Genomic DNA, 89,785 nt, shown 5'->3' with positions numbered 1-89,785 from the left:
CCCTGGCGGTAGGCCCCCGCCCCCACCACTTGCTGCTGCGCCCCCAGGCGCCGGCAACGCACCTCGAAACCCTCGCCATCCAGGTAATAGGTCAGGCCACGCTTGACCCCCAGGTTGAGTTCATAGTCCAGCGCCAAGGCATCCAGGAAGCCGGTGCACAACTGCTGCGCCTGCAGCAGTGCCTGGCGTGGATCGGGCCCGAGGATCTCCAGTCCCAGCTGGGTGAATTCACGGTAGCGCCCGGCCTGGGGCTTCTCGTAGCGATAGCAACGGGCAACGTAGAAGAACATTGCCTGCCTCCGTCCCGCCAGCAGCTGGCCAGCGGTTTCCTGGAACAGCGCGGTGGCTTCCGGGATCAGGCAGCACGGGCGTCCGGCCTTGTCGGCGAAGGCCCACATCTGGCCGATGACTTCACTGCCACCGGCCTTCTCGATGAAGGTGTCCTGGCCCCACAAGGCCGGGACTATGACCTCTTCAGCACCCGCTTCGATGAAGCCAGCTCCGGAACCGGCCCTCCAGGATGCGCAGGTTGGCGGCTTGTTCGCCGGTGATCATTCGCGTGCCACGGAGCATGGTCATGGGTAGTTCCTCAGGTTTTTTACAGACAATAAAAAAGGCGCCTTGCAGGGCGCCTTGGTGGTGAATCGAGGGTCAGTGGCGAGGGATGCGCATCACTGACGGCTCGACGCGCATACGCGACCACGGCCCCTGGAATGAGGTCGATGGTGATGGGTGCGATTGCCGAGCCGGAAAAAATTCATGGCGCATCCTGGCATAGCGGATGCGCCGATGCCAAGCCTACTGACGCGCCATGCAACGCTGATAGCGCTCGTCCACCCGCTTGGCGAACCAGGCGGTGGTCAGCTGGCGCGTGATCTTCGGGCTCTTGAGCTCGATGCCCGGGAGTATCTGCCGCGGTACGCCCTTGCCCTTGGCCTGGTCGGCCAGGGCGAACACCTTGCGGTACAGCGCGGTTTGCTCGAACTGCGCACTGTCGCCCTGCTCCAGCTGGTCGCGAATCACCGGGTTGCGCAGCCCCAACTGCTTGCCCAGGGTGCGTACTGCCAGCTCGGTGCTGCCGGGCAGGATCGAGTCGTAGCGGATCAGGTCGCCATCGAGCGCCAGGCGAATCCCGCTGAGCTGGCTCACTGCGGCCTGGAACGCGGCATTGCGACTGGCGTACCAGCCAGCGTTGAAGTCGGCGAAGCGATACAGCGGCTGAGGATAGCTCACCGGATAACCCAGCAGGTGGGCGATGCCGAAGTACAGGCCACCGCGACGACTGAAGACCTCATGGCGGATCGAGTCCCGGGGTGAATAGGGATAGCCCTGGGCATGTTTCTCGGCAAAGGCGATGCTGACCTGCATCGGCCCGCCGGTGTGCACCGGGTTGAAACCACCGAACAGGGTCTGCCCCATGGGCACCTGGCCGATGAAGTCATCGAAGATCGCACTCAGCTCCTTTTCGGTACGGGCCTTGGCCAGGCGCTGGCTGTAGGACTGGCCATCGCCGGAGCGCACCTGCAACGCGGCGCTGACCAGCATCGCCGGCACATGCACCTTGGCCGCGCGACGATCGACTTCATCCCGGGCAATGCGCCCCAGGCCCGGCACCGCCGGATCGACCTGGAAACCGGACTCCTGCTCGGCCACCGCCAGCACCGCGCACAGGTTGCCGGGACTGGGCTCGAGCCCCTGGGCGCTGAATGCCACCTGGATATCCCGGGCCCAGCCCTGGCGATCGTTCACCTGGGCGGGCAACAGTCGCAGGATGCGCGCCTGGACCTGCTCGGCAGGTATCTGGGGCGAGCGGGAACCGGGCTGGCTGGCACAACCGGCCAACAACAGCAGGCCCAGGAAACTGCCGACAAGGCGATGTGAAATCATGGTTCTCCAAGGAAAGTCGGGACCCGGTCCCATGCAAGTAAAGCAACGAACGCGAGCTTCGACCGAAGAGCTGTAGCGCCGTTCCCCTGCCCCGCTGTGATCGGCTTCGTATAGCCGCTACTGCAAGCTCGGCAGCGGTTACAGATCCGCTCAAATCGCCGGCAACAAGAACAGGGCCGACTAGAATCCATCTACTGCACATCCCCGCCTGGGTGTATGTTCGACGACTCCCCCGCCTTGCCAAGGAGTTCTGCCCGGATGTTGAACCTGGATTTCTTGATCACCAGCCTGATCGTCGTGCTGATCCCCGGCAGCGGCGTGATCCTCACCATTTCCACGGCCCTGCTGGCCGGCAAGCGCGCCAGCCTGTTCACCGCCATCGGCTGCACCGGCGGGATAGTCCCGCACCTGCTGGCCTCGATCCTCGGCCTGTCGGCGATCCTGCACACCAGCGCCTTGGCGTTCCAGGGCCTGAAGTTCGCCGGGGTCGCCTACCTGCTGTACCTGGCCTACGCCACCTGGCGCGATCGCTCGGCCTTCGCCGTCGACAGCAACGCGGTCAGCCAGGGCGCCGGCGCGCTGATGCTCAGGGCCTGCCTGCTGAACATCCTCAACCCCAAGCTGACGATCTTCTTCCTCGCCTTCCTGCCGCAGTTCATCAGCCACGACGGCAGCGACCCGATCCCGCAGATGCTGCTCTTGAGCGGCGTGTTCATGGCCATGACCTTCTTGGTGTTCGTGCTCTACGGCCTGCTGGCCAACCTGTTCCGCACCGCGGTGATCGAGTCGCCCAAGGTCCAGGACTGGCTGCGCCGCAGCTTCGCCGCCAGCTTTGCCGGCCTGGGGCTGAACCTGGCCTTCGCCCAGCGCTGAACCCGTGGCAAAGCGCCAGGCCCATGACATTGACTTCCTTGCCGAGGATCCAGACATGAACTGCAGCGACGTACTGATCAGCGGCGCCGGCCCCACCGGCCTGGTCCTGGCGCTCTGGTTGCGCCAGCAAGGGGTCAAGGTGCGGATCATCGACAAGACCCACGGCCCGGGCACCACGTCCCGGGCCCTGGCGGTGCAGGCCCGGACCCTGGAGCTGTATCGCCAGCTGGGCCTGACCCAGGCCATCGTCGAGCGTGGCTACCACGTGCCGGCGGTGAACCTCTGGGTCAAGGGCGAGCGGGCCGCGCAGTTGCCGTTCAATGCCATCGGCGGCGACCTGACGCCCTACCCCTTCCTGCAGATCTTCCCCCAGGACGAACACGAGCAACTGCTGATCGAGCGCCTGGCCCTGCTGGGCACCCAGGTCGAGCGCGACACCGAACTGCTGGCCTTCACCGACCACGGCCACCTGGTCAACGCCCGGCTGCGCGGCCCCGACGGCCGCGAAGAACACTGCCAGGCGTTCTACCTGGCCGGTTGCGACGGTGCCCACTCCGTCGTGCGCAAGACCCTGGGCAGCGCCTTCCCCGGCGGCACCTACCAGCAGGTGTTCTACGTCGCCGATGTCGAGGCCGGCGGCCCGAGCCTCGATGGCCAGTTGCATGTGGACCTGGACGATGCCGACTTCCTTGCGGTGTTTCCCCTGGCCCAGAGTGGCCGGGCGCGACTGATCGGCACCGTGCGCGACGAACGCGCCGAGCACCCGGAGCACCTGCGCTTCGAGGATGTCAGCCAGCGCGCCATGCACCAGCTCAAGGTGGAGGTCGGCCAGGTCAACTGGTTCTCCAGCTACCGGGTGCACCATCGGGTGGCCGAGCAATTCCGCTGCGGCCGGGCGTTCCTGCTCGGCGACGCGGCGCACCTGCACAGCCCCGCTGGCGGCCAGGGCATGAACACCGGGATTGGCGACGCGATCAACCTGGCCTGGAAGCTGGCCGCGGTACTCAAGGGCCACGCCAGCGAGAGCTTGCTGGACAGCTACGGCATCGAGCGCATGGAGTTCGCCCGGCGCCTGGTGGCCACCACCGATCGGGTGTTCAGCTTCGCCACCGCCGATGGGCCGATCGCCCAGCTGGTGCGGACCCGCCTGGCGCCCCTGCTACTGCCGAAGATCGCCGCCGTGGAGCGGGCCCGGGAGTTCCTGTTTCGCACCGTGTCGCAGATCACCCTGAACTACCGCGGCATGCCCCTGAGCGCCGGCGGCGTCGGCCCGGTGCACGGCGGCGATCGCCTGCCCTGGGTCAGGACCGAGGGGCAAGACAATTTCGACAGCCTGGAGTACCTGGGCTGGCAGGTGCATGTGTATGGCGAGGCGAATGAGGATTTGCGCGACTGGTGCCAGGCCCGGGGTGTCCCATTGTCGAGCTTCGACTGGCTGCCGGCCCATGCCGAGGCCGGGCTGGTGCGCAACGCCCTGTACCTGCTGCGCCCCGACACCTACGTCGCGCTGGCGGAGCGTTCGGCCGACCCGCAGGTGCTGGAGCGGTATTTCCGTGAACGGCAGATATCCCCACAGCTCGCCACGGCGTTGCCCAGGACGCCGTGAGACCTGCCGCGCTCCATCGGTATTGGCAAGGCGGTTCCGGCATCAGCCGGCCCCGCCTCAGGGGCCTTAGAAGTCGGCCTTGACCGACAGGGTGAAGTTGCGCGGATCACCATAGAAGTTGCCGAAGTTCTCGGTACCGATGGTGGTGTAGTAGCGCTTGTCCAACAGGTTGTTGCCGTTCAGCGCCAGGGACCAGGTGTCGTCGATGCGGTAGCCGATCCGCCCGTTCCAGATGGCATAACCGGCCTGGCTGATGTGCTTGCCGCTGGCAGGCGAGACGCGGAAGTTGTCGCTCTGGGCATTGACCCCGGCCCCCAAGGTAAAGCGCTCCAGAGCACCTCCCAGCTGGTAGTCGCCCCAGACGCGCAACAGGTGCCGCGGTACATAGGAGTTGAATGGCTGGCCGTTGTTGTTGCGGTCGGCGTCCTCCAGGGTCTTGGTCTGGGTATAGGTGTAGCCGGCCAGCACCTGCAGGCGCTCGATCACCTCGCCACTGACTTCGGCTTCAAAGCCCTGGGCGCGGACCTTGCCCGAGTTCATCGAACACGTACTGTCGGGGCATGCCGGGTCGTCCTGCTGGGCATCCTGCTGGATCGTGCGGAACAGGCTGAAGGCGCTGTTCAGGCGGCCATCGAACCACTCGCCCTTGATCCCTGCTTCGTAGCTCTTGCCCACCAGCGGCTTGAGGGTGGTGCCATCCAGGGTCCGATAGTTGCCCTGGGGGGTGAAGATGCTGGAATAGCTGGCATACAGCGTCAGGTTGTCGTTGAGGTCATACAAGATCCCGGCGAACGGGGTGACCTCGCCGGTTTCCTTGGAACGGGTACTGCTGGGCGTACGCGTTTCGCGCCAGTAGGCCACGGCATCGTTCTGCGACTTGTACCAGCTGACCCGGCTGCCCATCACCAGGGTCAGCGGGTCGGCCAGTTTCAGGCGCAGGGTGGAATACAGCCCTTGCTGCTGGATCCGTATATCGGAGGGGCCGCCCCGGCTGGAGTTGGCCTGGTAGTAGCTGTCATCGGGCTTGGGCAGGTAGTGATCGGGGTCCAGCACATTCTGCCGTTGCGGCAAACTGGCCACGGCGAAGAAGTCGTCCTTGATCGAGCGGCTGGCATTGGCCCCGACAGTCAGTTCGTGCTCCTGGCCAAAGGCCTGGAAGCGCCCGTCGACATAGGCATCGAAGCCATAGTCCACCTGGTCGTAGTCAAAGGTGCTGGCCAGCATCAGGGTATTGGAGCGGCTGGCGCCCACCGGCACCGAGCCGCTGGGGAACGCGTACTCGATGTCCTGGGTGTTGCGGCTGTAGACCCCGGCCACCTTCAGCGCCCAGTCATCGTTGAGCTGCTGCCGGAGGTCGGCGAAATAGGTCGCGCGCTTGCTGCGCGAGTTGTTCCAGGCGGCGTTCAGGCAAGTCGAACGGCCGAGCTTGAGATCGTTGCCATCGCTATAGCGCGGCAGGCCGCCCCAGCATGGGCGCGAATCGACGTCTTCATAGGCCATGCCCAGGCCCAGGGTGGTGTCGTCACCAAGATCGAAATCCAGGGCGCCGTAGTAGACCTGGTCCTTGCGCTCGCCCAGGTCATAGAAGTACTGCCGGGTCTGCTGGGTGACCACCGCCCGGCCACGGACCGTGCCGGCATCGTTCAACGGCCCGCCGGTGTCCACCTGGGTCCGATAGTTGTCCCAACTGCCGGCGGACATCGCAAGCTCGGTGTGCGGCGTGGCCTGGCCACGCTTGCGCACGAAGTTCACCGAGCCTGCGGTACCGCCCGCGCCCTTGAGCATGCCGGCGGCGCCACGCAGGATCTCCACCCGATCATAAAAGGCCATGTCGCTGCTGAAGCTGTCGGCCTGCACGTAGCTGCTGCCCATGTCCAGGGGCACGCCGTCGTACTGGTACTGGCCGGTCATGCGAAAGCCCCGGGAGTAGAAGTACTTGCCGCCCATGGGCGAGTCGTAGAGGGTGATGCCCGGGGTTTTCTCCATCACCTGGTCGATGGTGTTGAGGTTCTGGTCATCGAGCATCTTGCGGGTAATCACGGTCACCGACTGCGGGGTTTCCTTGAGCGAGTGCTGGCCCTTGCCGATGGTCACCGCGCCCGTGGTGTAGGAGCCGGAGTATTCGGTGGTCGCCCCCAGATCCTGGCCCTGGACCTGGGTGGTGCCCAACTGCAAGGCGCCGCTGCCCTGGGGTACGGGGCGCAAGACATAGCTGCCGTTGCTCTGGGGTTCGGACTGCCAGCCACTGCCGGCAAGGATCCGCGCAAAACCTTCCTGCACGCCATAGTCGCCCTGCAGGCCGGCTGAGCGCAGGCCAGCGGTCTGCCGGGCATCGAAGGAAATGGCCGCCCCCGCGGCGCTGGCATAACGGCTCAACACCTCGGTGAGCTCGCCAGCGGCGATATCGAAGTGGCGAACTCGCGTCTGCTCGCTGGCAGCCACCGCCATTGCCGGTACCAGCACCATGGCGTGGGCCGTCAGCGCCCCCCACAACCCGATCCTGACTGCCAGCACCCGCTTGGACTTGTGTACATCAGACATGCTTTGCCATCCCCCAATCCTGAAAATGAATCCACTGGGGGATGAGCCGGACCAGGCCCGACAATAGTGCAAACGCGAACAATTATTTTTCACGCAGCCGATCAGCCCACGTGGCTGGCGGAAATCCGCACCCAATACCGGGTATAGCGCTTGACCTGCAACGAGAAGCCGCTTTGCAACGCCGCCAGGGCTCGATCGGTGTCGTCGATGGGAAAGGCCCCGGAGACCTTCAGCCCGGCGATCTGCGGATCGCACTGCAAGACCCCGCGCCGGTAGCGCGAAAGGTCGGCCAGCAATTCACCCAGGGGGCGGTCGATGGCGATGATGCTGCCTTGGCGCCAGGCGCCCACCGATGCATCGTTGGGCCGCAAGGCGGCAAAGTCCCGGGCGCTGAACGCCAGTTGCTGGCCGGCCTCGACCCGGCGCGGCGCACTGCCATGCCCGAGACTGACCTGCACCGCATGCTCGAGCACCGCGACCTGGTCTTCATGCTCGTCGCTGCGCAACAGGAAGCGCGTGCCCAGGGCCAGCACCTTGGCGTGCCGGGTGAACACCTGGAATGGTCGCTGCAACGAGTCGGCACCGGTGCTGACCAGCATCTCGCCCCAGAGCAAGGACACCTTGCGTTGCTCGCCGTCGAACTGCACGTTGACCGACGTATTGGTATTGAGCAGCAGCGAGCTGCCGTCCGCCAAGCCTACTTCCCGGCGTTCGCCGACCTGGGTGCGATAGTCGGCCAACAGTTGCTGGGCGCTGTCGCTACGCCAGCCCAGCCACCCCAGGGAGCCCGCCGAAGCCAGCACCACCAGGTTGCGCATCAACTGACGACGCGAACGCCCGGCTCCGCGCAACGTGGAACCGGCGAGGCCACCGGGCAGCGCCGACATCTGCTCACCCAGTGCCTGCATCTGCGCCCAGGCCTCGCGGTGCAACGGATCGGCCGCCAGCCATTCACGCCACGCCGCCTGCTCCTGTTCACTGGCCGTACCGGAGCGCAGTTGGGCATACCAGCGGGCGGCGGCGCTGATGGCCTGGCGCTCGCCTACGCTCAATTGCAGCGGTGGCAGGCTCATCCGCGTTGCATCCGCATCTGCATCAGGCAGCAATGCTCCATCGCCTTGGCCATGTAGTTGTTGACGCTGCGTACCGACACCCCCAGGCGCATGGCGATCTGCTCGTAGGTCAGGCCATCGCACTGGGACAGCAGGAAGGCCTGCTTGACCTTGGCCCCCAGCCCATCGAGCAAGCGGTCGATCTCCATCAGGGCCTGCAGCAGCATGCCCTGCTCTTCAGGCGAGGGGTGCTCGGCCTCGGGCACCTGGGCCAGGGCCTCGAGATAGGCCTGCTCCAGGGAGCGACGACGGAACAGGTCGATCAGCAAGCCATTGGCGATCCGCGACAGATAGGGCCGAGGCTCACGGATCTCCAGGGCATTGCGCGCCTTGAGCACCCGCACGAAGGTGTCCTGGGCGAGGTCCGCCGCATCGCAGGTGTTGCCCAGGCGGCGGCGCAGCCAGCCCTGGAGCCAGCCATGATGGTCGAGATAGAGGTCGTTGACGGCACAGCTCAGGGTTAAGTCGTCGGCGGGCATGACAGAGGGGATTCATATTTGATAATGAATCGCATTGTCATGTAGGGGCGGAAGGCTTGGCAATAGCCACGAACGTCGCGATGACGTCCGTGGTCTTGGGCACCGGCGCGGCGGGAGTCAGATCCCGGCCAGGGCCAGGTCCATGGCGAAGTAGGTGAAGATCAGGTCGGCGCCGGCACGCTTGATCGAGCCCAGGCTCTCGCGTACCACGCGCTGCTCGTCGATCGCCCCGGCCTGGGCACCGAACTTGATCATCGCGTACTCGCCACTGACCTGGTACGCCGCCACTGGCAGGCGCGAGGCTTCGCGGATGTCGCGGATGATGTCCAGGTAGGCGCCCGCCGGCTTGACCATCAGCGAGTCGGCGCCCTCCTGCTCGTCCAGCAACGACTCACGCACCGCTTCGCGGCGGTTCATCGGGTTCATCTGGTAGCTCTTGCGGTCGCCCTTGAGCGCGCTGCCGCCGGCTTCGCGGAACGGGCCATAGAGCGCCGAGGCGAACTTGGTGGAATAGGCCATGATCGGCGTCTGGGTGAAACCGGCGGCATCCAGGGCCCGGCGGATCGCCTGGACCTGGCCGTCCATGGCTGCCGACGGGGCGATCACGTCGGCACCGGCACGGGCGGCGGCCACGGCCTGCTTGCCGAGGTTGATCAGGGTCTGGTCGTTATCCACCTCATGGCCGTGCATCACGCCGCAATGACCATGCTCGGTGTACTCGCAGAAGCAGGTATCGGACATCACCACCATCTCCGGCACCGCGTCCTTGGCGATGCGCGACATGCGCGAGACCAGGCCGTTTTCCTGCCAGGTATCGCTGCCGTCGCCATCCAGGTGGTGGGACACGCCGAAGGTCATCACCGACTTGATCCCGGCGCGGGCATAACGCTCGATCTCGCTGGCGAGCTTGGACTCGGGAATGCGCATCACGCCGGGCATGCTTTTGATCGGCACGAAATCGTCGATTTCCTCCTCGACGAAAATCGGCAGTACCAGGTCGTTGAGGGTGAACTCGGTTTCCTGGAACAGGCTGCGCAGCTGTTCGGAGCGACGCAGGCGACGAGGACGGGCTTCTGGAAACTGACTGGACATGGTTTTTCCTAAGGCTGGGCGCGGGACAACTTGAGCTATATCGAAAAAAGGCTGAAAGCTTATGCCTGCGGCCGCCCGGGTACAAACCCGGGATGCTCAAGAGAGCCTTGCCGATCAGGTAACAATCGCCGGCAACCCCGGTGTTCAGGCACTCGCCACGAGGGCCGGGCGGCTTGCTGCGACGATCCGCCGCAAGCATGCCAGGGCAGTTCCGGGGCTGGACTACAGCGTCAGATGTCCATCGATGCAGGTCACTGCGTTGCCACCGATCCACACCTCGTCTCCCACCTGTTCCACCTCGATGCAACCGGCGCGCCCCATGCTCAGGCCCTGGCTGACCCGATAGCGCGCCGGGGCCAGACCCGCCCCCAGCAACCACTGGGCAATGCCGGCGTTCAAGCTGCCGGTGGCCGGGTCCTCGGGCATGCCGTCGCCAGCGATGAAGGCCCGGACTTCGAACTGCGCATCGCTCTCGTCGCGCTCCGGGTCGCAAGGGGCGATCACCCCCACCGCCAGGCCGCTCAACTGCGAATAGTCGGGTTGCAGCTCCAGCACCTGCTGGCGCTTGGCGAGCATCACCGCCAGCCAGCCAGCGCCGTTATCGACCCACTGGGCATCGACGAGCGCCCATGGCGCCAAGCGCAGGCCCTGGCACACCTGCTCCAGCAATTCGGGCGCCACCGGCCCGGAGCGCAGCAGGGGCGGCGCCAGGAATGCCAATTGCTGCCCTTGGCGACGGATCCGCACCAGGCCCACCGCGCACTCCTGGATGATCTCCTGGCCCTTGGGCACCCCACCGGACTCCAGCCAGGCATGGCAGCTGCCCAGGGTCGGGTGGCCGGCGAACGGCAGCTCGTCCAGGGTGGTGAAGATCCGCAGGCGATAGTCGGCACGCGGGTCCCGCGGCTTGAGGATGAATGTGGTTTCACTGAGGTTGGTCCAGTTGGCGAACCTCGCCATTTGCTGGTCGTCGAGCCCATCGGCATCGAACACCACGGCCACCGGGTTGCCTTTGAGGGGCGTGGAACTGAAGACGTCGACCTGCTTGAAGCCCAGGGAGTTCATGGGGTGTCCTGTTGTTGTACTTGGGGGACGGCGAGTCTACGCCGCCGCGCCCACCTCGTGTAGCCGCTCCTCCAGGCTGCGCACGGTATTGCAGGGCCCGCAGGGATCGAGACCTGCTGGAGAATTCCCATGCAAGGCCCCACAGGCCTTCGCGCAGCCTCGCCCTGGCTCGACAGCGGCAACAGATCTTCGCTTCGTCGCTGTCGCAGGTGCGACTTACTGCACCGGCAGGAAGTTCATCAGCAACAGGCTCTGCGCATAGTTGAGTCCCACCCGCCGATAGCGCTCGTCGAGGATCTGCGTCAGCAAGTCCAGGCGCGCGACGATCTTGCCGAACTCCACGGCGAAACTCAGGTTGCTGCCCTCCTCCGAGATCTCGTTGGAGAACAGCAGCAATACGCCGCTGGCATCCTGGCGCTGGCCCAGCATCCAGGTGGCTTTTTCGATATTGCGCGCGGCATTGCTGATGAATTGCGGGTCCAGCGTGTCGGTCATGTAGAACTCGGTGCGCCCGCCATGGGCGGTCACCAGCATGCTGCCGATGGCGTAGATGAAGGCGCCGACCCGGTCGCCCTGGAACTCCGGGCTCAGGGAATAGCTCAGGGCCGCCAGGTCCCGGCGATCGCCCAGGGCCGGCAGCGGCTGGCGCTGTTCGATGGCATTGCGGATCTCCCGCTGCGCCGTGGTGCCATCGGGGTACCCGGACTTGCGCCACTGGCTGGGGTTGCGCAGGTACAGCTTGCCCATCAGCAGGTACAGGCTCTGCAGGTTGTCGCGCATGCCGATGGTGGCCATGCGATCGACGCTGGTCTGGAAGAACTCGTCGGCCTTGCCATTGCGAAACTGGTTGGCGATATCACGCCCCTGCTGCTGGGTGCAGCCGGTGGCGCCGAGCATCAGCAGGCCTGCCAATAGCAAGGTGGGAAACGGGGTTTGCATCATGCAAGAAGAGGGAGCGTAGGCCATCGGCACCGGGTCGACATTCACGGGCTGCAGCGGGGATCGGCGCAGCCAGGCCTGCCCATAGAACGCAAAACGGTAAAAAAGTGCGATGGCCATGGCCGGCCATCGCCAAATCGCCCGCTGTCGGGCGCTAGAGCCGACTGGGTGAAACGATGATCTTGACGTTGTGCTCCTTGTTGTTGACCAGCTCCTCGAAACCCTGGCCGACGATGTCCTCCAGCTGGATGCGCCCGGTCACCAGCGGCGTGATATCCAGGCGGCCATCGGCGATGAAGGCGATCACATCGGCGAACTCACCGTTGTAGGCCAGGGCTCCCAGCACCTGCTTCTCGGTGGCCACCAGTTCGAAGAAGTTGAACTGGCTGGGCTCCTCGAAAATGCCCACCAGCACGCACTTGCCGGCCTTGCGCACCAGGTCGATGGCCAGCTTGGCGGTGTGCTTGTTGCCGATGCACTCGAAGCTGACATCGGCCCCCAGGCCACCGGTCAGGCGCTTGACCTCGGCCAGGGCATCGCACTCCTTGGGATCGAGCACCAGGCTGGCGCCCACCTCCAGGGCCTTGGCCTTGCGCGCCCCGGACATTTCCAGGGCGATCACCTGGGCCGCGCCGGCGGCCTTGGCGCACATGATGGTGCACAGGCCGATGGTGCCGGCGCCGACCACCACCACGTTCTGCCCCAGCAGGCTGCCGGCCTTTTTCACCGCGTGCATGCCCACCGCCAGCGGCTCGATCAGCGCCCCGGCCTCGGCGGGAAAGTTGGCCGGCAAGGCGTACAACAGGTTGGCCGGCACGTTGACCAACTCAGCGAAGGCGCCGTTGTTCATCAGCCCGGTGAAGGCCAGGTTCTCGCAGATGTTGTACAGCCCGTGGGTGCAGTAATAACAGGTACCGCAGTGCTGGCAGGCGTCCGCCGCCACGGGCTGGCCAACACTGAAGCCCTGGACCCCGGCGCCGAGGGCGACGATCTGGCCGCAGAACTCGTGGCCAAGGATGCACTGGCCCTTGATCCCGGTCAGCGGGTGCGGCGCCTGCACCGGAATGAACACCGGACCTGCCACATATTCATGCAGGTCGGAACCGCAAATGCCGCACCAGTCGACGCGGATCTGCACCCAGCCGGCAGGCGGCGCTTCGGGCAGGGGCACGTCTTCGACACGGATATCGTGGCGGCCGTGCCAGACCGCGGCGCGCATGCTGGCAACTGGCTTGAGGGAAACGCTCATCGTGGCTTCTCCTGATTGTCGTAGAGCTGCGACGGCCCCCTGGCCGGCGCAGCGAACCTCAGTGCTGCTGGATGAAGTCGAGGATCAGGCGATTGACCTGCTCCGCGCTTTCCATCTGCACCATGTGCCCCTGCCCCGGCAGTACCTCGACCTGCGCCTTGAGATCGGCGCTGTGGCTCACCGGGATGATCCGGTCGTCGCTGCCCCAGATCACCAGCACCGGCAGCTCGCCGCCCTGCACCACCGGACGCAGGTCGGCCTGCTGGCGGCCGTTGGTAAACAGCGTGCCTGCCAGCTGCCCGAGGGCCTGCTGCACCCCTTCCAGGCGCTTGTACTTGAGCATGTCGTCGAGCATCTGCCGGTTCACCAGCTCGGGGTTGGAGAACAGCTGCACCAACTGCGGTTTGAGCGCATTGCGATTGCCCGCCTCGACGAAGCCTTGCAGGTAGTCGCCATTGATCTCATGGCCCAGGCCGGCACTGGCGATCAGCGTCAGGGAGCGCACTCGGTGCGGCGCCAGGCGCGTGGTGTCGAGGCACACCGCACCGCCCATGGAATGCCCCACCAGGTGTGCCTGGGCGATGTCCAGGTGATCCAGCAGCGCCAGCAGCACCTCGCTCAGCTCGTCCAGGTCGCCCCGCTGCAAGGCCTTGGCCGACTCGCCGTGGCCCGGCAGGTCCAGGGCGATCACCCGGCGCCCGGTGGCCAGGGCTTCATGGTTGAACAGCCAGTTGTTGAGGTCGCCGCCAAAACCGTGCACCAGCACCAGCGGCGTACCGCCTTCACCCCGTTCGAAATAACGGATCAGCCGGCCGCCCAGCTCGACCTTCTGCGGCGCCGGGCCGCTGTCTTCGTCGGCGTTGTCGCCGGGCACGAAGCTGGCCTGGAACCGCTCGATCACCGCGTCGATCTCGGCGTCGCTGGCCTCGCCCTCCACCACGATGCCCAGCAGCGCGCCCACCGCCAGGGTCTGGTCCTGGCGCGCCACCTGGCGACGCAGGATGCCGGAGAACGGCGCCTCGACACTGCTGGAGATCTTGTCGGTCTCCACGTCCAGCACTTCATCGCCCTTGCTGATGCTCTGGCCTTCTTCCTTGAGCCAGGCATCGACCCGGCCTTCGGTCATCGACAGGCCCCACTTGGGCATGGTCAGGGTATGGATCTGGCTCATCGGCGGCTCCACTCGATCAGGTTCAGCACGGCGTTCTCGATCTTCGCCGCGTCGGGGATGTACAGGTCTTCCAGGGCGTCGGAGAACGGCACCGGGGTATGGGGCGCGGTGACCATCTCGATCGGCGCCTTGAGGGCGGCGAAGGCTTTTTGCGCCACCAGGGCGGAGATGTCGGTGGCCATGGAGCAACGCGGGTTGGCTTCGTCGATCACCACCAGGCGCCCGGTCTTCTCCACGCTTTCCAGGATGCTGTCCTCATCCAGCGGGCTGGTGGTGCGCAGGTCGATGACCTCGCAATCGATGCCACGCCCGGACAGCGCGCGGGCCGCGTCCAGGGCGGTGTTCACCGTACGCCCGTAGGACACCAGGGTCACGTCATTGCCGTCGCGCAGGAAGTTGGCCTCGCCGAAGGGAATCGCATAGGACTCCTCCGGCACCTCGCCTTGCAGGCTGTAGAGCAGCTTGTGCTCGCAGAAGATCACCGGGTCGTTGTCGCGGATGGCCTGGATCAGCAAGCCCTTGGCGTCGTAGGGCGACGAGGGGCAGACCACCTTCAACCCGGGGATGTGGGTCCACAGCGAGGTGAGCATCTGCGAATGCTGGGCCGCGGCACGCAGGCCGGCGCCGACCATGGTGCGGATCACCAGCGGGGTCTGGGCCTTGCCGCCGAACATGTAGCGAAACTTGGCCGCCTGGTTGAGGATCTGGTCCAGGCAGCAGCCGGCGAAGTCGACGAACATCAGCTCGCACACCGGGCGCACGCCCCGGGTGGCCGCGCCCACGGCGGCGCCGACGTAACCGATTTCCGACAACGGGGTATCCAGCACCCGCCCGGGGAACTGGTGGTAGAGGCCCTTGGTCACCCCGAGCACGCCGCCCCAGGCGTCGTTGTCGCCGGGGGCACCGGCGCCGCCGGCCACGTCTTCGCCCATGATGAACACGCTGGGGTCGCGGCGCATTTCCTGGGCCAGGGCTTCGTTGATGGCCTGCTGGTAACTGATTTTTCTCGCCATGATGATGGTCTCTTGTTGTTCTTGGAGGAGGCTTTGGAGCCTGTTCACGGCCGAGCGAGCGACGCTCAGGGCGCATGCGCCGAGCGACAGATCGCGGGGAGGTGCTCAGGGATAGGCGACGTACACGTCGCTGAGCAGGTCCGCCGGGCTCGGCTTGGGATCGCTCTTGGCCTTGCGCACCGCGTCTTCGATCAGCGCTTGCACCTGGGCATCGATGTCGTCCAGCTGGCTGGCCTGTACCAGGCCCGAGCGAGTGGTGCGCTGGCGAAACTGCATCAGGCAGTCGTTGTGCTCGCGGTAATGCTTGACCTCGTCCGGGGCGCGGTAGGTCTGGGCATCGCCCTCGAAGTGGCCGTAGTAGCGGGTCAGCTTGACCTCGATCAGCGACGGTCCCTCCCCGGCCCGGGCCCGTTCCACGGCGGCGCCGGCGGCTTCATGCACGGCGAAGAAGTCGAAGCCGTCCACCGTCACCCCGGGCATGCCGAAACCTGCGGCGCGGTCGGCGATATGGTCGCAAGCCACCGACCAGTTCGAAGCGGTGGCCTCGGCATAGCCGTTGTTCTCGGCGATGAACAGGCACGGCAGGTTCCATACCGAGGCCATGTTCATGGCCTCGAACACCGCACCCTCGTTGGAGCCACCGTCGCCGAAGAACACCACCGACACGCCGTCGCTGCCTTGCAGCCGGGCCGCCAGGGCCGCGCCCACCACCAGCGGCGCCCCGGCACCGACGATGCCGTTGGCACCGAGCATGCCCTTCTCGAAATCGGCGATGTGCATGGAGCCGCCCTTGCCCTGGCAGACCCCGGTCTTCTTGCCGTAGATCTCGGCCATCATCCCGTAGACGTCCACGCCCTTGGCGATGCAATGGCCGTGGCCGCGGTGGTTGGAGGCGATGCAATCGTCATCGCGCAGGTGGGCCATGACCCCGGCGGCCGAGGCTTCCTCGCCGGCGTAGAGGTGGACGAAACCGGGGATCTCGCCCGTGGCGAACTCCACATGCAGGCGCTCTTCGAAAGCGCGGATGGTGCGCATCACCCGGTAGGCGTGCAGCAGCTGGTCAGCGTTCAGGGGTGTCGACATTTTTATTCTCCAGGGGTGTCTTCAGGCTGAAGGTTCATGGGGTGTTGCCGGTGACTGCGGTCGATGGCCAGCAGGCGCTGGCGCGCCGCGTGTTCCAGGACCGCGTTGACGTCGATGCTCAGCGGGCCGCCGGCATCCAGGGTGACCGTGGGCCGGTCACCGGGGTTGAACTCGATCTCGCGCTCGCCATCCAGGGCCAGGGTGCCGGCGCCCAGGCACAGGGACTGGGGCTGGCCCGGTTGCAGGTAGCCGGCCTCCAGTACCCCGCAGCCTTGCAACAGCCCCGGGGCCAGGGGCACCAGCAACGCCTCGGGCGAACCTGATGCCAGGCGCATCCAGGCGCCGTGGGGCTGTTGCCGGGTCACCGGCAGCCACAACCCGCAGAGCGCGGAAATACCGATGGACTGCGGCTCGGCGAAGGTCACGAAAACCTCGGCCAGGTCGCTGGCGCGGCTGATGGCCCGGGCCCCGACGAAGGCCAGGGGCGACACCGCCACGTCCACCAGGGCCACTTCGCAGAGGCCCCGGGAAGGCTCGCGCACCAGCAGCCGCTTGTTGCGCCGCAGGGCGATCTCGCCACTCACCCGGCCGCTGGCGTAGAGCCCGCCGGCCAGGCCGGCGCTGGTGGCTTCGCGCAGTTCCGGAAAGGCGTTGTTGGTGCCGGTGGACAGGGTCAGCAGCGGGATATCGCCGACCTCGGCGGCTACCGCCTTGTGGGTGCCGTCGCCGCCGAGCACGGCGATCAGCGCCACCTCGCACTCGGCCATCCAGCGGGCGGCCTGGCGGGTGTCCTCGACGCTCTGGCGCAGGGTCAGGTCGAGGAACTCCAGCTCCGGCCAGTGCTGCTCGCGGGCCTGGCGGCTGCGGCTGTTCTTCTGCACCGCGGCGGCCATGCCGGTCATGTCGGTGGGCATCAGCACCCGCTCGATACCCGTGGCGCCGAAGGCCGCCAGCAGGCGCTGGATCACCCAGACCTTGTCGGTACTGGAAAACAGCCCGGCATTGGCGGTCAGGCGGCGCACATCGCGGCCCGAGGCCGGGTTGGCGATGATGCCGACACTCAACGGGCGGCGGCTCATAAGGTCACCACAGGCAGTTCACGGCCAGGACAGTGCATGGCATACCTCGTTCTTGTTCTTGGGTGGGCCCGCCGCCGCGGGAAACCTGCGGCGGGTTGCCAAGAGCCAGAGCAAGGCCGGTGCCAGTTGTCGAAAACCTTGCGCAAAAGCCCGCCGCAGAGCGCCTGGCACGCAGGCCTCGGCGCCTTGCCCGGTGGTGCCGGTGAGACGTTGCATGCCAGGTTGCACGGGGCAGAGGCGAGACCTTGAGACGTTGCGTCTCAACCTCGCCGCCGGGCCAGCCGGTGCTTGTCCGAAGAAGCGGATCGGCGCTTAATGCGCCCACAACGATAAGAAGCTGCAACCGGAGGCCTGTCATGCTTTCCGCCCATTCCCGCGCCCATGTCGACTGCGTCAGCCGGGTCTTGAAGAACGCCGCGCACCTGCCCCAGGCGCCGGTGCCGAACCTGATCCTCGACTCCTGGCGCCGCTCCATGGAGCAGCACCACCTGGACCCGGCCTCGCTGCAGGGGCCACGCATCCTCTCCGAAGACCTGCTCAAGCAGTGCCGCGAGCGCTCGGAGCTGTTCCTGCGCATCGCCAGCGAAGAAGTGGCGCGCCTGCATGGCCAGGTGCGCGATGCCGACTACTGCGTGCTGCTCACCGACGCCCAGGGCCGCACCATCGACTACCGGGTCGAGTCCGCCATCCGCAACGATTGCCGCAAGGCCGGCCTGTACCTGGGCACCTGCTGGTCGGAGGGCGAGGAAGGCACCTGCGGCGTGGCCGCGGTGCTCACCAGCGGCGCTGCGGTGACGGTGCACAAGCGCGATCACTTTCGCGCCGCCTTCATCGGCCTGACCTGCTCCGCGGCCCCGGTGTTCGACCCCCAGGGTGGGCTGCTGGGGGTGCTGGACGTCTCGGCGGTGCGCTCGCCGGACGATCGCCGTTCCCAGCACCTGATCCGCCAACTGGTGGTACAGAGCGCGCGGGCGATCGAGCAGGCGTTCTTCATGAGCAGCGCCCAGGGCTACTGGGTCCTGCGGGCCCACGCCAGCCCGGGTTATGTCGACAGCCAGCCGGACTTCCTGCTGGCCTGGGACGACGACGGTTGCCTGCAAGCGCTGAACCCCGCCGCCCGGGCCTACCTGCTGCGCCGCCACGGCCAGGTGCCCCGGCACATCGCCCAGGTGTTCGACACCCAGCTGCTGCAGCGCGCCAGGGACCAGGCGCTGTGGCCCCTGGATGGCGAGCTGCACGGTCGCCTGCAAGCGCCGCGCAGGCCGGCCAGCCGGCCACGGCTGCCACTGGCCGGGCAGGCGCTGGACCCCAAGGTGGAGCAGAGCCTGCGCCTGGCGGTGCGGGTCAAGGATCGCCACCTGCCGGTGCTGGTCCAGGGCGAGACCGGCAGCGGCAAGGAAGTCTTCGCCCGCCAGCTGCACCAGGCCAGCCAGCGCCGCGAGCGGCCGTTCGTGGCGCTGAACTGCGCGGCGATTCCGGAAAACCTGATCGAGAGCGAACTGTTCGGTTATGTCGCCGGGGCCTTCACCGGAGCCTCCAGCAAAGGCATGCAGGGCCTGCTGCAACAGGCCGACGGCGGCACCCTGTTCCTGGACGAGATCGGCGACATGCCCCTGGCCTTGCAGACCCGCCTGCTGCGGGTACTGGCCGAGGGCGAGGTGGCGCCGCTGGGCGCCGCGCGGCGCCAGGCGGTGGATATCCAGGTGATCTGCGCCACCCACCGCGACCTGGAAGCGCTGGTGGCCGATGGCAGCTTTCGCGAGGACCTGTATTTCCGCCTGGGCGGCGCGCGCTTCCAGCTACCGCCCTTGCGCGAGCGCAGCGACCGCCTGGCGTTGATCACCAAGATCGTTGAAGAAGAGTCCCAGCGTTGCGGCACGCCCCTGCAACTGGGCGACGCGGCCCTGGAGTGCCTGCTGGGCTATCGCTGGCCGGGCAACGTGCGCCAGCTGCGCCACGTGCTGCGCTATGCCTGCGCGGTGTGCGAAGGGCCGGTGATCCAACTGCAGGACCTGCCGGAGCAGTTGCACCGGGCCAGTATCCAGGCAATCGCTACCCAGGCCCCGGACCCGGCGAGCAACCCGGAACGCCAGGCGCTGCTGGATGCCCTGGTGCGCCATCGCTGGAAACCCGTGGCCGCCGCCAAGGCCCTGGGCATCTCCCGGGCGACCTTGTACCGCCGGGTCCGGCAGCATGGCATCCAGATGCCGGGACGCAGTTGCCCCTGAGTATCGGCCGGAGTATTGGGCACATGACGACAAGCGCTCTAGCACGGCACTTTCACCCTGAAAACGGCTAGTTTCGTCCATTGGTCGCGGATGCTTTTGCCATGGAAATTACCTATGCTGGCGGCTCACAAGGAAGTCCGCTTCCCCCCGACAGGCAAGCCAAAGACCCCACTCATTCCTATGCATGATTCTCGACTCTCCCCATCCCCCACGACAGCAAGCGGCAAATCCGGCAGTCCCGCGCGACGGGGGCGCCCGCTCGGCAACCACGAGGAGAAGCGCGCAGAGCTGCTCAAAGCGGTGGTCGCCGTGGTGGCGCAAGAGGGCTACATCGGCACCTCCATGCGCCGCGTCGCCCAATATGCCAACTGCACCACTGGCGCGGTGACCTACTATTTCGCCAACAAGGAAGAGATGCTCGCCGCCGCCGCACAGGACCTGTTCGACCAGTTCGACGCCGTGCTCGAGCGCGAGGCCGCCAAGCCCCGGGTGGACATCAAGACGATCATTTCCAGCTGGCTGAGCTGGGGCAAGGGCGGCGACACCAACGCCCTGCTCGCCGCCCTCTTCCACCTGCTGACCCACGCCCGCCACGAACAGGCCCTGGCCGATATCTTCCAGCAACGCTATTGCCGCTTCCGCCAGTCCTTCGCCGCGATGTTGGCCAAGGGCCAGGCCCAGGGCGATATCCGCGACGATATCGATGCCGAGCTGCTGGCCGACCAGATCTGCGCCATGGGCGATGGCTGGAAGATGGTCCAGCCGGTGGAACCGGAACGCTTCGCCCCGGAGCGCCAGGAAGCGCTGCTCGACGCCGTGGTGATGCTGGTGGCGCCCTATAGGCCCCGTCCCCAGTAAAGGCGCTGCGGGCTAGCCCGGCCCTGCGGGCTGGAAACGCGCGCGATAGCGGCCGGGGCTCTCGCCGATCCATTTCTTGAAGGCCCGGTGGAAAGCGCTGGGCTCCTGGAATCCGGTCAATTCGGCGATCTCGCCGATGCTGGCCGCCGAGCGGCGCAGCAGGTCCACGGCGACGTTGCGCCGGACCTCGTCCTTGATCTCCTGGTAGGAGCCCCCCTCGCGCTCCAGGCGCCGGCGCAGGGTGCTGGGGCTCATCTGCAGTTCACTGGCGAAGGCTTCCAGGGTCGGCCACTGGCTGTAGTGGCTGCCCCGCAGGCGCTGGTGCACCTGGGTGGTGAGGCCGTGCTGGTTGCGAAACCGGATCACCAGCCATTGCGGGGCGCTGCGCAGGAATACCTTGAGCGAAGCCAGGTCCTGGACCACCGGCAGGCGCAACAGGCGGCTGGCGAACTCGATCTCGGTGCGCCCGGCGTTCCAGGTCAGGTTGCTGCCCCACAGCAGCACGTCGTCGTCGAGGCTGAGGCGAGCATGGCGAAACTCCGCACGATCGATGGGAATCCGCCGTCCACCCAACCAGCACAACAGGCTGATGACCAGCACCAGCAGGGTTTCCTCGGCGTAGTGCGCGCGCAGCGGCTCGGCGCCCTGGCTCTGGAGGCTGATCACCGCACGCTTGCCGCGCACGCTGAGGCTGGCGCGCAGGTCGCGCAGGAACAGGCCGAAGTTGTTCAGGCACTGGCGCAGGGCCTTCTCCAGGTTCGGTTCCTGGATCAGTCCACGACAGATGAGGGCGAAGGCCCCGGGCGGCAAGCCGTGGGAATCGAGCTGGAAGAACTCGTCGTGCAATTCACGGATCTGCATCAGCCACAGGGCCGCGAACGCGCTGCCAGGCACCCGCGCCCGGGGCTGCTCGAGGAGCGCGGGATCGATGCCAACCTCGGCCAGCAGCGCTGCCAGGCGCGCCGGCCGCGATTGCAGGGCGTGGGTCATGACCCGCAGGTAATAAGCGGCGACCGAATCGGTTTCGCGCATCTGGCAGCTGTCCTCCGGCATGGCCGCTGTGGCAAAAAACGCCAGCACGGTTGACCGCTTTCGGCATAGTCCGGCCCCCGTGCGGGGCCCTAGACTCGCGCTCGACAATGGGCCGTGCAAGGCATGGCCGCCATGCTCCGCGAAGGCAACGAACAAAGGAAGAGCTGAAGATGAATCTTGCGAACATCGGTGTGATCGGCGCCGGCACCATGGGTAACGGTATCGCCCAGGTCTGCGCCCAGGCGGGCTTTGCCGTGACCCTGCTGGACATCGCCCAGCCCGCCCTGGAAAAGGCCCTGGCCACCATCGGCAGGAACCTCGACCGGCAAGTGGCCAAGGGCGGCCTGAGCGAGGAGCAGAAGCTCGCGACCCTCGAACGCATCCGCATCAGTACCGACTACGCCACGCTCAAGGATGTCCAGCTGGTGATCGAGGCTGCCACCGAGAACCTCGAGCTCAAGCTCAAGGTGCTGCAGCAGATCGCCGCCCAGGTCAGCGCCGAGTGCGTGATCGCCTCCAACACCTCGTCGCTGTCCATCACCCAGCTGGCGGCCAGCGTCAGCGCCCCGGAGCGCTTCATCGGCCTGCACTTCTTCAACCCGGTGCCGGTCATGGGCCTGATCGAGGTGATCCGTGGCCTGCAGACCAGCGATGCGACCCACGCCCTGGCCATGGACATGGCCCAGCGCCTGGGCAAGACCGCGATCACCGCCGGCAACCGCCCGGGCTTCGTGGTCAACCGCATCCTGGTGCCAATGATCAACGAGGCGATCCTGGTGTTCCAGGAAGGCCTGGCCAGCGCCGAGGACATCGACGCCGGCATGCGCCTGGGCTGCAACCAGCCGATCGGCCCATTGGCCCTGGCCGACCTGATCGGCCTGGACACCCTGCTGGCGATCCTCGAAGCCTTCTACGACGGCTTCAACGACAGCAAGTACCGCCCCGCCCCGCTGCTCAAGGAAATGGTTGCCGCCGGCTACCTGGGCCGCAAGACCGGACGTGGCTTCCATGCCTATGGCTGAACGCTGCTCGCGCTTCGCGCAAAGCCGCGACAAGGCCCTGGAGCTGTTCGCCAGCAAGGGCTTCGGCCAGGTCGGCATGCGCGAGCTGGCCAGCCACCTGGGGCTGACGCCGGGTTCGCTGTATCACCACTACCCGAGCAAGCAGCACCTGTTGCTGGACCTGATCGAGGAGTTCTTCGACGAGCTGCACGGCACCCTCAAGCGCCTGCAGCGGCGCAAGCTCCAGGACGGCTGCCTGGTGGCGCTGATCCGCGCCCACCTGAAACTGCACCGGGAACTGCCCCGGCACTTTCGCCTGGTGGAGCGCGACAGCGGCTGCCTGAACCCCGACCAGCAGTTGCGCGTCGAGCAATTGCGCGCAGGCTACGAACAGCAGTTGCTGCAACTGCTGGGCACGCCGGTCGGGCAAGGGGAAGCCGCGCGCCGGGCCACCGCCCATGCGGTGGCCAACCTGCTCAATACCGCCCCCAGCTGGTTCCAGGAACAGCCCCTGGGCGAGCGCGAGCGCGAAGCCTTGCTGGAGAACCTGCTCAGCGGTGCCATCGAACGCCTGCTGGGCACAGGCCCGAGCCACAGCGCCGTGGCCTGAGGCCAGGCCTCAGCGCAATTGCAACGGGTCCACCAGGCCGGCGGCGATGGCCATGCCCACCAGCTCCGGCAGATGCTCGGCCTGCATGCGCTTCATCACCCGCGAGCGGTACAGGTCGATGGTCTTGATGCTGACCCCCAGCTGCTCGGCGATCTCGCGATTGGTGTAGCCCCGCACCAGCGGCAGCAGCACATCCTTTTCCCGTGGCGTCAGGCTCTCCAGGCGCTCCAGCACCCGGGCCTGCCCGGCGCCCTGGCGCTGGCGGCTGCCGGCGCGGTTCAGCGCCTGCTGCACGCTATCGAGCAGCAGTTGCTCGTTGTAGGGCTTCTCGATGAAGTCCGCCGCCCCGGCCTTGAACGCGCGGACCACGATGGGCACGTCGGCATGGCCACTGACGAAGATCAGCGGCAGGTCGATTTCCCGCTGGCGCAGCTCTTGCTGGACATTCAACCCGCCCATGCCGGGCATGCGCACATCCAGCAGCACACAGGCGTTGCGGCGCGGGTCGCAATGCTCGAGGAACTCGCGGCCACTGGTGAAGGGCACGGCCGCCAGGCCCACCGACTCCAGCAGCCAGACCGTGGAGTCGAGCATGGCCGGGTCATCGTCGACCACGTACACCAACTGCTGCGTCGCACTCGTCATGGCCTTGCTCCTGTATTCGGGGAAATGGATGGGTCGGTCTCAAGCGGCGCCGTGGCCGGCAGATGGCAGTCCATGCGCAGGCCCCGGGCCTGGGGCCGGGCCTGCAAGTCGCCACCGAAACCCTCGACGATGCTGCGGCTCATGGACAGCCCCAGGCCCAGGCCATTGGCCTTGCTGGTGTAGAACGGGGTGAACAACTGCGCCAGCTGCTGGGTAGAAACCCCGGGGCCCTGGTCGCTGACACTGATGCAGACCCCACCCTCGGCGCCGGCCATGGCCTGGAGCACGATCTGCGAGGCCTGTTGCGCATGGACCTCGCGATTGGCCTCGATGGCGTTGCGCAAGAGGTTGAGCAGCACCTGTTCCAGCAGCACCCGGTCGGCGTAGACCGGCGGCAGATTATCCGCCAGGCGCAGCTCGATCACCACCTGGCACGCCTGGGCTTCCCAGGCGCACAGGCGCACGGTTTCCCGGGCCACCTCGGCGCTGTCCAGGGCCTGGAGCCGCCGCCCGCCCTTGCGCAGGAACGCCCGCAGGCGCTTGATCACCTCGGCGGCGTGGGTCGCCTGCTCGGCGATGCGCTCCAGGCCCTGGGCCACCTTTTGCGCAGCCTGGGGCTGGGTGTCCAGTGCCTGCAGATAGCGCTGGCTGGCGTTGGCGTAGTTGACCACCGCCGCCAGCGGCTGGTTGATCTCGTGGGCGATGCCCGAGGCCAGCTCGCCCAGGGTCACCAAACGCGCGGTATGGGCCAGTTCGTCCTGGTGATGGCGCTGCTGGGCTTCGCGCAGTTCGCGCTCGCTCTGGTCATGGGCCACCAGCGAATAGAAGCGCTCGCCGCTGGCCGCCCGGTGCGCGAGGAGCATCAGCGACACCGCCACCGAGTCACCGCCCGAGGGCGGCTGCAAGCGAGTCTCGATGCTCCAGCGCCCGGTGCGCTCGGCGCATTCCCAGCCCTCTCGCTGCAGGCTTTGCAGCACCGCCGGACTGAGGATCGCCGCCAGCTCGGGCATCACCTGCCCGGGCTCCAGGCCCAGGGCGCGCCGGGCGGCCGGGTTGAGGTAGGTGACGCTGCCGCCCGGCTGGACGAACAGCACCGGATCGGGGTTGGCCTCCACCACCTCGGCCAGGCGCCGCTTGTTCTCCTCGGCCTGAACCCGGGCGGTGATGTCCCGGGATACCGCCACCACCTCCACCACCGCCCCGGTGTAGGTCTCGCGGATCGCCCGGCAGGCGGTCTCGAACCACAGGTAGTGGCCGTCGCGATGGCGGATGCGATAGGTCATGGTGTGGTAGCCGTCCTGCTCCAGGGCATCCCCGGTACGCTGCATCAGCCCGGCCAGCCCGCGGCTGTGCAACAGGCTGCGGGCGGGCATGCCGCGCAGCTCCTCGGGCCAGTAGCCGAGCAGGGTCCAGGACGCAGGCGAGGCGTCGAGGAAGCAGCCGTCGGGGGTGTGCCGGGAAATCAGGTCGGTGGTGTTCTCGGTGATCAGCCGATACAGCCGCCGGGCCCTGGCCGACTCGCGCTCGGCCTGCACCTGGGTGGTGGCCTCGCGGCAACGGGCCAGGACCCGCTGGCGATACGGGTCGGGGATGAAGGTCCAGAGCAGGATCCGCTCGCCGCACCGGGCCTCGACGTCCTCGATCGGCCGTTGCTGGTCGAGGCAGGCCCGCACCAGGGCCGGGTGGTTGACCGGCAGCCAGGCCGCCAACCCATCCCCTGTCGCACCCTCCAGCCACTGGCGCAGCGCCGGGTTCAGGTCCAGCGGCCGGGCCTCGGCATCCAGCAGCGCACTGGGCTGCGGGTCATGGCCCAGCCAGGGCGAATCCGGCAGGTGGCCTTCGCGCTGCTGGCGCAGCCAATGGCTCAAGTGAGGGGAGCTTTGCATCATCGTTGGACCTTTGGGGATCATCGGCGACAAATATAGTATTAATACTATACAACTCAGGTATTACTTCCATATCAATCCGCAAACAGTATATAAAAGCCTCCGGATAAGTCACCGAGGCGCCAACGAGCGCCTCGGTCAATAGAGCTAACAATCAGCCACCGGGTGCCCGAACCATGTCCATCTACGAGCAAGGCCTTGCGCCGTCTGCCGTCAACCACATCGCCCTTTCGCCCCTGAGCTTCATCGAGCGTACCGCCGCGGTCTATCCGGACTACCCGGCGGTGGTCCATGGTTCGATCCGTCGCACCTGGGCCCAGACCTACAGCCGCTGCCGGCGCCTGGCCTCGGCCCTGGCCGGGCGCGGAATCGGCAAGAACGACACGGTGGCGGTGATGCTGCCCAACATCCCGGCGATGCTCGAGGCGCATTTCGGCGTGCCGATGATCGGCGCCGTGCTCAACGCCCTCAACGTGCGCCTGGACGCCGAGGCCATCGCCTTCATGCTGGCCCACGGCGAGGCCAGGGTGCTGATCGCCGACCGCGAGTTCCATGCAGTGATCCAGGCCGCCGTGGCCATGCTCGACCACCCGCCGCTGGTGATCGACCTCGACGACCCGGAGTACGGCGAGGGCCAGCCGGTCAGCGACCTGGACTACGAGGCGTTCCTCGCCGAGGGCGACCCGGAGTTCGCCTGGCAGTGGCCGGATGACGAGTGGCAGGCCATCGCCCTGAACTACACCTCCGGCACCACCGGCAATCCCAAGGGCGTGGTCTATCACCACCGCGGCGCCTACCTCAACGCCCTGGGCAACCAGATGACCTGGGCCATGGGCAACCACCCGGTGTACCTGTGGACCCTGCCGATGTTCCACTGCAACGGCTGGTGCTACCCCTGGACCGTCACCGCCCTGGCCGGGGTCCACGTATTCCTGCGCCGGGTCGACCCGCAGAAGATCCTCAACCTGATCCGCGAACACCAGGTCAGCCACCTGTGTGGCGCGCCCATCGTGCTCAATGCCCTGGTGAACATGCCGGAGTCGGCCAAGGCGGCCATCGACCACCCGGTCAAGGCCATGGTGGCCGGGGCCGCGCCACCGGCCAAGGTGATCGGCGCCGTGGAAGAAATGGGCATCCAGGTCACCCACGTCTACGGCCTGACCGAGGTCTACGGCCCGGTGACCCTGTGTGCCTGGCACGCCGCCTGGGACCCGTTGCCCCTGGAAGAGCGGGCGCAGATCAAGGCGCGCCAGGGCGTGCGCTACCCGACCCTGGAAGGGGTGATGGTGGCCGACCCGAAGACCCTGGAACCCACGCCCCGGGACGGCCAGACCATCGGCGAGATCTTCATGCGCGGCAACACGGTGATGAAGGGCTACCTGAAGAACCCCACCGCCACCGCCGAAGCCTTCGAAGGCGGCTGGTTCCACACCGGCGACCTGGGCGTGACCCATCCGGACGGCTACGTGGAGATCCGCGACCGGCTCAAGGACATCATCATTTCCGGAGGCGAGAACATCTCGACCATCGAACTCGAAGGCGTGCTCTATCGCCATCCGGCGGTGCTGGAAGCGGCGGTGGTGGCCCGGCCCGACGAAAAATGGGGCGAGACGCCCTGCGCCTTCATCACCCTCAAGGCCGACCACCAGGACGTGCGCGAAGCCCAGATCATCGCCTTCTGCCGCGAGCACCTGGCGGGGTTCAAGGTGCCGCGCACCGTGGTCTTCAGCCAGTTGCCCAAGACTTCCACCGGCAAGATCCAGAAGTTCGTCCTGCGCGACATGGCGAAAAACCTCTAGCCTGAACCCAAGATCCCCGCGCATGCTGGCCCCGGCATGTTCGCGGGGCCCGCCCCTTTTGAATCACGCGGCCACGGCCGTGCAACCTCCACCCTTGCACGAGGTTTCCTGCAATGCCCGAATTCAACGCTCCCCTGCGCGACATGCGCTTCGTCCTGCATGAAGTGTTCAACGCCCCCAAGCTCTGGGCCCGGCTGCCGGCCCTGGCGGACATCGTGGACGGCGACACCGCCGATGCGATCCTCGAGGAAGCCGCCAAGGTCACCGCCACCCTGGTGGCCCCGCTCAACCGCAGCGGCGACGAAGAAGGCGCCACCTGGGAGGCCGGCCAGGTGCGCACCCCCGCAGGCTTCAAGGAGGCCTATGCGACCTATATCCAGGGCGGCTGGGTCGGCCTGGGCGGCAACCCGGCCTATGGCGGCATGGGCATGCCGAAGATGCTCGCGGTGCAGTTCGAGGAGATGCTCTACGGCGCCAACTCCAGCTTCGCCCTGTACTCGACCCTGAGCTCCGGCGCCTGCCTGGCCATCGACGCCCACGCCAGCGAGGAACTCAAGGCGCGCTACCTGCCGGCGATGTACGAAGGCCGCTGGGCCGGCTCCATGTGCCTGACCGAGGCCCACGCCGGCACTGACCTGGGGATCATCCGCACCCGCGCCGAACCCCAGGCCGACGGCAGCTATCGCATCAGCGGCAGCAAGATGTTCATCACCGGCGGCGAGCAGGACCTGACCGAGAACATCATCCACCTGGTATTGGCCAAGCTGCCGGATGCCCCGGCCGGGCCCAAGGGCATCTCGCTGTTCCTGGTGCCCAAGATCCACGTCGACGCCAACGGCAACCTGGGCCAGGCCAACGCCGTGAGCTGCGGTTCCATCGAGCACAAGATGGGGATCAAGGGCTCGGCCACCTGCGTGCTGAACTTCGACGGCGCCAGCGGCTACCTGGTGGGCGAGGCCAACAAGGGCCTGGCGGCGATGTTCACCATGATGAACTACGAGCGCCTGTCCATCGGCATCCAGGGCATCGGCTGCGCCGAGAACTCCTACCAGAACGCCCGGACCTACGCTCGCGAGCGCCTGCAGAGCCGGGCCCCGTCGGGGCCGGTGGCCAAGGACAAGGTCGCCGACCCGATCATCAACCACCCGGACGTGCGGCGCATGCTGCTGACGATGAAGGCCATGACCGAGGGCGGCCGGGCCTTCGCCAGCTACGTCGGCCAGCAGCTGGACCTGGCCAAGTTCGCCGACCAGCCCCATGAGCGGCACAACGCCCAAGCCCTGGTGGCGTTGCTGACCCCGGTGGCCAAGGCGTTCTTCACCGACAACGGCCTGGACAGTTGCGTGCTGGGCCAGCAGGTGTTCGGCGGCCACGGCTACATCCGTGAATGGGGCCAGGAGCAACTGGTGCGCGACGTGCGCATCGCGCAGATCTACGAAGGCACCAACGGCATCCAGGCCCTGGACCTCCTGGGGCGCAAGGTGGTGGCCAACGGCGGCGTGGCCCTGCGCCTGTTCACCGGCGAGATCCGCGACTACGCCTACCTGCCCGGCGCGGCCTATTCGGCGCAGTTGCTCAATGCCGTGCAGCGCCTGGAAGAACTCAGCGACTGGTTGTGCCAGCAGGCCGTGCAGAACCCCAACGCCGTGGGCAGCGCCTGCGTCGAGTACCTGCAATTGTTCGGTCATGTGGCCTACGCCTACCTGTGGGCGCGCATGGCCCAGGTGGCCGGGCACAAGCGCGCCGAGGACGAACGCTTCTACAGCGCCAAGCTTGGCACCGCGGACTTCTATTTCAGCCGCCTGCTGCCGCGCATCCTTGGCCTGGAGCAGAGCATCCGTGCCGGCAGCTCGCCGCTGTTCAGCCTCGCCGACGAGCAGTTCTGAAGCATCGGGCCGGGCCTGCGGCGCCCGGCCCGGCCCCTTGCACCAGCAGGTGCAAAACCCCGGGCGCCCCGGCATACTCGGCGCCCCTGCCCACCACCCAAGGATGAATCGTGTCGGCATCTGCCCTGCTCATCGCCGGCGCAGCCATCGTGCTGCTGCTCGGTACCCTGCACCTGATCTACACCTTCGCCACCGACAAGTTCCAGCCCCGCGACCCGGCCCTGGCCGAACGCATGCGCGCGGTCGCCCCGGTGATCAGCACCCAGACCAGCCTGTGGCGCGCCTGGATCGGTTTCAACGCCAGCCATAGCCTGGGCGCCATGCTCTTCGGCCTGGTCTATGGCTACCTGGCCTGGCTGCATCCCGAGCTGCTGCAACAGGCCCCGGGGCTTTTGTACCTGGGCCTGGCCTTCCTCGCCGGGCTGTGGGCCCTGGCCGTCCGCTACTGGTTTCGCATCCCGCTGCTGGGCATCAGCCTGGCCTTGCTGCTGTTTGCCGTCGGCAGTGCACTGGCACTCGCCTGAACCTGCACCGCAACCACCCTTCACCTTCATCGAGTTGACCCATGCCCCGCCTGTTCACCCTCTGGTCCTGGCTCTACCATCCCCTGTGCTGGGTCGCCGTCGCGGCGCCGCTGGCGCTGATGGTGTTTTGTGACGTGCAATTGATTGTCCCGCGGGATGTCGGCGGCACCCTGTTCGGCGGTTCAATGGGCTTCATCCTGTACCTCAGCATCTGGCTGGCGTGTGCCCTGGGCCTGGGCCTGGCCTTGCTGACCCGGGTGCCCGGAGCTCGCCTGGCCTGGATCGGTGCCGGTGTGGCGCCTTTGCTGCTGGGCGCCTGGTGGCGGATCAATTACCCGGACGATGCCGACGGCAACCTGATGTTCAGCCCCATGGCCCGGGAGCTGGACTACGCCATGGCCATTGGCTGCGCCTTCATCTACAGCGGCGTGCAACTGCTGCGCCGGCGACGCCTGGCACCACGCCCTGCGGCCACCAGCGCCGATGAGCTGTTCCTGCGCACCATCTGGGCACTGATCCTCGCGGCGCTGTTCATCCTTCCTCCCTTGAACGCCATGCGCCAGCGGGCCCTGCCCTATTGCGCATTCAACAAGGCGGGCGAGCAGTTGAGCGTATGCCTGGGCGGTGGCCCGGAAGAGCGGGTGATCATCGACTGACGCCTGTCAGAAGTCCCCGCCGAAACCGGTGTGCGGCGCAGCGTCCCGGCGCCGTCGCCCGGTTCGATTGAATATTCAGTTTGGCCCCAGGCCGGAGATCGGGCAGTCCCGCCCTATTCGAAGCCTGCATCGGGCACCTGCTGCTACAGCTCGTCGAGCACTCCGGGGCCTGAGCGAGCCTGGCTGCGCGGTTCGCGAAAGGCGCTGGCGATGACACGAAGGGACTCACGGGTGCGGGTGTCCGACAGCTTGGAATGCATCACCAGCTTGGACGATGGCAGGCCGGGCAGGTCGAAACGCTGAGAGACCTCCACCAGTTCCGCCGGAGCCAGGCGGCAAGGCAAGACGCCCACCGCCAGCCCGGCAGAAATTGCCGCGATGACGGCGGACACCCCGCCACCGACGAACACCTCGATCCAAGGGATGGTGGCACGATCGAGCGACATTGCAGCAAGATCCCGCACGCCGCATTGCGGGCTCAGGCTGGCGACGCGCAAGGGTTCGTCCCGGTTGAATTCAAAGTCTGCGGCGGCGAACCAGCCGAAGGTTTCGACGCACAACACGTTGCCGTCACGGCGATCCTCACAGTCACGAATGATCACCGCATCCAGCACCCCAGCATCGTAGTCATCGAGCAGTGGCCCGACGCTGTCGAGCCGTACCTCGATGGACAAGCCCGGGTCCATGGATTTCAACCGAGCCAGCAACGTGGTGATCTCCGGCCCCATGACATGGCAGGCCATGCCGAGCTTCAGGTGCTTGCGCTGGGTCGCGAGGTTGGCCAGCGCCCGCTCGTGGGCCGCAAGAAAGTCCCGAGCCGACTCGATGAACAGCTCGCCCTTGGTGGACAGCCGCACATGGCGCGGAGTGCGCTCGATCAGACGATGCCCGAGCTTGTCTTCCAGGCGCTTGAGCTTGACGCTGAGCGCCCCCTGGGTAGTGCCCAGGAATTGCGCGGCACGGGTGAAACTCTGCGAATCGGCGATGACCACGAAAGCCCGGACCGAGTCCACATCCAGGGTGAAATTGGCGACCATGGAACCATCCCAAATTGTTGTCATAGATATGGCGGGTGATTCTATTTCGTTGTGTTTAGCATCGCTACCGCTTGATCAGCGCTGCCCGGGCGTCCCGGGGTTCTTTCAACCCGCGCTGATTCGATCCAGGAGTGACATGCACAATGAGCGCCATCGCATCATCCAGAAATCGGATCGCCCTGCTGGCGGTCTGCCTGTCCGCCACGATGCTCGGTTTGGAAATCACCAGCATCCCCGCCATCCTGCCCACGCTTGAACACACATTGGCCGCCGACTTCCGGCAACTGCAATGGATCATGAACGCCTACACCATCGCGATGTGCGCCATGCTCATCGCCATGGGCGCCTTGGCCGACCGCTATGGCCGCAAGCGCCTGTTCATGCTCAACGTCGCGGCTTTCGGCGTGGCGTCACTGGTCTGCGGCCTGGCCAGCAATGCCCCGCTGCTGATTGCCGCGCGCTTCGGCCAGGGTGTCAGTGCCGCAGGGATGCTGGCCTGCCAGGTGGCGATCCTCTCCCAACAGTTTCGCGAAGGCCCCGAACGGGGCGTGGCGTTCTCCTGCTGGGGCGTGGTCTTCGGCTTGGGCCTGGGCACCGGCCCGGTGGTTGGCGGGGCGATCCTGGCGGTTTCGAGCTGGCCATGGGTGTTCCTGATCCATGGGGTCCTGGCGGTGCTCACCCTTGTCCTGACCCAACGCGGGGTGCAAGAGTCGGCCGACCCGCACACCACCGGTATCGACATCGGCGGCATGATCACCTTGCCACTGGCGGTGTTCGGTTGCGTCTACCTGATCACCCAGGGCCAGGAGCTCGGCCTCGGGAGTGCCGGGGCAACGGGCGTGCTGGCGGCCAGCCTCGCCTGCCTGCTGCTGTTCGTCGTGATCGAGCGCCGGGCCGAACGACCCATCTTCGATTTCAAGGCCTTTGGTATCCGCAACTTCTCCGGAGCGCTGCTGGGGGCCTGCGCCATGAACTTCAGCTTCTGGCCCTTCATCATCTACTTTCCCCTCTACCTACAGTCGGCACTGGATTATGACGGCGTGCAGTCCGGGCTGATCGTACTTACCTACACCCTGCCGATCTGCCTCGTGCCGCCCTTGGCGGAGAAGATGCTGGCCAAGCACGGCCCTGGCTGGGTGATCCCCCTTGGGATGTTTGCCATAGCCCTGGGATTTGGACTCCTGGGCCTTGTCGCCACCACGTCCTACGCCGGTTGGGCCAGCCTGCTGCCTGGCTGCCTGCTGGCAGGCGCAGGAGTCGGCCTGACCACCACCTGCGTCACCAACACCGCCACCGGGGCCCTCCCAGCGGAGCGCGCAGGCATGGCCTCTGGCATGGAGTTCAGTGCGCGGATGATTTCGCTGTCCATCAACATCGCCGTGATGGGATTGATCCTGGGGCTGGGAGTCTCCTGGTCGCTGGAGCAAAGCCTGGCCCCTCTCGGGGTCCAGGCGGACCGTGCCCTGCTGGACGCTATCTGCGCAGGCAACCTGCGGGCCGGTGAAGCACTGGGGGTTTCCATCGACACGGCGCGTAGCGCATTGATGCAGGGAATCGGCTGGGTCCTGGGCTACGGGGCCAGCGCTACCCTGGTCCTGGCGTTACTGGCGCTGCGGGTCTTTGGCAAGTATCGGCCGCGCAGCCTCTGGCCCGTAGCCGACCTGGCCGAGGGTGACTGACGCAGCACCGGCCAACGCAGCTAGCGCGCAACGAAAAGCCCCGGACGAACCAGGGCTTCTCGTTGCCAGTCAGCTATCGTGCGGTGGGCCTGGGCCGGTCCTTGCGCACCGGCAAGGCAGCGGCGAAGGCCAGGGCCTCTTCCCGGGTGCCGAAGGTGGCAAGCCGGTCGCCCGGGGTGCAGACCTTCCAGGGTCCGTTATTGACGCTCAGTACCTGATAGCCATTGATCTGCATCTTGTTCAGCAGTGGCGTACTCATACACACCTCCCTCTCGTCAGCAAGCCTGGGGCTGGCCGGTCCACCTTACACCCGCACGTGGAACCGGCGACTGCCGCATGTCGGCGCGACGGCTCACTTCTTCAGGTTGGCCAGGGGGTCGTAGGCCCGGGAGCGCTTGCGCTCGTGCTCGGGGCGTGGCCGGTCCAGCGGCGCCCTGGCCGGGCCCACCGGATCGACCTGAGGGTCCTCGAGATCCGGCGAGTCAGGGTCGAAACCCGGCTCATGGCGGCCGCTGGCGTGCTCGGACGAACTGGGCCCGGTGGGTGGCTTGGTGCTCATGGGGCTCCTCCTGCTCGGGGCGACTGGACGACGGTTAAAGACATAGATCGTCTTGCGCCGCGAGGGTGCCGTCGACCGGACCAATGGCGCGGTTGCATTGCAATGCACCACCCGGCACCGCAGGATGACGCCCTGGCCCTCAACCGCTTCAGGAAATGTTCATGACGATTCGTGCTGTGGTTTTCGACTTCGGTGGAGTGCTGTTCGACTGGAGTCCCCATCATCTGTACCGGCAACTGATCCCCGACGACCAGCGTCGCCAGTGGTTCCTCGACACCATCTGCACCCAGGCCTGGAACACCCGGCAAGACGCCGGTCGCAGCCTGGCCGAAGCGACCCGCAGCCTGGTGGCCGAGCACCCCGAACAGGCACCGTTGATCGAAGCCTATTACGGGCGCTGGGTGGAAATGCTGCGCGGGCAATTGGACGACGGCGTGGCCCTGCTGGAGGAACTGCACCGGGCGCGGATACCGCTGTTCGGCTTGACCAACTGGTCCCGCGAGACCTTCCCCCATGCCTGGGACAACTACCCCTTCCTGCGGCGCTTCCGTGACATCGTGGTCTCCGGCCAGGAGCGGCAGCTCAAGCCCGAGCCGCCGATCTACCACACCACGGTGCAACGCATCCGCGCCCACCTGCCGGACATCGCCCCCGGGGAACTGGCATTCATCGACGACCACGAACCGAACATCGTCGCGGCCCGGGCACTGGGCTGGAATGCCATCCACCACCTCAACGCGCAGCAGACCCGCACACAACTGCAGGCGCTGGGCGTCAGCCTCTGACCACCCGCCACCCCTCGATCCAGCCGTTGCGGCCTGACACAAGGTGGCGCCTGACACACCGCGCCGCACGCCTCTGGGGCGCTGCGCGACCGTACGCGGCCTCGCAGGCGCGACAGCGGCTACAAAGGCTGCGAAGGGTTCGGCACGGGCGGCAAGACAGCCGCGCTATCGCCCCGGGCAATCAGCCCTATCGCCCTTTGGAATCAGCAGCCGAACCCCCGCAAACAGCCGCTCATCCGGCGTGAATCCACCGGTCGGAAACCCCTGGAATCAGTGTGCCATTAGCCGGCCTTTTCCAACGGCGCTGCTTAACTGCAAAAGCTGCCGAGTACCGCAGCATTTCCCCCCAATCACCACGGAAGGCACACGCCATGAGCAATGCACCGCACCATGTGATTCCCCCCTATGGAGTAGCGATCCAATCGGCGATCTCCGAAGGCCAGCTGCCGCAGATGAAAGCCTTGCTGGCCAAGCGCGACAGCAACCAGGCCGAGCCTGCGGAACTGCGCGCCGCCTATGAACAACTGGCCAAGGAAGTCGCCCGCCTGGAACGGCACTGACCGCTGTTCCCCTGTCACTGTATGGAGGCAAAGCAAATGTCCGGCTCCAACGCACAAGAAAGCCTGTTCCCCCTGAGCTATCGCATCGGCACCTCGCAACCCGGAGCGCCGAACCTGCAACTCAACCTGCTGGTCTACACCCCCGAGCGCAGCCTGCGTGGCAACTCGTCGATCACCCAGGCGGCCAGCCCGCCGCTGGACCTGCAGACCGACGACTGGGGCCAGTACACCTACCTGACCGTGACGTCCGGCACCAAGATCCTCCTCAGCGTCGCCGGCAACCAGGGTGGCCCGGGCGCGAACTCGATCATCACCTTCAAGCTGCAACTGGTGGTCGACGACGACTGGAAGCAAGGCGTCGCCAACTACCAGTTCTACAACGGCCATACCTGGTCGACGGTGAACAACGCACCGGCCTACCTGGAGAACAACATCCAGTCCAGCAGCCTGTCCCGGCCCCAGCCCCACGGCCATGCCCATCATCCGCTGCCACCCCTGGCGGCGCTGTACGCGGCCCCGATCCACGGCGCCATCGCCAGCGGCGACCTGGCGCAGATGAAGAGCCTGCACCGGGTGGCGACCCAGCAACTGGAGCAGCTGCCGCTGATCCGCACCGCGCTGGATGCCGCCAAGTCCGAGATCGCCAGGCAGGAGCGGCGCTGAGCCCCGGGCCCGGCACACTTCGACGCATCCATCACGCCAAGGAGTAGCAGCATGACAACTGGACTGTTCCATACCCGCCTGATCATCACCAACCCCGTGGTCGGCGCACCGATCCTGACCCTCGACCTGCTGGTCAACACCGTGCAGAAAACCGTCTCCGGCCTGGCCCAGGTGACCCAGAGCACTTCGCCGCCAGTGCGCTTGAGCGCCGACGTCTGGGGCAACTACTCGCAGATCAAGCTCGACCAATCCAGCGAGGGGCACCTGGTGCTCAACCTCGCGGGCAACCCCAGCGGCCCCGGTAGCCAGAGCGCCGAAACCTTCCACTTGCAGGGCCTCCTCGGCCTGGACTGGGCCAGTGGTTTCGCCAGCTATCGCTTCAACTACCAGGGCCACTGGCACGAGGTGCAACACGCCGCCGTCAGCCCGGCCCCGGTGGAACAGGCGGCGCAGGCCGAGCCCCAGGGCCGGGCCGGCAATGCGGCCGAGCAAGCGCACCTGCACCCGCACCCGCTGTACGCCGTGGCGTTGCAGCAGGCGCAGGCCAGCGGCGACCTGGCCCGGCTCAAGGCCCTGGTGGCCCAGGCCGAGCAGCAGGTGGCCAACGGTGAGCGGCTGAACAAGGCCGTGCAGCAGCTGCAGGTGGAAATCACCCGCCTGGAACAACGCTGAACCCGGCCTCCGGGACCGGCCCACCACGGCCGGCCCCGGACCGCAGGACAACCGACCGCGCCACTGTCGCTCAAGGAAGGCGCGCCTATTTCCATGGGTTGGTGCCGCGCACCGCTGGGTGCGCAAGGATCTTTCATGTCAGACCATCTCCCCGCCCGCTACCTCAGCGAAAGCGATATCAAGCGCTACGTGCCTGTGCACGTGGTCTGGGAAATCACCCTCGCCTGTGACCTCAAGTGCCTGCACTGCGGTTCCCGGGCCGGCCACCGGCGCCCCGGCGAGCTGAGCACCGGCGAGTGCCTGGAAGTGATCGACGCCCTGGCCGCCCTGGGCACCCGGGAAGTCACCCTGATCGGTGGCGAAGCCTATTTGCGCAAGGACTGGACCCGACTGATCCAGGCCATTCACGACCATGGCATGTACGTGGCGATCCAGACCGGTGGGCGCAACCTGACCCCGGCCAAGATGCAGGCGGCGATAGACGCCGGGCTCGATGGCGTCGGCGTGTCCCTGGATGGGCTGGCACCGCTGCATGATGCGGTGCGCAACGTTCCCGGCTCCTTCGCCAAGGCCCTGGACACCCTGCACCGGGCCAAGCAGGCCGGGCTCAAGGTCAGCGTCAACACCCAGATCGGCGCCGCCACCCTGCCCGACCTGCCGGCCCTGATGGAGCTGATCATCGAGGCCGGCGCCAGCCACTGGCAGATCCAGCTGACCGTGGCCATGGGCAACGCCGTGGATCACCCCGAGCTGCTGTTGCAGCCCTACCAGTTGCTGGACGTCATGCCGCTGCTGGCCCGGCTGTACCGCGAAGGCAGCGAGCGCGGGCTGCTGATGAACGTCGGCAACAACATCGGCTACTACGGCCCCTACGAACACCTGTGGCGCGGCTTCGGCGACGAGCGCGTGCACTGGAGCGGTTGCGCCGCCGGGCAGACGATGCTGGCCCTGGAGGCCGACGGCACGGTCAAGGGCTGCCCGTCCCTGGCCACCGTGGGCTTCTCCGGCGGCAACGTGCGCAACATGAACCTGCACGATATCTGGCACTACAGCGAAGGCATCCACTTCGGCCGGCTGCGCTCGGTGGACGATCTCTGGGGCTACTGCCGCACCTGCTACTACAACGATGTCTGCCGGGGTGGTTGCACCTGGACCTCGCATTCGCTGCTGGGCAAGCCGGGCAACAACCCCTACTGCCACTACCGGACCCTGGACCTGGCGAAAAAGGGCCTGCGCGAACGTATCGTCAAGCTCGAGGAAGCAGGCCCAGCCTCGTTCTCCGTGGGTCGCTTCGACCTGATCACCGAACGCATCGACAGTGGCGAAACGGTCTCCAGCGTCAGCGACAGCGGCCAGGTGATCAAGCTGGCCTGGGTCAACCAGGGCCACGCGTCCCCCGAGGAAGGACGTGTCCCTGCGCGCCTGGCCCTGTGCCGGGCCTGCCTGCAGTACATCCATGGCCATGAAACCACCTGCCCGCATTGCCAGGCCGATATCGCCAGTGCCGAGGCTCGGCACCAGGAAGACCGCCTGCGCCAGCAGGCGCTGATCAACACCCTGCACCAGTTGCTCGGCCTGCCCCAGGAGCAGCCCCGCCTGTAGCGCCACCGGCCGCCCAGGGCGGCCGGCTATAAGCCCTGGGCGAACCATAGGAAAAGCGTCTAAAAAAATCCCTCGCGCCGGCGCGTTCGGCGCTTTGCTATGCAATATCCACCGATGCCGCCAAGGCTGTCGGTTTCTCCAGGGTCCGCCCTGGCCGCACAAGGAAAGTACGCGATGAAGATCAATCCCTACCTGGTATTCAACGGCGATTGCCGGGCCGCCTTCACCTTCTATGCCCAGTGCCTGAACGGCACCCTGGAAATGATGCTGACCTTCGGTGAGAGCCCGGCCCGCGACCAACTGCCGGCCAACTGCCATGCCCTCATCATGCATACCCGACTCAATATCGGCGACCAGGTGCTGATGGCCTCGGACAGCACCCCGGACCTGCCCTACGCCGGCATCCGGGGTTGCTCCATCGCGTTGAACATCGACAACGCCGCCGAAGCCGAACGGATATTCAATGCCCTGCTCGAGCAAGGCAGCGTCCGCATGCCCCTGGAGGAAACCTTCTGGGCCGAGCGTTTCGGCATGCTGGAAGACAGGTTCGGGGTGTCGTGGATGGTCAACTGCGAAAAAAAGACCCACTAGCCCACGACCCAGCCAACGGCTTCAAGACCTCGCGCCCCTGATCGGACGCGACCAACTCCAGGCGCTGGCGCAGTAGTGCCAGCGGGACTTTCCTCGAATGGTCCAGTGAGGGTGATCAAGCCGGCCAGCCTAACCCCCACGCGAGCGTGGCAAGCGCCAGGACGGGCACAATTCTTGTGCCGGCAAGGCTCGATCGAAAATTTTTTTACCCCGGCAAAAAGCCGCGATCCCCCCGCCAGCCGGCGCCTTGCGGGCAGCGCGGCGGTCTAGGACGCGGACTTTTGCGCAACTTCATCAAACGGCCACCGAATCCCTGTACTAGGATACGAAGCGCCCTTTGGTCGATCTGCATGAAACAGGAGTTAAACAGGCAGTCGACCAAACCCGTTGCTATAAGGCAGCCCTTCCCCACTTCACATTCATGGATGAAATGATGAACTCACAAGCACTGTTCCCCCATATCGGCAAGGTCATCGCCAGCACCGGCAGCCGCCGCTTTCCACGCATGCTGCACGACCTGATCCTCACCCAGCTGGCGGTGGACGCCACCCATATCACCCAGCTGCGGGCAGATCCGGAACAGGCCAGCGAAGGTCATCGGCGCAGTGCCGTGCACCACCGCCATCCCCTGCACGACAAGCCGGCCAACGACGATCCACTGCTGCGCGCGGCCTTTCCCGAGCAGAGCGCCGAGTCCGGCCCCGCCCTCCTGCGGCGCCGTGGCCCCGGCAAGGACACGGCGCAGCTGCACCTGACCGTCCGCAAGGATGCCTACCAGTACGTGCTCTCGGTGTACCGCAGCAACCAGGCCCGCAGCTTCTCGCCCCAGGAACGCCTGCTGCTCGAAGACTTCTCGCCGCTGCTGCTGCCCATGGTGGAAAAGCACATCAGCGCCCTGCAGCCCCGCGGCCAGGACGGCGAGCAGAACAACACCGCCGTGGAGGGCCTGGAGACCCTGCGCCTGCGTTTCGCCGACCGCCTGGCACAGTCCGGCCTGAGCCTGTCCAACCGCGAGATGGAAGTCTGCGTCGGCCTGCTGGCCGGGCGCACCGCGCCACAGCTGGCCGAGCAGTGCCAGCTCAAGGTCAACACCGTCGAGAGCTACCTCAAGCGCGCGGCGATCAAGCTGGGCATCAGCGGCCGGCACTCGCTGCTGCGCTGGATGTACTCGCCCCAGGAAGCCGCCGCGCCGGTCGCCGCCAACGCCGAGTAAAGCCACCGCGGCGCCGGTGTCCGGCGCCGCGCCGCCCGGCGTCAATCCCGGGCCAGGGCTTCGATCGGATCCAGGCGCGCCGCGTTGCGCGCCGGGACGAACCCGAAGACCACCCCGATCAGCGTCGAGCAGGCGAACGCAGTAATGATCGAGCCCATGGAGAACACCATCTCCCACTCCTTGATGAACAAGGTGAACAGGTAGCCGATGGCGAAGGACAGGGCGATGCCGATGGCGCCACCGATCAGGCAGACCATCACCGCCTCCACCAGGAATTGCTGGCGGATGTCCGACTGCCGCGCCCCTACTGCCATGCGGATGCCGATCTCGCGGGTGCGCTCGGTGACCGACACCAGCATGATGTTCATCACCCCGATGCCGCCCACCAGCAGGGAGATCACCGCAATCAGCGATAGCAACAGCGCCAGCGAGCGGCTGGTGCGCTGCACCGTCTGCATGATGCTGTCCAGGTTGTTGGTGAAGAAATCCTTGGTGCCGTGGCGCTGCTCCATGAGCTTCTTGACGTGCTCCTCCACCACCTTGCTCGGCTGGCCGTCCTTGATCTTCACGCTGATGCTGTCCAGGTGGCGCTGGCCCAGTACCCGCCCGGCGGCAGTCTCGTAGGGCACCCAGACGTTGAGCAGGTTGGCCGCGGTGAACAGGTTCTTGTTCTCGGCGGTGACGCCGATCACCGTGCACGGCAGGTTGCCCACCAGGATCACCTGCCCCAAAGGATCGACATCCGGGCCGAACAGGCGATTGCGGGTGTTGTGGTCGATGACCACCACCTGGGCCTGGCGCCGGGCGTCGTTCTCGCTGAAGGCGATGCCGGCGGCCAGCTTGATGTCGCGGACCTTGAAGTACAGGTGGCTGACGCCGTTGACCGTGGCATTGAGGTCGATGTTGCCGTAGCGCAACAGCAGGCTGCGGCCGACCATCGGCGTGGCGCTGTCGACGTAGTACAGCTGGTTCAGGGCGGTGACGTCGGCGGGCATCAGGGTCTGGATCCCCGCCGCCCGGCTGTCGCCGAAGCTGGCCCCGGGAAAGATGTCGATGGTGTTGCTGCCGATCGCCTGGATGTCCTTGAGCACGTAGCGCTTGGCGCCCTCGCCGATGGCCACGATGGACACCACCGAGGTGATGCCGATGATGATCCCGAGCATGGTCAGCAAGGTGCGCATGCGGTGCGAGACCAGCGCCACCCAGGCCATCACGAAGGCCTCCTTGAACAGCCCCAGGCTGGCCACCAGGCGCCGGCCCGCAGCCGCGCGGGCGCTCACCTGCGGTGGCGCCTCCAGCTCCTGCGGCGGCCTTGGGTTGGCCCGGTCGCTGACGATCTCGCCGTCGCGCACTTCGATGATGCGCTCGGCATTGGCCGCCACCTTGGGATCATGGGTGACGATGATCACCGTGTGCCCGGCGGCGTGCAGTTCCTGGAGAATGCGCATCACCTCCTTGCCGCTGCTGGTGTCCAGGGCCCCGGTAGGTTCGTCGGCGAGGATCACCTCGCCGCCGTTCATCAGCGCCCGGGCGATGCTCACCCGCTGCTGCTGGCCCCCGGACAGCTGGTTGGGCCGGTGCTCCAGGTGCCCGGCCAGGCCCAGGCGCGCCAGCAGCTCGCGGGCCCGGCCATGGCGCCGGGCCTGGGGACTGCCGGCGTAGATCGCCGGGATCTCGACGTTGTGCATGGCGTTGAGGTGGGGCAGCAGGTGGTAGCGCTGGAAGATGAAGCCGAAATAATCGCGGCGCAGTTCCGCCAGGGCCTGGTCGTCCAGGTCGCGGGTTTCCCGGCCATTGACCTGGTAGCTGCCGGCCGTGGCGTAGTCCAGGCAACCGAGGATGTTCATCAGGGTCGACTTGCCCGAGCCCGAGGCGCCGGTGATGGCCACCATCTCCCCGGCCTCGATGCACAGGTCGATGTTCTTCAGCGCCAGGAACTCACGCTCGCCGGCCTTGAAGCTGCGGCTGATGCCCTTGAGCTGCAACAGTGGCTGGGTCATGGTCAGGCCCCCGCCGTGCCGGACAACGGATCACCGATCACCACCTTGTCGCCCTCGGCCAGGCCGTCCTTGACCTGCACCTTGACGTTGTTGTTGATCCCGGTGCTGATGTTGCGCAACTGGGCCTGGCCCTTGGCATCCAGCACCCGGACCGCGAAGCTGCCGTCGGCATTGCGCGGGCCTAAGGCCGCCACCGGCACCATCAGCACATCCTTGGCGGTGTCCAGGACGATGCGCACCTGGGCGGTCATGGAGATGCGCAGGCGGTGGTCGGGGTTGGGCACATCGAACAGCGCGTTGTAGAACACCGCGGTGTTCTGCTTGGGGGTACCGGCCGGCTGGGTTTCGAGAAAGTTCTGCGGCGCCGGTTCCGTGCCCCGCAGCTTGGCGTAGTAGCGCTTCTCGGATTCGCCGAGGATGGTGAAGTACACCTGCTGGCCGGGGCTGATGTGGATCACGTCGGCCTCGGACACCTGGGCCTTGACGGTCATGGTGTCCAGGTCGGCGAGCTTGAGCAGCACCGGCGCCAGCTGGTTGGCGATCACGGTCTGGCCTTCCTGGGTCACGATCCCCACCACGTCGCCGTCGATGGGCGCGACGATGCGGGTGTAGGCCAGGTTGACCTTGGCCGTGTCGATCTGGATCTGCGCGCTCTTGATCTGCGCGTCCAGGGACATCAGGGTGGCGCGCTGCACCTCGTAGTTGGACTCGGAGGTATCGAAGTCCTGCTTGGAGATCGAGGCGTCCGCCTGCAGCTCGCCATAGCGCTCGTAGATGGCCTTGGTTTCCTTGAGCTGGGCAGCGGTGGCACGGCGCTTGGCCTGCAGGTTTTCCTCGTCCACCTCGGCCTGGCGCAGGGTGTTGCGCAGGACCAGGGGGTCGATCTCCGCCAGCCACTGGCCCTTCTTCACCTTGTCCCCGACCTTGACCTTGAGGGACTTCAATTGCCCGGAGACCTGGGCGCCGACATCCACCTGCTTGATGCCTTCCAGCAGCCCCGAGGCCAGCACCGCGTTCTCGATGTCGCCCCGTTCGACGATGGCGGTCAGGTACTGCGGCGGCTGTGCCGGCGCGCGCACCGTATAGAAAATCAATCCGGCCACGACCACCAGCAACAGCCCCATACCGATTTTGCGAAACTTCGACTTTTCCATAGATGACCACGAGTACGTTGAGGGTTGGCGGCGCCGGCCAGCGGCGCGCCCCCTGGCGGGACACCGTGTTGCCGTGATGAGCGGTGTCCCAGGTGGATGAAAGGTCCTATCCGGCCGCCGGCGGGCACCCGCCCGTCGCCAGCCTGGTCGTCCCTGGCGTCATGACACGACCTCCTCCCGGGGCAGCGCCAGGCCGTCCTGCCACCAGGCCGCCAGGTGCCGCACATTGGGTGCCTTGAGCAGGCTGAAGTGGTTGCCCGGGGCGTACCACACGCCCAACTCGCCCACCAGGCCGCGCCAGCCCTGGATCATGTCCTGCTGTTCCCGACGGTTGCCGGCGGCGTCCAGCACCGGGTCGTCGGCCAGCACCAGGCGCACCCGTCCAGGGTAGCCATCCCCGGGCCGGTAGCAGGTGCGCAGGGCCGTGGCGAAGGTCCGCGCCGGGCCATGCATGGCCCGGGGGTCGGCACGCTGGGACAGCAGGCCGATGCGCACCATGCCCGCGTGCAACTGGCGCATCTGTGCGGCGTCATCCGCGGCGGCGAACCCCTCGGCATCGATACCCATGTCGCGACCGGCGGACAACTGCATGGATTCGATCAGGCGTTGCAGCGCCGCCGTGGTGGTATAGGGCCGTCCCACCAGGCCCGTTCCGCCTGGGGCCTGGCTGTCGAGCAGGGTCAGGGACGCCACGTCGCGGCCGGCGGCCTGCAACAGCGTGGCTATCTCGAACGCCACCCAGCCGCCGAAGGAGTGGCCGATCAGGTGTAGCGGCCCGCTCGGGTGCTGCTCCTTTATCGCTTGCAGGTAATGCCTGGCCGCCACTTCCACCTGGCCATGGGGCGCATCGTTGCCATCCAGGCCCCGGGCCTGCAGGCCGAAGATCGGCCAATCCGGCCCCAGGGCCTCGGCCAGGCCGATGAAGCCGGTAATGCTGTCGCCGGCCCCGGGCACGCAGAAGATCGGCACCTGCCCGGCACGCCCACCCTGGATCCGCAGCAACGGCTGGTGGGCCTGGCCGGCACGGGCGGCCAGCCTCGGAGCCTGCTCCAGGGCCAGGCCCATGGCCTGCCCCAAGGCCTGGACATGGGGCGGCTGCATCATGCTCAGGTGGTCGCCGGGAACGCTGATGCAATGCAACTGCTCCACCGCCAGCACTTCACCCCAGCCCAGGGTCGGGCTGCGCCGGGACAGTTCGGTGGGTCGTTCGGCGGCGCAGAACAGATGCACCGGCACACCGATCGGATGCAACCGGTAATGGGCCAGCGCATGCCCATGGGCCACCTCGCGATCCAGGTACTGCCACAACTGCTCGGGGTTGGCCGCCTCCAGCTGGTCGAACAACAGGCGCTGGTCGCGCAGGCAGTGCAGCAAGGCCGCGAAATCGAGGCCGTCGAGCTGTCCGCGCAATCGCTCCAAAGCCGCCAGCGCCACGCTGCCGGCCTCGCCCTGGGCGCTCCAGTAGGCCTGGCACTGCAACAGCAAGTGCTGCTGGTGGGCATCGGCGCCGGACCAGCGCGCCTTGCCCTGGTCGGTCAGGCGCGGCACGTAGCTGTCGATCAGGCCGAGGAACTCCACCTGCTGATCCAGCCCGAGCAGTTGCTGGGCGATTTCATAGGCCAGCACACCCCCGAACGACCAGCCGGCGATACGGTACGGACCCTCGGGCTGGGCCTCGCGCAGGACCTGCACCAAACGCGTGGCCAGGCATTCCAGGGTGCGCAGTTGCGGCTGGCCCAGGGCGATGCCGGGCAGGCCATAGATGGGGAAATCCCCCGGCAGATGTTGCCCCAGCACCGGGAAGTACAGGTCCAGCCCGGTGAACTCGTGCACCAGGAACAACGCCGGCCCACTGCCGCAGCGGATCGGTACCAGCTCCAGGGCCGGCGCCGCGCCACGCTCCTCCAGCAGCCGCGCCATGGCGGCCACGCTGGCGTGCTGGAACAGGTCCGCCAGGCCCAGCTCGAAACCCGCCTGTTGCAGGCGGTTGACCAGCTGGATCGCCAGCAGCGAGTGCCCGCCCTGCTCGAAGAAATGCTCGTGGCGCCCCACCTGAGGCATGTGCAGGACCTGGGCCCAGTGCTCGGCCAAGGCTTGCTCCAGGGGCGTGCGTGGCGCCTCGTAGGTACTGCTGGCCCGGGTTTCGGGCCCCGGAGCCGGCAGCGCCTTGCGATCCAGCTTGCCATTGGCGGTCAACGGCAACGTCTCCAGGCAGACATAGGCCGGCGGCACCATGTACTCCGGCAACCGCTCCAGCAGGTACTCGCGCAACATCTCGCTGGTTGGCGGCAGCTGCCCTGCATTGACGCTGTAGTAGGCCACCAGGCGCTTGTCTCCGGGCTCGTCCTCGCGCACCAGGACCACGGCGTCGCGCAGCCCGGCAAAACTCGCCAGGCAAGCCTGGATCTCCCCCGGCTCGATGCGAAAACCACGGATCTTCACCTGCTCGTCATTGCGGCCGATGCACTCCAGCACGCCGTTGCCCAGCCAGCGTCCCAGGTCGCCGGTACGGTACATCCGGGCCTCGGGCTCGCTGCTGAACGGGTCGTGGAGGAAGCGTTCGGCGCTCAACTCGGGGCGATTCAGGTAGCCCAGGGCCACGCCGTCGCCACCGATATGGATCTCCCCCACCACGCCGATGGGCAGCGGCTGGCCCAGGGCATCGAGGATGTACACCTGGGTGTTGGACAGCGGTCGGCCGATGGGCACGCTGTCGGCAGCTTCCGGCAGTTCCCCGGGCTCGTGGGTGACGGCGAAGGTGGTGGTCTCGGTCGGGCCGTAGCCATTGACCAGGCGCAGCCCCGGCGCCTGGGCCTGCATCCGCCGGAACGCCGTGGCATCCGCCCGCTCGCCGCCACACAGGAGCATGCGCAAGCCCTTGAGGGCCTGGGGGATCAACTGCACGTACTGGTTGAACAGGCTGGTGGTGAGGAACAGCAGCGTCACGCCAGAAGCTTGCAGCAGCTGGGCGAACGCCGGTGGGTCGAGCAGGGTCTCTTGGTCCACCACCACGACCCGGCCACCGTTGAGCAGCGGGCCCCAGACGTCCATGGTGCTGGCGTCGAAGGCCGGGTTGGAGGCGAACGCCACCCGGTCAGCGGCGTTGAAGTCGGCGTAGCCGTTGTTGATCACCAGGCGGGTGATGGCCCGGTGCGGCACCAGCACGCCCTTGGGCTCGCCGGTGGAACCGGAGGTGTACATGATGTACGCCACCGCCGCGCTGGAGACTTCCAGGTCCGGGTTATGCCCCGGCAGGCGATCGAAGCGCAGGCGGTCCAGGTCCACCCGTTGCGGCGCGCCGTCCAGTGGCTGGTCGCTGTGGGCCAGCAGCACCAGTGCCTGGCTGTCGGCCAGCATGAAGCCCAGGCGTTCGGCCGGGGCATGGATGTCCAGCGGCACGTAGGCCGCGCCGCACTTGCTGACCGCCAACTGGCTGGCCAGCAGGTCCAGGCTGCGGGGCAACAGCAAGGCCACGTTGGCCCCCGGCCGCACCCCCAGTTCCAGCAAGTGGTGGGCCAGCTGGTTGGCCCGGACATTGAGCCGGGCATAGCTGAACACCTCCTGGCCATGCACCGCCGCTACCTGTTGCGGCCGCTCCCGCACCTGCTCCTCGAAGCGCTGGTGCAAGGCCTGCTGGCGTGGGTAGTCGCGGGCGGTGGCGTTGAACTCCACCAGCACCCGCTGGCGCTCGGCCTGCGGCAGCACCGCGACTTGGCCGATGGCCAGCTCCGGGGTCTGCTCCAGGGCCTGCAGCAGGTTCTCCAGGGTGCACTGCAGGTACTGGCAGATACGCAGGGCATCGACCCCGGCGGCCACCGCCGTGAGCAGGAAACCATCGCCCAGGTCGTCGACGCTCAGGGTCAGGGGATAGTTGCTGCGCTCCTGCGCGTTGAGCAGTTGCATGCCTTCCCAGGCCTCTGCGGCCGAAGCCGCCGCGGGCGCACTGTGCCGGTAGTTGAGCAAGCTGCTGAACAGCGGCGTGCCCGGCTCCACCCCGCTGCAACGCTGGACCAGGGCCAGGGGCGCCTGCTCGTGGCCCAGCAGTTGCGCCAGGCGCTCATGGGTGGCCAACAGTGCCTCGCGTACCGGCACCTGGCCCAGGTCGACCCGCAGCGGCAAGGTATTGATGAACACCCCCAGGGCGTGTTCAGCGCCCTCGCCGCCCTGCATCCGGCCCAGCAGCACAGTGCCGAACACCACCTGCTGCTGCGCCGCCAGGCTGCCCAGCACTCGGCCCCAGGCCAGGTGCATCAGGCTTGCGGCACTGACCCCCAGTTGCCGCGCACGCTCGCGCAGGCGCCGGGCCAGCAGTCGGTCCAGAGGCAAGCGCGCCTCGCTGAGTGCCACCTCGCCCCCTGGCGCTTCCTGCAAGCCCAGGGGCAGGGTCGGTTGCTGGATATCCCCCAGCATCTGGCGGAAGAACGCCTCATGCTCGGCCTCGCCCATGCCCAGTCGCGCCTGGGCCACGTAGTTGCGATAAGGCACCGCCGCGGCCAGGCGTTCCTGGCGCCCCAGAAGAAAAGCCTGCAGCTCGTGCTGCAGCACTTCCAGGGCGACGTGATCCATCACCAGGTGATGGAACAGCAACAGCGCCACCACCCGTCCGTGGTCCGGGTCCAGCGCATGCACCAGGCGCAGCAACGGCGCCTGGGCGATATCCAGGCGGTAGCGACGGCTGTCGAACCGTGCCTGCAACTGCTCCAGCACCGGCCCTTGGGCGGCGTCCAGCACCAGCTCTTCACAAACCAGCGGCGCCTCGCGCCAGACCACTTGCAGCGGCTGTTCCAGGCCCTCCCACAGCACCGCGCTGCGCAGGATGTCATTACGTTCGATCACCCCCTGCAAGGCCTTGGCGAAGGCTTGCAAGCGCCCGGCACTGTCGAAGGCGAACTGCGCCTGGAGCACATAGGGATCGCCCTGGCCCGCGGCCAGGTGGTGATAGAGAATGCCCGCCTGCAACGGCGCCAGCGGGTAGATGTCCTGGACGTTGGCGGTGCCCCCGGGCACCGTGGCCACGACCCGGTCGATGGCCGCCTGGTCCAGTTCGATCAACGGCAACAGTGGCGGGGTGATGCGCGGGCAATCGCGGTAGATCAGGTTCTGCGGTACCTGTACTTCGCGACCACGGCCCACGGCAGCGGCCAGGGCCGCCAGGGTCGGCTGGCCGAACAGCACCCGCACATCCGCCGACAAACCGGCCCGGCGCATGCGCCCGATCAGGTTCACCGCCAGCAGCGAGTGCCCGCCCAGTTCGAAGAAGTGATCGTGGCGCCCCACCCGCTCGACGTTGAGCAGCTCGGCCCACAACTGCGCCAGCAGGATCTCGGTGTCGCCCACCGGCGCCTCGTACTCGCGCACCACCGCCGCTTCCGGCGCCGGCAGCGCCTTGCGCTCCAGCTTGCCGTTGGGGCTCAGGGGCAAGGCCTCCAGGTGCACGAACAGCGCCGGCACCATGTAGTCCGGCAGGTGCTCCAGCAGCGCCTGGCGCAACTGCTCCACGGGCAACTTCGCATGGCCGGCGGCGCTGGTGTAGTAGGCCACCAGGCGCTTGTCCCCGGGCACGTCCTCGCGGGCCAGGACCACCGCTTCCTTGATGCCTTCGAGCTGGGTCAGGCGCGCCTGGATTTCCCCCAGCTCGATGCGCAGGCCGCGGATCTTCACCTGGTCGTCGTTGCGCCCCAGGTACTCGATATTGCCGTCGGCGAGATAGCGCCCCAGGTCGCCGGTGCGGTACATGCGCGCGCCTGGTTGATCACTGAACGGGTCGTCGACAAAACGCTCGGCGGTCAGTTGTTCGCGGTTGAGATAACCACGGGCCACCTGCACCCCGGCGATGAACAGCTCGCCCACCACCCCCAAGGGCACCGGCTGCAATTGCGCATCCAGCAGGTACAGCCGGGTGTTGGCGATCGGCTTGCCGATGGGCGTGTTGTCCGGGGTGGCGTCCAGCGGGCCGGTGCAATCCCAGGCCGTCACGTCCACCGCCGCTTCAGTGGGGCCATACAGGTTGTGCAGGGCAACGTTGGGCAACTGCTGCTTGAAGCGCCGCACCAGGCTGCCCGGCAGCGCCTCGCCGCTGCACATCACCTGGCGCAGGCTGGCGCACTCGCGGGTCTCGCCATAGGCCAGGAACACGTCGAGCATCGAGGGCACGAAATGCAGGGTGGTGATGTTTTCCCGGGCGATCACCTGGCGCAGATAGGCCGGGTCCTTGTGCCCTTCGGGGCGGGCCATCACCAGGCGGGCGCCCGTGAACAGCGGCCAGAAGAACTCCCACACCGACACATCGAAGCTGAACGGGGTTTTCTGCAATACCGCGTCGCCGCTGGTGAGCCGGTACCGCTCCTGCATCCACAGCAGGCGGTTGACCACCGCCCGATGCTCGTTCATCGCGCCCTTGGGCTGGCCAGTGGAACCGGAGGTGTAGATCACGTAGGCCAGGTGCCGCGGCGTGAGCCCATCGAGGCGTGGGTTGACCCGCGGCTGGCGGCTCCATAGCGCCTGCCCGAGGTCTACCAGCGGCACGCCGGGATCGCCCAGCAGGCCCAGGGTCGCGCCGTCGGCCAGTACCGCCAGCGGTGCGCTGTCCTTAAGCATGTAGGCGATGCGCTCGGCCGGATAGGCCGGATCGATGGGCACGTAGGCGCCCCCGGCCTTGAGGATCGCCAGCAGGCCCAGCACCATGTCGACGCTGCGCTCGACGCAGATCGCCACCCGCTGGTCCGGGCCGACGCCCAGTTGCAGCAAGTGCCCGGCCAACTGGTTGGCCTGCTGGTTCAGCTGGCGATAACTCAGGCGCTGCTCGCCGGCCTGTACCGCCAGCGCCTCGGGACTGCGCAGCACCTGGGCTTCGAACAACCCGTGCAGGGTCTGTTCCAGCGGGTAGTCACGGGCCGTGGCGTTGAAGCCTTCGAGCAACTGCCAACGCTGCTCCCGGTCCAGCAACGGCACCTGTTCCAGGAGCATCTGGTCGTCGCTCACCATGGCCTGCAGCACCCGCTGCAGATAGCCGACATAACGCTGCATGGTGGCCTCGTCGAACAGCGCCGTGGCGTATTCCAGGGTGCCTTCGATATGGTCCTGGACCTCCCCCAGGTTCAGCGACAGGTCGAACTTGGCGAAATGGCTGGGCTCGTGGACCCCCTCCAGGCGCAAGTCACCCAGCACCAACTGCGGGGCATCGCCGTTCTGCCAGGTCATCAGCGTCTGGAACACCGGGCTGTGGGACAGGCTACGCACAGGCCGCAGGATCTCCACCACCTGCTCGAACGGCAGGTGCTGGTGGGCCTGGGCTTCGAGGGTGCGGGCGCGGACCTGGGCCAGCAATGCCTCGATGCGCGGCGCGCCAGCCAGGTCCACGCGCACCGCCAGGGTGTTGACGAACAAGCCGATCAAGCCTTCGACCTCGGCCCGCATGCGGTTGGCCACGGGGGTGCCGATCACCACCTCGGCCTGCCCCGACAGGCGCCCGAGCAACAGCGCCCAAGCGCTCATCAAGGTCATGTACAGGGTGCTGCCATGGCGTTGGCCCAAGGCCCGCAGGCTGGCGGTGAGCTGGCGGTCCAGGCGCACCGGGACGCTGCTGCCGGCGTAGTCCTGCTGGGCCGGGCGCGGCCGGTCGGTGGGCAACAGCAGCAATGGCGGCGCCCCATCCAGGGCCTGGCGCCAGTAGTCACCCTGGCGTTGCAGCACCTCGCCGCTGAGCCAGCGGCGCTGCCAGTGGGCGAAGTCGCTGTACTGCAACGCCAGCGGCGGCAGGGGGTCGGGCAGGCCACGGCTGAAAGCGCCGTACAGGGCCACCAGTTCCCGGGTCAGCACCCCCATGGACCAACCATCGCTGACGATGTGGTGCAGGGTCAGCAAGAGCACATGGTGATCGTCCGCCAGGGTCACCAGGCGCCCACGGATCAGCGGCCCGCGCTCCAGGTCGAACGGCGCCGAAGCCTCGCCCTGGACCAGCGCCTGCAAGGCGTCGTCGGCCTGAGGATGGCCGCGCAGGTTTTCCACCTGCAGGCCGAGCCCGGAGTCTTGTGGGGCGATCAGTACCTCGGCCTGGTCGCCGTACTGGGCGAAGCGGCTGCGCAAGGTCTCATGCCGCGCGACGATACGCGCCAAGGCCCGTTGCAGGGCCGGGCTGTCCAGTTGCCCACGCAGGCGCAGGCCCAGGGGAATGTTGTAGGCGGTGTTGGCGCCTTCCATCTGCGCCAGGAACCACAGCCGCTGCTGGGCGAAGGACAAGGCCAGGGGCTGATTGCGCGGCGCCGGCAGCAAGTCCGGCAGGCTGCTGCGCTCGGCCCGTGCCACGGCCGCGGCCACCGCGTGCAGTTCGGCGTTGGCGAACAAGTCGCCCAGGGCCAGCTCCACCCCCAGGCTCTGGCGTACCTGGGAGAGCATGCGCATGGCCAGCAACGAGTGTCCGCCCAGCTCGAAGAAGTGATCGTGGCGGCCAACCCGCTCCACCTGCAGTAGCTCGCTCCAGATCTGCGCCAGGACGATCTCGTTGTCGCCCTCGGGGGCCTGGTATTCCCGGGCCAGCAGCGCGTCCAGCGCCGGCTCCGGCAGGGCCCGGCGATCGACTTTGCCGTTGGCGGTCAGCGGCAGGCTGTCCAGCCGCACGTAGGCCGCCGGCACCATGTACTCGGGCAACTGCTCCAGCAACTGCGCCCGCAACTCGGCGGGGCTCGGCACCCGCTGCCCGGCAACGGTGAAATAAGCCACCAGCCGGGCCTGCCCCGGCTGATCCTCGCGGGCCAGCAATACCGCCTCCTGGATGGTCGCCAGGCGGTTCAGGCAGGTCTCGATCTCGCCCAGCTCGATGCGCACGCCGCGCACCTTGACCTGGTGGTCGTTGCGCCCCAGGTAGTCGATGCGCCCGTCCGCCAGCCAGCGTGCCAGGTCGCCGCTGCGGTACATGCGCGCCCCCGGCTCGGCGCTGAACGGGTCGTCGAGGAAGCGCTCGGCGGTCAGTTCGGGACGATTGAGGTAGCCCCGGGCCACCCCGGCACCGCCCACGTACAGCTCGCCGGCGACGCCGACCGGCACCGGCTGGCGCTGCTCGTCCAGCAGGTAGATCCGCGCATTGGCCATGGGCCGGCCGATGTCCAGCACCCCGCCGGCCACCAAGGGCCCCGACGTCGCCACCACCGTGGCCTCGGTGGGCCCATAGTTGTTGATCACGGCAAAAGCCCGGGGCTGCTCGAAGTGGCGCAGGCGGTCGCCGCCGATCAGCAGGGTCCGCAGGGTCGGGTGCCCGGCCTGCTGGCCGAAGGCGTACTCGGCCACCGGGGTCGGCAGGAAGCTCACATCCAGCGGCTGGGCGCGCCACCAGTCCAGCAACCGGTCGATGTCCTGGTGGTCGGTGCCGGCCGGCGGCAAGTGCAGGGTCGCGCCGCCGCACAGGGCCGGCCAGACCTCCCAGGCCATGGCATCGAAACCCAGCCCGGCAACGCTGGAAGTGTGCCGGCCCGGGCCCAGGTCGAAGGCCTGGCAATGCCAGTGCACCAGGTTCGCCAGGCTCTGGTGTTCCACCATCACGCCCTTGGGCTGGCCGGTGGAGCCCGAGGTGTAGATCACATAGGCCAGGTGCTGCGCGGTCAACCCGGGCACCTGCGGCGCGCTGGGCGGTTGCTGCAGCCAGGCCGGATCGTCGAGGTCGACCCGCGAGAGGCCCGGGCTGGCGGCCATGGTCCGGGTCGCGCCTTGCACCAGCAGCGCCAGCGGCGCGCTGTCCTCCAGCAGGTAGGCGATGCGCTCGGCCGGATGGGCCGGGTCGATGGGCACGTAGGCGCCCCCGGCCTTGAGGATCGCCAACAAGCCCACGACCAGCTCCGGACCGCGTTCGACACAGACCGCCACCCGGCTGTCCGGGCCCACGCCCAGGCCGCGCAAGTGATGGGCCAGGCGATTGGCCCGGGCCTCCAGTTCGGCGTAGCTCAGGCGCCGGTCGCCGGCTTGCAGGGCCGTGGCCGCAGGCTGCTGCGCCGCCTGGGCCGCGAACAGCTGGTGCAGGGGCGTACCCCGGGGATAGTCGGGGCCAGCGGCATTGAAGCCTTGCAGCACCTGGTGCCGTTCGGCCTGGTCCAGCAGCGAGATCCGCGCCAGCGCTTGCTGGTCGTCGGCGACCATCGCCTGTAGCACCTGGACCAGGTAGCCGGCAAAACGCTGGGCGGTGCCGGCATCGAACAGCGCGCTGGCGTAGTCCAGGGAGCCGCGGATCTGGCCCTGGCTTTCCCCCAGGCTCAGGGTCAGGTCGAACTTGGCCACCTGGTTGGCGGCGACCACCCCTTCGAGCTTGAGCTCGCCCAGCACCAGGTCCTGGGCGAAGTCCTCGACCCAGGTCAGTACCGTCTGGAACAGCGGGCTGTGGGCCAGGCTGCGCTGGGGCCGGACGATTTCCACCACCTGCTCGAACGGCAGGTCCTGGTGGGCCTGGGCTTGCAGGCTGCGGGCGCGGACCTGGGCCAGCAGCCCGGCCACGCTCTGCGCACCCTCCAGCTCCAGGCGCAGGGCCAGGGTGTTGACGAACAAGCCGATCAAGCCTTCGACCTCGGCGCGCATGCGGTTGGCCACCGGGGTGCCGACCACCAGGTCGTCCTGGCCGGACAGGCGTGCGAGCAACAAGGCCCACCCGGCCAGCAAGGTCATGTGCAGGGTGCAGCCATGGCGCTGGGCCAGGGCCTTGAGCTGGGCACTGAGCGACGGTTCCAGCGCCAACGGCACGCTGGCACCGCGAAAATCCTGTTGCACCGGCCGTGGCCGGTCGGTGGGCAGCATCAGCAGGGTCGGAGCCCCGGCCAGTACTCGCCGCCAGTAGTCGGCCTGTTGTTGCAGCACCTCGCCGCTGAGCCAGCGCCGCTGCCACAGGGCGAAGTCACCGTATTGCACCGCCAGGGGTGGCAGCGGGTCCGCCTGGCCTTGGCTGAAGGCGCTGTACAGGGCCACCAGCTCACGGGTCAGCACGCCCATGGACCAGCCATCGGCGACGATATGGTGCAGGGTCAGCAACAACACATGGTGCTCGTCCGCCAGGCGCAGCAAACGCCCGCGGATAACCGGCCCGTGTTCCAGGTCGAAGGCTTGCGCCGCCTCGGCCTGCACCCGCTCGGCCAGGGTCAAAGGCGCATCGCCCAGGTCCTCCAGCGACAGCTCCAGGGCGCCCTCCAGCGGCCCCACCTGGACCTGGGGCTGGTCATCCACCAGGACGAAGCGACTGCGCAAGGTGGCATGCCGGGCGACGATCGCCTGCAAAGCCTGTTGCAGCGCCTGGCGATCCAGCTGCCCGCGCAGGCCCAGGCCGATGGGAATGTTGTAGGCGCTGGCGCCACCGGCCATCTGCGCCAGGAACCACAAGCGCTGCTGGGCGAAGGACAGCGGCAGGTCCTGGTCCTGGGGCGCCGGGAAGATTTCCGGCAACTGGCTGCGCCCGCTGCGCTCCAGGACGCTGGCCAGGGCGTGCAATTCGGCATTGGCGAACAATTCGGCCAGGGCCAGCTCCAGGCCCAGGCGCTGGCGCACCAGCGAGACCATGCGCATGGCCAGCAGCGAATGCCCGCCCAGCTCGAAGAAGTGATCGTGGCGCCCCACTCGCTCCACCTGCAGCACTTGGCTCCAGATCTGCGCCAGGGTCGTTTCGACAGGCCCTTCAGGCGCCTGGTAGTGACGGCTGAACAGCGCCTGCTGGTCAGGTGCCGGCAAGGCGGTGCGGTCCAGCTTGCCATTGGCGGTCAGCGGCAAGGCCTGCAACTGCACATAGGCCACCGGCACCATGTAGTCCGGCAATTGCGCCAGCAGGTATTCGCGCAGCTCGCCCGGGGTCGGCGCCGCGAGCCCTTCGCGGACGGTGAAGTAGGCCACCAGCCGCAGGTTGCCCGGCTGGTCCTCACGGGCCAGGAGCACCGCTTCCTGGATGCCGGGAATCTGGTTGAGACGGCTCTCGATCTCGCCCAGCTCGATGCGCACGCCCCGGATCTTCACCTGGTGGTCGTTGCGTCCCAGGTATTCGATGCGCCCATCCTCGAGCCAGCGGGCCAGGTCGCCGGTGCGATACATGCGCGCCCCCGGCACGGTGCTGAAGGGGTCGTCGAGGAAGCGCTCGACGGTCAACTCGGGACGATTCAGGTAGCCGCGGGCCACTCCCGCCCCGCCCACGTACAGCTCGCCGGCGACCCCGATGGGCACTGGCTGGCGGCGTTCGTCCAGCAGGTAGATCCGCGCATTGGCCATGGGCCGGCCGATATCCAGGGCGCCACCGGCCTCGACGGTGCCGGAGGTGGCCACCACCGTGGCCTCGGTGGGGCCGTAGTTGTTGACCAGGGTAAAGCTCTGCCGCTGGCCGAACTGGCGCAGGCGATCGCCGCCGATCAGCAGGGTACGCAGGCTCGGATGCCCCAGTTGCTGGCTGAAGGCGTACTCGGCCACCGGGGTCGGCAGGAAGCTCACATCCAGCGGCTGGGCCCGCCACCAGGCGAGCAAGGCGTCGACATCCTCGGTGCCCTGGCTGGCCGGCGCCAGGTGCAGGGTCGCGCCCACGCACAAGGCCGGCCAGATTTCCCAGGCCATGGCGTCGAAGCCGAAACCGGCCAGGCTCGAGGTCTGGCTGGCGCGGCCCAGCTCGAACGCCTGGCAATGCCAGTCCACCAGGTTGCCCAGGGTCTGGTGCTCGACCATCACGCCCTTGGGCAGGCCGGTGGAACCGGAGGTGTAGATCACGTAAGCCAGGTTCCGCTCACTCAGCCCGGGCACCTCCAGGTTGTCCCCGGGCTGGTCCTGCCAGTGCCGCGGGTCGAGTTCGAGCACCGGCACCGCCAGGGCCGGCAGGCGCTGGCGCAACTCGGCCTGGACCAGCACCACCCGTGGGCTGCTGTCGTCCAGCAGGTAGTTCAGGCGTTCATCGGGATGGGCCGGATCGATGGGCACGTAGGCGCCACCAGCCTTGAGGATCGCCAGCAGGCCCACCAGGGTCTCCAGGCCCCGGCGGGCGACGATCGCCACCCGGTCGTCGGGCCGCACTCCCAGGGCCCGCAGCCGGTGGGCCAGGCCATTGGCCTGGGCATTGAGCCGGGCATAGCTCAGTTCACGCCCCTGGCAGCAGGCCGCCAGCGCCTCGGGGGCATGGGCCGCCTGGGCCTCGATGCGCCGATGCAGGGGTTGGCCCCGGGGGTAGTCCCGCGTGCTGCGGTTGAAACCTTCGAGTACCTGCCGGCGTTCGCTGGCCGGCAACACCGCCAGCGCTTCCAGGGCCAGCTGCGGCTCCTGCTCCAGGGCCTGGGCCAGATGCTCCAGGGTGCACAGCAGGTAACCGAGGATCCGCCGCGGATCGACCTGGGTGCTGGCCAGCAGGGTCAGGCCGAAGTCCTCGGCGAAATCATCGATGCTCAAGGTCAGGGGGTAGTTGGTGCGTTCCTCGCTGTGCAGGGTGCTGATCCCGGCCCAGGCGGCCTGGGCCTCGGCACTGGCTCCGGCGGCGCTGTGGCGGTAGTTGAGCAAGCTGCTGAACAGCGGGGTCGGCGCACTGACTCCGCTACAGCGCTGGGCCAGGGCCAGGGCCGCATGCTCATGGCGCAAGAGACTGGTCAGGCGCTTGTGGGTGTCCTTGAGGGCCTCGGCCAGGCCCTGCCCGGCCACGTCCAGGCGAAACGGCAAGGTGTTGATGAAGATGCCCAGGGCCCGGTCGGTGGCTTCGGCGCCCTGCATCCGGCCCATCAGCACGGTGCCGAACACCACTTTGTGCTTGCCGGCCAGGGTCGCCAGTACCCGGCCCCAGGCCAGGTGGAACAGGCTCGCGGCACTGACCCCGGCCTGCCGCGCCTGGCTGCGCAGGCGCAGGCTCAGGGCGGTGGGCAGGGCCAGGCTGGCCTCCTCGATCGCCCGGCCATCGCCTTGCACGTCCTGCAGGCCGAACGGCAGGGTCGGCTCGTCGACGTCCGCCAGCATCTGGCGGAAAAAGGTCTCGTGTTCTTGCTCACTGATGCCCAGCCGGGCCTGGGCCACGTAGTTGCGAAACGGCAGGGCCGGGCCCAGGCGCGCGGCCTGGCCGGTGAGCAGGGCCTGCATTTCGTGGCGCACCACGTCCAGGGCGCTGTGGTCCATGGCCATGTGGTGGAACAGCAAGATGGCGACGATGCGCTGTCCGGCTTCGTCCCAGGCATGCACCAGGCGCAGCATCGGCGCCTGGCTGATGTCCAGGCGGTAGTGGCGGGCATCGAAGCGCACTTGCAGTTGCTCCAGCACGGCGCCGCCGGCCGGGTCCGGCTCGACTTCCTGGAGGATCAGCCCGGCTTCGCGCCAGACCACCTGCATCGGTTGCGCCAGGCCGTCCCAGAGCACGGCGGTACGCAGGATGTCATGGCGGGCGATGACCCCGCGCAGGGCCTCGGCGAAAGCCTCCAGGTGCTGCGCGCTGGCGAAGGCGAACTGCGCCTGCATCACATAGGGATCGCCCAGGGTGGCGCTGACGTGGTGATAGAGGATGCCTTCCTGCAGCGGCGCCAGGGGGTAGATGTCCTGGATGTTGGCGACCCCGCCCGGCACCGTGGCGACGATGCGATCGATGGCCTGCTGGTCGAGGTTGGCCAAGGGCAGCAGGTCCGGGGTGATGCGCCGGGTCTGCGCGGTGATGCCGTTGGCCGGCACCTCGACCTGGCCGGCCTTGGCCGGCGCGTACTCACCGCTCTTGATCAGCTCGATCAACTGCGGCTTGAGCTCGCGCAGGCGCGCCAGCAAGGCCGGGTCGCTCAAGGCCTGCTTGTTGCCCTGGACCACCAGTTGGTCGTCCTTGAGCACCAGCTGGACGTCCTTTTCCTTCAGTGTCGCCAACAGTTCGATCACGCTCACAGGACGATCTCCATTCGTTCGGTAATTGCCGCGTAGCCGGCCAGGGTCGGTTGTTCGAACAACGCGCGGACATCGGCCTCCATGCCGTGTTCGCGCATCCGGCTGATCAGGCTCACCGCCAGCAGCGAGTGCCCACCCAGTTCGAAGAAGTGATCGTGGCGCCCTACCCGCTCGACGTTGAGCAACTCGGCCCACAACTGCGCCAGCAGGATCTCGGTGTCGCCCACCGGCGCCTCGTACTCGCGCACCACCGCCGCTTCCAGCCCCGGCGCCGGCAGCGCCTTGCGCTCCAGCTTGCCGTTGGGGCTCAGGGGCAGCGCGTCCAGGTGCACGAACAGCGCCGGCACCATGTAGTCCGGCAGGTGCTCCAGCAGCGCCTGGCGCAACTGCTCCACGGGCAACTTCGCGTGGCCGGCGGCGCTGGTGTAGTAGGCCACCAGGCGCTTGTCCCCGGGCACGTCCTCGCGGGCCAGGACCACCGCTTCCTTGATGCCTTCGAGCTGGGTCAGGCGCGCCTGGATTTCCCCCAGCTCGATGCGCAGGCCGCGGATCTTCACCTGGTCGTCGTTGCGCCCCAGGTACTCGATATTGCCGTCGGCGAGATAGCGCCCCAGGTCGCCGGTGCGGTACATGCGCGCGCCTGGTTGATCACTGAACGGGTCGTCGACAAAACGCTCGGCGGTCAGTTGTTCGCGGTTGAGATAACCACGGGCCACCTGCACCCCGGCGATGAACAGCTCGCCCACCACCCCCAAGGGCACCGGCTGCAATTGCGCATCCAGCAGGTACAGCCGGGTGTTGGCGATCGGCTTGCCGATGGGCGTGTTGTCCGGGGTGGCGTCCAGCGGGCCGGTGCAATCCCAGGCCGTCACGTCCACCGCCGCTTCAGTGGGGCCATACAGGTTGTGCAGGTCGACGTTGGGCAACTGCTGCTTGAAGCGCCGCACCAGGCTGCCCGGCAGCGCCTCGCCGCTGCACATCACCTGGCGCAAGCCGAGGTCGTCAGGCGTGGCGTCGTGGGCGAGGAATACATCGAGCATCGACGGCACGAAGTGCAAGGTACTGATGCCCTGCTCGCGTATCAGCTGGCGCAGGTAGGCCGGGTCCTTGTGCCCTTCGGGGCGGGCCATCACCAGGCGGGCGCCGGTGAACAACGGCCAGAAGAACTCCCATACCGACACATCGAAGCTGAATGGAGTCTTCTGCAACACCGCATCGTTCGCGTCCAGGCGGTACTGCTCCTGCATCCACAGCAGGCGGTTGACCACCGCCCGGTGCTCGTTCATCACGCCCTTGGGCTGGCCGGTGGAGCCGGAGGTGTAGATCACGTAGGCCAGCTGCCGTGGCGCGCAGTGCGGCGCTGGCGGGTTGTCCCCGGACTGTGCGGCCCATTGCGGCTGGTCCAGGTCCAGCAACGCCAGCCCGCACGCCTGCGCCAGGTGCCGGGTCGCGCCCTGGACCAGCACCGCCAGCGGCGCGCTGTCCTGGAGCATGTAGTCGATCCGCTCCTGGGGATAGGCCGGATCGATAGGCACGTAGGCGCCCCCGGCCTTGAGGATCGCCAGCAGGCCCAGCACCATGTCGACGCTGCGCTCGACGCAGATCGCCACCCGCTGGTCCGGGCCGACGCCCAGTTGCAGCAAGTGCCCGGCCAACTGGTTGGCCTGCTGGTTCAGCTGGCGATAACTCAAGCGCTGCTCGCCGGCTTGCACCGCCAGCGCCTCGGGGCTGCGCAGTACCTGGGCTTCGAACAACCCGTGCAGGGTCTGCTCAAGCGGGTAGTCGCGGGCCGTGGCGTTGAAGCCTTCCAGCAGTTGCCGGCGCTCGGCCTCGGGCAGGATCGGCACCTGCAGCAGGGAACGCTGCGGCGCTTGCTCCAGGCTGTCCACCAGGGCCAGCAGGGCTTGCTGCAAGTAGCCGCACACCCGTCCGGCGCCAATCCGCGCCGGGGTCATGGCGGTCAGGCGGAAACCCTGGCCAAAGTCGTCGACGTTGAGGCTCAGCGGGTAGTTGGTGCGCTCCTCGCTGTGCAGGGTCTGGATGCCCTGCCAGGCCTGGCGTACGGCCTCGCTCGGCGGTGCATCGCTGCCGTGGCGATAGTTGAGCATGGCGCTGAACAGCGGCAGCGGCGCGGCCACCCCACTGCAACGCTGGGCCAGGGCCAGGGACGCATGCTCATGGCCGAGCAAGGCGCTGAGCCGGGCGTGGGTGGCCTTGACCGCCGCACGCACCCCACCGGCGTCCAGGTCGACCCGCAGCGGCAAGGTGTTGATGAACATGCCCAGGGCCCGGTCGGCGCCCTGCCCGGCCTGCAGGCGGCCCAGCAGCACGGTGCCGAATACCACCCGCTCCTGGCCGGTAGTGAGGTTCAGCACCCGGGCCCAGGCCAGGTGGAACAGGCTCGCGGCACTGACCCCCAGCAGCCGCGCCTGGGCCCGCAAGCGAGTGGCCAGGGTCGCGTCCACAGCTTGCTGCACCTCTTCGATGGCATCGCCATCGCCCTGCACATCCTGCAAGCCGAACGGCAGGGTCGGGGCATCGATATCGCCGAGCATCTGGCGGAAGAACGCCTCGTGCTCCTCGCGGCTGACACCCAGGCGCGCCTGGGCCACGTAGTTGCGATAGGGGATCGGCGCGCCCGCGGGCTGCTGCCCCAGCAGGCAGGCCTGGATCTCCTCGCGCACCACATCCAGGGCGGTGTGGTCGAGGACGATATGGTGAAACAACAGGATCGCCACCACGCCCTGGCGTACCGGGTCCTGGGCGAACACCAGGCGCAGCAACGGCGCCCGGGTCAGGTCCAGGCGCCAATGGCGAGGATCGAAGCGTTGGTGCAACTGCTGCAGGATGTCGCCATCGGCCGGATCCAGGTCGACTTCCTCGAGGGCCACCTGGGCCTCGCGCCAGACCACTTGCAGCGGTTGCTTGAGTCCCTCCCAGAGGATCGCCGTGCGCAGGATATCGTGGCGCTCGCCGACCCGTTGCAGGGCCGCGGCGAAATCCTCCAGGCGCTGGCGGCTGGCGAACGCCAGGTGCGACTGCAACAGGTAGGGATCGCCTTCGCGGGCGCTCAGGTGATGGTAGAGGATGCCCTCCTGCAAGGGCGCCAGGGGGTAGATGTCCTGCACATTGGCGGCGCCGCCGGGGACCATGGCCTGCACCCGGTCGATGGCCTCCTGGTCCAGCTCGATCAGTGGCAACAGCTGCGGGGTGATGTGCCGGCAGCCGGCCGGGATGCGATTGGCCGGCACCACGACCTGGCGCCCGGCACCCACCGCCCCGGCCAGGGCGGCCAGGGTCGGCTGTTCGAACAGCACCCGCACGTCGGCTTCCAGGCCGGCCTGGCGCATGCGCTCCACCAGGGTCACCGCCAGCAGCGAGTGCCCGCCCAGCTCGAAGAAGTGATCGTGGCGGCCGACTTGCTCGACCTTGAGCAACTCGCTCCAGATCCGCGCCAGGGTGGTTTCCACCTCGCCTTGGGGGGCCTCGAACTCGCGACTGAGCCAATCGCCCTGGGCCGGCGCCGGCAAGGCCTGGCGATCGAGCTTGCCGTTGGCGGTCAGTGGCAGGGCTGCAAGGCGGACGTAGGCCGCCGGCAGCATGTAGTCCGGCAGGCGCCCCTGCAGGTGGTCGCGCAGGTCTTCGGCCGCCAGTTCCGCGGCGCCTGCGCGCAAGGTGAAGTAAGCCAGCAGGCGCTCTTCGGCCACCAGCACCAGGGCTTCCTCGAGGGCCGGGTGCTGGAGCAGCGCGGCTTCGATTTCCCCCGGTTCGATGCGCATGCCGCGCACCTTGACCTGGTCGTCGTTGCGCCCCAGGTAATCGAGGGTGCCGTCTTCGCGCCAGCGCGCCACGTCGCCGCTGCGGTACATGCGCGCGCCGGGCTCGGCACTGAACGGGTCGTCGAGGAAGCGCTCGGCGGTCAGCTCGGGACGATTCAGGTAACCCCGGGCTACCCCGGTGCCGCCCACGTACAACTCGCCGGCGACACCGACCGGTACCGGCCGCAGCAGCTCGTCCAGCAGGTAGATGCGGGCGTTGGCCGTGGGCCGGCCGATATGCAGCGCGCCACCGGCCACGAGCGCCCCGGAGGTCGCCACCACCGTGGCTTCGGTGGGCCCGTAGTTGTTGACCACGGTAAAGCCCGGGTCGCGGGTGAACTGGCGCAAGCGGTCACCGCCGATCAGCAAGGTACGCAGGGTCGGGTGCCGCAGTTGCTGGCTGAAGGCGTACTCGGCCACCGGCGTCGGCAGGAAGCTCACATCCAGCGGCTGGTCGCGCCACCAGGCCAGCAGCCGCTCGATGTCCTGGTGGCCGATATCGGCCGGCGGCAGGTGCAGGGTCGCGCCACTGCACAGGGTCGGCCAGACCTCCCAGGCCATGGCGTCGAAGCCCAGGCCGGCGAGGCTGGAGGCATGCCGCCCGGGGCCCAGGTCGAAGGCCTGGCAATGCCAGTGCACCAGGTTCTCCAGGCTCTGGTGCTCGACCATCACGCCCTTGGGCTGGCCGGTGGAGCCCGAGGTGTAGATCACATAGGCCAGGTGCGCCGGGGTCAGCCGTGGCACCTGCGGGGTGTCCGGATCGGAGTCGGTCCAGACCTGCCGGTCGAGGTCGAGCACCGGCACCCCAGGCGCTGGCGACAAGCCGCCGGCCACCAGCAGCGCCCGGGGGGCGCTGTCCTGTACCAGGTAGGCGATGCGCTCGGCCGGATGGCTCGGGTCGATGGGCACATAGGCAGCCCCGGCCTTGAGCACCGCCAGCATTCCTTGCAGCAGTTGCGGGCCACGGGCCAGGCACAAGGCCACCCGGTCATCGGGTTGCACGCCGAACGCCAAGAGTTTCCGGGCCAGCTGGTTGGCCTGCTGGTCCAACTGGCGATAGCTCAGGCGCAGCGGCCCCTGGACCAGCGCCACGGCGTCGGGGGCCGCGCGGACCCGGGACTCGAACAGGCCATGCAAGGTCTGCCCACGCGGATAGGCGGCGGTGCTGGCATTGAAGTCCCGCAGCAGGCGCTCGCGCTCCGCCAGCGGCAACACCGACAGTTGCCCCAGCTCCAGCTCGGGGCTGTGCTCCAGGGCATCGACCAGTTGCTCCAGGGCACGCGACATGTAGTCCCCCAGGCGCTGCGCGCCGATCCCGGCCAGGGCCAGCAAAGACAGGCCGAAGCCTGCGCCCAGATCGTCGACGCTCAGGCTCAGCGGATAGTTGCTGCGCTCCTCGCCACCGAGCAGTTCCACGCCCTGCCAGATGTCCTGGCCGGCGGCGGCCGGTTGCGGGGCGCTGTGCCGGTAGTTGAGCAAGGCGTTGAACAGCGGCGCCCCGCTGGCCAGGGCGCTGCAGCGCTGGGCCAGGGCCAGGGAAGCATGTTCATGGCCGAGCAGGGCACTGAGCCGGGCGTGGGTGGCCTTGACCGCCGCGCGCACCGTGCAACCCTGCACATCCACCCGCAACGGCAAGGTGTTGATGAACACCCCCAGGGCCCGGTCGGCGCCCTCGCCGCCTTGCATGCGGCCCATGAGCACGGTGCCGAACACCACTTGCCGGCGGTTGGCCACCTGCCCCAGCACCAGCGCCCAGGCCAGGTGCATCAGCGCCGCGGCACTGACCCCCAGTTGCCGCGCCTGCTCACGCAAGCGCAGGCCCAGGGCCTCGGGCAACGCCAGGTGGGCCTCCTCGATGTCCCGGCCGTCGCCTTGCACATCCTCCACGGCGAAGGCCAGGGTCGGCTCGTCGATATCGCCGAGCATCTCGCGAAAGAACGCCTCATGCTCGGCCTGGCCGCCCCCCAGGCGGGCCTGGGCCACATAGTTGCGATACGGCACCGGGGCGCCGAGGCCGCGACCACCGTTGAACAGCAGCTCGCGCATTTCCTGGCCGATCACCTCCATGGCGGTGTGGTCCAAGGCCAGGTGATGGAATAACAGGATCGCCACCACCCGCTGGCGTTGCCGGTCATAGGCATGCACCAGGCGGATCAGCGGTGCCTGGGCCAGGTCCAGGCGCCAGTGGCGGGCGTCGAAACGCTGTTGCAGTTGTTCGAGGATGTCGCCGTCGGCCGGGTCCAGCGCCTGCTCCAGCAGTTGCAGCCGAGCCTCGCGCCAGACCACCTGCAGCGGCTGCGCCAGGCCCTCCCAGAGCACCGCGGTGCGCAGGATGTCGTGGCGGTCGATGACTTGCTGCAAGCCCGCGGCGAAGCGCTCCAGGCGCTCGGGACTGTCGAAGGTCATGCGCGACTGCAGCAGGTAGGGGTCGCCCTGCCCGGCGCTCAGGTGGTGGTAGAGGATGCCTTCCTGCAAGGGCGCCAGGGGATAGATGTCCTGCACATTGGCCACCCCGCCCGGCACACAGGCCACCACCCGGTCGATGTCCGCCTGCTCCAGCTCCACCAGCGGCAGCAGGTCCGGGGTGATCTGCCGGCACTGGGCGCCGATGCGGTTGGCCGGCACCCGAACTTCGCGGCTGCTGCCCACGGCCGCGGCGAGGTCGGCCAGGGTCGGCTGGCTGAACAGCACCCGCACATCGGCTCCCAGGCCGATCTGGCGCATGCGTTCGATCAGGCTCACCGCCAGCAGCGAATGCCCACCCAGTTCGAAGAAGTGATCATGGCGCCCGACCCGCTCTACCTTGAGCAGGTCGCTCCAGATCCGCGCCAGGGCGATTTCCACCTCGCCCCGGGGCGCGACGAACTCACGGCTGAGACTGGCCGAGGCGGCCGGGGCCGGCAGGGCCTTGCGGTCGAGCTTGCCGTTGGCGGTCAGCGGCCAGGCATCCAGCCGCACATAGGCCAGCGGCACCATGTATTCCGGCAATTGCTGGAGCAAGGCGTCGCGCAGGGTCTGGGCGGACAGCTGCGCGACATCGTCCTGGACCCGGTAGTAGGCCACCAGGCGCTGGTCCCCGGGCTCGTCCTCGCGCACCAGGACCTGCGCATCCCTGATCCCCGGGCACGCCGCCAGGCGCACCTCGACTTCCCCCGGCTCGATGCGCAGGCCACGGATCTTCACCTGGTCGTCGTTGCGCCCCAGATACTCCAGCAGGCCGTTGCCCAGCCAGCGGCCGATGTCCCCGGTGCGGTAGAGCAAGGCACCGGCGCGGTTGGCGAACGGATCGTGGATGAACTTCTGGGCAGTGAGTTCGGGACGGTTGAGGTAGCCCAGGGCCACGCCGTCGCCACCGATCACGATCTCGCCCGCGACCCCGATGGGCAGCGGCTGCTGGTGGGCGTCGAGGATGTACACCTGGGTGTTGGACAGCGGTCGGCCGATGGGCAGGCTGTCGGCAGCTTCCGGCAACTCCCCGGGCTCGTGGGTGACGGCGAAGGTGGTGGTCTCGGTCGGGCCGTAGCCATTGACCAGGCGCAGCCCCGGCGCCTGGGCCTGCATCCGCCGGAACGCCGTGGCATCCGCCCGCTCGCCGCCACACAGGAGCATGCGCAGGCCCTTGAGGGCCTGGGGGATCAACTGCACGTACTGGTTGAACAGGCTCGTGGTGAGGAACAGCAGCGTCACGCCAGAAGCTTGCAGCAGCTGGGCGAACGCCGGTGGGTCGAGCAGGGTCTGTTGGTCCACCACCACGACCCGGCCACCGTTGAGCAGCGGGCCCCAGACGTCCATGGTGCTGGCGTCGAAGGCCGGGTTGGAGGCGAACGCCACCCGGTCAGCGGCGTTGAAGTCGGCGTAGCCGTTGTTGATCACCAGGCGGGTGATGGCCCGGTGCGGCACCCGCACGCCCTTGGGCTCGCCGGTGGAACCGGAGGTGTACATGATGTATGCCACCGCCGCGCTGGATTGCTGCACGTGCACGTCATCCGCTGGCAGGGCCTGCAGCTCCAGCCGGTCGAGCTCGATCCGGGGCACCGCCACCGCCAGCGGCAGGTCGCTGTGGGTGACCAGGGCCACGCTCTGGCTATCGCTCACCATGAAACCCTGGCGACTGGCCGGGGCGTTGCTGTCCAGCGGCACGTAGGCTGCGCCGCACTTGCTGATGGCCAGCTGGCTGACCAGCAGGTCCAGGGAGCGCGGCAGCAGGATCGCCAGGTGATCGCCCGGCTGCACCCCGAGTTCGCGCAGGTGATGGGCCAACCGGTTGGCCCGGGCATTGAGCCCGGCGTAGCTGAGCCGCTCCTGGCCGTGCACTGCCGCGACCTGCTCAGGGTGGGCCTGGACCCGGGCCTCGAACAGCTGCGCCAGGGTCTGCTGGCGCGGGTAGTCGCGGGCGGTGGCGTTGAATTCCACCAGCACTTGCTGGCGTTCGGTCCTGGGCATCACCGGGATCGCCAGCAGGGCCTTGTCCGGCGCCTGCTCCAGGGCCTGGGCCAGGTGTTCCAGGACGCAAGCCAGGTAGCCGCAGACCCGCGCCCCGTCCACCGAGGCTTGCGCCTGCACGGTCAGGCGCAGGCCCTGGTGGTCGTCGTCGACGTTCACCGTCAGCGGATAGTTGCTGCGCTCGCGGGATTCGAGCACGCGGATGCCATCCCAGATCGCCGGCCCCTGGGGGTCTGCGTCGAGGCTGGCGCTGTGGCGGTAGTTGAGCAGGCTGTTGAATAGCGGTTGCGCCGCCGGGACTGCGCTGCAACGTTGGGCCAGGGCCAGGGAGGCATGCTCGTGACCGAGCAGTTGCGCCAGCCGCGCATGGGTGCAACGCAGCGCCTGTTCCACGCCCTGCTCGCCCAGGCTGATGCGCAGCGCCAGGGTGTTGATGAACATGCCCAGGGCGCGGTCGGCCCCCTCGCCACCCTGCATGCGGCCCAGCAGCACGGTGCCGAATACCACGTCATCACGCCCGGACAATTGCCCCAGCACCCGGCCCCAGGCCAGGTGCAGCAGGCTCGCGACACTCACCCCAAGAGCCCGGGCCTGGGTGCGCAAACGCTGGCACAGCAGCGGGTCCAGGTGCAGTTGGCGTTCGTGGATATCGCCACCGTCACGCTTCACGTCCTGCAAGCCGAAGGCCAGGGTCGGCTCGTCGATATCGCCCAGCAACTCCTGGAAGAACTCCTGGTGCTGCGCCTCGCTCAAGCCCAGGCGGGCCTGGGCCACGTAGTTGCGATACGGCACGGCGGGTGGCAGTTGCCCGCCACGGCCTTGCAGCACGGCGCTGATTTCCTCCACCAGCACCTCCAGCGAGGTGTGGTCCAGGGCCAGGTGATGGAACAGCAGGATGCCCAGCCAGCGCGACTGCCCCGGGTCCCGGGCGCAGGCCAGGCGCAGCAGCGGCGCACCGCCCAGGTCCAGGCGGTAGTGCCGTGGATCGAAACGCTCCTGCAACTGGGCCAGGGCCGAACCCCGGGCCGGGTCCGCCGCCAGCACCTGCACCACCAGCGGCGCCTGGCGCCAGACCACCTGGACCGGCTCGTCCAGGCCTTCCCAGGCCAGGCTGGTACGCAGGATGTCATGCCGCTCGATCACCTGTTGCACGGCCTGGGTAAAGGCTTGCAGGGTCGCTTCGTCGGCGAACTCGAACTGCACTTGCAGCAGGTAGGGATCGCCCTCCTCGCAGCTCAAGTGGTGATAGAGAATGCCCGCCTGCAACGGCGCCAGCGGGTAGATATCCTGGATGTTGGCGGCGCCCCCGGGCACTCGGGCCACCAGCCGGTCGATGGCGGCCTGGTCCAGGCTGGCCAGGGGCAGCAGGTCTGGAGTGATGCGCGAACAATCGCCGGGAATGCGGTTGGCCGGCACCTGCACCTCGCTCACCGCGCCCACGGCAGCGGCCAGGGCCGCCAGGGTCGGTTGCCCGAACAGCACTCGCACATCGGCGCACAGGTCCACCTGGCGCATGCGTTCCATCAGCTTGACTGCCAGCAGCGAATGTCCGCCCAGCTCGAAGAAGTTGTCCTGGCGCCCGACCTGGGGCAGTTGCAGCAGCTCTTGCCAGATCCCCGCGATGGCTTGCTCCACCTCACCCTGGGGCGCCTCGTACTCACGCCGGGCCACTGCCTGGCTGTCGGGCGCCGGCAGGGCCTTGCGGTCGAGCTTGCCATTGGTGGTCAGCGGCAGGCTGTCCAGCAGCACGAAGGCGCTGGGCAGCATGTAGTCGGCCAGGCTGTAGCGCAGTTGTTCACGCAATTGCGTGGCGCTGGGCGCGGCACCCGGGGCGGCGATCACATAGGCCACCAGGCGCTTGTCCCCGGGCAGGTCCTCGCGGGCCACCACCACGGCTTCACGAACGCCGTCGCAACTGGCCAGGCGCGCTTCGACCTCCCCCAGCTCGATACGGAAGCCGCGGATCTTCACTTGGTCATCGTTGCGTCCCAGGTACTCCAGGCTGCCGTCTTCGCGCCAGCGCGCCAGGTCGCCGGTCTTGTACAGGCGGGCGCCTACCTGCTGGCTGAACGGATCGACGATGAAGCGCTCGGCGGTCAATTCCTCACGATTGAGGTAGCCCCTGGCGACCCCGGCCCCACCTACGTACAGCTCACCCACCACGCCGGTGGGCAGCGGCTCGCGCCAGGCATCGAGGACGTATAGCTGCAGGTCAGGGATGCGCCGACCAATGGGACTGCTGCCCACCAGTTGCGCGTCCGCCGCCTGCAATGGCCGGTAGGTCACGTGCACGGTGGTCTCGGTGATGCCGTACATGTTCACCAGCTGGGTGCCGACGTTGCCCACACGCGCGTACCAGGGCTTGAGCAGCCCGGGCTCCAGGGCCTCGCCACCGAAGATCACCTGGCGCAGCGAATGCTTGAGGGCGCTGCGGCCCTGGGCCGCGATCAGCGAGCGGAAGGCGCTGGGCGTCTGGTTGAGAATGCTCACCGAGGCTTCGCACAGCAGCGCATAGCAGGCGTCGGGCGAGCGGCTGACCGCCTGCGGCACGATCAGCAACTGACCGCCATGGACCAGCGCACCCCAGATTTCCCAGACCGAGAAATCGAAGGCGAAGGAATGGAACAGCGCCCAGACATCGCGCCAGTTGAAACCGAACCAGTCGCGGGTGGCCGAGAACAGCCGGGCGACGTTGCGGTGCTCCACCATCACCCCCTTGGGCAGGCCGGTGGAGCCGGAGGTGTAGATCACATAGGCCAGGCTGGCCGGGGTCAGCCCGGACACCTGGGGATTGTCCAGGGCCTCATGGGCCAGGGTGCGGCTGTCGAGGTCGATCAGCGGCACCCGCAGGTCGCTCACCAGGGCCTGGGTGTCGGCCTGCACCAGCAATGCCACCGGGGCGCTGTCCTGCAAGGTGTAGGCAATCCGTTCGCGCGGGTAAGCCGGGTCGATGGGCACGTAGGCCCCACCGGCCTTGAGGATGCCCAGCAGGCCGACGATCATTTCCAGGCCGCGCTCGACGCAGATCGCCACCCGTTGGTCCGGACGCACACCCAGGGCCAACAGGCGGTGGGCGACCTGGTTGGCACGCTGGTTGAGCTCGCCGTAGCTCAGCCGCTGGTCCTGGAAGATCAGCGCCGTGGCCTCGGGCTGGACCCGGGCCTGGGCCTCGACCTGCTGGTGGATCAGCGGGTGATCCGGGTAGTGGCCCTGGGGCGTGTTGAGCCCTTGCAACAGGTACTGGCGCTCGCTGGCCGGCAACATCTGCAGGCTGTGCAGCGGTGCCTCGGGGCTGTCCTGCAAGGCCAGGGCCAGGCTCTCCAGCACGCCCAGCAAGTAGCCGGTGATGCGCTCGGCGCCGATGGCGACGTCCGCCAGGGCGACGATCCGCAGGTCTTCGCCGAGATCGTCGACGTTGATGGTCAGCGGATAGTTGGTGCGCTCCTCGGCTCCCAGGATCTGCATGCCCGGCACGACTTCCTGGACTTCCTGGGCGTCGCCTGCGTGGCTGTGGCGATAGTTGAGCATGGCGCTGAACAGCGGGGTCGGCGCGCTGACGCCGCTGCAGCGCTGGGCCTGGGCCAGCGACGCGTGTTCATGGCCGAGCATGGCGGTCAGCCGGCGGTGGGTGGCCAGCACTCCGGCGCGCACGCCCTGGGCACCGACATCCACCCGCAGCGGCAAGGTATTGATGAACATGCCCAAGGCCCGCTCGCCGCCCTCGCCGGCTTCCATGCGGCCCAGCAGCACCGTGCCGAATACCACCGCCTCGCGTCCGGATACCTGGCCCAGGACCCGCGCCAGAGCCAGGTGCATCAGGCTCGCCACGCTCACCCCCAATTGCCGGGCCTGGGCCCGCAGGCGCTGGCTGAGCTCGCTGGGCAGGGTCGCCCGCCGCTCCTCGATGCGCCGGCCCGTGCCCTGTACATCGGCGATGCCGAACGGCAGCGTCGGCTCGTCGATGTCCCCCAGCATCTCGCGAAAGAACGCCTCATGGTGCCCCTGCTCCTGGGCCAGGCGCGCCTGGGCCAGATGATTGCGAAACGGCACCGGGGCCGGCAGCCGGTCGCTGTGTCCGAGCAAGCGGGCCTGGATTTCCTGGCGCACCACATCCAGCGCGGCATGGTCCAGGGCCATGTGGTGGAACAGCAACAGGGCCACCTGGCGCCCGTTGCCCGGGTCCTCGGCGTAGACCAGGCGCAGCAGCGGTGCCTGGCGCAGGTCCAGGCGCAGATGCCGAGCATCGTAGCGGGCCTGCAACTGGCCCAGGGCATCGCCGCCGGCAGGGTCCAGGGCGACCTGCTCGCACACCAGCGGCGCATGGCGCCAGACCACTTGCAGCGGTTCGTCGAGGCTTTCCCAGGCGATGGCGGTACGCAGGATGTCATGCCGCTCGATGACCCATTGCAAGGCGCCGGCGAAGTCCTGGCGCAACGCATCGTTGGCGAAGGCGAAGCGTGCCTGCAGCACGTAGGGATCACCCTGGGCCGCGGACAGATGGTGGTAGAGCATGCCTTCTTGCAGTGGCGCCAGGGGGTAGATGTCCTGGACGTTGGCCGCGCCACCGGGCACCGCGGCGACGATGCGCTCGATGGCCGATGCGTCCAGCCGGGCCAGCGGCAGCATGTCCGGGGTGATCTTGAAGGCCGGGCTCAGCCAGTCGCCGCCCTGCTCGTCCAGCAGTTCCAGGAGCCGCGGCTTGTGCTCGACCAGACTGTCCCAAAGCCCATCGTCCAGGGCCTCGTCATCGCCCTGGACCAGCAGGTCCTGGCCGTCGCGCTGGAGTCGGATCGCCAGGGTGGAAAGAACCGCCATCAATTCGCTGAACTGCATGTGTGACCTGCCTAGGATTCGGAAACGGTTGAAGAGAACGTCCGTGTTTCAGATGCAACGTTTCAGATGTGGCCGCTGTCCACTTCACGAGCAGCCACGCCCCTTGGGTGCAGGGGGCCGCGCAACAGCCAGGATCTGGCGCAGCGAAGGAACGCTAAAACATCCCTCCACAGGTGTCTGGCATGGGAACTCGGGACACTATCCCGGGCCTGTCCCCCTTGGCGTCACGCCGGCGCGCCGGCATCCGGGCCGGCGCGCCAAGGTCATGACAGAAGGTGCGAAAGGCTCAGAGGCGCCGCTGGCGCTTGAGCTGTGGAATGGTGGTGGCGGGAATGTCCACCTGTTGCAACTGGCTGCGGGTATTGGCCGCCAGCGCGGCCAGGGTCGGCTGGCTGAATAGCAACCGGGCATCGGCATGCAGGCCTTCCTGGCGCATGCGCGCCACCAGGCTGACCGCCAGCAGCGAGTGTCCGCCCAGCTCGAAGAAGTGGTCGTGGCGCCCCACCCGCTCGACCTGCAGCACCTCGGCCCAGAGCCGCGCCAGGGTGGTTTCCAGTTCACCCTCGGGGGCCACGAATTCCCGGGCCAGCACCGCATCGGCCCCGGGCTCGGGCAAGGCCCTGCGATCCAGCTTGCCATTGCCGCTCAGGGGCAAGGCGTCCAGGCGCACGTAGGCCGCCGGCACCATGTAGTCGGGCAGGCGCTCCAGGACATGGGCGCGCAAGACCTCGATCCCCGGTTCCGTGGCTCCCGGATGCAGGCTGTAGTAGGCCACCAGGCGCTCGCCGCGCAGCAGCACCGCCACCTCGCGCACCGCCGGATGCTCGGCCAGCCGTGCCTCGATTTCCCCCGGTTCCAGGCGCAAGCCGCGCAGCTTGACCTGGAAGTCGTTGCGCCCGAGGAACTCCAGGTTGCCATCCTCGGCATAGCGCACCAGGTCGCCACTGCGGTACAGCCGGTCGCCGGCGACGAAGGGGCTGGCGATGAACCGCTCGGCCTGCAACTGCGCCAAGCCCAGGTAGCCGCGGGCGACCCCGACGCCACCGATGTGCAACTGGCCGCTGACGCCCCGTGGCACTGGCTGGTCGTGGGCATCCAGGACGTACAGCCGGGTGTTGGTGATGGCCCGGCCGATGGGCAGTTGCACCGGCGGAATCGGCGCATCGGGCTCCAGGGTCCAGGCCGTGCTGTCCACCGTGGCCTCGGTAGGCCCGTAGACGTTATGCAGGCGTGCCCGGGGCAGGCGCTGGCGCAGCAACCGGGCGATGGCCTCGGTCAGCTCGCCGCCGCCGCAGAACACGTCGGTCAGGCTCTGACACTGGCTCGACTCTTCCAGTTGCAGGAACTGCAGCAACATCGCCGGGACGAACTTGATCATCGTCACCTGCTGTTCCACTACCAGCTGCGCCAGGTAGTCCGGATCGCGGTGGCCGCCGGGCCGCGCCAGCAGCAGGCGCATGCCGGTGACCAGGGGCCAGAACAGCTCCCAGACCGAGCCGTCGAAGCTGAACGGGGCCTTTTGCAGCAAGGTGCCGCCCGCAGACTGCGGGCACAGCTGCGAGCCCCAGTGCATCAGGTTGCCCAGGCCACGGTGCTCGACCATCACGCCCTTGGGCGTGCCGGTGGAACCCGAGGTGTAGATCACGTAGGCCAGGTGCGAGACCTCCAGGTCCGGCACCTGAGGGTCGTGCTGCGGCTGGTGCTGCCAGGGGCTGGCGTCGAAGTCCAGCAGCGCCAGGGCCAGGTCCGCCAGCAAGCCGTGGGTCGGCTGGTGCACCAGCACCGCCAGCGGCTGGCTGTCCTGCACCAGGAAGTGCAGGCGCTCGGCCGGGTAGTCCGGGTCCAGGGGCACGTAGGCGCCGCCGGCCTTGAGAATGCCCAGCAGGCCCACCAGCAGCTCGGGACTGCGCTGGACGCAGAGCCCGACTCGCACGTCCGGCCCCACGTCCAGCTCGCGCAGGTGATGGGCCACCTGGTTGGCCTGGCGATTGAGCTCTGCATAACTCAAGCGGCGCTCGCCGGCCTGTACCGCGATGGCCTCGGGCGTGCGCCGGACCTGGGCCTCGAACAGCGCATGCAGGGTCAGCTGGCGGGGATAGTCCGACTCGGTGGCGTTGTACGCCGACAGCAACTGCGTGCGCTCCGTCTCGGGCAGGATCGACAGGCTGTGCAGGAATGTCGCCGGCGCCTGCTCCAGGGCCAGCAGCAGGCTTTGCAGCGTGCATTGCAGGTAGTCCAGCAAGCGTTGCGCGCCGATCCGCTGGGGCGCGCGAAGGCCCAGGCGCAAGCCCGGTTCCAGGTCGTCCACCGCCAGCATCAGCGGATAGCTGACCACCTCCTCGCTGGCGAGCAATTGCACCCCGGCCGGCAGGTCCTGCAACAGCGCCTGGGCGTCGGCCTCGACGTTGTGCCGGTAGTTGAGCAAGGCATTGAACAGCGGGGTCGGCGGCGCCACTGCGCTGCAACGCCGGGCCAGGGACAACGGCGCCTGTTCATGGGCCAGGAGCGCGCTGAGACGCTCCTGGACCTGGCGCAGCCCGTCGACGACGTTGAGCCCCGCCAGTTCCAGGCGCAGGGGCAAGGTATTGATGAACATGCCCAGGGCCCGGTCCGCCCCGGCACCGGCTTGCAAGCGTCCCAGCAGCACGGTGCCGAACAGCACGTCGTCGCGGCCGCAAGTACGTCCCAGCACCAGGGCCCAGGCCAGGTGGAACAGGCTGGCGGCGCTGACCCCATGGCGCCGGACCTGCTCGCGCAGGCGCTGCTCGAAGCCGGCGTCGAGCAACTGCCCGGCCTCTTCGTGGTCCGCTTGCTCGCCGGGGCGCTCCTTGAGTTCGAAGGCCAGGGTCGGCTCGTCCACCCCGGCCAGGGCCTGGCGGAAGAACGCGGCGTGGCGCTCCTGGTCCAGGCCGGTGCGGGCCACGTATTCGCGGTAGGCGAAAGGCGCGGCCAACTGCTGCTGGCGGCCGTCCATGTGGGCGCCGATTTCCGCCATCAGCATCGCCGTGGAAGTGGCGTCGTTGACCAGGTGATGGAAGCGCAGCAGCGCCAGCCAGCGCCCCTGTGGCCGGTCCTCGGCCCAGGCCAGGGCGAGCATCGGCGCCTGGCGGATATCCAGTGGCCGCTGGCGTGGATCGAAGTGCCGGCGCAATTGCTCGAGCACCGGTTCGCCCGCCACCGGCCGCAGTTCTTCCAGGTTCAGCCGGGCTTCGCGCCAGACCACCTGCACCGCCGGCTCCAGCACTTCCCAGACCAGGCTGGTGCGCAGGATGTCATGGCGCTGGATCACCGCCTGCAAGGCGTTGGCGAAGGCGTCCAGGTCCTCGCGGCGGGCGAAGGCGAACAGCGCATGTTGCTGGTAGGGATCGCGCTGGACCGAGGTCATATGGTGGTACAGCAGGCCGGCCTGCAAAGGCGCCAGGGGATAGATCTCCTGGACGTTGGCCGCCCCGCCGGGAATCGTCGCCACCACCCGGTCGATGCTGTCCTGGTCCAGATCCACCAGGCTGAGCATGTCCGGGGTGATGCGCTGGCAGCCCGGCGGCACACGGTTGGCCGGGACCTGCAACCCGGCTCCCTGCTCCACCGCGGCGGCGAGGCTGGCCAGGGTCGGTTGGCCGAACAGTACTCGCACATCGGCCTGCAAGCCTTCCTGATCCATGCGCTGGATCAGTTGCAAGGCCAGCAGCGAATGCCCGCCCAGTTCGAAGAAGTGATCCTGGCGTCCCACCCGCCCGACCTGCAGCACTTCGGCCCAGAGCCGCGCCAGGGTGGTTTCCAGCGGCCCCTGGGGCACCTCGTATTCGCGACTGATCAAGGCCAGCGGGTCCGGCGCCGGCAGGGCCTTGCGGTCCAGCTTGCCGTTGGCGGTCAGCGGCAAGGCGTCGAGCCGCACATAGGCCATCGGCACCATGTAGTCCGGCAGGCGTTGCAGCAGGTGTTCGCGCAGCTCGCCGATGGGCACCTCGCCGTCGGCACTGAACCAGGCCACCAGTTGGCCGTCGCGGGCCTGGACCACCGCCTCGCGCAGGGCCGGATGGCGACCCAGGCAGGTTTCGATTTCCCCCAGCTCGATGCGCAGGCCGCGGATCTTCACCTGGTCGTCGTTGCGCCCCAGGTACTCCAGGGTGCCGTCGTGGCGCCAGCACGCCAGGTCGCCGGTGCGATACATGCGTGCCCCCGGCACTTCGCTGAACGGGTCGTCGAGGAAGCGCTCCGCAGTCAACTCGGGACGCTTGAGGTAACCCCGGGCCACTGCGGCGCCGCCGACGTACAGCTCGCCGGGAATGCCGATGGGCAGGGGCCGCTGCTGCTCGTCCAGCAGATAGATGCGGGTGTTGGCGATCGGCCGGCCGATGTGCAGTGCCCCGCCCGGCTCGATGACCCCGGAAGTGGCCACCACCGTGGCTTCGGTGGGGCCGTAGTTGTTGACCAGGGTAAAGCCCTGGGCCGCGGGTGGCTGGCGCAGACGATCGCCGCCCACCAGCAGGGTCTTGAGGTGCGGATGGCCGGTGTGGCGGCTGAACGCGTACTCGGCCACCGGGGTCGGCAAAAAACTCACGTCCAGGGGCTGGGCGTGCCACCAGGCGAGCAGGCGATCCAGGTCCTCGGGACCATCGCTGACCGGCGCCAGGTGCAGGGTCGCCCCGGCGCACAGGGTCGGCCAGATTTCCCAGGCCATGGCGTCGAAACCGAAACCGGCCAGGCACGAGCTGTGGCGGCCCGGGCCCAGGTCGAACGCCTGGCAATGCCAGTCCACCAGGCCGGACAAGCTCTGGTGCTCCACCTGCACGCCCTTGGGCAAGCCGGTGGAGCCCGAGGTGTAGATCACATAAGCCAGGTGTCGTGGCGTCAGCCCCGGCACTTGCGGGTTGGCAGCGGTCCCCGGTTGCCACTGCTGGCTATCCAGTTCCACCACTGGCATCGGCAACGCCGGCAGGCGCTGGCGCAGGTCCTGCTGGACCAGCACCGCCACCGGAGCGCAGTCCTCCAGCAGGTAGGCCAGGCGCTCGGCCGGGTGCGCCGGATCGATGGGCACGTAGCCGGCGCCGGCCTTGAGGATTGCCAGCAAGCCCACCAGGGTTTGCGGGCTGCGCCGGGCCACGATGGCCACCCGCTCATCCGGGCCGGCGCCCAGGGCCTGCAGGTGCCGGGCCAGGGTGTTGGCCTGCTGGTTGAGCTGGGCATAGCTGAGCTGCTGGCCCTGGGCGATGAGGGCGATGGCATCCGGGGTGCGCTCGGCCCAGGCCTCGATCCGCCCATGGATGCGCTGCTCGGCGGCGTTCGCCTGGCCGGTGGCATTCCATTGCTCCAGGCGGGCGCGATCGGCGTCGGTGAGCAACGAGAAGCGCTGCATCGGCAAACCTGTGTCCTCCAGCCCTTGCTCCAGGACGTGCAGCAAGTGCCCGGCCATGGCCTGGATCTCCTCGGCCTGGAAATACCGGCGGTCATAGACGTAGTGCATCCAGGCACTGTCCTCGAAGCTGTTGCTGCGCAGGTGGATGGCCAGGGGTTCCGGCTCGTGGCGGTTGGAAACCTTGACCGACGAGGCGCTGGCCTCGCCGTAGCGGTAATCCAGGTTCTCCACCTCGTAGGACAGCGACAACTCGAACAGCTGGGTGCGGTCTTCGCGCAGCAGGCCGAGGGCACGATTGAGCTCGCTCAAGGGGAAGCGCTGGTGGCGAAAATCCTGTTTCAACCTGTCGCGCACCGCCATCACCAGGGCTTCGAAGGTCAGGTCCGGGGCGAAGTCCATGCGCACCGCGCTGACCTGGGTGAAGGAGCCGAGAGTGGCCTTGAAGGCGGCGTTGGGCCGGTTCAGCACCGGCATGCCCAGGACCCAGTCACGGCGCTGGTCGACCCGGGTGAAATACACATGCAGTGCGGCCAGCAGTACATGGAAAGCCGAGCCGCCAAGCTGCTTGCCCAGGGCCTTCATTCGTTCGTGCAACACTGCGGGGAAAGCCTGTACCAGCGCCCCGCCGGGGGTCTCGTCGGTGACGCTGGGGCGATAGCGCGGGCGCAGCAACGGTTCCGGCACACTGTGGTAACTGGCCAGCCAGTAGTCGCGGTCGCGCTGGTAACGGGCGGACTGGTGGTAACGGCCATCGTCCTCGACGAAGTCGCTGAAGGATGGCGCCTCGGCCGCCGGCTGCTCACCCTGCAACAGGGCGCCGTAGACCTCGCCCAGGGCCTGGGACAACTGGGCGAAGCCCCAGCCATCGAGGATCAAGTGATGGGCTTCGACCTGCATCAAGTGATGCTCGGGGCCCAGGCGAAACAACGAGAAACGGCACAGCCGCTGGCCTTCGAGGGCGAACGGCTGCTGCATCTGCCCCTGGATCTGCACCCGGGCGGCGGCCAGCGGATCGGCCGCATCGGACAGGTCGTGGAACGCCAGCTGCACCGGCCAATGGCGGTCGAAATACTGCAGCGGCAGGCCATCCTGGCTGCCCTCGCGGGACAGCACGGTGCGCAGCACGTCGTGCCGGGCCACCACCAGTTCCACGGTGCGCTGCATCAACTCGGGACGGAACGGGCCGCGCAACTCGGCATAACCGCCGATGTTGTACAAGGGCGAGTCGCCGCGGCTGAGCTGGTCGAGCCAGATATCCCGCTGCCCGGCGGTCAACGGCAGGCCCGGGGCCTGTAGCGGACCGGCGTTCATGACTGCTTCCGGGGCAGGCATCCGGCCTGCGGCGAGCGACGGATGGCGACGGCAGCGTCGCCCACGGCAATGGCAGAAAAACGCGTCATAAGATCCTTCTCATGTGATGGCCAAGGCACCGGCGAACGAAATTTAAGCATCGGCCCCCTGGGCTGTATGTCACCCCAAACCCGGACAGTCCGCCGGGCTGCCGGCCGCCTGGGACGCGGCTCTGGCGGGTATCGGAGGGGTTGGCGATGGTTTGCGGATCGGCTGAATTAGCTGTAGGAAATTGACCATCTGTACCTGAGGTTCCTGACTCGTCAGTCCAGTCCCGAACTCTTTGCGAAGCCTGTCGCCAAAGTCCGTTGCAACTCACTGCGACCCCGTGCCCACGGGCTTGCGGCGCACTGGCCGAGGCCCGGCGCAGGGGGCTTGGCGAGCCCGGCCCGGGGTTTTGTGTCCCGGTTTCCCCCTACAGACGCGAAGCAAATGCTTAGGCTTAAATCAGACGCATCTGACCGGATCGGGTTCATGGAGGACCTGCTGCGGTGCGCCGTCGCAATAAGGTTTCAAGGCTTCGATCAGCGATTTGCCTTGATCAAGGATGATAGGGATATGAGTCTGACCAGCAGTATCGCCAACCTGGAAACACCGAATTTCTACTTGGAACTGGGGCAGTTGATCTCCAACACCGGCCAGGGCCAGTTCGCCGCGAACATGCTCGAACTGGTGAACAAACTGGTGCCGGCCGATCACCTGGTGCTCAGTGAATGGACCCTCGACGAGCGCCAGACCCGCGCCGAGGAAATCACCTTGCTGGGACGTGCCGGACAGCCGGAACAACTGCCGGAAGCCGCCCGGCGCCAAGAACCGCTGCTGCACAAAATGCTGGAAATGGATGATTCGCTGCTGATCCAGATCAACGCCCAGGTCCATGGCCGGCAAGCACGCAATACCCCGCACCAATGCCACCTGGTGTCGCGCAAGGCCAACCGCCGCTGCGTGATCGCGCTCTACCGCGAATCGACCCAGGGTGGGTTTTCCCTGTCCGAGCTGTCGTTCCTCAAGAGCCTGTCCTCGACCCTGCTGCCGCTGCTGGAACGCCATGCGCAGATGCATCGCCAGCAAGCCCTGAAGAACCTGCGCAGCTGGACCAGCCGCCCCCGGGACAACCAGGAGCAGTCGCCATTGCAGCGCGAGTTCGACGAACGCCTGTCGCTGGGCGATATCACCCTCTCGGCCCGGGAAAAAGAAGTCTGCCTGGGGCTGCTCACCGGCGGTACCGTGCCGGAGATGGCCCAGCGCCTGAGCGTGAAGAACAGCTCCATCGAGACCTACCTCAAGCGCGCCGCCGCCAAGCTCGGGGTCAGTGGCCGCCACGGCCTGGCCAAGTGGATGGTGGGCGCCTGAACCGGCACGGCCCGGACTCCCGGGAAGATATCCCAGGCCCGGGCCACACCCGCCTGCACCGCTAAGCCGTCAGATCTCGCAATCGGGGTGGATCACCCGCCACTGGCCGAACAGTTCCAGCCCCGCCGCCCGAGCCAGCGCCACCGAGGCCAGGTTGTCGACCTGGCAGCGGTACTGCGGCTCCAGGCCCTGCTCCAGGGCATGCCGACAGATCGCCCGCACCAACCTGCGGGCATGGCCCCGGCCGCGAAACGCCTCCAGGGTCAGCACGCCCAGATCGGCGAGCGGCGACCCGTCCCAGGCATACATGCTCGCCGCCGCCACCAGCCGGTCCTGCTCGAAAGCGCCGAACACCGCCCAGTGATCCAGTTCGACATAGGCATTGTCCAGGTCCTCTGCGCTGGCGCTGGACTGGAAGCGGGCGAACCGCTGCTCGTGCGCCGCCGACAATGCCCGGGTATCGCCCAGGGCCGTATCGCGTAACAGCTCGGCGTGACGTTGCCGGGGGTAATAGAACACATGGTCGGCGCCGTTGAGACGGATACCGGCCTGCTCCAGGCGCGCCAGGAAGGCGGCCTCGGTATCCACCGGCCCCTCGGCCAGGCCGAGGATCTGCGCCAAGCCCGGGGTCAACACTGCCTGGCTGCCACCGGGAGTGCGCAGCAGCATCAGGCGCGATTGGTCTTCCAGCCCGGGATTGACCCGCACGCTGAAGCCGCCGTCCTCCCGCAAGCCTTCGAGGGCGCTCAAGCTGGATTGCCAGTAGTGGTAAATGCTCGTTGCAAACAGGCTCATCAGGGTCATCCATCGAGATTGTCATTGCGTGACCACGCACCTCCCCTGGCTGGTGGCCTGCGAGTGCCCAGGCTAGCGCGGTGCTGTTCCGGCAGCTGTAAATCTGTGTGAAAAACAGTGCAGGAGCACCACGCCAGCAGCGCCATGCCCTTGTCTCTTTCCATCCTCGAGCCTTCGTTCATGGCGTGCCAGCTTCAGCTGGCAGCCCGCGCTGCACCTGCCAGGACAGGGGCAACGTCAGCAGCAGGAGCGCCGCCAGGACCATCACCGCCGGCGCCACGCCGGCGACATCGCTGAGCAGTCCGGCCAGCATCGGGGCCAACGCGCCGCCGCCGATGGTGCCGGTGTAGAACAGCGAGAATGCCTGCTCGCGCTTGCCGGCCCCTGCCAGGTCCGGCACTGCGCCATACAGCACCGACGAGGTGCCGTTGAGCACCAGGCCCAGCAGCGGCAACGTCACCATCAGGGCGCCATAGGGCAGGAACACCGCCAGGACGATCAGGCACGCCGTGCTGGATTCGGTCAGCCAGACGGTCTTCATCATGCCGATGCGTGCCCCCAGGTAACCGCAGAACAGCTTGCCGAACGCGCCGCCGATGAACAGCAGGGTCAGGGCCAGGCCGATTCCGGCGCTGCCGGCGCCCTTGGCCTTGAGCAGGAACGGCAGGAAGGTCAAGAAGCCCATGCGCACCGCGCTGTCCAGGGTGCCGGTGACGATCAGCGCCCACAGGCCACCGGCCGAACCCTGGCCGCTGAGGACCCTGGGCGCCTTGTCGCGCAGCGCCGAAGTGCTGGCCCGGGACGGGAGCAACCACCACAGCAGCAACGCCGCGGCCAACCCCAGCAGGCCCACCAGGGTCACGCTGGCGCGCCAGCTGACCAGCGCCAGCAACAGGCCCACCACGCCGGGGACCAGGGTCTTGCCGATATCGCCGGCGAAGTTGTATTGCGCCAGGGCCTCCTTGACCCCGCCACCAGCCTCATGGGTATCGGTAATCAGCGAGGAGGCCAGCGGGTGCTGGGTACTGGCCCCCAGGCCGCCCAGCAACAGCGCCAGGAACAGCACGCCCAGGCCAGTCGCCTGCCCGGCCAGCAGATAGGCCAGGCCGGCCAGCGCGGTTCCTCCCACCAGCAGGCGCTCGCGCCCCCAGCGCCCGGCCGCGCGGCTGGCCAGCAGTTGGACGCCGGCCATCATCCCGGCATAGACCCCGCGCAAGAGGCCGACCTGGGCATAGCTCATGGCGAACTGGGCCTGCCACACCGGCAGCAGGACATAGATCACATCGGTCAGGCCATCGTGCACGGCATGGGCGCTGCAACCGGCCAGCAGCGAGCGGCGCCGCACCTGGGTGGCGCTGGCGGAGGCTACAGCGGGAATCGCGGGGTTCTGGTCATTCATGGGGGTGGCCGGATGGGTTGGGGGAAGAATCGGCGGGCAGTACCCGGGCGCAAGCGAGCATGGCCCGGGAACGGCGCTGCAAGTACTGGGCGAACAGGTTGCGGGCGGCGGGCTCGTCGGGGGCGATGGCCATGGCCTCGGTGCAGGCGTCTACGGCTGCCAGCCCCGGTCCCGGGTATTGGACCAGTTTCAAGAAGGCATCCTCGATGGCCAGCAGGTCGCGCCGCTGGCTCCAGAATGCCTCGAACAGCGCATGCTTCCAGGCACTGGCGGGCATGTCGTTGAGCAGCGGCTCGACGAACTTCAACAATTGGCTCTGGCGCAGCGGCAGATCGCTCAGGCTCATCTCAGGTAGTCCCTTGGGGCCGCATCAGCCGGCCAGTTGCTGGCGTGGCCGCGGCGCGCGCCAACCGTGCCAGCCGACCAGCAGGGCCAGCACCTGGAACACCAGGATCAACGCCACGCAGCCCGGCCAGCCCCAGCGGTTCCAGAGTACTGCCGGCAGCACGGCGCCAGCGCTGCCGCCCAAGTAGTAGCAGGTCAGGTACAGCCCCACCGCCCTGGCCTTGTGCGGCCCGGCGCTGGCACTGATGAAGGCATTGGCCGCCGCCTGGGCCAGGAACACTCCGGTGGAGCTCAGGGCCAGGCCCAGCACCATCAGCCACAATGACGACAACAGGCTCAGGGCTGAGCCGCAGACACCCAGCGATGCCGCCACCAGCAACAGTTCGGCCTGGGGCCGGGACTTGCTCAGGCGCCCGGCGAGCGGGATCACCACCAGCGCCAGCAGGAACACGCCATAGAGCGCTCCCAGGGCCGCCGGGCCCAATTCGAATGGCGGCTGGCCAAGGTAGAGCCCGGCGTAGGTGAAGGTGGCGACTTGCGCGAACAGCACGCAGAACCCCACGGCGTAGGACGCCAGCAAGGGCTTGCCGCAGAGTTGACGCCAACTGCCACGACGCTCGGCAAGATGGCGCTCGGCCGCCGGCGGATTGGCCGGCAACAGCCAGTGGATGGCCAGGCCGAGCAGCAGGCTCAGGAGCGCCAGCAGCGCGAAGGCCTCGCGCCAGCCCAGGTACTGGGTCGCGACACCGGTGACGAAGCGCCCGGCGAACCCACCGAGCACGGTGCCGGCCACATACAGGCTGGTGACCTCGGTGATCATGCCGCCGCGCCAGCGGTCGCCGATGTAGGCAACGCTGGTGGCGAAGACCAGGGGAATCAGCAGGCCTTCGACAAAACGCCACAGCAGCAACTGGGCCAGGTTGCCAGCGCAGGCCACCAGCACAGCCGGCAGCGCCAGGGCCAGCGCCGCCAGCACTATCACCCGGCGTTGATCCCAGGCACTGCTCAGGCGGCTGGTCAATGGCGCCCCGAGAGCCACCGCCAGGGTGGTGACGGTGATGCTCCAGCCCGCTTCCCTGGCGCTCACGGCAAAATCCGCGGCGAATACCGGGAGGATGCCCTGGGTCGCATACAGGTTGAGGAAGGCGGCGCAGCCACATAGAAACAGGGCCAGGCGGGCACGGTGTGCAAACAGGGACATGAAACCTCTCGTTTTGTGGCGAAAGGCTTTTATAAAATACGTCGCTGGACCAGGACCAATACCGATTTCCGACCGATCAATACCCAGGGAACAGGATGCTCGATCTACGCAGGCTGCGTTACTTTCTGACCGTCGCCGAAGAACTGCACTTCGGCCGCGCCGCGTTGCGCCTGCACCTGGCGCAACCTCCTCTGACCCGACAGATCTCGGCGCTGGAGAGCGAGCTGGGGTTTCGCTTGTTCGATCGCACCAGCCGCAGCGTGACCCTCACGGCCCAGGGCCAGCATTTTTTACCCTATGCCCGAGCGGTGCTGGAACAAATGGAACTGGCCGAGGCCATGGCCGCCAAGCTGGCCGCCGGCAGCGCCGGACAACTGGCCCTGGGATATGCCAGCTCGATCGCCTTGTCGGAGTTGTTCAGCGAGGCGATCCAGGCCTTCGCCCAGCGCTTTCCCGAGGTGCAGTTGACACTGGTGGAAGGCGCCTCGGCCAGCCAGTGGGCGCAGATCGTCGATGGGCGGATCGACATCGGCCTGAGCCGGATGCAGCCGCCGGACGAGTTGGCCGAGATCCACACCCTGTCCCTGGGGGACGAGCCGCTGGTGGCGGCGCTGGCCAGCGACAGCCCGGTGGCGGCCCAGGCCGAGGTGACCCTGGCCGAACTCAGCGAGTCGCCGCTGATCCTGTTTCCGGCCGGCTATGGCTCGGGACTCAATGAAGCCATCGAGCAGCTGTACCGTCGCAACGACCTGCCCCTGCGGCCGGGGCCCAGCGGGCGCCAGATCACCTCGATCATCGCCCTGGTCGCCGCCGGCCAGGGTATCGCCCTGGTGCCCAGTTGCACCCGGACCCTGGCAAAAAAAGGCGTGAGCTACCGGCCGGTGGTGGACCTGGGCGCCACCGCTCCGTTGCTGGTACTGACCCACAGCCAGAAGCGCAGCCCCCTGGCGCAGGCCTTCATCGGCGTACTGGAAAACCTGCACCAGGCCCGACAGGACTGATTCAGAGGACCGTCAGGCCCAGGCCGGCCAGGAGCATGCCGGCCTGGCTACGGGAGATGATCGCGCCCTTGAACAGCTTCGCATCCACCAGTCGCAGGCCCTGCAGGCTGGCTTCACGCAGGTCGGCGTCGTCGAAACGGGCATTGTTCACCCGGGCCAGGGACAGGCTGCCCCCCTCGATGAACACTGCCTTGCGAAAGTCGCAATAGGTCAGGTCCGCTTCGCTGAAATCGATGCGATACAGCTGCGCCTTGTAGAACGAGATACCGGACAGCATGGCGCTGTTGAGCAGGCAGTCGGAGAAGCCCAGGCCCAGGGCCGAGACATCGGCGAAGTTGGCGCCGGTGAGCTTGCAGGCTTCGAACTGCACATGGGCGACCTTGCTGCGTTGCCACAGGGTGTTGTTCAGGTCGCAGCGTTCGAAGCGGGCATCGGTGAGCACCGCCGAGCGCAGTGTCGCCTGGCCGGCCCGGCAACTGGTCCAGCGGCTGTTGGCCAGGTTGGCGGCGGTGAGGTTGGTAGCACTGAAGCTGCAGCGTTCGAAATGGGCACCGGCCAGGTTGCTGCGCGACAGGTCCTGGCCGCTCAGGTCCAGGCCCACGCCACGCACGGGCAGTAGCTGGCTGGCGGCCAGTTGCGCCAGGGAGCGCTCCTGCAGATCCTCGGGGGTGATTTCGAAGTAGCCGTCTTGCGCCTGCATGCCCTCTCCTGAGCCTGGGATTGAAGGTGGGCATCTTCTGGATAGCGGACCGGCAGGTCAAGGTTGGCCTCGCTCCCGGCCCTTCGAATGGCGTGCGAGGCGCGGCAATTGAGTTAGGCTTGGCGCCTGCCCGCCCCCGGAAACGAGGAGATGCACTATGGATGTCTACGCGATTTGTGGCGCCGGCGGCTTCGGTCGCGAAGTGATGCCGTTGGCCGCCCAGCAGTTGCACAAGACGCAGCGCTGGCAAACGACACGGCTGGTGTTCGTCGATGAACAACTGGCCGGCACCTGCCTCAATGGCTTCAGCGTGCTGGGACTCGAGGAGTTCCTGGCCCTGGATGCCACCAGGCACTTCAACATCACCATCGCCAACAGCCATATCCGCGAAGAGCTGGCCGCGCGGATGGCCAGCGCCGGGGCCCGGCCCTTCTCCATCATGGCGGCCAATGCACTGGACCTGGCGTGCAACGAGATCGGCGAGGGCGCGGTGCTGTGCCCATTTGCCGTGGTGACGGCCAATGCGCGAATCGGCCGGTTCTTCCACGCCAATCTCTACAGCTACGTCGCCCATGACTGCATCATCGGCGACTTCGTCACCTTCGCGCCCAACGTGCATTGCAATGGGGCGGTGGTGATCGAGGACCACGCCTACCTCGGCGCCGGCGCCATCATCAAGCAAGGCACGCCCCAGCGGCCCATCGTCATCGGCCGGGGCGCCGTGGTGGGCATGGGAGCGGTGGTGACCCGCAGCGTGGCGCCCGGCACCACGGTCTGCGGCAACCCTGCTCGCCCTCTGCACAAGGAACCCTGACACGGCCGGGCCAGCGCCGGTGCAATGAAAAACCCGCCGTAGCGGGTTCCGGTTGCCTCGTTGTACCGGGCTAGCCGATCACGTTGATCCCCAGGCGCGCGGCAAGGTGGCTCATCTGGTCGCGGTCGAGCTTGACTCCGTCCAGGTTGACCAGCCGGATATCCAGGTCGCCCAACTGCGAGTTGGTCAGGTCGCAGCCGGTGAAATCGGCGGATCGCCAATCCAGGAGGCTGAACTCGCCACCGGACAAGTCCGACCCGGCAAAACTGGCGCCGGTGACATTGGCGCCGGTCCAGCGGTTGTCCCACAGCTCGCACTTCTCGAGATTGACCTTGGAGAAGTTGGCGTAGGCCAGGTTGCTCTTGTTGATGTAGGCATTGCAGAACCAGGACTTGCTGGAAATCACGTTCATGAAGCTGGCGCTGCTGAAGTCGGCCCCCTGGGCCTTGCACTCGGTGATCTCCAGCCCCAGGGCGCTGGCGAAGTTGAATACGCAGACCGTCAGGTCACAGCGCTTGAACGAGGCGCCCTTGAGCTTGGCACTGCGAAAGTTGCAGCCGACCTGGCGCTCGGGATCGTAGAAACTGCAATCGATGAACTGGGTTTCCGACAGGTCGACCCGGGAAAAATCGCAATCCAGAAAGGTCATACCCGTGACCACCTGACCGGTAAACTCCTCCACGCCAATGCGCTTGTTCTCAAAAATTTGGGATTCCATGGCGCTTTCCTACACAATCCGCGACCGATAACGCGACAAACCTAGCATCCCGGGCAGCACCATTTGAAGCCTTTGTGTCTCAAGTCGTAACCACCTTGGAAGCACAATCCCAGCGTGCCGGGCTCATGCGCCACGTCCAGTTGCAACCCCGCTATCGCTTGTGGCGCACGACTCGCCCCAGTCTCAGGAGACAGGAAGTCACTCTATGGAACAAATCATGAAGCACCTTGTGGTCCAGGGTGCGGTGCTGTTCATGTTCCTTTCGATCATGTGGCACATGAACAATATCCGTCGCTGGGAGACCACTACCCGGCAGGATTTCGAACAAGCGCTGAAACGCCTGAACATCGAGGATTATCAATTACTGGTGGAGCGCAGCGTCACCCCGGGCTCGAGACGCCAGGGCAATATCTACCGCATCCTGCATGACCAGGCCGAGAACTACTTTTTCTACCAGCGCATCGGCAATGACCAGGGTGTACTCAAGCCGCTCACCAAGGAGCGAGCCCTGCTGGCGGCGAAGATGGATAGCTGAGCCAGGTTCCATAAAACAGTTCATGAGGCACCCGGACGTGGCACCCCGGCTGCCGGGGGAAATTGTTCGACCAGGAACTCCACAAAGCTGCGCAGCCTGGCCGAGTGAAAGCGATCCGGCAGGTATACCGCGTGCACTGGGCGGTCCGGCAGGCTCTGCTCGGGAAACAGCTGCACCAGGTGGCCCGCCTGGACATCCGCCTGCAACAAGAGCGCGGGTTGCAGGACGATCCCCAGGCCATGCAGGGCGGCGACGCGCAGTGCCTGGCCGTTGTTGACCTGCAGCCGCGCCGATGGCGCCCGGTGGGCCAGTTCTTCCCGAGCGTCGGGCCAGTCGTTCAATGCTGTCGGACTGAACGACAGGCATTCGTGATGCAGCAAGTCCTCCATTCTTCGCGGCATACCCCGACGCGCCAGATAGCCCGGGGAGGCGCACATCATCAGCCGGTAGGGAGCCAGTGGCCTGGCCACCAGCGGCGCATCCTCCGGCAGCGCGCCAATGCGAATGGCCACCTCGAAGCCCTCCTCCGCCAGGTCCGTGACCCGATCGCAGAGAACCACCTCGAGCCGGACCTCGGGATAACGATCCATGTAGCTCGACAAGACCGGCATCAGCGCGTCTGTTCCGAAGGTTACCGGCGCCGTGATCCGCAGCTTGCCGACGGGCGCCAGATGCTGGTGCTGGGCTTGCTCGTCGGTCTCGGCCACCAACCGCAGGATTTCCTTGCAGCGCAGATAGTAGTCCTCACCGAAGCTCGTCAGATGCTGGCGCCGCGTCGTCCGCTTGAGCAGTTGCATGGCCAGGCGTGTCTCGAGGGAGCGCAGGTGCTTGCCAGCCATGGCCGCGGAGATACCCAGGGTAACGGCGGCGGCACTCAGGCTGCCCTTCTCTACCGTCAGGACGTACACCCGCATGCTGTCCAACAAATCCATTCGATACTCCTGGTTCCAAGTTATGCAACTGGATGCAAGTTTATCTACTTGAGGTAATCAATAAACTCTCCGCAAGCGCTCAGTCATTCGGATAGAGGCCACCCGGCCCCAGAAGCGGCTGGAAGCTCTCATAGGAGAAGATCATGGAATTGAATCTGGCAGGCCGTACGGCCCTGATTTCTGGAGCCAGCAGCGGCATCGGGGCTGGCGTTGCCCGGGTGCTCGCCCAGGAGGGAGTGCGCATCGCCATCACCGCGCGCCAGCCTGATAGATTGCAAGAGGTTGCAGCACACATCGAAGCCGCCGGGGCTAGCGCGCCGATTGTCATCAGCGCAGATGTGACGAATGCAAGCGATGTTGCCCATATCGCTGCCGAAGCCGCCAGGGCCTTGGGTGGCATCGATATCTTGGTCAATTGCGCTGGCGGCGCCCGCCCCACCGGGCTCTATGCTTGCGATGACGACTGGGAGGAAGCCCTCGCCCTCAACTTCTCAGCGGCGCGACGACTGACCCAGGCGGTATTGCCAACAATGCATGCACGCCAGTGGGGCCGCATCATCAACCTCAGCGGCTCGATGGAGCCTCGATCGCTGAACGCCGCTAGCGCCGCCAAAGGTGCGCTGCATCTCTGGGCCAAGGGATTGTCATGCGAGGTAGCCTGCGCGGGCATCACGGTCAACTGCATCGCCCCCGGCCGGATCAACAGCGCCCAGGTGCTGGAAAGGTTGCACCCAACGCAAGAGAGCCGGCAGGCATTCATCGCCCGTCATATCCCCATCGGTTACTTCGGCGAACCGCAAGATGTTGGCCAACTGGTCGCATTCCTCGCCTCGCCCCTGGCTCGCTATATCACCGGGGCGGTGATTCCCGTCGATGGCGGCATGCACTTCCATGCCCATTGAGTGGCGTCTGGGACCGATAACTGCGCACGCCCATCAGGGGCAAAGGCCTGGAGAGCCTGGCTCGAACCAGGCCCTGCAAGCTGTGCATCTACTCCGGTTTGGCTCGCGAAGTGGCCCGTGCTCGATGGGGCGGGCCGTTATCAAGGAGAGGACCCGGGATGTGAATGGCAAGCCGGCGCTCGATGCTACGTGGCAATCCCAAGGGGTTGATCCAGGAGGGCCGCAATAACCCAAGCCCTCTTGCTACCCAGCACAGGATCTTGCGCGCCTGGCCAGGTAGTAAGCGATACCCAGGGCGAACAGGGCTGGCGCTACATTGTCGAGGTCAGTGACACCGCCCGCCAGGTGCCGCCCCGCCTGCACAACCATGGCGCCAGCACCGACGTACAGGATCACTACCTTAAAACGCTTCCACTTCATCGGGTCCTCCCACTTTGGGAGCGAACCTACCAGAGAGGCATGGTCTTTCCAAACGAGCAATTGGATTGTCACCCGCGCAGCGATGGCGCAGGCCTGGAGCAAAATCATGAGCAAACCTGCGCCGCCATTTCATCAATGCATTCCAACGAGCTAGTGCATGGACATTCGCAGCGCCGACGAGCTGGGTATAATTCGCCGATTTTTCGAGGCATCAGTCCCATGCACGGACGCTTGTATCTCTGCGCGCTATTCATCGCCGCCCCAACCCTGGCTGCGCAGCCATCCCCTTACAACTACGACCGGGCCCCAACGGACGGCTACATGTACGCCGTTAGATATCAGCAAGCCAAGCTGGCTTGTAAAGCGCTGCCCGAAGACCTCGAAACTGACTACGCCAAGGCGATGCTATTGGCCAAGGCGGCCAGTCCTGAGTTTGAAAAGACCTATGCGAAAGGTCTTTCAGCTACCCCTCGCTGGCATAGACCTGCAACTACTGAAGAGCAGGAAGCACAGTGCAATGAAGCTCAAGTTGCACTTCGAGTGACAGTCAAGCTCGCTCGTCAGTGGTTTCCAGGGGGCTGGTGACAACCCGCCACTGGCGAAGGTCGTCGAACTTCGGGCAAACCTGGTGAACCCGGTCATCTGGGGCTCCTCAGGACCAGGCTGGCGTAGTTGGCCTCCCGCGGCGGCATTGCCGGGCTGATCCTTTTGCAAACCAGAAACCATCCTTGGCCTGGATGACCAACTAGCCCCCAAATGCTCAACGTGGCCTCGCGTCAGGAGTCGATCCGCCTCATCAAACGAACCGAAAGGCAGCGGGTTGTTCTCGCCGGAATGCAGCTTGCTGTTACCCGGACGAGCGCGGCAATGCCATTGCCACTTTGTAAAGAATGCGCGGAAAACCATTGCCGCTTTTCTGCATTTGCCACATCCCCCTTTCGGGGAGGCCTTGATTTATGGAGCTCTCAGGCTTGGCACACAGGTTGCTAAGCCTCAGCCAGCGAAGAGTCTGGTCTCCTGGAGCTTCCCGACTCAAGCGTCAGCATCGATAGAGCCCCGGTATCCAAGAACTGAACCGTGACGATCAATCGCTGCTGTAACCGACACACAAGGAGTGGAACATGTCTTTCAATATCGGCCTTAGCGGTCTCTACGCTGCCAACAAGCAACTGGACGTGACCGGCAACAACATCGCCAACGTCGCCACCA

At 67.3% G+C, this 89,785-nt stretch carries 56 protein-coding genes; 25 read left to right on the top strand and 31 right to left on the bottom strand.

What is annotated here, in order from left to right; all coding sequences use genetic code 11:
• Window positions 1-491 (bottom strand): ATP phosphoribosyltransferase regulatory subunit (locus tag CAG11_RS30515; RefSeq protein ID WP_085600049.1); only part of this gene is annotated, 491 nt, incomplete at its 3' end.
• Between the two features lie 307 nt (window positions 492-798).
• Window positions 799-1,887, bottom strand: a complete 1,089-nt coding sequence (locus CAG11_RS30510; RefSeq protein WP_085600035.1) for a DUF1615 domain-containing protein — start codon at window positions 1,885-1,887, stop codon at window positions 799-801.
• A gap of 258 nt (window positions 1,888-2,145) precedes the next feature.
• Between CAG11_RS30510 and CAG11_RS30505 the strand changes: the two genes are divergently transcribed.
• Window positions 2,146-2,760 (top strand): LysE family translocator, encoded by a 615-nt coding sequence (locus CAG11_RS30505; protein WP_085600033.1) that lies wholly within the window; start codon window positions 2,146-2,148, stop codon window positions 2,758-2,760.
• A gap of 55 nt (window positions 2,761-2,815) precedes the next feature.
• Entirely contained in the window at window positions 2,816-4,366 is a 1,551-nt protein-coding gene (locus CAG11_RS30500; protein ID WP_085600031.1) for an FAD-dependent monooxygenase, read from the top strand.
• A 66-nt stretch (window positions 4,367-4,432) separates the two neighbouring features.
• On the opposite strand, the gene CAG11_RS30495 is transcribed toward CAG11_RS30500, so the two are convergent.
• From CAG11_RS30495 to CAG11_RS30445, 11 genes are all read right to left on the bottom strand, one after another.
• A complete protein-coding gene (locus CAG11_RS30495) occupies window positions 4,433-6,907 on the bottom strand; it encodes a TonB-dependent receptor (protein WP_085600029.1) in 2,475 nt (824 codons plus the stop codon).
• Window positions 6,908-7,008: 101 nt separating this feature from the next.
• Window positions 7,009-7,980: a FecR family protein gene (locus CAG11_RS30490; RefSeq protein WP_085600027.1), complete on the bottom strand. Its 972-nt coding sequence runs from the start codon at window positions 7,978-7,980 to the stop codon at window positions 7,009-7,011.
• Entirely contained in the window at window positions 7,977-8,498 is a 522-nt protein-coding gene (locus tag CAG11_RS30485; RefSeq protein WP_085600025.1) for a sigma-70 family RNA polymerase sigma factor, read from the bottom strand. The genes CAG11_RS30490 and CAG11_RS30485 overlap by 4 nt, the downstream gene beginning before the upstream one ends.
• A gap of 117 nt (window positions 8,499-8,615) precedes the next feature.
• Window positions 8,616-9,590, bottom strand: a complete 975-nt coding sequence (gene hemB, locus CAG11_RS30480; protein ID WP_022643592.1) for a porphobilinogen synthase — start codon at window positions 9,588-9,590, stop codon at window positions 8,616-8,618.
• A gap of 222 nt (window positions 9,591-9,812) precedes the next feature.
• Window positions 9,813-10,655: a PhzF family phenazine biosynthesis protein gene (locus CAG11_RS30475; RefSeq protein WP_085600023.1), complete on the bottom strand. Its 843-nt coding sequence runs from the start codon at window positions 10,653-10,655 to the stop codon at window positions 9,813-9,815.
• Between the two features lie 216 nt (window positions 10,656-10,871).
• Window positions 10,872-11,597, bottom strand: coding sequence for a hypothetical protein (locus CAG11_RS30470; RefSeq protein ID WP_371857934.1), 726 nt, complete (start codon window positions 11,595-11,597; stop codon window positions 10,872-10,874).
• Window positions 11,598-11,748: 151 nt separating this feature from the next.
• Window positions 11,749-12,813 carry a 2,3-butanediol dehydrogenase gene (locus tag CAG11_RS30465; protein WP_256578786.1) on the bottom strand — a complete coding sequence of 355 codons (1,065 nt, stop codon included), beginning with the start codon at window positions 12,811-12,813 and terminating at the stop codon, window positions 11,749-11,751.
• A gap of 88 nt (window positions 12,814-12,901) precedes the next feature.
• Entirely contained in the window at window positions 12,902-14,014 is a 1,113-nt protein-coding gene (locus tag CAG11_RS30460; RefSeq protein ID WP_085600019.1) for an acetoin dehydrogenase dihydrolipoyllysine-residue acetyltransferase subunit, read from the bottom strand.
• Window positions 14,011-15,027 carry an alpha-ketoacid dehydrogenase subunit beta gene (locus CAG11_RS30455; RefSeq protein WP_085600015.1) on the bottom strand — a complete coding sequence of 339 codons (1,017 nt, stop codon included), beginning with the start codon at window positions 15,025-15,027 and terminating at the stop codon, window positions 14,011-14,013. Before CAG11_RS30455 ends, CAG11_RS30460 begins: the two co-directional genes overlap by 4 nt.
• 105 nt (window positions 15,028-15,132) lie before the next feature.
• Window positions 15,133-16,110: a thiamine pyrophosphate-dependent dehydrogenase E1 component subunit alpha gene (locus tag CAG11_RS30450; protein ID WP_085600013.1), complete on the bottom strand. Its 978-nt coding sequence runs from the start codon at window positions 16,108-16,110 to the stop codon at window positions 15,133-15,135.
• Between the two features lie 2 nt (window positions 16,111-16,112).
• Complete coding sequence (locus CAG11_RS30445) at window positions 16,113-17,189, bottom strand: ATP-NAD kinase family protein (protein WP_085600011.1); 1,077 nt, start codon at window positions 17,187-17,189, stop codon at window positions 16,113-16,115.
• Between the two features lie 356 nt (window positions 17,190-17,545).
• Between CAG11_RS30445 and CAG11_RS30440 the strand changes: the two genes are divergently transcribed.
• Both CAG11_RS30440 and CAG11_RS30435 read left to right on the top strand, forming a co-directional pair.
• A complete protein-coding gene (locus tag CAG11_RS30440) occupies window positions 17,546-19,417 on the top strand; it encodes a sigma-54-dependent Fis family transcriptional regulator (protein WP_085600009.1) in 1,872 nt (623 codons plus the stop codon).
• 114 nt (window positions 19,418-19,531) lie between these two features.
• On the top strand, window positions 19,532-20,275 hold the full coding sequence (locus CAG11_RS30435; RefSeq protein WP_371857933.1) for a TetR/AcrR family transcriptional regulator: 744 nt from the start codon (window positions 19,532-19,534) through the stop codon (window positions 20,273-20,275).
• A 12-nt stretch (window positions 20,276-20,287) separates the two neighbouring features.
• On the opposite strand, the gene CAG11_RS30430 is transcribed toward CAG11_RS30435, so the two are convergent.
• A complete protein-coding gene (locus tag CAG11_RS30430; protein ID WP_085600043.1) occupies window positions 20,288-21,307 on the bottom strand; it encodes an AraC family transcriptional regulator in 1,020 nt (339 codons plus the stop codon).
• A 170-nt stretch (window positions 21,308-21,477) separates the two neighbouring features.
• On the opposite strand from CAG11_RS30430, the gene CAG11_RS30425 reads away from it, so the two are divergent.
• Window positions 21,478-22,329 carry a 3-hydroxybutyryl-CoA dehydrogenase gene (locus CAG11_RS30425; RefSeq protein ID WP_085600007.1) on the top strand — a complete coding sequence of 284 codons (852 nt, stop codon included), beginning with the start codon at window positions 21,478-21,480 and terminating at the stop codon, window positions 22,327-22,329.
• A complete protein-coding gene (locus tag CAG11_RS30420) occupies window positions 22,322-22,918 on the top strand; it encodes a TetR/AcrR family transcriptional regulator (RefSeq protein WP_031321432.1) in 597 nt (198 codons plus the stop codon). The genes CAG11_RS30425 and CAG11_RS30420 overlap by 8 nt, the downstream gene beginning before the upstream one ends.
• Window positions 22,919-22,927: 9 nt before the next feature.
• On the opposite strand, the gene CAG11_RS30415 is transcribed toward CAG11_RS30420, so the two are convergent.
• Window positions 22,928-23,563 carry a response regulator transcription factor gene (locus CAG11_RS30415; RefSeq protein ID WP_085600005.1) on the bottom strand — a complete coding sequence of 212 codons (636 nt, stop codon included), beginning with the start codon at window positions 23,561-23,563 and terminating at the stop codon, window positions 22,928-22,930.
• On the bottom strand, window positions 23,560-25,449 hold the full coding sequence (locus CAG11_RS30410) for a PAS domain S-box protein (RefSeq protein WP_085600041.1): 1,890 nt from the start codon (window positions 25,447-25,449) through the stop codon (window positions 23,560-23,562). The genes CAG11_RS30415 and CAG11_RS30410 overlap by 4 nt, the downstream gene beginning before the upstream one ends.
• A 176-nt stretch (window positions 25,450-25,625) precedes the next feature.
• On the opposite strand from CAG11_RS30410, the gene CAG11_RS30405 reads away from it, so the two are divergent.
• The 4 genes from CAG11_RS30405 to CAG11_RS30390 all read left to right on the top strand — a co-directional run bounded on the left by CAG11_RS30405 (window position 25,626) and on the right by CAG11_RS30390 (window position 30,314).
• Window positions 25,626-27,248: an acyl-CoA synthetase gene (locus CAG11_RS30405; protein ID WP_085600003.1), complete on the top strand. Its 1,623-nt coding sequence runs from the start codon at window positions 25,626-25,628 to the stop codon at window positions 27,246-27,248.
• A gap of 113 nt (window positions 27,249-27,361) precedes the next feature.
• Window positions 27,362-29,134: an acyl-CoA dehydrogenase C-terminal domain-containing protein gene (locus CAG11_RS30400; protein WP_085600001.1), complete on the top strand. Its 1,773-nt coding sequence runs from the start codon at window positions 27,362-27,364 to the stop codon at window positions 29,132-29,134.
• 110 nt (window positions 29,135-29,244) lie between these two features.
• Window positions 29,245-29,658 carry a hypothetical protein gene (locus CAG11_RS30395; RefSeq protein ID WP_085599999.1) on the top strand — a complete coding sequence of 138 codons (414 nt, stop codon included), beginning with the start codon at window positions 29,245-29,247 and terminating at the stop codon, window positions 29,656-29,658.
• 41 nt (window positions 29,659-29,699) lie between these two features.
• Complete coding sequence (locus tag CAG11_RS30390) at window positions 29,700-30,314, top strand: hypothetical protein (protein ID WP_085599997.1); 615 nt, start codon at window positions 29,700-29,702, stop codon at window positions 30,312-30,314.
• A 143-nt stretch (window positions 30,315-30,457) separates the two neighbouring features.
• On the opposite strand, the gene CAG11_RS30385 is transcribed toward CAG11_RS30390, so the two are convergent.
• The gene (locus CAG11_RS30385) at window positions 30,458-31,351 is read right to left on the bottom strand and encodes a LysR family transcriptional regulator (protein ID WP_085599995.1); all 894 of its coding nucleotides are present in this window, start codon (window positions 31,349-31,351) and stop codon (window positions 30,458-30,460) included.
• A 143-nt stretch (window positions 31,352-31,494) separates the two neighbouring features.
• On the opposite strand from CAG11_RS30385, the gene CAG11_RS30380 reads away from it, so the two are divergent.
• Window positions 31,495-33,030 (top strand): MFS transporter, encoded by a 1,536-nt coding sequence (locus tag CAG11_RS30380; protein WP_177409197.1) that lies wholly within the window; start codon window positions 31,495-31,497, stop codon window positions 33,028-33,030.
• 73 nt (window positions 33,031-33,103) lie between these two features.
• Here the strand turns inward: CAG11_RS30380 and CAG11_RS30375 are convergent, their stop codons facing one another.
• Together CAG11_RS30375 and CAG11_RS30370 are read right to left on the bottom strand one after the other, a co-directional pair.
• Window positions 33,104-33,289 carry a DUF2188 domain-containing protein gene (locus CAG11_RS30375; protein ID WP_068584415.1) on the bottom strand — a complete coding sequence of 62 codons (186 nt, stop codon included), beginning with the start codon at window positions 33,287-33,289 and terminating at the stop codon, window positions 33,104-33,106.
• 93 nt (window positions 33,290-33,382) lie between these two features.
• Complete coding sequence (locus CAG11_RS30370) at window positions 33,383-33,589, bottom strand: DUF6021 family protein (RefSeq protein WP_022643570.1); 207 nt, start codon at window positions 33,587-33,589, stop codon at window positions 33,383-33,385.
• 161 nt (window positions 33,590-33,750) lie between these two features.
• On the opposite strand from CAG11_RS30370, the gene CAG11_RS30365 reads away from it, so the two are divergent.
• The 7 genes from CAG11_RS30365 to CAG11_RS30335 all read left to right on the top strand — a co-directional run bounded on the left by CAG11_RS30365 (window position 33,751) and on the right by CAG11_RS30335 (window position 39,675).
• Window positions 33,751-34,374, top strand: a complete 624-nt coding sequence (locus CAG11_RS30365) for an HAD family phosphatase (protein ID WP_085599993.1) — start codon at window positions 33,751-33,753, stop codon at window positions 34,372-34,374.
• A 371-nt stretch (window positions 34,375-34,745) separates the two neighbouring features.
• Complete coding sequence (locus CAG11_RS30360) at window positions 34,746-34,934, top strand: DUF1843 domain-containing protein (protein WP_022643568.1); 189 nt, start codon at window positions 34,746-34,748, stop codon at window positions 34,932-34,934.
• Window positions 34,935-34,970: 36 nt separating this feature from the next.
• The gene (locus CAG11_RS30355; RefSeq protein ID WP_022643567.1) at window positions 34,971-35,597 is read left to right on the top strand and encodes a DUF1842 domain-containing protein; all 627 of its coding nucleotides are present in this window, start codon (window positions 34,971-34,973) and stop codon (window positions 35,595-35,597) included.
• 51 nt (window positions 35,598-35,648) lie between these two features.
• Window positions 35,649-36,269, top strand: coding sequence for a DUF1842 domain-containing protein (locus CAG11_RS30350; RefSeq protein ID WP_085599991.1), 621 nt, complete (start codon window positions 35,649-35,651; stop codon window positions 36,267-36,269).
• A 135-nt stretch (window positions 36,270-36,404) separates the two neighbouring features.
• Complete coding sequence (locus CAG11_RS30345; protein WP_085599989.1) at window positions 36,405-37,871, top strand: GDL motif peptide-associated radical SAM/SPASM maturase; 1,467 nt, start codon at window positions 36,405-36,407, stop codon at window positions 37,869-37,871.
• A gap of 174 nt (window positions 37,872-38,045) precedes the next feature.
• A complete protein-coding gene (locus tag CAG11_RS30340) occupies window positions 38,046-38,462 on the top strand; it encodes a VOC family protein (RefSeq protein ID WP_085599987.1) in 417 nt (138 codons plus the stop codon).
• Between the two features lie 433 nt (window positions 38,463-38,895).
• Window positions 38,896-39,675 (top strand): helix-turn-helix transcriptional regulator, encoded by a 780-nt coding sequence (locus CAG11_RS30335; protein WP_085599985.1) that lies wholly within the window; start codon window positions 38,896-38,898, stop codon window positions 39,673-39,675.
• 41 nt (window positions 39,676-39,716) lie between these two features.
• On the opposite strand, the gene CAG11_RS30330 is transcribed toward CAG11_RS30335, so the two are convergent.
• The 5 genes from CAG11_RS30330 to CAG11_RS30310 all read right to left on the bottom strand — a co-directional run bounded on the left by CAG11_RS30330 (window position 39,717) and on the right by CAG11_RS30310 (window position 77,422).
• The gene (locus CAG11_RS30330) at window positions 39,717-41,675 is read right to left on the bottom strand and encodes a MacB family efflux pump subunit (RefSeq protein WP_085599983.1); all 1,959 of its coding nucleotides are present in this window, start codon (window positions 41,673-41,675) and stop codon (window positions 39,717-39,719) included.
• 2 nt (window positions 41,676-41,677) lie between these two features.
• Window positions 41,678-42,829 (bottom strand): macrolide transporter subunit MacA, encoded by a 1,152-nt coding sequence (gene macA, locus CAG11_RS30325; RefSeq protein WP_085599982.1) that lies wholly within the window; start codon window positions 42,827-42,829, stop codon window positions 41,678-41,680.
• Window positions 42,830-42,988: 159 nt separating this feature from the next.
• The gene (locus CAG11_RS30320; RefSeq protein WP_085599980.1) at window positions 42,989-57,661 is read right to left on the bottom strand and encodes a non-ribosomal peptide synthetase; all 14,673 of its coding nucleotides are present in this window, start codon (window positions 57,659-57,661) and stop codon (window positions 42,989-42,991) included.
• On the bottom strand, window positions 57,658-70,755 hold the full coding sequence (locus tag CAG11_RS30315) for a non-ribosomal peptide synthetase (protein ID WP_085599978.1): 13,098 nt from the start codon (window positions 70,753-70,755) through the stop codon (window positions 57,658-57,660). Before CAG11_RS30315 ends, CAG11_RS30320 begins: the two co-directional genes overlap by 4 nt.
• 286 nt (window positions 70,756-71,041) lie before the next feature.
• Window positions 71,042-77,422, bottom strand: coding sequence for a non-ribosomal peptide synthetase (locus CAG11_RS30310; protein WP_085599976.1), 6,381 nt, complete (start codon window positions 77,420-77,422; stop codon window positions 71,042-71,044).
• A 597-nt stretch (window positions 77,423-78,019) separates the two neighbouring features.
• On the opposite strand from CAG11_RS30310, the gene CAG11_RS30305 reads away from it, so the two are divergent.
• The gene (locus tag CAG11_RS30305; protein ID WP_085599974.1) at window positions 78,020-78,814 is read left to right on the top strand and encodes a helix-turn-helix transcriptional regulator; all 795 of its coding nucleotides are present in this window, start codon (window positions 78,020-78,022) and stop codon (window positions 78,812-78,814) included.
• Window positions 78,815-78,883: 69 nt separating this feature from the next.
• Here CAG11_RS30305 and CAG11_RS30300 read toward each other — a convergent pair whose 3' ends face one another.
• The 4 genes from CAG11_RS30300 to CAG11_RS30285 all read right to left on the bottom strand — a co-directional run bounded on the left by CAG11_RS30300 (window position 78,884) and on the right by CAG11_RS30285 (window position 82,554).
• Window positions 78,884-79,609, bottom strand: a complete 726-nt coding sequence (locus tag CAG11_RS30300) for a GNAT family N-acetyltransferase (protein WP_085600037.1) — start codon at window positions 79,607-79,609, stop codon at window positions 78,884-78,886.
• Window positions 79,610-79,787: 178 nt separating this feature from the next.
• Window positions 79,788-81,008: an MFS transporter gene (locus CAG11_RS30295; protein WP_085599972.1), complete on the bottom strand. Its 1,221-nt coding sequence runs from the start codon at window positions 81,006-81,008 to the stop codon at window positions 79,788-79,790.
• Window positions 81,001-81,354, bottom strand: a complete 354-nt coding sequence (locus CAG11_RS30290; RefSeq protein WP_085599969.1) for a hypothetical protein — start codon at window positions 81,352-81,354, stop codon at window positions 81,001-81,003. The genes CAG11_RS30295 and CAG11_RS30290 overlap by 8 nt, the downstream gene beginning before the upstream one ends.
• 24 nt (window positions 81,355-81,378) lie before the next feature.
• Complete coding sequence (locus CAG11_RS30285; protein ID WP_085599968.1) at window positions 81,379-82,554, bottom strand: MFS transporter; 1,176 nt, start codon at window positions 82,552-82,554, stop codon at window positions 81,379-81,381.
• 95 nt (window positions 82,555-82,649) lie between these two features.
• Here CAG11_RS30285 and CAG11_RS30280 point away from each other — a divergent pair, with 95 nt between their 5' ends.
• Window positions 82,650-83,555: a LysR family transcriptional regulator gene (locus CAG11_RS30280; RefSeq protein WP_085599966.1), complete on the top strand. Its 906-nt coding sequence runs from the start codon at window positions 82,650-82,652 to the stop codon at window positions 83,553-83,555.
• Between the two features lies 1 nt (window position 83,556).
• On the opposite strand, the gene CAG11_RS30275 is transcribed toward CAG11_RS30280, so the two are convergent.
• Window positions 83,557-84,255 carry a pentapeptide repeat-containing protein gene (locus tag CAG11_RS30275; RefSeq protein WP_085599964.1) on the bottom strand — a complete coding sequence of 233 codons (699 nt, stop codon included), beginning with the start codon at window positions 84,253-84,255 and terminating at the stop codon, window positions 83,557-83,559.
• A 157-nt stretch (window positions 84,256-84,412) separates the two neighbouring features.
• Between CAG11_RS30275 and CAG11_RS30270 the strand changes: the two genes are divergently transcribed.
• Complete coding sequence (locus tag CAG11_RS30270) at window positions 84,413-85,069, top strand: acetyltransferase (RefSeq protein WP_085599962.1); 657 nt, start codon at window positions 84,413-84,415, stop codon at window positions 85,067-85,069.
• 70 nt (window positions 85,070-85,139) lie between these two features.
• Here CAG11_RS30270 and CAG11_RS30265 read toward each other — a convergent pair whose 3' ends face one another.
• Window positions 85,140-85,787: a Qnr family pentapeptide repeat protein gene (locus CAG11_RS30265; protein WP_085599960.1), complete on the bottom strand. Its 648-nt coding sequence runs from the start codon at window positions 85,785-85,787 to the stop codon at window positions 85,140-85,142.
• 217 nt (window positions 85,788-86,004) lie between these two features.
• Between CAG11_RS30265 and CAG11_RS30260 the strand changes: the two genes are divergently transcribed.
• The gene (locus tag CAG11_RS30260; RefSeq protein WP_143494826.1) at window positions 86,005-86,322 is read left to right on the top strand and encodes a hypothetical protein; all 318 of its coding nucleotides are present in this window, start codon (window positions 86,005-86,007) and stop codon (window positions 86,320-86,322) included.
• A gap of 20 nt (window positions 86,323-86,342) precedes the next feature.
• Here the strand turns inward: CAG11_RS30260 and CAG11_RS30255 are convergent, their stop codons facing one another.
• Window positions 86,343-87,254 carry a LysR family transcriptional regulator gene (locus CAG11_RS30255; RefSeq protein ID WP_085599956.1) on the bottom strand — a complete coding sequence of 304 codons (912 nt, stop codon included), beginning with the start codon at window positions 87,252-87,254 and terminating at the stop codon, window positions 86,343-86,345.
• Between the two features lie 143 nt (window positions 87,255-87,397).
• On the opposite strand from CAG11_RS30255, the gene CAG11_RS30250 reads away from it, so the two are divergent.
• The 3 genes from CAG11_RS30250 to CAG11_RS30240 all read left to right on the top strand — a co-directional run.
• Window positions 87,398-88,156 carry an SDR family NAD(P)-dependent oxidoreductase gene (locus tag CAG11_RS30250; protein ID WP_085599954.1) on the top strand — a complete coding sequence of 253 codons (759 nt, stop codon included), beginning with the start codon at window positions 87,398-87,400 and terminating at the stop codon, window positions 88,154-88,156.
• Between the two features lie 459 nt (window positions 88,157-88,615).
• A complete protein-coding gene (locus CAG11_RS33475; protein WP_143494824.1) occupies window positions 88,616-89,161 on the top strand; it encodes a hypothetical protein in 546 nt (181 codons plus the stop codon).
• A gap of 536 nt (window positions 89,162-89,697) precedes the next feature.
• The coding region (locus CAG11_RS30240; protein ID WP_143494642.1) for a flagellar basal body protein at window positions 89,698-89,785 on the top strand (88 nt) is incomplete at its 3' end.

Source organism: Pseudomonas sp. B6(2017) (genome assembly GCF_002112765.1).
GTDB lineage: Bacteria > Pseudomonadota > Gammaproteobacteria > Pseudomonadales > Pseudomonadaceae > Aquipseudomonas > Aquipseudomonas piscis.
The sequence above is the reverse complement of the archived record's forward strand: the minus strand, read 5'-3'. Positions and strand labels throughout refer to the sequence as shown.

Excerpts from the sequence above, each read along its gene's own strand:
- CAG11_RS30510 (WP_085600035.1), bottom strand. The coding sequence starts at position 1,887 with ATGATTTCACATCGCCTTGTCGGCAGTTTCCTGGGCCTGCTGTTGTTG.
- CAG11_RS30505 (WP_085600033.1), top strand. The coding sequence starts at position 2,146 with ATGTTGAACCTGGATTTCTTGATCACCAGCCTGATCGTCGTGCTGATC.
- CAG11_RS30500 (WP_085600031.1), top strand. The coding sequence starts at position 2,816 with ATGAACTGCAGCGACGTACTGATCAGCGGCGCCGGCCCCACCGGCCTG.
- CAG11_RS30495 (WP_085600029.1), bottom strand. The coding sequence starts at position 6,907 with ATGTCTGATGTACACAAGTCCAAGCGGGTGCTGGCAGTCAGGATCGGG.
- CAG11_RS30490 (WP_085600027.1), bottom strand. The coding sequence starts at position 7,980 with ATGAGCCTGCCACCGCTGCAATTGAGCGTAGGCGAGCGCCAGGCCATC.
- CAG11_RS30485 (WP_085600025.1), bottom strand. The coding sequence starts at position 8,498 with ATGCCCGCCGACGACTTAACCCTGAGCTGTGCCGTCAACGACCTCTAT.
- hemB (WP_022643592.1), bottom strand. The coding sequence starts at position 9,590 with ATGTCCAGTCAGTTTCCAGAAGCCCGTCCTCGTCGCCTGCGTCGCTCC.
- CAG11_RS30475 (WP_085600023.1), bottom strand. The coding sequence starts at position 10,655 with ATGAACTCCCTGGGCTTCAAGCAGGTCGACGTCTTCAGTTCCACGCCC.
- CAG11_RS30470 (WP_371857934.1), bottom strand. The coding sequence starts at position 11,597 with ATGATGCAAACCCCGTTTCCCACCTTGCTATTGGCAGGCCTGCTGATG.
- CAG11_RS30465 (WP_256578786.1), bottom strand. The coding sequence starts at position 12,813 with ATGCGCGCCGCGGTCTGGCACGGCCGCCACGATATCCGTGTCGAAGAC.
- CAG11_RS30460 (WP_085600019.1), bottom strand. The coding sequence starts at position 14,014 with ATGAGCCAGATCCATACCCTGACCATGCCCAAGTGGGGCCTGTCGATG.
- CAG11_RS30455 (WP_085600015.1), bottom strand. The coding sequence starts at position 15,027 with ATGGCGAGAAAAATCAGTTACCAGCAGGCCATCAACGAAGCCCTGGCC.
- CAG11_RS30450 (WP_085600013.1), bottom strand. The coding sequence starts at position 16,110 with ATGTCGACACCCCTGAACGCTGACCAGCTGCTGCACGCCTACCGGGTG.
- CAG11_RS30445 (WP_085600011.1), bottom strand. The coding sequence starts at position 17,189 with ATGAGCCGCCGCCCGTTGAGTGTCGGCATCATCGCCAACCCGGCCTCG.
- CAG11_RS30440 (WP_085600009.1), top strand. The coding sequence starts at position 17,546 with ATGCTTTCCGCCCATTCCCGCGCCCATGTCGACTGCGTCAGCCGGGTC.
- CAG11_RS30435 (WP_371857933.1), top strand. The coding sequence starts at position 19,532 with ATGCTGGCGGCTCACAAGGAAGTCCGCTTCCCCCCGACAGGCAAGCCA.
- CAG11_RS30430 (WP_085600043.1), bottom strand. The coding sequence starts at position 21,307 with ATGCGCGAAACCGATTCGGTCGCCGCTTATTACCTGCGGGTCATGACC.
- CAG11_RS30425 (WP_085600007.1), top strand. The coding sequence starts at position 21,478 with ATGAATCTTGCGAACATCGGTGTGATCGGCGCCGGCACCATGGGTAAC.
- CAG11_RS30420 (WP_031321432.1), top strand. The coding sequence starts at position 22,322 with ATGGCTGAACGCTGCTCGCGCTTCGCGCAAAGCCGCGACAAGGCCCTG.
- CAG11_RS30415 (WP_085600005.1), bottom strand. The coding sequence starts at position 23,563 with ATGACGAGTGCGACGCAGCAGTTGGTGTACGTGGTCGACGATGACCCG.
- CAG11_RS30410 (WP_085600041.1), bottom strand. The coding sequence starts at position 25,449 with ATGCAAAGCTCCCCTCACTTGAGCCATTGGCTGCGCCAGCAGCGCGAA.
- CAG11_RS30405 (WP_085600003.1), top strand. The coding sequence starts at position 25,626 with ATGTCCATCTACGAGCAAGGCCTTGCGCCGTCTGCCGTCAACCACATC.
- CAG11_RS30400 (WP_085600001.1), top strand. The coding sequence starts at position 27,362 with ATGCCCGAATTCAACGCTCCCCTGCGCGACATGCGCTTCGTCCTGCAT.
- CAG11_RS30390 (WP_085599997.1), top strand. The coding sequence starts at position 29,700 with ATGCCCCGCCTGTTCACCCTCTGGTCCTGGCTCTACCATCCCCTGTGC.
- CAG11_RS30385 (WP_085599995.1), bottom strand. The coding sequence starts at position 31,351 with ATGGTCGCCAATTTCACCCTGGATGTGGACTCGGTCCGGGCTTTCGTG.
- CAG11_RS30380 (WP_177409197.1), top strand. The coding sequence starts at position 31,495 with ATGAGCGCCATCGCATCATCCAGAAATCGGATCGCCCTGCTGGCGGTC.
- CAG11_RS30375 (WP_068584415.1), bottom strand. The coding sequence starts at position 33,289 with ATGAGTACGCCACTGCTGAACAAGATGCAGATCAATGGCTATCAGGTA.
- CAG11_RS30370 (WP_022643570.1), bottom strand. The coding sequence starts at position 33,589 with ATGAGCACCAAGCCACCCACCGGGCCCAGTTCGTCCGAGCACGCCAGC.
- CAG11_RS30365 (WP_085599993.1), top strand. The coding sequence starts at position 33,751 with ATGACGATTCGTGCTGTGGTTTTCGACTTCGGTGGAGTGCTGTTCGAC.
- CAG11_RS30360 (WP_022643568.1), top strand. The coding sequence starts at position 34,746 with ATGAGCAATGCACCGCACCATGTGATTCCCCCCTATGGAGTAGCGATC.
- CAG11_RS30355 (WP_022643567.1), top strand. The coding sequence starts at position 34,971 with ATGTCCGGCTCCAACGCACAAGAAAGCCTGTTCCCCCTGAGCTATCGC.
- CAG11_RS30350 (WP_085599991.1), top strand. The coding sequence starts at position 35,649 with ATGACAACTGGACTGTTCCATACCCGCCTGATCATCACCAACCCCGTG.
- CAG11_RS30345 (WP_085599989.1), top strand. The coding sequence starts at position 36,405 with ATGTCAGACCATCTCCCCGCCCGCTACCTCAGCGAAAGCGATATCAAG.
- CAG11_RS30340 (WP_085599987.1), top strand. The coding sequence starts at position 38,046 with ATGAAGATCAATCCCTACCTGGTATTCAACGGCGATTGCCGGGCCGCC.
- CAG11_RS30335 (WP_085599985.1), top strand. The coding sequence starts at position 38,896 with ATGAACTCACAAGCACTGTTCCCCCATATCGGCAAGGTCATCGCCAGC.
- CAG11_RS30330 (WP_085599983.1), bottom strand. The coding sequence starts at position 41,675 with ATGACCCAGCCACTGTTGCAGCTCAAGGGCATCAGCCGCAGCTTCAAG.
- macA (WP_085599982.1), bottom strand. The coding sequence starts at position 42,829 with ATGGAAAAGTCGAAGTTTCGCAAAATCGGTATGGGGCTGTTGCTGGTG.
- CAG11_RS30315 (WP_085599978.1), bottom strand. The coding sequence starts at position 70,755 with ATGCAGTTCAGCGAATTGATGGCGGTTCTTTCCACCCTGGCGATCCGA.
- CAG11_RS30310 (WP_085599976.1), bottom strand. The coding sequence starts at position 77,422 with ATGAACGCCGGTCCGCTACAGGCCCCGGGCCTGCCGTTGACCGCCGGG.
- CAG11_RS30305 (WP_085599974.1), top strand. The coding sequence starts at position 78,020 with ATGAGTCTGACCAGCAGTATCGCCAACCTGGAAACACCGAATTTCTAC.
- CAG11_RS30300 (WP_085600037.1), bottom strand. The coding sequence starts at position 79,609 with ATGAGCCTGTTTGCAACGAGCATTTACCACTACTGGCAATCCAGCTTG.
- CAG11_RS30295 (WP_085599972.1), bottom strand. The coding sequence starts at position 81,008 with ATGAATGACCAGAACCCCGCGATTCCCGCTGTAGCCTCCGCCAGCGCC.
- CAG11_RS30290 (WP_085599969.1), bottom strand. The coding sequence starts at position 81,354 with ATGAGCCTGAGCGATCTGCCGCTGCGCCAGAGCCAATTGTTGAAGTTC.
- CAG11_RS30285 (WP_085599968.1), bottom strand. The coding sequence starts at position 82,554 with ATGTCCCTGTTTGCACACCGTGCCCGCCTGGCCCTGTTTCTATGTGGC.
- CAG11_RS30280 (WP_085599966.1), top strand. The coding sequence starts at position 82,650 with ATGCTCGATCTACGCAGGCTGCGTTACTTTCTGACCGTCGCCGAAGAA.
- CAG11_RS30275 (WP_085599964.1), bottom strand. The coding sequence starts at position 84,255 with ATGCAGGCGCAAGACGGCTACTTCGAAATCACCCCCGAGGATCTGCAG.
- CAG11_RS30270 (WP_085599962.1), top strand. The coding sequence starts at position 84,413 with ATGGATGTCTACGCGATTTGTGGCGCCGGCGGCTTCGGTCGCGAAGTG.
- CAG11_RS30265 (WP_085599960.1), bottom strand. The coding sequence starts at position 85,787 with ATGGAATCCCAAATTTTTGAGAACAAGCGCATTGGCGTGGAGGAGTTT.
- CAG11_RS30260 (WP_143494826.1), top strand. The coding sequence starts at position 86,005 with ATGAAGCACCTTGTGGTCCAGGGTGCGGTGCTGTTCATGTTCCTTTCG.
- CAG11_RS30255 (WP_085599956.1), bottom strand. The coding sequence starts at position 87,254 with ATGGATTTGTTGGACAGCATGCGGGTGTACGTCCTGACGGTAGAGAAG.
- CAG11_RS30250 (WP_085599954.1), top strand. The coding sequence starts at position 87,398 with ATGGAATTGAATCTGGCAGGCCGTACGGCCCTGATTTCTGGAGCCAGC.
- CAG11_RS33475 (WP_143494824.1), top strand. The coding sequence starts at position 88,616 with ATGGTCTTTCCAAACGAGCAATTGGATTGTCACCCGCGCAGCGATGGC.